Source organism: Paraburkholderia sp. RL17-347-BIC-D, assembly GCF_046027915.1.
GTDB lineage: Bacteria > Pseudomonadota > Gammaproteobacteria > Burkholderiales > Burkholderiaceae > Paraburkholderia.
Genome location: NZ_JARESS010000007.1, coordinates 169401 through 284743, shown reverse-complemented (window position 1 = coordinate 284743; position 115343 = coordinate 169401). Strand labels below are relative to the sequence as shown.

The window sequence follows — 115343 nt, the reverse complement described above, 5'->3', positions numbered from 1 at the left end:
GACCACCACCACCGGCACGATCATCGGCGAGATCAGGATCGCCATGAGCAGCCCTTTGCCGCGGAAGTTCGCCTTGGTCAGTCCGATTGCCGCCAACGTCCCAAGCACGGTCGCAACCACCGTCGCCGAGGGCGCGACGATAAAGCTGTTCTTGGCCGCCATGCGCCATTCATCGGACGCGATCAGATTCTGATACCAGCGCAACGACCAGCCCGGAATCGGATACACCAGAAATGTGCTCGACGAAAACGACAGCGGCACGATCGCCAGCACCGGCAAGATGAGATACAGGAGCGTGAGCACCGCCAGCGCACGCAACGCGAAATACCACACGCGTTCGACGAAAGACGTATGCGGCGCGAACAAAGGCTTGGCAAGTTTCATCGCAATAGACTCCGTTCAGCCGAGGCTCAGTGACGAACGCGTGAAGCGCCCGTAAATGACGTACAGCACCAGCGTCGCGGCGAGCAGCAAGCCGCCGAGCGCGCACGCCATGCCCCAGTTGATGGTCACGTTGGTGAAGTACGCGACGTAGTAGCTGACCATCTGATCGTTCGGTCCGCCGAGCAAGGCCGGCGTGATGTAGTAGCCGATTGCCAGAATGAACACCAGCAACGCGCCTGCGCCGATGCCCGGATAGGTCTGCGGTACATACACACGCCAGAACGCGGCGAACGGATGGCTACCGAGAGAAATCGCGGCGCGCTGATAGGTCGGCGGGATCGACTTCATCACGCTATAGAGCGGCAGGATCATGAACGGCAGCAGAATGTGCGTCATCGAAATATAGACGCCGGTCCGGTTGAACAGCAGCGCCAGCGGATCGTGCAACAGCCCGCTGCCGACCAGCGCCTTGTTCACCAGCCCTTCGCTTTGCAGAATCACGATCCATGCCGCAACGCGCACGAGGATCGAGGTCCAGAACGGAATCAGCACGAGAATCATCACCAGATTCGCGCGACGTTCGGACAGCGTCGAAATCCAGTAGGCGAGCGGATAACCGAGTAGCAGCGCGAAGAACGTCACTGCCGCGCCGATCACAAAGGTGCGGCTGAACACGGCGAGATAAATCTGTTGATCAGGGTCGGTCGGAATGATGTGACCGAACGCGTCCTGTTTGTGGTCCAGCGAAGCCAGCAGATAAAACGGCGAATACGCGCCGGAATTTTTCGCGATGGCTTGCCAGTACGCGACGTCGTTCCAGCGTTCGTCAAGCTCGGCGAATTTCGCGTGCATCTGGGCGGGCGTCAGTTGCAAGGGCTTGCTGTTGTCGTCGACAAACGGCATGGCGCGCGCGGATTTGGCGACCAGCGAACGGTAGCCCGGAATCTCCACGTTCAGGCGTCGTGCGAGTGCGCCCATGCCGTCGCTGTCGGCGATCGCGGCGAGGTCGACAGCCAGCGCGGCATACGCGGTATCCGGCGGCGGTGTCTTGCGATCCCACGCGCTCAACGACGCCAGCGTATGCGGCAGCGCGTTGACGACTTCGGGATTTTGCGCGGCGCGCGTGAGCAGCGCGCCGATCGGCACGACAAAAATCAGCAGCAGAAAAATCGCGAGCGGCGCGATCAGCAGCAGGGCCATGGCCCGCTTCCTGGCTTCCGCGGCCTTCAGCTCGCGCTTGAGTCGGCCACTTGATTCAGGCGTCGAATCGGCAGCGATCGTCATCGTAGTCACACCTGTCTCCTGCTTTACCTTGGAAGCGCGCGCACTTGGGTACTGCATGCGCGCGCGTCATTTCACAACTCGAAGGCGCGGCGGCATCGAACCCACCACGCCCTCACACAACACTAACTACTTCGAAGCCCACGACGAAAACCGCTGCTCCAACTCATCGCCATGATCGGTCCAGAACGCCAGGTTCTGCAGCACCGCATTCTTCCCATTAGCCGGCGAGTTCGGCAGATTCGCAAGCGTCTTCGGATCGAGCGCCTTGATAGCCGCCACATTCACCGGACCGTACGCGATGTTGTGCGCATAGTCCTGTTGCGGCTTCGACGAAATCGAATAGGCGATGTACTTCTCGGCCAGCGCCTTGTTCGGCGTGCCCTTCGGAATCGCCCAGTAGTCGAGGTCGTAGATGCTGCCGTTCCACACCACCTTCAGGTTCTTGCCTTCCTTCTGCGCGGCGTCGATGCGGCCGTTATACGCAGTGGACATCACCACGTCGCCCGCGACGAGGAATTGCGGCGGCTGCGCGCCCGCTTCCCACCACTGGATGTTCGGCTTCAGTTCGTCGAGCTTCTTGAACGCGCGGTCCTGGCCTTCCTTGGTGGCGAGCACCTTGTAGACGTCCTTCGGCGGCACGCCGTCGGCCATCAGCGCGAATTCGAGGTTGTAGCGTGCGCCTTTGCGCATTGCGCGCTTACCCGGGAATTTCTTCACGTCCCAGAAATCGGCCCAGCCGGCCGGCGCCGTTTTCAGCTTGTCAGCGTTGTACGCGAGCGCCGTCGACCACACGAAGAAGCCCACACCGCAGGTTTGCGGTGCTTCGGGAATCAGATCCGCCTTCTTGCCGATCTTCGACCAGTCGAGTTTCTCGTACAGCCCTTCATCACAGCCACGGCCGATATCGCCCGATTCGACTTCCACCACGTCCCAGTTCACATGCTTGGCTTCGACCATCGCCTTCACTTTGGCCTGCTCGCCGTTGTATTCGACGGCGGTGACTTTGTTGCTGGTCTCCTTTTCGAACGGCTGGTTGAATGCAACCTTTTGCGCGTCGCCATTCGCGCCGCCGAAATTGACGACCGTCAATTCGGCCGCATTGACTTGCGCGGCGCCCAGCGCGAGCGCCACAGCACCGACAGCGATGGCGCAGCGCGATTTCCCGATCTTGCTCATGGTGTGTTGCTCTCCTTTGGTGGTGTGCTTCATACGTTCAGTGCGACTTTGTTATGTGCTGCTTGACTTGCCCTGCCTGCGTCGAACATCTTGCGCGTTCGACGCGTTCACGCCCCTGCGAAAACCCGCAGATGCTCGGGTGCGAATTCGAGTGCGACCGGTGCGCCGGGCGCGAAGGTGTCGAGCACGCCGGTGCCGAGCGGCACCTTCACGAAGCACTCGTCCTGTTGCGGCAGACCACAACGCATGCGCACGTGGTCGCCGAAATAGATCAGCCCGCGCGCTTCACCGGTGAGCGCATTGGCGCCCGGCCGCGACAAGCCGTTGGCGAGCTTCATGCGCTCGGGCCGGATGCACGCGACCGCCGGCGTACCCGCTTGCGCGCCGCCGATATTGCGGCCGGTGAGGCGCGTGCCGTCAATCAGGTGAAATTCGCAATACTCGCCGTCGACATTCGCGATCGTGCCGCGCAGCTTGTTGCTGTCGCCGATGAAGTTCGCCACGAACTCATTGCACGGCGATTCGTACAGCCGGTCCACGGTATCGAGCTGCTGCACGATGCCTTTATCGAACACGGCGACGCGATCGGACATGGTCAGCGCCTCGCCCTGATCGTGCGTGACGTACACGAACGTGACGCCGAGTTTCTCGTGCAATGATTTAAGTTCGTACTGCATGTGTTCGCGCAACTGTTTGTCCAGCGCGCCGAGCGGCTCGTCCATCAGCACGAGTTTCGGCTCGAACACCAGCGCGCGGGCGAGCGCGATACGCTGCTGCTGGCCACCGGAAAGCTGCGCCGGATAGCGCTTTGCGAAGCTCTCCATGCGCACCATCTTGAGCGCGTTATTCGTGCGATGCGCGCGCTCTTCCGCCGAAATCTTGCGCACGGTAAGCGGATACGCGACGTTCTGCTCGACCGTCAGATGCGGAAACAGCGCGTAGTTCTGAAACACCATGCCGATGTTGCGCTTATGCGGCGGCACGGTATTGAGCAGCGTGCCATCCAGCCAGATTTCGCCGCCGGTGGGAAATTCAAAACCCGCCAGCATCATCAGACAGGTGGTCTTGCCCGAACCGGACGGCCCGAGCAGCGTCAGAAATTCGCCCTGATAGATATCCAGGTCGAGCTGTTTGACGACCAGCGTTTCGCCGTCGTAGGTCTTTCGCACACCTCGAAAGCTGACGATCACGTCTTCGGTTTTCATCGTCCAAGTCTCCTCTGCGGTCCGGCTGGCTCCCGTGCAAAGCAGCGGGATTGCAGCAATTGCGTGGCTCACTATAGACCGTTACGGTTCTACAATATGGAACCATTTCATTATTCCGGATAGAACCACTTGGACACCGTGATTTTGTCGGATTGGCTTGCCGCGCGGCTCGACCGCGCGGCCGCCGAACCGGTCTACCGGCAGACGTTGCGGCTCATGCAGCAGGCTATCCTGACCGGCCAGCTGCCGCCGGGCACCAAGCTGCCCAGCTCGCGCACGCTCGCCGAAGACCTCGGCATTGCGCGCAACACGGTGCTGCACGTCTACGACCAGTTGACCGCCGAAGGCTATGTGATCTCGACCACCGGCAGCGGCACCTACGTCGCCGACACGCGGCCGGACACGGCCGCGGTGAATATGCGCAGGAAGCCGGCCGTGGCGAGCGTCGACAAAGAAGGCAGTACAGCCAGGGAAAGCCCCAAGCCGCCAAAGCGCGACCTCAGCGATCTGTCGACCCGCGGACGCCGTCTGATCGACAAAGCCGGCGTTTCCGCGAAACAGTGGGGCGCGTTCATGCCGGGCGTGCCCGACGTCGCGGAATTTCCGGCGCGCACGTGGAGCCGTCTGCAGGCGCGTTTGTGGAAGGAAGCCAATCCCGATCTGCTCACCTACGCGCCCGGCGGCGGCTACCGGCCATTGCGGCGGGCGTTGTCGGACTACCTGCGTGTGGCGCGCTCGGTGAACTGCACGCCGGACCAGATCATCATCACCACGGGCATTCATCAGTCGATCGATCTGGCGGTGCGTCTGTTGACCGATGTCGGCGACCGCGCGTGGGTGGAAGAACCGTGCTATTGGGGCGCACGCAGCGTGCTGCAGTCATCGGGGATTACCCTCGTGCCGGTGCCGGTGGATGACGAAGGCCTGAATCCGCGCGAACAGGATCTGCAACAGCCGCCGCGGCTCGCGCTCGTCACGCCGTCGCATCAGTATCCGCTCGGCATGGTGATGAGCCTCGCGCGCCGTCGCACACTGCTCGAATACGCGCGCCAGCACAACGTGTGGATCATCGAGGACGACTACGACAGCGAGTTCCGCTACGGCAGCCGTCCGCTCGCGTCGCTGCAAGGACTCGACGACGCCGGCCAGGTGATCTATGTCGGCAGCCTGGGGAAAATGCTGTTTCCGGGCCTGCGGATCGGCTATATGATCGCGCCGGAGCATCTGGTGGATACGTTCCGCACAGGCGTGGCGGAGTTGTATCGCGAAGGTCAGTTGATGCAGCAGGCGGTGATGACCGACTTCATCATGGACGGCCATCTCACCTCGCACGTTCGGCGCATGCGCGCGCTGTACGGCGAACGCCGGCAGATCCTGATCGACGCCATCACCGCGCGTTTCGGCAACGAACTGCCGGTGATGGGCGACGAGGCCGGTCTGCATCTGGTGCTCGGCCTGCCGGATCACGCGAACGATCGCGCGGTGACGGCCGCCGCTTACGACGCCGGCGTAATCGTGCGCCCGCTCGCAAGCTATTACAGCAGCGATACGCCCGCGCGGCGTGGACTGCTGCTCGGGTATGCGTGCGTGCCGAACGACAAGATCGGCCCCGCGTTCGACACGCTCGCGCGCGTGATCGAGCAAACCGCGTTGAAGGCGCCGACGCGCGCCGCTTGAGCACATGCCGCCGCGAGCATGCGCGGCCGGCAGCGGTGCGCTCAACGTTCAACGTTCTATGTTCACCACAGCGCGCTCAAGAAAAACACCGGATTCTGCCTGACGCACAAAGCGCCAGGCCTCACGACGCTCACTTCAAGCCGAAGTCGACCCGCGTCGTCGCGCCCTTATCCTTGATGCCGTCGGCATTCAGCTTAGGCGCGACGATAAACACGCGGCTGCTGTCGATCTTGCCGTCCAGATATTGCTGCACGCTCTGCGCGCGCTGTTGTGCGAGCTGGCGCAGGCTGGCCTCATCGATCGGGGCGTTGGCGGCGAGCGCGCTCTTCATGTCGTCGTCCGGCAAGCTCTTGGTCAAGCCGACAAAATTGCGCGGCTTCTTGAAGTCCGCCGACTTGTAGGCCTTGCTCAGATACTTGTCGTAGTCCTTCGGGTCGACGGTGACGGTCGACAAGTCGACGCTCTCGCCGTTACCCACCACGTCCTTGATCTTCTGCTGCTTGACGAGGCGGTCCACATAGCCGGTGCGCAACGCGGGTTCGTCGACGGCCGGATCGACGCGGCCGATCAGGTCCATGCGGATCGACGGTTTATCGGACAGCGCCTTCACGATCGTGTCGAGTTTCTGGGTGTCGGCGTCGGTCAGTTTCGCCGAGCCGGGTTCGAACTCGACATAGCCCAACTCCTCGCCACTGCCGCCGAATGCGTTGGCGATCAGCGAGAACGGCGCGGTCACCGCCTTCTGGAGCAGATTGAGCACGGCATGCCAGATCAGGCCGCCAATACTGAACTCAGGATTCGCAAGCGAGCCCGACACCGGCAGGTTCACGTCGATCTCGCCGCGCGAATTCTTCAGCAGCGAGATCGCGAGACGCACGGGCAGCTTGGTCGCCGTATCGTTGTCGATGTGATCGCCGAACGTGAGCTGGTCGATGAAAATATGATTGTTCGCGTCCAGTTGATCGTTCGCCAGCTTGTAGTGCAGATCGACGTTCAGCTTGCCCTTGGTGATCGGATACCCGGCATATTTCGACGAATACGGCGTGAGATTGGTCAGTTCGATATCGTGCGCGACCGCTGTCAGATCGAGCGCCGGCTTCGCAATCAGCGGATTGACCGTACCGCGAATCGACAACGGACCATTGGCCGCCAGTTTCGCGGCGATGTCGACTGGCGCAGCCGTGGTCGATTGCGTGCCGAACGCGCCGACCGTGCCCTGAATGCCGACCAGATTCGCCGTGAAATTCGGTTTGATGAAGTTGTCGGTGTACGTCACGCGGCCCTGTTGCAGCACCAGTTGACCGAAGTGGAGCTTGACCGGGCTTTGCGGCGGCGTAGCCGCCGTCACCGTGGCGGGCGCGGTCGACGAGGCCGGCGCGGGCGCAGCCGCGACTGTCGATGCCGCTTGCGGCGTCAACGGCACGGGCTCGGCCCCGCTCTTGTCGCGCGTCAGCGATTGCGCTGCGCCGCTTTCATGCGCGACGACGTCCTTGAGATTGAGCTTGCCCTGCGCGTCGAGCAGCACGCGTCCATAGAACTTGGTGAACGTGACGCGGCCCGCGTCGACCACCGTGCCGTGCTCGTCGTAGTCCGCCTTAAGGTTGGACAACGCAAGCGAGCCCCATCCCGCGAACGGATCGGAGGTCGCCTTGTCGAGCATACGGACTTCGACGAGCGCCACGTCGCCGTGATAGGTCGCTTTCAGCGACTTCGCCTGATTCAACGCGAGGTCGCCGTTCGCATTGAGCAGCGCGCTCGCGATCACCGCATTCAGCTTGCTGCCGAAGTACGGCTCGAAGGCCGCCGCGTCGAGCCGGTTGGCGTTCACCTTGACGGCCACCTTGAGCGGCGTCGCCGTGACGTCGCCCTTGACGCCGAGTGTGCCCTTCTTGTTCAGCGTCGCCTGCAGATCGACCGGCAGCGGACGGCTCAGGTCGTCGCTGATGTTCTGCACCTTTAGCTGCAGCGGCGTGATGTTCAGCTTCACCGGCTGCGGCGTGGTGTTGTCTGTGAAATTGGCGGTGGCGTCTTTCAGGGTCAGCTCGCCGATCTTGTAGTGCCATGCGGGCCCTTCCGCCTGCGCCTTCTTGACCGCGTGAATCGCGGTGCGCCGCTGCGCCGCTTCGTGCTGGCCGGCAAGCGCGGCGAGGTTGATGCTGCCGTCTTTCAGACGCTGCGCGTCGAGCGCGAGGCCGGTCGTATCGACGCTGGCGATCTCGGCGGTGCGCGCCGCCAGATCCACCTGCTTGAGCTTCACGCTGCCTTGCGCAAGCGAGATCAGCGGATCCTTGCTCTCGCGCGTCCCGACTTTCAGCGATTGCAGGTCCAGTTGCGAATCGGTGACCATCACCGCAACCGGCGACTTCGACCAGTTCGCGCCGACATTGGCGCTAGCCGAAAGCGCGCCGTCCGTAATCTGCGCAACAGTCGCGGTGTCGATATACGGTTGCAGCAGCGGCAGCTTCAACGACTTCAGATCGAGCTTCGCACTGGCCGTTTTCGCGACGAGGCCGAACGCGCCGGCCACGCCGAGCGAGCCGCCGGCGTTCTTGAAATCGGTGTTCAGCGTGTAGTGCGCGGGCGCGGTGGCGAGCGTCGAGAAATCGGTCAGCGTCACGGCCAGTTTTTGCAGGCCGACGTCCATGGGGCGTGAGGCGGCGGCGTCGTGAACATTCACGGTGCCGTCATTGAGCAAGAAGCGTTTGATCGACAGATCCAGCGGCGGCGCCGTCTTTTCGGTGGCCTTCGAACCGGACGCCGCAAGCGGCGCGCTCGCGGCCGGTTGCGCCGCAGCCGCTTCAGATGCGGGCGCGGGCGCGAACATCTTCTCGACGCTCACCACGCCGTCTTTGTCACGCGCAAGATTGGCGGTGGGCGCCTCGATGCGGATCTCGTCGAAGTGATAGAGGCTCTTCAACGGCTCGAGCGTGGTGGCGGCCACATGCACCGCGCGCGCCGCGAAGAACGGCGCCTTGCTCTGATCCTGCACGTCCACGTCGTTCATATCGACGGTGCCCGCCACGCGCAACGAAGGCGCGTCGTTGGAGACCACGAAGTTGAGCTTGAGATCGGTGGACAGTTTGCCGGACTGCACGATCACCGGCAGTTTGGTCGGCACGTACGACATGAGGCGCGGCACATCGAGCCCGTCGAAGCGCAACGACACTTCCGACTCGCGCGACGCGGCAAACGGCTTGGTCTTGCCGTCGATGGCAAGCGGACTGCCGTCGATCCTCGCACGCAGCAAAGGCTCGACGAAGATATCGGTTTTCGACGGCAGCGTGGCGATGAACGGAACGCCGAGCTTCCATTGATCGATCACATGCGTCGCGCCGAGCAGTTTGTCGTCGAACGTAATCTGGCCGTTTTCGAGGCGAATGTTCGATACGGAGAACAGAGTCGGCTTGCTATCGGGCTTGGTCGGCTGCTTCGCGAATTTCTCGATCAGGTCGGTGAAATTGAAGCGCTGCGCATCGTAGCGAACAATGTGAAAGCGCGGCGAATCGAGCTGCACTTCGTCGATGATCGGCGCCGCGCGAAACAGCGAACTCCACGACGGCTGCACGATGAGCCGCGAGATATCCACGAAGTCGCCCGCGCCGCCGCGCTCGCCGATATGCACACGATCGGCTTCGAGCTTGAGCGTGTACGGATTGAGCGCAATGCGGCCGATGGTGGCAGGGCGGTCGAGTTGTTTGCTGAGCTGTTGTTCGGCAATGTGGCGAATCATCGGCGGCGCCGCGAAGAAGCCCAGCAGACCAAACAGTACAACGAAGATCAGCAGACCGGTAATGACACGCCGGGTGCGGCGTGACTGCGCGACATCGCGCACGGTCTGCATGGACGAGGCTAGTGATGCTTTATTGAGGCTTGCCATGCTCGGTCTTGGGTAGTGCGGCGGCAAGCCCGCCGCGAAAACGAAAATCCCGCAAGCGGCAGTATAAGTCGTGAATCTTTCGTCGGATATAAATGTAAGGCGTGGCTTACACATTCCTCCGCGCGATAGCGTCGCATGTCCTCCGAGTCGATGCGGCGGACATGCGTTTCGCGATGCGCTAACCGCTCGTCACTGATGCGCGGCTGTCACGTCATGGACACGCAGGTATCACTGACGCACGACGGCCGGCGGTTGCCAACTGCCGTCGGTGGCTTGCGGCTTGGGCGCATACAGACGCAACACGAGTTGCAGATCGGCACGCGGCGCCGGCAGCCAGTTGCCGCTCTTGCCGCGAGCGGACGACACCGTCACGTCGAGCGAGCCGTCGTGATTGCGGCGCGCGCCGTTGCGGTCGCCGACCGCCAGACGCGCCGGCGCGCTTTCACCGAGCGCGCCATCCTTCGTGTAGGCGGTGATCGACCAGAAGCCGCGCACCGGCGGCAACTGATTCGGCGCGAAGTGGATCACGTAACGGTTTGCGCCGTTGAGCACATGACCGTCGCTGTCCTGGGTGGCGACCGCGCGAGCTTCGTCGTCTTTCGTGCCGATGCCGGGTTGCGCGTAAGCGGCATAGGCGCGCATCGCGTAGTCGGGACCGTAGTTGCCCACGCCGTCGCCGAACCAGCTCCAGCCGTTGCCGCTCAGCAAGTTGGATGGCGGCGAGACGACACGTTCATGACCGTCGGCGAGACCGGCCGCGATGGCCTCCGGCGCGTTCGGCAGCTTGACCGGCTCGCCGGGCGTCACACCGAGGTCCGAGAGAAATTTGAGCGCGTGCGGATCGGCCGGCGTCGGCGGATTGTCAGGCAAAGCCTGCGCGAGTCGCGTGAAGAAGCCGTTCGCGTCGAGCGCGGCGACTTGCGCGGCCGGCGTGCCGGACGCGGCCGCTGCCGCGTCGGCGGCATTGCTGCGCGGCGGTGTGATCGAGGCGGAGCGGCCGTCGCCCGCGTAGATGCTCAGCGGCGCGACGCGAATCGCGCGCTGCAGCTTACGAACCGCCGTCAGATCGCGTGTGCCGTTCGACTGGATACGCACGCTCACCCATGCATTGCGGGTCGGCACGTCGACGCGCGTCACACCTTTGGGCAAATCCCCTTGCCAGCCCGGACCGACAAAGGCGATCGCCTGCGCCTTGATGCCCGCCGCACGCGTGGCGAACTGCGAACTGGTGGACCACACCACATTGGTCCACATGTCGAGCACGCGGGCGTCGACATAGCGGCCGTGCGAGTCTGGCAGCGAAACGATCACCGGTTCGCTGCCGACGTCCAGCCAGCCGGTCGAATCGAATGTATCGAGACTCGGCCGTATCGGATTGGACGCGCCGATCGGCGGCAATGCCTGCGCGTGGCGCAGCGTATTGAGCGGCGCCTGGCCCGGATCGGTACCGACCGCCGCATCGCGCGCGACGCCCATCAGCACCAGCGGGTAGCCGAATACGTACGAGTCGGCGACTTCGTCCTTGATCCAGCCAGTGGATTTTTGTGTCGCAGTGGGGGTCGACGCGCAACCGGCCAGAAATGCGAGGCCTGCGAACGATGCGCAGGTCCAGTGAATCGAAAACAAATCTCGGCGATTTTTTATCATTCGTTCAGGTGGCGGAACGGGTGGTCCTAAGGGAGACGCCGGCGTGCGGCGAACCCTGTTTGCGCGGCCTCCCAAAGCCCAACGCAGCCAGTCCGCGGTTCGCGATGCCGACAACATCGGGTTGTATCGTATCCTTGATTACCAGGCAAGCGCAAAGGCAGGAATAGCGCGGGTTCGCGCGCGCACGCCGTCCTTTTGCGGTACGGTTGACGTTTTTTGTTACATCCACCCCGGCGCCCCACGCCTTGGGCGACCTTTCATCGCTGCTCTTTCGCCCCCTCGTATCCGGAGCGCTTTATGTATATGCCCGCCCATTTCGAAGAGAACCGCCCAGAGGTTCTCCATCGCCTGATCGCCGAGCAGCCTTTCGGCGCGCTGATCACCAACGGACCGAACGGGCTCGACGCGAACCATGTGCCGTTCGAGTTCGAAGTCCCGTCCGCGGCCAGTGAAACGCACGGCATCCTGCGCGCTCACGTCGCCCGCGCGAACCCGGTGTGGCAGGAAGCGGCCGCGAACCCGGATGCGCTCGTGATCTTCCAGGGTCCGGCCGCCTACATCTCGCCGAACTGGTATCCGAGCAAGCACGAGGCGCATCGGCAGGTGCCGACTTACAACTATATGGTGGTGCACGCTCATGGCCGGATCGTCGTGCGCGACGAGGAGTCGTTCGTGCGCGGCCTGGTCGCGCGTCTGACGCGCAAGATGGAAGCCGGCGAACCGGTGCCGTGGAAGATGGGCGACGCGCCCGCCGACTTCATCTCCCAGATGCTCGGCGCGATCGTCGGCATCGAGATCGAGGTGACGCGGCTGGTCGGCAAGTGGAAACTCGGCCAGAACAAGGCGGCGGAGGACCGGCGCGGCGCGGCCGAAACCCTGCTGGCACGCTCTACCGACGAACAGCAGGCCGTCGGCCAGGCCATGCTGGATGCGCCGCCGGCCTTCTGAGCGGGCGTTTCGGCAAGATATCGGCGCTCTGAAGCGCGCCCTGCAATTCGCCCTTGACCTTCCCATCATGGGAAGGTCAATACTGGGTTCATGACGCGGCCCGATGCCGCCACGAGCCTTGCCTACCATGACAGAACTTGCCGACCCGCAGCGCCCCACGGACGCTGCCGCCCCTTCCGCCCGGACCGCCGAACTCGACATTGGCGGAATGACTTGCGCCTCGTGCGCGCTGCGCGTCGAGAAAGCGCTCGCCAAAGTGCCGGGCGTCACGCGTGCGTCGGTGAATCTCGCCACGGAGCGAGCACGCATCGAAAGCGACGCCAGCGTCGATCCCGACACGCTCGCCAACGCCGTGCGCAAGGCGGGCTACGACGCCACGCTGCTTGCCGCCACGGAGACCGCGCCGCTCGTTGCGCAGCAGCCGACGGAACTGGCGATCGGCGGGATGACTTGCGCCTCGTGCGCGATGCGCGTCGAAAAGGCGCTGGCGAAAGTGCCGGGCGTGGTCGGCGCGTCGGTGAATCTGGCGACCGAAACCGCAACCGTCAATCTGGATGGCATGACTGCCGCGCCGGACGCGCTGATCGCCGCCGTCAAGAAAGCGGGTTACGAAGCGACGTTGATCGTGCCGCCGGATGAAACGGCAGCGGCCGATCAAGCCGACCACGCCTTACCCGCCGACCGCAAGCGCGACCAGACCCGCCGCGAACTGGCAGCCGTGCTCGCCTCCGCCGTGCTGACGCTGCCGCTTGTCGCGCCGATGGTCGGCGAATGGTTCGGCCTGCACGCGATGCTCTCGCCATGGCTGCAACTCGCGCTCGCCTCGATCGTGCAGTTCGTGTTCGGCGCGCGCTTCTATCGCGCGGCCTATCGTGCCGTGCGGGCCGGCGCGGGCAACATGGACTTGCTGGTGGCGCTCGGCACGTCGGCGGCGTATGGCATCAGCGTCTACGAACTGGCGACCCATCCGGGCGACATGATGCATCTGTATTTCGAAGCGTCGGCGGTCGTGATCACGCTGGTGCGCTTCGGCAAGTGGCTCGAAGCGCGCGCCAAGCGCCAGACCACGGACGCCATCCGCGCCCTCAATGCGCTGCGTCCCGATCGGGCGCGCATTCGCGTCGGCGGTGACGAGCGCGACGTGCCGCTCGCGCAAGTGCGCGTCGGCACGGTGGTGATCGTGCGTCCCGGCGAACGCGTCCCGGTCGATGGCGCGGTGCTCGAAGGCCGTACGCATATCGACGAATCGCTGATCACCGGCGAAAGCCTGCCGGTGCCGAAGCAGGTGGCCGACACGGTCACGGCCGGCTCGATCAACGGCGAAGGCGCGATTGCCGTGACGACGACCGCGATCGGCGCGGAAACGACGCTCGCGCGAATCATCCGGCTCGTGGAAAGCGCACAGGCCGAGAAGGCGCCGATCCAGCGCCTCGTCGACCGGGTCAGCGAAATCTTCGTGCCGGCGATTCTGGCGATTGCCGCGCTCACGCTAGTGGGCTGGCTGATCGCCGGCGCGGGCGGCGAAACCGCGATTCTGAACGCGGTGGCCGTGCTGGTGATCGCGTGCCCGTGCGCGCTTGGCCTCGCCACGCCGGCGGCCATCATGGCCGGCACCGGCGTCGCAGCGCGGCACGGCGTGCTGATCAAAGACGCCGAAGCGCTGGAAACCGCGCATCGCGTGACGATCGTCGCGTTCGACAAGACCGGCACGCTGACGCTCGGCCAGCCTTCGGTGACGGCGTTCGAGCCGATCGGCGGCATCGGCCGCGACGAGGCGCTGGCGCTGGCCGCGGCGGTGCAGCGCCATAGCGATCACCCGCTGGCGCGCGCGGTGGTCAAGGCGTATGAAGCGGCGCAGACGAATGGTAGCGACGCGGACGCATCCGTTCAGACTCTCGCCCGCCAGGCGAGCGCCGCGCGCGCGGTCGCAGGCCGCGGCGTCGAAGCGGAAGTCGACGGACGCACCCTCGCGCTGGGCAGCACACGCTGGCTCAACGAACTCGGCATCGACTTGCCGGCAGTGCTCACTGCACGCGCTCACGAACTCGAAGCCGCGGGCAACACCGTTTCGTGGCTCATGCAGCGCAATCCGCAAGCGCCCGCGGCACTCGCCTTGATCGCTTTCGGCGACACCGTCAAACCGACGGCACGTGCCGCCGTCGAGCGGCTGGCGCAAATGGGCATCAAGAGCGTGCTCGTCACCGGCGACAACCGCGGCAGCGCGGCGAGCGTGGCCAAGGCGCTCGGCATCGACGAATTCCATGCTGAAGTTCTGCCCGACGACAAGGCCCACGTGATTCGCGACCTGAAGATCCGCAGCGCCGGCATCGTGGCGATGGCAGGCGACGGCATCAACGACGCGCCCGCACTCGCCGCCGCCGACATCGGCATCGCGATGGCGACCGGCACCGATGTGGCGATGCACGCGGCCGGCATCACGCTGATGCGCGGCGATCCGGCGCTCGTGGCCGACGCCATCGACATCTCGCGCAAGACGTGGCGCAAGATCCAGCAGAACCTGTTCTGGGCGTTCGTCTACAACCTGATCGGGATTCCGCTGGCCGCCTTCGGCTTGCTGAACCCGATGCTCGCCGGCGCGGCGATGGCGTTTTCGAGCGTGAGCGTCGTGACCAACGCGCTGCTGCTGCGCACTTGGCGTGGCGCGCAGCGCAGTTCGGCGGACTGAGCGCGGTATGGGACCTAAGCGCCGCTGGCGGCACGACCAATTACGAAGCGCTTTCAAAATTCTAAAGAAAGCGGACACCGCAGCCGTAAACAAGGCATCGATGCCGGGCATGCCTACGCATGGCTCGCGCCTCGCCTGTCCTCCTCTACTCTGCAAACGTCCATGGAATTTCTCTCTTTGCGCCGCGCCAGCGTCGGCGCGCGGCTCGCCGTACTTTCGTGCGTGCTGGTGGCGTTGATTTTCGCCGCGTTCACGTGGGCGCTCACCCGCACCGCCGGCAAGCAGATCAGCGATCAGGTGCTCGAACGCATCGCCGATAAAGACCGATCGATCGCCGCGATGATCAAGCTGTTCGACAAAGCCTTGTCGAACGAGGTCGATCGCTCGATGTCGCTGTTCGCGAGCTTCCTGCCCACCGGCTACACGCTCGACGAGACCCAGAAGGTCGACATCGGCGGCGTCGCCACGCCGACCATCAAGGCGGGCGACAAAGTCCTGAACATGGACTTTTCCATCCCCGATCTGTTTCTCGAACGCAGCGGCGCGGTGGCCACCATCTTCGCGCGCAGCGGCGATGATTTCGTGCGCGTCACGACATCGCTTAAGAAACAGGACGGCTCGCGCGCCATCGGCACGCTGCTCGACCGCAAGGCGCCGGCCTACGCGCTGCTGCTCGCGAACAAGCCTTACACGGGACTCGCCGCGCTCTTCGGCAAACGTTTGATCACGCAATACCGGCCGATCACGGACGCAAGCGGCCGCGTGATCGGCGCGCTGTTCGTCGGCGTGAACGTGGACAAGGAAATTCAGTCGGTCCAGGACGGCATTCGCAGCCTGAAGATCGGCGACAGCGGTTATTACTTCGTCGTCAACGCGTCGAGCGGCGCGGATCGCGGCAAGCTGATCGTGCATCCGGCCGCCGCCGGCCAGAATGCCGACAACGCGAACGCGCCGTATCAGCAGATGCTCGACATGAAGGAAGGCCGGCTCGAATACAGCTCGGCCGATGCAACGCTCGGCGAACGCGGCTCGCGCGACAAGATCGTGTCGTTCGTTACCGTGCCGGAATGGCAGTGGCTAGTGGGCGGCGTCGCGCCGCGCGACGAAGTGATGGCCGACGTCATCACCACGCGCAATGAATTCCTGCTGCTCGGCCTGGTGCTCGTCGGCGTGTTCGCAGCCGTGTTTCTCTTTGCGGTGCGACGCCTCGTAAGCCGCCCGCTCGACGAAGCGGCCAAGGCATCCGAACGTTTCGCCTCGGGCGATCTGAGCGTGCGCGTGGCGAAGGGCGCGAACGCGCGCGCCGATGAAATCGGCCGCCTGATGCAGTCGATCGACGGCATCGGCGAAGGTCTCGCGCGCATCGTTTCGCAAGTGCGCAATGCATCGACGGATATGTCGCACGGCACCGAAAAGATCGCCACCGGCAGCGGCAATATCGCCGCGCGGATCGCCACGCAGGCGAGCAGCCTCGAGGAAACGGCGGCCAGCATGGAAGAGATCACCTCGACCGTGCAGCAGAACGCCGACCACGCCGCGCAAGCCAACACGCTCGTCACGCGCGCCGCCGACGCCGCGCTCGAAGGCGGTCGCGCCGTCGAACGCGTGGTGTCGACGATGGGCGAGATCAGCCGCTCGTCGCAGAAGATCGCCGAGATCACGAGCGTGATCGAAGGCATCGCATTCCAGACCAATATCCTCGCGCTGAACGCAGCGGTGGAAGCGGCACGCGCCGGCGAGCACGGCAAGGGCTTCGCGGTCGTGGCTTCGGAAGTGCGCGCGCTGGCGCAGCGCAGCGCGGCTTCGGTGAAGGAGATCGAGAGTCTGATCGCGACGTCCACGGCGACCGTGCAAAGCGGTTTCCAGATCGCCGAAGAAGCCAGCTCGACGATGCAGGGCATCGTTCAACAGGTCGGCCAGGTGCGCGCGATCATGGGCGAGATCAGCGTCGCGTCGCGCGAGCAATCGGGCGGCATCGAGCAGGTGAATCTCGCCGTCACGCAAATCGGCGAAGCCACACAGCAGAACGCGACCATTGTCGGCGAGGCCGAACTCGCGGCGGCCGAGTTGCGCGATCAGGCAGCGCGTCTCGCACAAGTGGTCAGCGTGTTCAAACTGGAAAGCGGACGCGATTGAGGCGCAGTCGGAGCCGGCGCGGCGCGCTGCAGTGTTGCTTATCGCGCCGAACGCCGCCCACTGTTGCGACAGCGGCGCCGCCCGGCTTCTTCAGAACTCGACGTCCAGCTCGTCGATCTCTTCCACTTCCTGTTGCGCGTCGGCGATCCACTCCTGCATCTCGGGCAGCGCCATGATCCGCTGTCCGTACTCGACGATCTCCGGATCGAGTTTGACGTCGTAGGTCACGAAACGCGTCACCACAGGCGCGTACATCGCGTCCGCCGCGGTGCGCTCGCCGAACAGAAACGGCCCGCCGTACTGCTTCAGACATTCGCTCCAGATCGTCACGATGCGGTCGATATCCGACTGCGCCCGCGCCCACACCTTGAAGCCCGGAAAGTGCGCTTTCAGGTTCATCGGCAGAGCCGAGCGCAGCGAACCGAAACCCGAGTGCATCTCGCCGCAGATCGAGCGGCAATGCGCGCGGGCGCGAATATCGTCGGGCAACAGCTTCGCGTCCGGCTTCAGTTCGTTCAGATATTCCGCAATCGCCAGCGTGTCCCAGACCTTGATGCCGTCATGAACGAGGCACGGCACCAGGATGGACGGCGACAGCAGCAGAAGTTCAGCGCGTGCCGCAGGGTCGTCGATCGGCATCACGATCTCTTCGAAAGGCAAGCCGCTGAACTTGGCCAGCAGCCAGCCGCGCAACGACCATGACGAATAATTCTTGCTGCTGATGGTGAGCGTGGTATTCGCCATACGATTCTCCTCCAGATGAGGCGTTCGGTCGACGCCTGACGCCATGCGTGCACGTTGCCGTGCGCGCGCGCACCAAAGCGCGGCAAATTCGGCCCGTTGCCCCGACTCGCGCAAATGCTATGCCAACGTGGGGGCACGGCTGCACCCGTGCGTATGCATGCATGGCACATGACTTGCCTTTATTTGGGTTCCTTCCTTTTCAGCATTCGTGCGAAGGTTATGAACCTGTTCGCATATCCTACATACCAGGCTTTGGCCGACATCATGCTGCCGATGCGGCACGGCGCTTCGCTGGTGAATCATTCGCTCGACGCGTGGCCTGCGTTCGGCGAGACGTCGCACGGACGCTCGATCCGTGCGGCCTGCGAGCTGTTGACGCTGGCCGGACTCACGCCCGTGCGGCCGCCGTTCGAGATCGACAGCGTGATATCGGAAGGCAAATCCGTGCCGGTCGTCGAGGAAGTCGCCGCGCACACGCCGTTCTGTTCGCTGTTGCATTTCCGTAAGGAGACCCAGCCGTCGGCGCCACAGCCCCGTGTGCTGGTGATCGCGCCGATGTCCGGCCACTTCGCCACCCTGCTGCGCGGCACCGTGCGCACCATGCTGGCCGAACACGACGTCTACATCACCGACTGGCACAACCCGCGCGACGTACCGTTGAGCCAGGGCCGCTTCGGCTTCGACGAATTCGTGCAGCATGTGATCGACTTCACCGAAACGATCGGACCCGGCGCGCATCTGCTCGCCGTGTGCCAGCCGACCGTCGCCGCGCTGGCCGCGGTCGCGCTCATGGCCGCCGACGATCATCCCGCGCAACCAGCCAGCATGACGCTGATGGCCGGTCCGCTCGATACCCGCATCAATCCGACGCGCGTCAACGAACTCGCCAAAAGCAAACCGATCGAGTGGTTCGAACAGAATCTGATCAGCGCGGTGCCGTTCGGTTTTGCGGGCGCGCATCGGCGCGTGTATCCAGGTTTCGTGCAATTGACCGCGTTCATGGCGATGAATCTCAACCGGCATCTCGACTCGTTCGAGACGATGCATTACGAGCGCGCCAAAGGCGATCCGGCGAAGGCCGACACGATTCACACCTTCTATGAAGAATACTTCGCGACGATGGACCTGACTGCCGATTTCTATCTGGAAACCGTCGATACGGTGTTTCAGCGGCATGCACTGCCGTTGCATGCGCTCGAAGTGCGAGGGCGTCTCGTCGAACCGTCGAAGATTCGCCGCACGGCGTTGCTCACCGTGGAAGGCGAGAAGGACGATATTTGCGCCGTCGGGCAGACACTCGCCGCGCAGGACATGTGCGACAAGTTGCGGCCCTATTTGAAAACCCATCACGTGCAGACCGGCGTGGGACATTACGGCGTGTTCAATGGACACCGCTGGGAGCGGCACATTTATCCGCGCGTGCGCGCCGTGATCTACGACAACGAACCGCGTGCGGTGCTGGTGAGTTCGCGCGCGCGCACGATCCAGCCGGTGCCTGCTGCGGCGGCTGCAGAAGTCACTCCGGCGGCGCCGGCGGCGACGGCGGTGGTCGATGTGGATGGGGATGCGGCGACGTCGGTCGGGTCGAATGGATCGAGCGCCACGTCGAGCGCGGGTTCAACGGCTGCCATCAAGCCGCAGGCGCCGCGTGCTCCGCGCAGGCGGCCGCCAGCGACGCAATGAGTTGTTGTTGGCGGCGGCTTGCTTGATTGCGTAGTCCTCACGCGACACAAGCAAACAGGCGGCCGCTGTTGGCTTCGCTACGCCGCGACGCTCTTCCAAGGCGTCACTGCGGGCACCTCGCACGGCCCTTCGACTTCGATCGATTTGAAATCGGCCGGCGAGACGATTTCGATGTACTCCATATCCTCCGAGTAGTCGAACAGATAGTGGACGATGCCCGGCGCCTGATGCACGCAATCGCCGGCGGCAACGAGCGTCTCCTTGTCGCCGTACATGAAGCGCGCCCAGCCCTTCAACATGATCACAATGTGGAAATCGGCCTCATGACGGTGCCAGCCGGTGCCTTGCTCTGGTGCGTGATTCGCCTTGACGAGTTGCGCGAGCACCTTGCCGCCGGTCGCCTGCGCGATGCCTAAATCGCGGTAGAGAAAAAAGTCGCGCAAGCCCTGATCCTCATAGGACGTGTCTTGCGGACGGACATGACTGAATTGCGTGGCGAATTCGGTGGACATGATCGCGCTCCTCGCGAGTGAGCCGGCATTGAAAACGACGCAGTGGAGCGTCGGTTGCAAGCATCAAGCGGGCCAGTGCGCGGACTCTGCTTTTTTTGCTTTTGCGCGCTTCCGAGGCAATGCCGTGGACGTCGCGCCGCCTTACGCGGCGCGACGTGTTCTCAAGCGCGGTGACGTTATGCGGTCGGGCGGAACATCTGGAACATGTCGCCGATTTCCGCGTAGTCGGCGCGGTAGCCGGCGCGCATGATCGGCTGCGCTGCGTGGGTGTCGAACAGGCCGTCTTTCAGATACGCCTCGTTGATATGCACGCCGACCACCTGCCCGAGCGACAGGTAGTTGTCCATCGGCTTGCCGTCGAGCGTATGCAGACGCACCACTTGCAGCAGCTTGCATTCGAGCGCCGCCGGCGATTCGGCGACGTGCGGCACGGCCACGTTGCGGCCCGGCGCGGGCGTGAGGCCCGCGAGTTCAAATTCGTCGACGTGCGGCGCGACTGGCGCCGATGAGCGGTTCATCTGCTCAGCGAGTGGCTTGGTGGCGAGATTCCAGACGAATTCGCCGGTGGCTTCGATGTTGGCGACGCTGTCTTTGCGGCCTTCGCTGGAGAAGCCGATGATCGCCGGAAAGGTCGCGAATGCGCCGAAGAAACTATAGGGCGCGAGGTTCAATGTGCCTTCGGCGTCGCGCGAGGAAATCCAGCCGATCAGACGCGGGGCGACGATGGCTTTGAACGGATCGTGCGGGAGGCCATGACCGGTGGCGGGGTCGTAGAAGTAGTGGGGCATGGAGGTTTAGGGGCTTTGCGAATGGGGCGAGACGGCATTTATACCGCAGAGTGGCGCGGGCCGCTGGCGTGCATCGACAGCGGCATCCGAAACGCCAGGTGTGCGTGATTTTGATGTTTGCCGTGCATTTCCTATGTCGATGCAGTGTGGAAAAACCTGCAACGACGGAGTAATGACATGAGCTTTTCCAGACTCCGCCGTGTCGAGATCGAGACGTGCCTGACATCGTGAAGCGATGTATGTCATCACCGACGAGCGCGGATTCAATGATACGTCGTCGTAGACGACTGCAGCTTCGTCAGCACGCCGCGTTGGAATCGGAACCAGCCTTGCGAGCTTTGCATCACGACTTCATCGCCTTGCCAGAACACGCGCTTGACCGTCATGCGCTTACCCGAGCGTTGCACAAGCGGCGGATGGTGGCGGAAGTCGTACAGCACTGGGCCGGACTCAGTTTGCACGAGCATGCGCGTGACGGTGTCATCTGCGCTGCCGACGTCATCGAAATGACTGAGCGTGTTTGCGCCGAAGCGATCGAAAACTTCCTTGTCGAGCATCCCGACGAAATCGTGATCGACACGCACGAATTGCAGGTTGCCCGAGGGCGTGACGAGCGGCCCGGACGCGTTGCTTTGCGCATGAACGCAGGTCACGAAAGAAGTGGCTGCCAACGCAGCGAGGAGCAGTCGTCTCATGTTTTTTTTTAGATTCGGCGGCGTCTCCGACGACGGAGCACGACCTGTAATCGTTCCTTGGGAACATTATCGTCAATTTTTGGCCGACACGTCGAAAGGTGCGGTGTCTACCGTGCCTTTTGCTATCACGTATGACGGCATTTCGACGATCCGTGAGATGAGACTCTAAGTTGCGAATCTTGAAGGCACCTGCATGCTTATAGGCGCAATGCCCTTTCATTGATTACCATTAAGCCACGGCCAATTAAGCTCAGAATACGAGCACAACTCGCGCCAGGACGATTCTAATAGATACGGCATCACCTCATCACGAAGGTTTCCGGGAGACAGGACATGCGCAAGCTTCGTTCACAAAGCTGGTTCGGCAGGAACGACAAGGATGGATTTATCCACCGCTCGTGGATGAAAAACCAGGGTATTCCGCACGATGAGTTCGACGGACGTCCGGTGATCGGCATCTGCAATACGTGGTCGGAACTCACGCCATGTAACGCGCATTTTCGCGAGTTGGCGGAGTACGTGAAGAAAGGCGTGCATGAAGCGGGAGGCTTGCCGCTCGAGTTTCCGGTGATGTCACTTGGCGAATCCAATCTGCGGCCTACCGCGATGCTGTTTCGCAATCTGGCCTCGATGGATGTCGAAGAGTCGATTCGCGGCAATCCGATGGACGGCGTGATTCTGCTTGTGGGTTGCGACAAGACCACGCCCGCGCTGCTGATGGGCGCGGCGTCGTGCAATCTGCCGGCGCTGGCCGTGTCCGGCGGACCGATGCTCAATGGCCGGTTTCGCGGCAAGAACATCGGCTCCGGCACGGGTGTCTGGCAGATGTCCGAGGAAGTGCGCGCCGGCACGATGACGCAGGAAGAATTCACCGAAGCCGAGTCGTGCATGAACCGCTCGCGCGGTCACTGCATGACGATGGGCACGGCGTCGACGATGGCCTCGATGGTCGAATCGCTCGGCATGGGCTTGCCGCATAACGCGGCGATTCCCGCGGTCGATGCGCGCCGTCAGGTGCTCGCGCATCTCGCGGGCCGGCGCATCGTCGACATGGTTCGCGAGGATCTGACGATGGACAAGATCCTGACGCGGCAGGCCTTTGAAAACGCGATTCGCACGAATGCGGCGATCGGTGGGTCGACCAATGCGGTCGTTCATCTGATCGCGCTGGCAAAGCGGATTGGCGTGGAGTTATCGCTTGAAGATTGGGAACTGGGTTCAAACGTGCCGTGTCTCGTGAACCTGCAACCGTCGGGCGAATATCTGATGGAGGACTTTTACTACGCGGGTGGTTTGCCGGCCGTGTTGAAGCAACTCGGCGAACAAGGGCTCTTGCATAAAGAAGCGCTGACCGTGAACGGCAAGACGATCTGGGACAACGTGCGCAACGCACCGAATCACGATGAGAAAGTCATCACGACGTTCGCCGAGCCGTTCAAGCCGAAGGCCGGCATCGCGGTGCTCAAGGGCAACCTGGCGCCGAATGGCGCAGTGATCAAGCCGTCGGCGGCCACTGCGGCGTTGCTCAAGCATCGCGGTCGAGCGGTAGTGTTCGAGAACGTCGAAGAACTACACGCCAAAGTCGATGACGAGTCGCTCGATATCGACGAGCACTGCATCATGGTGCTAAAAGGCGCGGGGCCGAAGGGTTATCCCGGTTTTGCGGAAGTCGGCAATATGCCGCTGCCAAAGAAGGTGCTTGAAAAAGGCATCACCGACATGGTCCGCATCTCGGACGGCCGCATGAGCGGGACGGCGTACGGCGCGGTCGTGTTGCACGTGTCACCGGAAGCGGCTGCGGGCGGGCCGCTCGCGTTCGTGCAGACCGGCGACATGATCGAACTCGATGTCGAAGCGCGCCGCCTGCATCTCGACGTCACCGACGAGGAACTCGCGCGCCGGCGCGCCGCATGGCAGGCGCCCGAGGCGCCCAAACGCGGCTACTACAAGCTCTACGTCGACCATGTGCTGCAAGCGGATCAGGGCGCGGATCTCGACTTCCTCGTCGGATCGAGCGGCGCGCCTGTGCCGCGCGACTCACACTAATGCCCATTGACAAGGGAACAGTCCAATGACGGCGAACGATGCACTTCCTCCCGGCGGAATCTGGCCCGTTCTGTACGCGTATTTCGACCCGCACAATCTGCTCGATCGAAACGCTATGCGCGCGCAGGTCGATGCCACGATTCGCGCAGGCGCGCCGGGCATTGTGATCCTCGGGCTCGCGACCGAAGTACATCGCATGTCGCTCGACGAGAAGCATCATGTAATCGACTGGGCCAGCACTGACATCGATGCGCGCGTGCCGCTCGCCGTCACGATCACGGGCGACACCGTTGACGCCCAGACCGCGCTTGCCGATTACGCTGTGACGCGTGGTGCGTCATGGCTGATCCTGCAGCCGCCTTCCGCGCGTAATCAGCCCGAATCGTTCTATTTCGATTTTTTCGCTGACGTGATGGAGCGCGTGCATGCTCCGGTTGGCATACAAAACGCGCCCGAGTATCTCGGCGTTGGACTGTCCGCAGAGTCGATCGTTGAACTCGCGCGTCAACGCGACAATTTTCGATGGCTCAAAGGCGAAGGACCCGCGATTGTGGTCCGTCAGACCATCGACCAGTTACGCGCGCTCGGAACACCTCTGCCCGTATTCAACGGACGCGGCGGTCAGGAGATCATCGACAATCTGCGCGCAGGTTGCGCCGGCCTGATCGTTGCACCGGATACCTTCGACAGGCAGGTCGCTATTCAGCGAGCCTTTGTTGCTGGAGACGAGGCGCGTGCTGAGGCGCTGTATGCAGAAGTACTGCCGTCCATTGTGTTCGTGATGCAGTCGCTAGACTCGCTGACCTGCTACGGTAAACGGATCGCTGCATGGAGAATGGGCTTTGACGTGTACCACGATCGCGGTATCGCGCCAACGGCATTCGGACTCGAATGCGCGCGGCGCTTTGCACAGCGACTGGGGGCCTACGCCTGAACCGCGATTAGCGGACGAGACATTCGCATTGTCGCGGCTGGTTGGCGCGGGCCGATATCCTCGACGGCCGATTCCGACGCGGGCATGACGGCTGCGCGGCCGATGCAGTCGGCGTCGATCAATTCGTCGAGCGCCGACTCGCAAGCCCGAACGTGACAAAGCCGGTCTTCCGCAAGGAAGGACCGGCTTTGTGGACTTCCCGCCGACGCCGCGTCGTGCGGCGTCGTCACGCGCGGATTAATAGCGCTGCTGCGGACGATGGTCGTCGTGGTGATGCGGATCGTAGTCGTGCGGATGATGGCGCATCCAGTCGTCATGAGCCCAATAGCGATGGCCGTCATAGTAACGGTCGCCGTGCCAGCCGATATTGATCGACACGCCCACCGGCATCATGTGCGGCTGACCGTAGACCGCCGGTCCGTTTTCCACGACCACGCGTTCTTGGGCAAATGCGCTGCCAGCTGCGAGCAGCGCGCCGCCAGCCAGCAAGGTTGCAATGATCGAACGCGATGTCTTGTTCAAGGTTTTCATAGTGACCTCCCATCAAAGTTTTGTATCAAGCCAGCGTCCGTGCTCGAGATCGACCTGAACCTGCAATTTCAGGCTCGAACCAGACGCCGTACGCTTGAGACCAACTTTAGCGGCGCAAACCGCATGAAGACGTGAGCACTTGTAAGCGCACATTTCATAGAAAGGGACGGATGGCCAAAGCGCTTTTTGCCTGTCGCGCCCTGTCTACAAAGCCATGCGCGGTGACCGGGCCACGCCGGCTCTGCGGCCATCTTTCAGGCTCCGTTACATTCATTTCGGCCCGGAAATATTCGGAGACAAGCCCTGAGCGGCGGAAAAGCGTCCCCAAAAAAACAAAAAGCCACGGTACGCGTTTCGCGAACTGTGGCTTCAATGGTGATGCGATGCGCGTCCGACATGCGCGCCCGTACGCGGTTGCTCCGCGCTTGGGCCGGTACGACTTTGCTTTTAGTCGCTCAGCTTGACGCCGAACAACGTAGCTTGTGCTCTGCGAACGCGTTCTGCTTCGCGGCTACGCGCTTCGTACGAGTAGTCCGCATCCAGCGGCAGATGGGGCGACGCAAAGAGGTCGCTGACCTTTTGGAACAATGCAAAAATGAAGCTCATAGCGACTCCCGGTTAGTTACTGCATTTGCTAGGGTTTTCCCTTAAGAAGAAGTATAGGGTTTTCCCTAGGCAAAAGCTAGTGCAATGCAGCAATTTTTCGGTGTGGTGCGTTGTCGCAGGGTATTTTTCATATGTTGCGTTGCATCATGACAACGTCCCTGTTTTTTCAATTCAGGGGCAAAGGGCTGGTCTACTGCAACGTGGTCGATACCGGCTTCCTGCTGCGCATTGGCTTCGGGCTCGCCGCGGCCTTGCGCGGGTTGACTACCGCGGCGTCGACCGCGCCCGCCGCCGTGCTGTCCGAGCGCATCAGCGTCGCGCTATTCACCGACACGATCAGCCCCGGCAGCGTCCGTGCCGGATTGTCCTGCGGCTTGACGGCGGCGCCCGTCGCTGAAAACTCGACATTCAGCGCCCAGTGGCCCTCGTGGATGCCCTGATCGCGCAGAAGTGCGCCCAACAGTTCCTCGATGGAATATTTGTGTTCGCTAGTCGGCATGGTGGCTCCCGTCAGAAGATGCGCTGGCGTATCCGGTCCGGCTTCGCAACAGCATTGAAAGTGTAGAACGTGGGGTTTGCGTTGCGGCGTGGCGGAAACGCGCGGCGCCTTACGGCGTCTATCCGGTGAAATGGCGAGCTTGGCGGTCGGCGAGTACCGCGCGAACGTTGGTAAGCGGGGAGCGGGGAGCGGGGAGCGGGGAGCGGCGACCGGCGAGTGCCGAGTGGATCACCGCGGCCGGCTCATCGCCGGCCACGGCGCTCACTGACTGTCAATGCGGGGTAACGGCTTTCGGCTTATGCGCATGCTGCGCTCGCGCGGCGCGCCTCGCATGCGCCGGCGCAGCGGCGGCTTGTTGAGGCGCGGCGGGCGCTGCCGCAGCCGCGGCCGCGTCGGAAGCGGCATTGGCGGCGGCTGCGTTCGCCATCGCCATGTGCGTGTCGAGCAAACTGGCCATCGCCGCCTGCTGGTTCTGCATCATCTGTTCGATGCGATGCTGCTGGGCCGTCGTCTCGCGCGTGAGGCGCATCAGCAGCAACGTTTGCGTAATGCCGATCGCGACCGTCACCAGCAACGCGCCCACTACGATCGACAGCATCCATTTCATGCGGCGCGAATGATCGGTCGCGGCGCGGCGCTGATCGGCGATCACGCCGTAGAGCGCGTCGACGGTGTCGGCGAAGGCGGTTGCCCGCGCGCGATCGAGTTCCGGCGCGGCCCGCAGCGCCGCCGCGGCCGCCTCGGCGCGGCGGGCTTCGCGCCACGGCGTGGCGAACGCGGCGTTAGCCTGTGCGGACGCCGATGAATTCGTCGACGCATCCAAGCCAACCTTCGAACCTTCAGTAGCAGCGTCCGACTGTGCGGACGCGGGTTCGCTCGTCGTTGTGTTCGCCACGCCGGCCGCGACTGCAGCCGGTTCTTGCGAAGCCGAAGCCGCCTTGGCAAAAGTCGCCGCAAAGCGTTGCGGCGCCTTGCCGCCGCCTGAAGCCGGCACCGTCGCAGTGTCAGTTGCTGCCCCCGGGTCGGACGCCTGACGCAGCGCGGTCACGCTGCGCGCCACGGTGGCTGCCGCCATCGAGGGCGACAGCGGCGCCGATGCATCACGCGCTGGTGCCGCCGATTTCTCTTCAGCGACAGTGGCCGAGTCCGCCGCTTTCGCGTCACCCAAACCCACGTCGCCGGCCGCCGAACCTGTCGCCACCAACGGCTCGATTTCGAGCCCGCTCAATAGCGCGTTGACCGGCACCGGCTGATCATCGGACTTCGCAGCACGAGGCGTGCGGCGCGCAGCCCGCGCGTCCACCGGCACGTTGTCGCCGGCATCGATCGCGCCGACCGCGGCCAACACCACATCGGGTAATTCGAAACCGTGCAGCGTGCCTTGCCGGATGTCGATATTCATCGCTTCCAGCGTGGCGCGGGTGGGATCGTCGGGGAACAGATCGAGCGTGCTGTCGTCGCGGGACGCCTCGCTCAGTTGCGCGAGGCGTTGTGCCGAGCGCGCGGCGCGCGCCAGCTTGTTTTCAGTTTCGGTCGAGACGGTGGCCTGGCGACGCTTCTTCGAAGCGGCGCGCTGAGGCCGGGACTGCGTGGATGCTACGGAATCTGCCATAGAGAAAAAAGCGGTCGTCGCCGGAATGCGGGCGCCGAGCACCGCTCGTCAATGCCGTTGGAATTTTTCGAGACCGCATTGTCGCATGGCCGCCCGCGCCCACCGAAGCCATTCGGCGAGGATTTTCCGTTTTTAGGAAGTCGTGTCGTCCTGCCGGAACTGCTTGACGCCGTGCAGTTGACGCAAGCGGCCGCAGATCGCCTCATATTCCGTATTCGACACGCGATGCAAGGTGATCACCACTTCATCGCACTCGGGCGCGTCCTCGCTTTGCTGCATCACGAACTGCTTGACGCGCGGGCTCGCGGCGCCGAGTTCGTCGTGCAGCGAGTGGAACGTCATGGCGCCGCGCTCGACGATCATCGTCAGCTGGCGCCGTTGCTTGACCGTGATGAAGCGGCGCTCGAGCGGTTTGATGCCGGCGAGGATAATCAGAATGATGATGGTCGCCGCGATGGACGCCGTGTACAGCCCGCCGCCGACCGCAAGACCGATCGCGGCAACCGACCAGAGGCTCGCAGCCGTCGTCAGTCCGCGCACGATTTCGCCACGCAGCAGGATCGAGCCCGCGCCGAGGAAGCCGATGCCCGACACCACCTGCGCGGCCATCCGCGAAGGGTCGAGCACGATGTGGTCGCCGGTCAGCACTTCGGCGAAACCGTAGGCCGAGACGATCATGATGAGCGCCGAACCGACGCACACCAGCATGTGCGTACGCAGGCCCGCGGCCCACGAAAGCCGCTCCCGCTCGAAGCCAATGACGCTGCCGAGCGCCGCGGCCACTACCAGACGGGCGATGAGTTCGAGATTCCCCAGCATTGTTTTTCCTCCTTATCGGAAACTATTTGGAGTATTTTCCGCACCGGCGCCGCAGTGCCAGTGGGACCCGTTTGCTTTATGCTAAGCCGCACGCGCCATGCGGACCGCGCGCCCAATCGCTGTCTCGATTTTGCGGTTGCCGATTTGCAAAGCAGGTAGCATCCACGCTCACCGGCAGGTTTGCCGGCAACGGCGCCGCACTCTGAAACTCAGGCTACGGACCCACTCCGCGGCCGCTTCGCTTCGACATACCCTGTTTGACCCATTTGACTATGCAGAGCATGAACCCACCCGCCGCTTCCACCGCCGCACTCGCTGCCAGTCTGCGCGATCACTTCACTGGCGTGGTGCTGCCGATCTGGCGCGGCCCGGGTTTCAACACTGCACTGAAGCTGCCCTACGAAGCGGTCAGCGCCGAGGATCATCAGCCGCTGCCTGCCGCGCGTTACCGGGCCATGGCCTGCGCGCGGCAATTGTTCGTGTTCTCGCAAGCGGGCGACGCGGCCCATGCGCAGGTGCTGTTCGATTCGCTGGTGCATACCTTTCAGGACACGCGCAACGGTGGATGGTTCTACAGCGTGGATGCGCAAGGCGCACCGCTCGACACCACCAAGGACCTGTACACGCACGCGTTCGTGGTGTTTGCCTGCGCTGAGTACGCCCGGCGCTCGGGAAAACGCGACGCGCTGGAAGTCGTGCACCGCACGTCGGCGCTGATCCAGTCGAACTTCGCCGCTGAAGACGATCTGTTCAACGCCGCGCTGACCTCGGATTTCGCGGGCGTGACGGGCACGCCGATCCAGAATCCCTTGATGCACCTCACCGAAGCCTGGCTGGCCGCTCGCGAAGCCACGCACGACAACGCTTTCGACGCCGCGCTGCGACGTCTAGCCGGTGCGCTCGCGCAGCGCTTCGTGCATGCGCCCACGGGCTGCATCGCCGAACTGCCGATCGGCGCGGACGATAACCGTCTGGAACCCGGGCACCAGTTCGAATGGTTCTGGCTGGTCAAGCAGGCGGGTGCGGTGTTCGAAGGCTCGGGTCTCGTCGAAGCCATGCCGCGTGCGTTCAGCTTCGCGCAGCAACATGGAGTGGACCGGGAAACCGGCGGCGTGTACGCCTCGCTCGACGAAACCGGCCGGGTCAAGGACGCGACCCAGCGGATCTGGGCCCAAACCGAATATCTGCGCGCGCTGGCGAGCCACGGGGAACCGGCGGCGCGGGCCGCACTGCCGCGGCAAATCGAACTGTTCCAGCAGCGCTTTCTGCGTCCGCACGGCTGGTTCGAATGCAAGACGCCGGCGGGTGAAGTGGCGCGCGCCGACATGCCGTCGACCACGCCTTATCACCTCGCGACCGCCTACGACGCGTTGCCGACCTGAACGCGGCCGACAAAAACCACGCGACGTGCGAACGCCTCAACTTCGCTAGCCATCCTGGCCATGGCCAAGAAACTCGCCGAACCTTGGTATCGACCGCCGCCGGCTGACGAAGTCTGTCCACTCTGCGGCCGACCGATCCCGGCGAGCCAACGCGACTTGCATCATTGGGTGCCGAAAACGAAAGGCGGCAAGGAAGTCGCCGCGTTGCACCGCATTTGCCACCGCCAGCTCCACGCGCTGTTCTCGGAAACCGAACTGGCGCAGCGCTATTCAACGGTCGAGGCGCTGCTCAACGACGAGGCGGTACGCACCTTCGTTCGCTGGATCCGCACCAAGCCGAATGATTTTTACGAGCGCACGCGCCGCAGCGGGCGCAAAGGCTAAGGCCGAAAAACGGCCAGGCGCCCGATCGATCGCAAAGCCGGCTGAACGCCGGCCGCGATCTCACGACGGGGCGCGGAAACACAAACCGACCGCCCGGTCGATCAATACTCTTCGCGCTGCCAGGGGCTCCAGCCGCTGTCGGCAGATTTAAAACGCATATAAGTTGCGCTGTTGCCGGTGGGGGTGTCCGATGTGTCGCCGTGCGGCTTCTGATCGGTTGTGTGAAGGGCGAAAGCCTGGCGGTCCTCGGTATCGACGGTGATACGGCCGACCGGGTCCGGGGCGCCTCCTTGAGGTGATTTAGACTCCAATATCGCCAGATAGGGGGTCAAACGACTCCAGAACGAGGTAAGTTCTTCTTGCAAATAATGTGTCAATGTTTTTCCTGGAAGAGTAATACAAGCAGTTTACCCTACCCGCGGGAACAGCCTTCCAATTGCTTTCCAGGCCTCAAAAAGGTCGAAGCCGGGGAATACCCGAATACTGGTTGATTGGCGTCCGTCATAAAGACGTGATACAACTCCTACTTCGCGCTCGATCTCGTGTTGAGAAATAGCGGTCGCGAATGCAACACACAACATTTACTGGATTAAAAATGGCAACAGGTACTGTGAAGTGGTTTAACGATGCAAAGGGCTTTGGCTTCATCACGCCGGACGACGGCGGCGAAGACCTGTTCGCGCACTTTTCGGAAGTTCAAGGCAGCGGCTTCAAGTCCCTGCAGGAAAACCAGAAGGTGACGTTTGAAGTTAAGCAAGGCCCGAAGGGCAAGCAAGCTGCGAACATCCAGCCGGCCTAAGTACCGTCAGGTACGTTGAGGCACCCTTAGGCGCTTGCGTCTAATGCAAAATGGCCCGCTTCGGCGGGCCATTTTCTTTGTCTGACGTTTTCTTTTTGAGCGCTTGCGCGGTTTAAATTGCGCGCATCCCGGACAACGAAAAATCGGCCGATGGCCCGCGTGCGTCGTCGAATTGTTGCGTGCGCAACACAGATTCAGAAATTTCGAACACGGACACGGCCTGCTTCAATTGCTGCGTCTGCTGATGCAGCGAAGCCGCCGCAGCAGCAGCTTCTTCGACGAGCGCCGCGTTCTGCTGCGTCATCTCATCCATCTGCACCACCGCCTGATTGACCTGCTCGATGCCCGTGCTCTGCTCGAGCGACGACGCGCTGATCTCCGCCATCATCTGTGTGACGCGCGAGATCGAGGCGGACACGTTGCTCATCGCCTCGCCCGCATGCTCGACCAGCGTCGAACCACCCTGAATCTCGGCGACCGATTCGCTGATCAGCGTTTTGATTTCCTTCGCCGATTGCGCGCTGCGCTGCGCGAGGCCGCGCACCTCGCCCGCCACCACGGCGAAGCCGCGCCCCTGCTCGCCCGCGCGCGCCGCTTCCACAGCCGCGTTCAGCGCAAGGATGTTGGTCTGGAACGCAATGCCGTCGATCACCGAAATGATCTCGGCAATCTTGTCCGAGCTCTGCGCAATGCCGCGCATCTTGTCGACCACTTCGTTGACCACTTCGCTGCCGCGCGAGGTCGCTTCTAGCGCGGTCTCGGCGAGCGCGTTGGCCTCACGGGCGTGCTCGGCGTTCTGACGGACGGTAGCCGTCAGCTCCTCCATGCTCGACGCGGTTTCTTCGAGCGACGCCGCCTGGTTTTCCGTGCGCGCCGACAGATCGGCGTTGCCGGTCGCAATTTCGTCGGCGCCCAAGTGGATCGAATCGGCGGATTCGCGCACGGTCTGGACGGTGCGCGCCACGCTCGCCTGCATTTTCGCGAGACCCGAGAACAGGCGGCCGATTTCATTGGTGCCGCGCCCGGCGATCGGCTGATCGAGGCGGCCTTGCGCGATACGGTCGAAGTGACGGCCCGCTTCTTCCAGCGGGGCCACCACGCCACGGCGCAGCGCCGCGTACACGGCGAACGTGCCGGCCACCAGCACCAGCAGGATCACGATGCTGACGGCGCGGAAAGTCGCCATACGCGTATCGATCGAATCGAGCGATGCGCGGCTCGCGGCGTTGCCGAATTGCACGAAGTTATGCGACTCGCCGAGGTAGGCGTCCTGGAACGACTGCGTCGGCTGATCGAGGAAAGCCTGGATGTTGTTCGAATCGAGAAACTGCACCAGTTCCGCGAGCGCGTCGTGCAGCTTCTTGTAGCGCTCGGCGAGCGCGGCGGCGCGGGCGCCGTTTTCGTCGCCGGTCTTCGGCGCGCTCATGAACGCCGCGAACGACTGGTCGGCCGCCGTCAACTGTTCGCGGGCGTGCTGCACGATATCGGTCGGCTCGGAGCCGCCGCGCACCATGCGCGTCCCGGCGCGCGAGAGGTTGATGCGCGCGTCCATCAAATGCTGGGTCGTTTCGTTGACCGCGTCCACCTGCTTCAAGGCGATGTTCGACAGATCGCCCACGTCGTCATGAGTACGCGTGAGCGACCAGAACCCCAAACCCACCGTGACAAGCTGGAAAACGCAGAACGCGGCCAGAACACACAACAGGCCGGATGCGACCTTGATCTTGCTGAACATCGTGAATACCTGAAGACAAAGAATGACGGGAGCTACGTCAGGGTTAACGGCATAAGCGCGCCGTGCTTGAGCCCAATTCCATCAAAGATCGTCTTACGCCCCCTTTTCATCGGCCAACTTCACTATTGCAATCAATTCGCGCAACAATGCACGGCGCAAATTACCGATTCACCTTGACGCGGTGCGTGCGCGCTTCCTAGAGTGGGTAGGGACTGCACGACGCAGGCCAGTGCAGATTGCCACCGCGGGCGACGCCCGAAGGAATCACAATGACCGACCTCCTCGACCGGGCGCGCGGCGCACTGCATGCCCAGCCGTTCAGCATGCTGTTGGGCGCAGAGTTGATGCAGACAAGCACCAGCGAACTCACGCTGAGTCTGCCGATCCGCGACGAACTGCGGCAGCAGCACGGCTTCGTGCATGGCGGCGTCATCAGCTATCTCGCCGACAACGCGCTGACCTTCGCGGGCGCGCTTCTGCTCGGGCCGAAGGTCGTGACCGGGGAATACAAGATCAACTACCTGCGGCCGGCCATCAACGGCACGCTGATCGCGCGCGCGAAGGTCGTCTACGCGGGCCAGCATCAGGCGACCTGCCAATGCAACGTGTATGTGATGGAAGGCAACCGCGAAAAGCTGATTGCCGTCGCACAAGGCACGGTCAACCGGATCAGCGAGAACGGCGAGCACGAACACGCGGGCTGACGCGGCTTCACCCGCGTGGCTGAAGCACATCGCGCCGTCATCACCGCGCTTGTTCACGTTTCGTCATTTAGCTAATATACGAAACGTTATCGATCTTTGACTCCGTTCGGCGCGCCGCCTCATGACAGACGAACTCACCCGCATCAACGCGCTCGCCAACGCCAGCCGGCTCGCCGTCATGCGCTGGCTGAAAGAGCCGACGCGGCATTTCCCGTATCAGGACCATGCGGATATCGAAACAGTCGGCGTGTGCTGCACGTTCATCACCGACAAGCTCGGCATAGCGCCCGCCACCACCACGCGTCACATGCGCATCCTCGCCGATGCGGGACTCGTGCGCGCGCAGCGGATCGGCAAATTCACGTACTACAAGCGCATCGACGCCGAGTTGCAGAAGCTCGGCCGCGACCTCGCCAATCTTTAGGCGCGTGGTTTTCAAGGGACCGCGCCAACAGTTTTTCGATCATCAAGGGAGCCACATGGACGAACTCGCAATTCTCGCGGACGCCGACCGGCGCGCGCACGCTTACCTTGCCGGCATCGGCAAGCGCCGGGTGTTTCCGGATGCGGCCGCGCTCGCGCAACTCGCCGCCTTCGACGAAGCCTTCCCGCAACACGGCCACGCGCCCGCCGACGTGCTGCGCCTGCTCGACGAAAGCGGAACGCCCGGCACGGTAGCGTCGAACGATCCGCGCTATTACGGCTTTGTGATCGGCGCGGTGTTGCCGGCGGCCGCGGCGGCCGAGCGTCTGATGGGCGCGTGGGACCAGTGCGCGTCGACCTTCGACAACTCGCCGGTCGCGGCCACGCTGGAGAAAATCGCGGCGCGCTGGGTGCTCGACGCGCTCGATTTGCCGCGCGAAGCGGCGATCGGCTTCGGCACCAGCGCGACGGCGTGTACGCTCGTTTGCATCGCGGCGGCGCGACGCGCGCTGCTCGCGCGCAAGGGTTGGGATTTCGACAACGACGGTTTGGACGGCGCGCCGCCGGTGCGCGTCGTGATCTCCGAGATGGCCCACATCACGGTGAAGAAGGCGTTGCGCGTGCTCGGCTTCGGCATGAAGCGCGTGATCAGCGCGCCCGTGGATGAGCAAGGCCGCATCGACCCCGCACAGTTGCCGCCGCTCGACGACATGACGATCTTCTGCGTACAAGCCGGCGAAGTGAATACCGGCGAATTCGATCCGTTCGCGGATCTGATTCCCCGCGCCAAGGCGGCCGGCGCATGGGTTCATGTGGATGGGGCGTTCGGTCTGTGGGCGCGGGCGTCGTCGAAACGGGCGCTGACCGATGGCATCGACGGCGCCGATAGTTGGACCACCGACGGCCACAAGTGGCTCAACACGCCCTACGACGGCGCCATGGCGATCTGCCGCGACGCGCAGGCGCTTTCATCGGCGATGAACAGCGACGCGGTCTATCTGACAGGCGCGCATGACGCGCAGAAGAACGTGAATCTCGAGTTCTCGCGCCGCGCGCGCGGCATTCCGATCTGGGCGGCGCTGCGTTCGCTCGGGCGCAGCGGCGTGCAGGAGATGGTCGACCGGCATTGCGCGCAGGCTGCGCGAATCGCTGAAGGTCTGCGCGCCGCCGGGTTCGAGGTGCTGAATCGCGTCGTGTTGAACCAGGTGCTGGTGCGCGCGAAGACCGACGCGCAGACGGTGGCGATTCGCGAAGCGGCGCAGGCGTCGGGCGAAACGTGGTTCGGCCAGACTGTCTGGCAAGGCCGGCCGGCGTTTCGCATCAGCGTGTCGTCGTGGCGCACCGAGGACACGCACGTCGATCAGTTGGTGGCGCTGCTCGCGCGATTGCTTGCGGAACAACGCGCCTGAGCGGCGCCGCCGAAGACACGCAAGTTGATCGTTTAGCGGCGCCGCTCACGCGACTGCTCATGGAACGGCGCAACTGAGCGGTAACGACGCCAACTAAAAAGGCGGTTCCTGCTTGTCGATGCAGAAACCGCCTTTCTTCATGCAGTCAAGCTTGCGAGCGCGAATTACTCCGCCGCGTACGTCTTCTGCGTTTGCTCGCCCAGACCTTCGATACCCAGACGTATCGTCTGGCCCGGCTTCAGGAACACCGGATTCGGCTTCACGCCCATGCCGACGCCCGGCGGCGTGCCGGTCGAAATCACGTCGCCCGGTTGTAGGCTCATGCACTGCGACACGTACGAGACCAGTTTCGCGACGCCGAACACCATCGTCTTCGTGCTGCCGTTCTGATAGCGGTGGCCGTCCACTTCGAGCCACAGGCTCAGGTTCTGCGGATCCGCGACTTCGTCGCGCGTGACCATCCACGGGCCGATCGGGCCGAACGTGTCGAAGCCCTTGCCCTTGTCCCAGGTGCCGCCGCGTTCGATCTGCCATTCGCGTTCCGACACGTCGTTGATCACGCAATATCCGGCGACGTAATCGAGTGCGTTGGCTTCGTCGATATATTTCGCCGGCTTGCCGATCACCACGCCGAGTTCGACTTCCCAATCGGTTTTCTTCGAGCCGCGCGGAATCTCGACGTCGTCGTTCGGGCCGCTGATCGCGCTCGTCCACTTGTTGAAGATGACCGGCTCGGAGGGCACCGGCAGATTCGATTCGGCCGCGTGATCCGCGTAATTCAAGCCGATGCAGATGAACTTGCCGATCTTGCCGACGCACGGACCCATGCGCGGATTGCCTTCGACCAGCGGCAGCGAGGCCGGATCGAGCGCGCGCAGTTTGGCGAGACCTTCGTCGGTCAGCGCGGCGCCGTCGATATCGGCGACCACTTTCGACAGATCACGAAGCTTGCCTTGCGCGTCGAGCAGGCCCGGCTTTTCCTGGCCTTTCGGCCCATAACGAAGCAGTTTCATCCTTGCACTTCCTTTCAGTGGTGTTCGGTTCGTGGTTCAGCTTGAGTCGGCGTGGGTCGGCGTGCGTCAGTTCGACCAGCCGCCGTCGATCACATGCGCATGGCCCGTGGTAAACGACGATTCGTCGGACCCGAGATACAGCGCCAACGCGGCGATCTCTTCCGGCTTGCCGATGCGGCCCATCGGCTGACGCGCCACAAAGGCGGCCTGCACGGCGTCCAGCGTCGCGCCTTGCGCCTGAGCCTGCGCGACGATCCGTTGTTCGAGCGACGGCGAAGCCACCGTGCCCGGGCAGATCGCGTTACAGCGTACACCACGCGTGATGAAGTCCGCAGCAACGGACTTGGTCAGCCCGATCACCGCGGCCTTCGAGGCGCTATACGCGAAGCGGTTCGGCACGCCCTTCACGCTCGATGCCGCCGACGACATATTGATGATCGAGCCGCCGCCGTGCTCCAGCATGGCGGGCAGGAACGCGCGGATCATGCGGTACATCGCCTTCGCGTTCAGGTCGAACGCAAAGTCCCAATCCTCTTCGCTGCATTCGAGAATATTGCCCGCGTGCACGAAGCCCGCGCAGTTGAATAGCACGTCGATCGCGCCGAGTTCGGCGGCCAGCGCCTTGATCGCCGCGTCGTCGCGCACGTCGAGCTTGCGCGCGTCGACCGGCTTGCCGGCGAGTCCGTCGATACGGATATCCGTGGCGATCACACGCGCGCCTTCGCGTGCGAAGAGTTCGGCGGTGGCGAGTCCGATGCCTTGTCCTGCCGCTGTGATCAGGGCCGTCTTGCCGGCCAGTCTTTGTGTCATCTACGACTCCAGTTGAATGGGCTTTGCATTTGCTTCTGCTTCAGGTCTCTGCCAGAAATCACAGTCGATAAAACGCGGCGGCATTGCCGCCGAAAACCGCTTCGCGCTCGCCCTCGCTCAACGACGTGAGCAAGGTGTTCGCCACCGAATGCCAAAGCAGATAGTCGCCGTTCAGATCGAGCACCGGCCAGTCGCTGCCCCACATCAAGCGCGCCGGACCGAATGACTTCAGCAGATGATCGACGTACGGGTGCAGCGTTTCCTCGCTCCAGCCGGGGGATGCCTCGGTGACGAGGCCCGACAGCTTGCAATGCACGTACGGCAGTTGCGCGAGCCGCGTGATCGCATCGGCCCAGCTTGGATAGCCCGCGCGTCCATAGCGGATGGGCGGCTTCGCCCCATGATCGACGACGATGCGCAGCGCCGGAAAGCGCGTCGCGAAGGTCTCGAAAGGCTCGACATGGCGCGCGTAAATCAGCGCGTCGAACGCGAGGTCGTGCGCGATCAGCGCTTCGATCGCCGGCGCGAGATCGGGGTTCGCGATCCATGTGTCGTCCGGCAAATCCTGCAGCATCGGCCGCACGCCCTTGAACTTCGGCTCATGCGCCAACGCTTCGATCACCTCCGGCGCCGTGGGCAGCAACAGCGGCACCCAGCCGACCACGCCCGCAATCGACGGCTCATGGCGCGCTATGTCCAGCAAATAACGCGTTTCGTCGATGGTCGGTGCCGCCTGCACCACCACCGTCCGTTCGATGCCCGCGCGTTCGCGCAACGGCTTGAGATCCTCCGGGCCGAACGTCCGGTACAGGATTTTCAGTTCCGGCGTGAGCCACTCGTAATCGCCACGAGCGGGATCCCAGTAGTGCTGGTGGGCATCGATATGCATCGTCAACTCAATCCTCTGGCGCGGGGGCGCGGCTGTCGAGCAAGCCTTCGTCGCGCAACGCGGACCACAAGGCCGCGGGGATCGGCTTCTCGAACGACGCGGCGTTCTCGCGTAATTCGTCGGCACTGCGCGCGCCGGTCAACACGGTGGCGACCGCCGGATGCGCATACGGAAACTGCAAGGCGGCGGCCGCGAGCGGCACGCCGTGCGTACGGCAGACCGCTTCCAGCCGCGCGACGCGCTCGATCACTTCGGGCGGCGCTTTGCCGTAATTGAATTTCAGATCGCCTTCAACGCCGCGCGCCAGAATGCCCGAGTTGAACGCGCCGCCTAACAGGATGCTGACGCCGCGTTTTTCACAGGCCGGCAACAGGTCGTCGAGCGTGGTCTGTTCGAGGAGCGTATAACGGCCCGCGAGCAACGCGCAATCGATATCGAACTCGGCCATCGCATCGAGTATGACCGCGCCTTCGTTGACACCGAGTCCGACTGCCTTGATCGCGCCAGACGAGCGCAATGTGTCCAGCGCGCGAAAACCGCCGCCTTCGGTTAGCTGCCGCCAGTGATGGGGATGGTTGTCGCCGTGCGTGACACGGCCAATATCGTGCACCAGCAGAATGTCGATTTCGACGATGCCCAGGCGCTGCTGGCTGTCCTCGAATGAACGCAGAATGCCGTCGTGCGTGTAGTCGTAAATCGCTTCGAAAGGAAGCGGGTTTTGCCAGCCTTCCTTGTCGTCGAAAGGCGTGGTGCGCGGCACGAAACGGCGCCCCACTTTGGTGGACAGAAGATAGTCGCCGCGCGGATAGCGCCGGAGCGCGTCGCCCAGACGATGCTCGGCCTTCGTATTGCCGTAATGCGGCGCGGTGTCGAAATAGCGCACGCCGGCGTCCCACGCGGCGGCAATGGTGGCGTGTGCTTCTTCATCAGTCAGATCGCGGTAGAGGCCGCCGAGCGGCGCCGTTCCGAGTCCCAATCCGGTCACCTGCAAAGGCCCGCGGCCGATGCGGCGCCGTTGCCCGATCTTCGATCCGATCGTTGCGGTCATTGAGCGCATCTCCAGTGTCGATCGGAGTTGGCGCTTTCGCTGTCGACCAGAGTCGGCGGTTCAACGCCTACTCTGGTCCCATGCAAAGCACTTAGTCCGATCCCATTCGTGTTTTACCATGCATGGGCGAGGTTTGCCCACGGTGTATACAGACGGCTTGCTGCCAGGCCCGCGGACCTGCCGCTCAGTGCGGCTCGATCGCAACGACCCGATGCTGCGCTGCGGCGCTCGACGGCAAGCAAGCCGGGCCAACCGGTTCGAAGGTCTTGTACGTCAGGATGAACTCCTGATGACCGAGCGTCTCCGACTTCGAAGCCGCGCCGCGCGACACTGCCACCGTTTGCTCGAACACTTCGCGGCCCACCTCGTCGAGCGTGCCGCGGCCTTCGAGAATGCGGCCTGCATCGACATCCATGTCGCCGGAAAGGTTGCGGTACGTCGCGGGATTCGCGCACACCTTGATCACCGGGGAGATCGCCGAGCCGACCACCGAGCCGCGTCCGGTCGTGAACAGAATCACATGCGCGCCGCAGGCGATCAGTTCGCCGATCTCCGCGTTGTCGCTAATGTTGGGAAAGCCGAAGCGCGGCTCGCCGTCCGGCACCACGTCGAGCAAATACAGGCCGCCGGTCGGCGGAATGTCGCCGGGCTTGATGATGCCGATAATCGGCGACGCCCCGCTCTTCGCATACGCGCCCAGCGATTTTTCTTCCTGCGTGGTGAGTCCGCCATCCGCGTTGCCGACCGCAAAACTGCCGTGGCCGAGAATCGAGTAATAACGCGCCGCCTTCGCGACGCAGGCCACGATCTCATCGCCGAGCGCCGGGCGCGCCGCGCGCGTCTTCATATGGAATTCGCAGCCGACCAGCTCGCCGGTTTCTTCGAAGATGCACGTCGCGCCCGCGTCGATCAGATGATCGAACGCGCGGCCCACCGCCGGGTTCGCGGTGATGCCGCTGGTGCCGTCCGAGCCGCCGCAGATCGTGCCGATCACCAATTCGCTCAGCGCCATGGGCACTTTCTGTTGGGCAGCGAGTTGCTCGCGCGCACCGCGAATCCAGTCGACGCCGTATTGAATCGTGCTGCGCGTGCCGCCCTTTTCCTGAATCGTCAGCACTTCGACGGGACGGCCGCTCGCGCGCACCACGTCCACCAGATAGTGCTTGTTCATGCTCTCGCAACCGAGCGACACGAACAGCACCGCGCCCACGTTGGGATGCGTGGTGAGCCGCTCGAGCATTTTTTCGGCGTAGCCGTTCGGATAGCAGCCGGGAAAGCCGATCAGATGCACGGGCGGTTCGCGTTCGGCGGAAGGATCGTCGAACGCGTCGAGCGGTTCGCGAAACTGCGTGACGATCTCGCGCGCGACGTGATGCGCGCACTCGACCAGATACGCCACCGCAACCACATTGCGGATGCCCTTGCGGCCGTCGCGGCGCAGATAGCCTTGCAACGCGGGCTGCTGCGATTCGGCAGATGGAGATGCTACGGAAATGTCAGTCATGATCGTTCCAGCGCGGCGCGAGGCCACGTCATTGTGCCCACATCAGTGATGGACGAATTCGTGGCCCGCGTCGTGTGTGTACGTCGGCAGGTAATCGCTTTCGAGATTGTGCGTATGCAGATGCGCACCGCGCGCCACGGCTTCTGTCACGTGACCGATCACTGCGCCGTAGCGCAGCACCTTGTCGTCTTTCGCAAGTTCATGGCGCGCCACCTTGTGGCCGAGTTCGATGGTCTTGGTGAGCGTCACGCGCTCGCCTTCGATCTCGACTTGCGTGCCGCAGTCCAGACGCGCCGCCGCGATCAGGCAGTTGTCGGCGGGGCTGAGCAGGATCAGGCGTGGGTCCGTTTGCAATGGGCGGCTGGTCAAATGAGTTCTCCGAGGTGCGTGCGCATTAGTTTTGACCTTCGCCGCTGGCGAGGCGCGCCACCATCAGCGAGCCCAGGATGATCGCGCCGTAAATCGCCTGAATCCAGAAAGACGGCACCTGGGCAAGCGTCAGCAGGTTCTGCACGACGCCGAGCAGCAGCACGCCGGTGAGCGCGCCGAACATGGTGCCCTTGCCGCCGTCGAGTGAAATGCCGCCGATCACCGCGGCCGCGAACACCGTGAAGATCATGCCGTTGCCCTGGTTTGCGTTGATCGCGCCGACATAGCCGGTCACGATCAGACCGCCCACCGAGGCAAGTATGCTCCCGAGCACGAATACGCCCCACGTGATGCGTTCCACGCGAATCCCCGCCGCGCGCGCCGCTTCCGGATTGCCGCCGATGGCGTACAACGCGCGCCCCAGCCGGTGATAGCGCAGCATGAAGGCCGCAATCGCGAACGCCACCGCCGCGAGCCACACGGACAAGGGCAAGCCGAGCACGATGGTGGTGGCGAGCGCGAAGAACGACGGCGGCATATCGAACAATGTGCCGCCCTTGGTCGCGCCGACCAGCATGCCGCGCAACACGATCAGCATGGCCAGCGTGACGATGAACGCATTGAGCCGCAAGCGCACCACGAGAAAGCCGTTGATCAAACCGATCACCGCGCCCACCACCATAATGGCGAGCAAGCCGGCCGCCGCCGGCCATTGCATGCCGAAGCCCGCCGACGCCGCCGGCATCACCAGCATCGCGCCCACGGCGGGTGCGATGCCGACCGTCGATTCGAGCGACAAGTCGAACTTGCCGGTCAGCACGATCAGCGATTCGGCAAGCACGACGAGCGCCAACGCCGCCGACGCGCCCAGCACGCTGATCAGATTGGCTTTGGTCAGAAAGCTCGGGCTGACAAACGCGCCGATCACGATCAGCAAAGCTAGCGCGGGCAGCAGGGCCAACTCGCGCAGACGCGCGAGTTCAGAGCGCGCGCGTTTGCCGCGTGACGCCTGCGCGGCCAACGGCGGCTGAGCCGCAGCTTGCGCGGTGCCGAATGCAGGACTAGGCACACTATTCTTCATGGAGACTGACTCCTTCAACGGATGCGATCAGGTCGTGGTCCTGCCAACCCGCGGGAAATTCGGCCGCGACACGGCCACGGAACATGACCAGCACTCGGTCACAGGTGCGCAGATCGTCGAGTTCGCCGGACACGACCAGCACGGCCTTGCCCTCTTCGCGCACGCGATCCACGACGGAGAGCAACGCTTCTTTCGATTTCACGTCGACGCCCGCGGTGGGATCGATCAGCACGAGCACATTGGGATTGGTGGCCAGCGCGCGCGCCATCACCACTTTCTGCTGATTGCCGCCGGACAGACCCGACACGACATGCTCCGGACCTTGCGCGACGATGCCGAGCGCGTCGATCATCTTCTGACCGAAGGCGTTCTTCTTCGCGGGCGGCGCGATGCCGAACTTGCCGAGCACGCGCGCGATCGTCATCGATGCATTTTCCGCAACCGATTGCGTGAGCACCAAGCCTTCGTGATGCCGATCCTTCGGCACACAGCCGATGCCGTGCGCGAGCGCCGCGGGCACATCGCCAGGCGGCAAGGTTGCGCCGTCCACGCTGATCGTGCCGCGCTTGGCGGCACGCAGGCCCGCAATCGCTTCAGCTACGCTCGTGCGGCCGCTGCTCGTCGCGCCGGTCAAGCCGACGACTTCGCCGCGCTTGACGGTGAACGACACGCCTTCGTAATCGGCGCCGGCCAATTCTTTAATTTCCAGCGTGACCGCCGTGTCTGCGGGCAACGCGGCGCGCGCCGCCGCATCGGCGACGGCGAGACCGCCGCGTTCGCCGGTCATCGCTTCGATCAACTGCTCGCGCGGCAACGCGGAAACCGGCGCGCTGACGATATGCCGCGCGTCGCGCAGCACCGTCACCGCCTGGCAGATTTCATAGACTTCCTGAAGATGATGCGAGATGAAGAGGAATGTCACGCCCTCGCGCTGCAACTCGCTGATGCGCCGGAACAGACGCTTGATCTCGTCGCCGTCGAGCTGCGCGGTCGGTTCGTCGAGAATGATGAAGCGCGCGCCGTACGACAGCGCGCGCGCAATCTCCACCAGTTGCCGCGCTTCCACTGACAGATCGCCGGCGCGGGCATCTTCGCGCACGTCGATCTTCCAGTGATCGAGCAACGCGCGCGCGTCGCACCGCATGGCTTGCCAATCGATCACGCCACCGCGCAACGGCTGCCGGTTGATGAACAGATTCTCCGCGACGCTCAGATCGCGGATGATGGTCGAATGCTGATAGACGCACGCCACGCGCTCGCGCCACGCGTCGCGATTCGCGATCGACGGCGCGGCCGCGCCGCTGAAACGCACCTCGCCGGTGTCGGGCTTGCGCAGGCCGGTGAGGATCGACACCAGCGTCGATTTACCCGCGCCGTTGCGCCCGACGAGCGCATGCGACTCGCCGGGCATCACGCGGATGCTCACGTCGTTCAGCGCGGCCGTCGAGCCGAAGCGTTTGGTGACCTCAAGCGCTTCGACCACGGGCACGGAGGGCGTGAGCTCGCTCATTTGACCGTGTTACCCCACAAGGCTTTGTCGTCGACGTTCGATTTCGTCACGAGCGGTGCGGGCAATTGGTCTTCCAGAATGCCGGGCGCCAACTGGATGATGTTGCTGCCGTGATCGGTCGGGCCCGGCTTGAAGGTCTGACCTGCCAACGCCGCCTTGATATAGAACAGGCCGTATTTCGCGTACGAGTCGGCGGGCTGCGACACGGTCGCGTCGATATCGCCGCGGCGGATCGCCTCGAATTCCTGAGGAATGCCGTCGTTGCTGACGATCACGACGTGTTTCGCATCGCCGGCGGGAAACAGCATCTGCTTGCGCCGCAAGGTTTGCAGCGTCGGCGACAGATAGACGCCGCCTGCCTGCATGTAAATGCCCTTCACGTCGGGATTGGCGGTCAGCAGGCTGTCGAGCGCGGTGGCCGCGACGTCGCCTTTCCAGGCTGCGGGAATTTCCAGCACCGACACGCCAGGATAGCCCTTCATGCAAGAGCGGAATGCTTCAGACCGGTCGCGCCCGTTGACCGATGCCAGGTCGCCCATGATCTGCACGACCTTGCCGGACTTCACGTGCTCGCCGATGTACTTGCACGCCTTCTCGCCGTACGCGTGATTGTCGGCGCGCACCACCATCGCGACCTTGCCTTGCGTGGGCGCGACGTCCACGGCGACGACCGGCACATTCCGCGCCGCGGCGGCGTCGAGCGCACGGCTGATCGCGGCCGAATCCAGCGGGCCGACCACGATGCCCTTCGCACCGAGGTTCAGCAGGTTGTTCATGTCCGTGATCTGCTGGACGGGATCGCCATTCGAATTGACCGGTGCGAGGATGTCGAGGCCGCTCTCCTTCGCATATTTGGGCAAATAGTTGTTGTACGACTGCCAGAACGGCGACGTCAGCAGCGGCAGACCGAGGCCGATCTTGCCGGTGTCGGCGGCTTGCGCGGCGCCCGTCACACCGAGTCCGGCGAGGCACGCAGCGGCTGCAACCGCGGACAACGAACTGCGGAACAAACGGCGGGCCGTGAGCGGCCCTTTCGTGAACGACATGGTTGTCTCCTGTGTCGATGGGGATCAGCGCTTTAGCACTGACTCCCATCCCATACACGATGGTTGTTGTGGGAACTGCGTGAACCCGGCTGCGGGGCCCGGCACTTCGTCCAGCGCTTTCTAATCGATTCGTGTGAGTATTGGCGTGCGCTCATTCACCAATGAACGTATTATTCATATACGGACTTTTTTAAGTCAAGGCATGTACACTGCATTAACCGTCCGTGTTTTCCCTGGACGAACGCCACCTCTACGAGATTCGTCACGCACTTACACTCACGCGCCACATAATGAGAACAGCCCAAGGAACCTCGCTCACGATGGACGCAGACGACAAAGACGACGCCGACCGCTACCGCGCCCCGGCGCTCGACAAAGGCCTCGACATCCTCGAACTGCTCGCCGAGCAGAAGGAAGGACTGACGCGCGCCGAAATCACCAAGCTGCTCGGACGCAATGCGAGCGAGATGTATCGCATGCTCGAACGGCTGGTCGCGCGTCAGTACGTGGTGCGCTCGGCGGCGGGCGACCGGTATTCGCTCAGCCTCAAGCTGTACGCGCTCGCCCACCGTCATCCGCCGATGAACCGTCTGATCTCCGAAGCGCTGCCGCTCATGCAGCGCTTTGCCGACGCTGCCGAACAGTCGTGTCACCTCGTGGTGTACGACCGCGGCAATCTGCTGGTGATCGCGCAGGTGGATGGTCCCGGTACGTGGGGCATCTCGGTGCGGCTCGGTTCGCGCGTCGGCCTGATCGATACGGGTTCGGGCCGCGTGATGCTGGCGTTTCAAAGCATCGAGCAGCGCGAACAGATGCTGGCCGAACACACCAAGGTGAAGGGCGAGGTCACCATCGATCGCGCCGCGCTCGAGCAGGCCTGCGAGCGGATTCGCACGGCGGGTTTTTCGCAGAAGGACAGCCAGCAGACGTTCGGCGTGACCGACGTCACGTTTCCGATCCAGGGTCCGTCCGGTCAGGCGATCGCGGTCCTCACGTGTCCGTATTTGCGGCGTATCGACGAATACGTCGCGCCGACGCTTGAAGCCGCCACCGCGCTCTTGCGCGAGACCGTCCAGGCGCTGTCGATGTTTCACGAGAACGCCGCCTAGCGCGTCATGCAGGCAAGCGAACCCGCGCGGCGGCTCGTCGAAATTCGATGGCTCGCGCACATGGTTTAGAATGGCGACCCTCTCAAAAATCACGCCGCATGGGTTCGCTCATGCGCGCTCATCGATAAGCAATGGCGAAACTTCTGACCGATTCCGAATTCCAGCGTTTTTCCGAGCTCCAGCAGAAGCAGTCGAGCTTCACGATCACGCCTGAAGAAGCCGACGAACTGCGCGACATCGTCGCTCATGCGCAAAAGCGCCGCGACGACCGCGCGGCGGCGATGCAAAGCATCGAGACGTTCATTCAGCAATTCGACATCAGCCCGGACGAGCTGTTTTCGCCGGAGCAGATCGGCGAAGCCGCGCGCACGTACGGCCTGATTCCGGCCGCGAAGAAAGAGCGGGTGCTGCCGCCGCAATTCACGTTCAACGGCAAGCCGTATCAGTGGACGACGCGCGCGCTGCCGGACGATATTCGCGTGCCGTTGTTCGATGCCTTCAAGGCGGGTGAATCGGTGAAGTCGTTTATTGCGACGCCGAAGGATGCGAGCCGTTGCGCGGCGACGATTGCGCGGTTGGAGCGTGAGACGGGGGCGGTTTATGGGGATGCGTGGTTGGAGGAGTTGGCGGTGACGCGTGATCAGGTCGACGCCGCTGCGGAGAAACTCGCGGCGTAAGTCTGAGAACCCTGTTATCGCGGGTGGCACTCCATACGCGTACGACAAGAAAGGCGGCTGCGTGCCGCCTTTTTCTTTTGAGCGCGGGTGTGGTGGGTGGGCGTTGTCGCCGCGATTCGATCCCGCTAGAAGATCGTTGATACGGTAACCCACGTCTGTTGGCGAGCCGTTTGCGCCAAGGGATGCCCCGCGCGCATCGCGTAACTCAATTGCGCGGCCACACGCTTGCCGCTATAGCTTGCGTCGATGCCATACCCTTGCAACCGCACGAAGGCGCCCGGTATCGGACTGCGAAATGGTCGTCTTGTTGCCCTGCGTTTTGATGGCGCCGGCGCCCGCCGCCACGACACCGCCGTCGACGGCCCAAGCGGTATTCGCGCAACCCAACGCCGCCATCAACATTGCCAGCATGAGCGCCAGCCGGTAGTCTAGTTTCCCCGTGCCCTGGTGAGTCTCGCGGGTACGTTTCTTGTGATTCATTTGTTGACCTGTTAAGAGAGCTAAATAAAATCCCACCCGAGCAACAATTCGCTGGATACACCTATGCGGATACTCGGAGCCAGAAAGTAACCCGGCCGTAAGAGTCTATGTAAGCTCCCGTTTACAAGGCTTGAGAAACGTCTGAAGGTTGGATAGTTTTGTCGTTTTGCGGAGTGCGTGTGGCACCCACTACGGCCGACTCAAAAGGCCGCCGCAACATCGACACGCGCTGACGCGATCTCCCGAAATTTCCTCCGCGACCGTTCTTATCGCCGCCGTCGCTCGGTCAGTTAGCCGCTGGCTCATCCAGCGCCATTCTGAAGCCGACCACACCCGGATCCTCCGTCCGCGTAATCGTGAAACCGCAGGCTTTGGCGAGTCCGATCATCGGGGTATTTTCACGCAGCGCCTCGCCGACCAGCCAGTGGATGCCGCGCACCCGCGCATATTTGATGATCCGGTCCATCAGCAATTGGCCGAGGCGCCGGCCTTTCTGATCCGAGCGCACCGCCACCGCGAACTCAGCGGTTTCGTTGTCGGGATCGGCGACCGCGCGCACCACGCCCAGCGTCCGGGTGAAGCCTTCTTCGCTTTGCACGGTGGCGATCAGCGCCATTTCGCGGTCGTAGTCGATCTGCGTCATGCGCGCGAGCTGCGAGTGGTCGAAGCTGCCCACCGCGCCGAAAAACCGCAGACGCAAATCTTCCGGGGTCATCGCTTCGACGAAGTCATGGTGCGCGGCCTCGTCTTCCGGACGGATCGGCCGCACCGTCACCCGCGCACCCTGCCAGTCCAGCGTCTCTTCGAAGCGGCGCGGGTACGGCACGATCGCAAGGCGGCTGCGCGTCGGCGCGACGGTTAGCGTGGGATCGACGACTATCACGTGATCGCGGTACATCCTAAGCGTCAGCGCAAGACCGACGAGTTCCTTGACGTCGCATACGGCTTGCGAGAGCGCCGTCAGTGCGGCCAGCGCCGGCTCCGGCGCAACCAACCGCGCGTACGGCGAACGCGTGACGATGTCGCGCGCGAGCATCGGATTGAGCGGCGGCAGGCCGTAGACTCGCAGCGGTTCGGACACACCGTCAGCCGATGGCGCCGTGAAGCTGAAGACAGGGCCGAAGTTGTCGTCATCGTGGAGTTCGACAGCGATATCGACGACGGGCCTGGTAGACGAGTCGGCGCTTCCTTCCGGGCAGTCCGGCGACTTCGGTGCAGCCGACGACGCTGCCGTTGTGGCTTTCACCGCGCGCTGCGCGCTCGCTTGCCGTTGACTTCGCCCTTGCGCCGAACCAGCGGTAGCGCTCGGCGCCTCCTCCTGGCCCTGCCCCTGTCCTTGCGCGAAACCAGCCGTAGCGCCCAACGCTGGTTCCTGCCGCTGTCCTTGCGCGGAATCTGTCGCGGCACCCTGCGCCGATCCCCGTGCGACGTCTTGCGCAGCGTCCCCCGCCCCGCCCTCGCTCGCACTTCCGCCTCCCGCTTCCACCCGCAACCCGAAACGCCCCAGAAACCGCGCCGCCGCCTCGCCGGTTAGTTGGTGCTCACCTGCGCCGAGCACCGCGCGCGCCTGAGCTTGCGCCGCGTCGATGCATTCGGGAATTTGCGCCGGCAAGCCCTCCGGCGTCTGCATCAGCAGTTCGCGCCCCATCCGGTAATCGACCAGCCGCGCGAAGGCGCGCGCGAGGCGCTGCGGCGTCGTATGAACCGGGATGCCCTGTGCGTGCAGCGCGTCGCGCGTGGCGGCATCCACGCCGCCGAAGAAGCACGCGAGCAAGCCGCGATAAGCGAAACGCTGATTCGCGATCAAGGCCTGCGCCACTTCGCCGACTGGCGCGCCATGCGTCGACGCGTGAACCACGAAGGCCGTGCCGGTGCTGCGATGATCCGCGAGCAGTTTGAGCGCCGCGCCGAAATGCTCTGGACGCGCATCGTCGCCAAGTTGCAGCGGATTGCCGCCGACCGCGTACGGCAAAGTCTGCTTCAAGGCATCCGATGCTTCATCGGGCCACGGCGCGAGCGTGTCGCCGGCCGCGGCAAAGGCGTCGCAGGCGAGCGTGGCCAAGCCGCTGTCGCTCGTAATCAGCGTGGCCGTCGCGCCCGCCGCCACGCGGCCCACGCCGAGCGTCTCGATCTCGTCGAGCAGATCGTCGAGCGCATCGACCCGCACCATGCCGGCGCGGCGGAACGCTGCGGTATAGAGGCCGTCCGCAGGATCGGCGCGGCCGGAGCGTAGCGCCAGCACCGGTTTGTTGCGCGCCGCCGCGCGGGCCGCCGACATGAACTTGCGCGCCGCTCGCACGGTATCCAGTTCGAGCAGGATGGCGCGCGTGCCGGGGTCGCTAGCCAGATAATCGAGCACGTCGCCCGCGTCCACGTCCGCTTCGCCGCCGAGCGCCACGGCGTGCGAGAAACCGAGGCCGCGCGCATGCGCCCAGCCGAGCACGGCATTGGTCAGCGCGTTCGACTGCGACACCCACGCGACGCCGCCCGCCTTCACCGTGCACGACGGCGCGCCCAGATGCGCGCGCAATGCCGGCGACACCACGCCGAGACTGCCAGGCCCGACGATCCGCAGCAGATTCGGGCGCGCGGCCGAGAGCGCGTGCCGCAGCGCGAGCCGGTCTTCATCGCAGCGCACCTCGCCGACGATAATCGCCGCGCGCGTGCCCAATCCGCCGAGCTTGTGGATGATCCCCGGCCACGTCGCCGGCGGCGTGCAGATCAGCGCGACCGTGGGCGCTTCCGGCAGGTCGCCGGGGTCGCCGATCACGGCATGGTCGCCGAGCGTTTCGTATTTCGGATTGACCGGCCACAGCGGGCCTTCGAAGCCCCCTTCCAGCACGCGCGCCCACACCATCGCGCCGGTGCTGCCGGGCCGCTCGGAAGCGCCGATCACGGCGACGGATTTGGGTCGAAACAAGGCGTCGAGATTGCGAACGGTCACGGGCGCTCCGAAGACGGGGGAAGGCGAGCCGGCTCGGCGGCCGGGCGCGCGTCTCGTCAGCATAGGCGAAGTTGAGCGCTCGCGCGGCGCTTCTCCTCGAACGCCGGGCAGGCATCCCGGTCGCGGTCGACGGCTCAGGGCCCGCCACGGATATTTCTTATCGAGATCAAGCAAAACGACGGGCGCCAATGCGACAATCTTCCGGCCGCCACGATGGCCGTTTCCGGTTGAAAAATCGCCGGCCGATGGCGGTTCGGATCGCGCGTGCAGGAGACAAACGCGCGGCTGGCGACGCACCACAACCAGAGTCCGCAGTCCGACCATCTTCCGGCCGAATCGCGCACGATTAAAAGTAACAGAAGGTGATTTATGCGGCGCTTGCCATCGCTGATCGCGTTGCGCTTCTTCGAAGAAACTGCTCGTCACATGAGCTTCAATCGCGCGGCCATTGCGCTGTGCGTGACCCAAGGCGCGGTGAGCCGGCAAATCAAGCTGCTCGAAGAATCGCTCGGCGCGAAACTGTTCGAGCGCGACCACAAAGGCATCCGTCTGACGCAGGCGGGCCTGCAATTGCTGCCATGCCTGTCCGAAGCCTTCGACACGATCGAGCGTGGCTATCGCCAAATCACGGCCGCCAAGGGGCGGCGGCGTCTCGTGCTCGCTCTGCCGCCCACTTTCGCCACGCAATGGTTTTCGCCGCGGCTGGGTTCGCTCGCGGTGGAATTGCCCGACGTCGAACTATCCGTTCGCACCGAGGCGCACGGCGACTTTCACTGCCAGATTCGCTTCGGCCGCCAGGCGCTGCCGGATGCGCACTCCGAATTGCTGATGATGGAGCGCCACGTACTCGTGGGCGCGCCCCGCCTGCTCGGTCAACCGCTCGACGCGCTACTCCAACGCATGCCGGCGCTGCACGTGCTGCACAACGACGCCCGGCTGGAATTGTGGCCTAACTGGCTGGCCAAGGCGGGCATGCCCGCGCGTTACGCGGACAACGGCATCGAGTTCTCGACGCTGGAGCAGGCGATTCGCGCGGCAAGTAAAGGCGCGGGGCTGGCGGTCGTCGACCGGAATATGATCGTCGAGGAACTGGCGGACGGCAGTCTCGCGCAGTTTTCCGATGTCGAAGTGAGCGGGCCGTTCGGGTACTGGCTCGATATTCCCCAGCGGCATGTGGGGCTCGAACATGTGCAGGCTCTGGCGGGGTGGATGCGGGAAGAAGTGTTGAAGCTGGGGTGAGCGTTGATGATTTTGTCGGCAGCCGTACGGGCGTCAATACAAAAGGCCTCGTTTTCGACGAGGCCTTCTGATTTGCGTTGCCTTGCTTTGCGCTCGGGACCAGCGCAGCGGATTTACATCGCCTTCTTGAACGGCGCGCCCGAGTGCTCGCGCAATTCGTTGAACACGATCTTCGGCCACGCCTTCTGCGCGACTTCGATTTCCGACACGTGCGAGGCCAGATACGTCGGCGCGTCGGACGCGTCGAGCGCGATCCGTGCCGCGTACGAATCGGTGAAGCGACGCAGCTCGGCTGCATCGTCGCAGGTTACCCAGCGCGACATGCGATAACGCGCCGGCGCCATGCGGACGTCGACCTTATATTCCGTCGACAAACGGTGCGACACCACTTCGAACTGCAGTTGGCCGACCGCGCCGAGAATCATCAGGCCGCCCACTTCCGGACGGAACACCTGAATCGCGCCTTCTTCGCCGAGTTGCTTGAGCGCCTCGCCGAGCTGCTTGGCGCGCATCGGATCGACCACTTCCACGGTCTGGAAAATTTCCGGCGCGAAGAACGGCAGGCCGACGAATTGCAACTGCTCGCCTTCGGTCAGCGTATCGCCGAGACTCAGCGTGCCATGATTCGGAATACCGATGATGTCGCCCGGATACGCTTCGCTCACCGTCTCACGACGCTGCGACAGGAACGTCACCACGTTGTTAGCGCGGAAGGTTTTGTTCGAACGCGTCACCTTGACGGCCATGCCGCGCTCGAAACGTCCTGAGCACACGCGGATGAACGCCACGCGGTCGCGGTGCGCCAGGTCCATGTTCGCCTGCACCTTGAACACGACGCCGGTGAATTTCGGCTCGTCCGGCATAACCGGACGCTGCACCGTCATACGCATGGACGGCGGCGGCGCCAGATCGACCAGCGCGTCGAGAATTTCCTTCACGCCGAAGTTGTTGATCGCCGAGCCGAACAGCACCGGCGACTGCTGGCCGGCCAGGAACTGCTCACGATCGAAATCGGGCGTCGCGCCGGTGATCAGATCGATCTCTTCTTTCGCCTTGACCCAGCTATGGCCGAAGCGGCGTTCACCTTCCTCATCGCTCAGCGCCTGCAGCGTTTCGACTTCGCCGCCCGCTTTGTCCTGCCCGGCGCGGAACAGGCGCACCTGGTCGCGCTGGATGTCGTAGACGCCCTGAAACTCCTTGCCCATGCCGATCGGCCACGTGAACGGCACGGCGGCCACGCCCAGATGCTGTTCGATTTCGTCGAGCAGTTCGAGCGGCTCGCGCACTTCGCGGTCGAGCTTGTTGATGAAGGTGACGATCGGCATCTTGCGGCTGCGGCAGACTTCGAGCAGCTTGAGCGTTTGCGCTTCGACGCCGTTCGCGCCGTCGATCACCATGACGGCGGCGTCGACCGCGGTCAGCACGCGGTACGTGTCTTCAGAGAAGTCTTCGTGGCCCGGCGTGTCGAGCAGATTGATGACGGCGTCGCCGTACTCGAACTGCATCACCGAGCTCGCCACCGAAATGCCCCGCTGCTTTTCGATCTCCATCCAGTCGGACGTCGCGTAGCGGTTGCTCTTGCGGCCCTTCACGGTGCCGGCGATCTGGATCGCGCCCGAGAACAGCAGCAGCTTTTCGGTGAGCGTGGTCTTACCCGCGTCCGGGTGGGAAATGACCGCGAACGTGCGGCGGCGTTTGAGTTCGGAGACTGACATCGGGTCTGGCGACAAATAGGGTTCGGGCACTGCCGGCCACGGCGGGCGGCGGTTTGCGTTTCCGCTCCACCTGGCAAAGCACGCCGGGCGGGGAAACGGACGGGTAGACGCGGCTCGCGCGGCGGATCCGGGCCACGCGGCGGCAGACGCCGCGCGTTAGCGGTAAATAGTGCGGGGATGCCGGGTTGGAACAGCGCCGGGACGAATGATACACGTCTGCGCGGGGACAGATGGAATCCCGCAGTGAAAACGGCTTAGGCGCGCGGCCTGGCTATTGATAACTCATCGTAAAGATAGCTGTCGCCCGAACCGTTCCGGCAACCACGGGCGCAACACCCAGCCGGTAGTACTGCGAGAAAAACTGAAACGACATATTGCCTGTCGTGCTCGACGTAAGCGGAAGAGCCACATCCATTGTAATCGGCGACTGCGACGCATCCAGCAATTGAACACCGATGCCCGTTGCCGAACCCGCGTTCGCCAGGACTGAGGCGACGCCAGAATTGCCCGACGTCGAACTGAAGGTCACCGAGACCTTCACGCCGGACTGGCAGTTGAGGCCCAGAGAAAACGGTGTCTTTGCGGCGACTGAGCCGGCCGTCGGAAACATCGCCGGGTTGATCGTCGCGAGAGGAATTGTCTGGTTCGCGCTCGCGGCAGTCACCGAGCAGGTGACACCTCGCACGGGTGTGTTTGCGACGGTCATAGTGTTAGCGCCGTTGTTGAGCGGATATCCGGTGTTCAGGACGCCGGTGTTGTAGCTTGCGCCCGTGATTGATCCGCCAGTGACAGGACCCGTTTTGACGAGTTCAAACGTTCCTGAAACATTAAAGCTGCCGTCGCTGCCGGTAGTTCCGAGTTGGGAATCGGTAGAGCATGCGTTCGTTCCGACCATCGGTTTGCCGTTAGCATCGCGCATCCTCATGCCAACGCCCGCGACGTTCGTTGGATAAACACCCGTCATACCGGACACCGCTGTCCCGCTCCCTGGACAAGCGACTATCGGTTTGTTGAACAGCGTACTCAGGGAACACTTTCCAATGATGGTGAATCTTTGAACCGTACCGGGAATCACATTGCCAACGGCAGTTGAATCGGAGACGGTAGATTAAGAAAAATCCCAGATTTCAGTGGGTAGTCCATCGAGTTGAATGAAAAGCAGGTTTTTCCGTTGGCTCGCCTTGACTTTCAGGCGGTCCAAAACAAAAAAACCCGCCGCACCGTTGCCGATGCGGCAGGTTCTTTACAGCGTTAGCGCGCGTTAAGCGCCGCTAGCTTCGTTCAACGTCAGATGCTTCGTTTCCGGCGCCCACGCAATCGACACCACCATGCCGACCAACAGCACCGCCGCGAGCGCCATCATCGTGATATGGAAGCCCAGATGCACGATGCCGAGCGGCAGCAGAAACGTTCCGATCGCCGAGCCGAGACGACTGCACGCAATCGCCAAACCGACGCCGCACGCGCGCACCTCTGTCGGAAAGCACTCGGGCGGAAACACGCCGACGAGATTCGAGAACGCCGACATGGTGAGCGTGAAAATCCCAAACGCGACAATCATCCCGAGCGTCGCCGACTCCGGCAGCAAACTCAACGCGATCAGCGAAACGCACGTCACCGCGAACGAGCCGATCAGGAACACGCGCCTCGGAAGTTTGATCGTCAGCCAGATGCCGATCAACGCGCCGAGCACGAGAAACCCGTTCAACAGAAAATCCGCGCTCGAATCGTTGTTCAAATGAATCGCCTTCAGAATCGTCGGCAAAAACGTATAAACGGCGAAGTAAGGAATGACGAGACACACGAAGAAAGCACAATTGAAAATCGTGCGGCGGATCAGATCCGCCTTGAACAGACGCATGAAACCGCCCGCCGATTGCGCGTGCTCATCGTGACCGCCATCCAGAATGACGTTCGCGCCGAAATGCTTCAGCACGATCGACTTCGCTTCCGCCGTGCGGCCTTTGCCATGCAGCCAGCGCGGCGACTCCGGCGTGCCCATGCGCAACACGAGAACGATCAACGCCGGCACACCCGCCGATGCCAGCAACCAGCGCCATGCATCCGGCGAGGCATCGGCGTAGTGCATGCCGAGCACATTCGCCACCACGTAGCCGATCGTCCACACCACGCTGAACGAGCCAAGCAAGGTCCCGCGATGTTTGCGTGGCGAGAATTCCGCGAGAATCGCATGGCCCACCGCAAAATCGCCTCCCATGCCGAAGCCGATCAACACACGCAGCAAACACAGTTCGAGCGGCGAGCGCACATAGAACTGCGCGAATGCGGCCGCTGTGATGATCAGAAAGCTCAGCAAGAAAATCTTCTGGCGTCCCATGCGGTCCGACAGCCAGCCGAACACCAGACTGCCGATAAAAATGCCCATCAACGCGGAACTGCCGATCATGCCCATCCAGAACGCGTCGAGCGGCATCTGGCGATTCAGCGACGCGAGCGCATAGCCGATCGTGCCGAGCGCGAAACCTTCAGTGAAATGCGCGCCGAACGTCAGCCCGGCGATCTTGACGTGAAAGGCGTTCAGTGGAACGTCGTCGAGAGGAATGGGGCCGTGCGCGGATGCCGCTGCCGCCGGCAAAGTGGGGGCGAGGCCGAGAGTGGCCGCCTGCATATCCTGATTGCTCACGCTGTCTCCTTCGTTAGTATGGATCGCCGGGCGTGGCCGGCGTGTTGCCGCGCGCCCGATTGCGTCGTCCGCCGGTGAGTCATGCGTGTGCATGACGTACGGCGGACGCGCCGTGTGAAGATCAGCGTCCGAGGCCGCCCATCATCATGTACTTCAGTTCGGTGTATTCATCGAGCCCGTACTTCGAGCCTTCGCGGCCGAGACCCGATTGCTTGACGCCGCCGAACGGCGCGACTTCGGTGGACAGAATCCCTTCGTTGATGCCGACCATGCCGCTTTCCAGCGCTTCGCCGACGCGCCACGCGCAAGCCAGGTCGCGTGTGTAGAAATATGCGGACAAGCCGAATGGTGTGTCGTTAGCCGCGGCGATGGCTTCCGCTTCGGTCTTGAAACGGAAACACGCGGCTACCGGTCCGAAGGTTTCTTCCTCGGCGATCAGCATTGAATTGTTGGCGTCGACCAGAACGGTCGGCTCGTAGAAGGTGCCGCCGAGCATGTGCGGCTTGCCGCCGGTCAAGATCTTCGCGCCCTTCTCCAATGCATCGGCCACGTGCGTTTCGACCTTCTTCAGCGCGGCCTGGTTGATCAGCGGACCTTGTTCGACCTCGCCTTGCAACGCGTTGCCGACGCGCATCTTGCGCACCGCTTGCGTCAACGCGGACGTGAACGCATCGTAAATGCCGTCCTGCACGTAGAAGCGGTTGACGCACACACACGTCTGCCCGGTATTGCGGAATTTCGACGCCATCGCGCCTTGCACGGCGGCGTCGAGATCCGCGTCGTCGAATACGATGAAGGGCGCGTTGCCGCCGAGTTCGAGCGACAGCTTCTTCAGCGTGTCCGCCGACTGCTTCGCCAGCAGTTTGCCGACGCGCGTCGAACCGGTGAACGACAGCTTGCGCACCGCGTCGGATTCCGTGAGCGCGCCGCCGATCGCCACGGCATCGCCGGACACGATGTTGAATACGCCGGGCGGAATGCCTGCCTCCCCGGCCAGTACCGCCAAAGCAAACGCGGACAACGGCGTTTCTTCCGATGGCTTGAGCACCATCGTGCAGCCGGCCGCGAGCGCGGGGCCGGCCTTGCGCGTGATCATGGCGAGCGGGAAATTCCACGGTGTGATTGCCGCGACCACGCCGACCGGTTCGCGCGTCACAATGATCTTCGCGTTCGGATTGGGACTCGGGATCACGTCGCCGTACGCGCGCTTCGCTTCTTCCGCGAACCATTCGAAGAAACTGGCCGCATAGCCGACTTCGCCGCGCGCTTCTGCAAGTGGCTTGCCTTGCTCGAGCGTCAGCAATTCGGCAAGCGCGTCGCGATTCTCGAGCATCAACTCGCCCCAACGTTTGACGCGGGCGCTACGTTCCTTTGCAGTCAGCGAACGCCATGCGGGAAACGCACGCTCGGCAGCCGCGATGGCCTGCGCGGTTTCCGCCGCGCCGCCTTTGGCCACTTGGGCGACGACCTCGCCGGTCGCGGGGTTCAGCACGGCATATGTGTCGGCGCCTTCGTACCACTCGCCGCCAATGTAATGCCCCGTGCGAAGAAATTCATTCATGCGGCCTTCTCCAGGGTTTCGACGAACACGCCTTGTGCAAAGCGCGCTTCGCGCGCAATGCGTTTGCCTGCGGTGTAGTCGTTGATCAGATCGCACGGCGTGTAGTTGCGTTCGAGCTCGAACAGTTCGTCCGCCGAAAGCGTCGTGCCGAGCGCGGCGAGCGCGCTGTCGAACTGCGCCGGCGTATCCGCACCGACCAGCATGCTTGCGACGCCGCCGTGGTTCAGCACCCACGCCTGCGCGATCTGTGCGGCGGAAACGCCACGCCGCGCCGCCACGCGCGCCACCGACGCTGCAATCTCGCGCGAAGCCACATCGCCGTACATTTGCGCGGTGAAGAAGTCGGTCTGATTGCGCGTCGAATTCGGATCGCACGTGAGCAGCCCGCGCGCCAGCGGACTGAAGACGGACACGCCGACGCCCTGATCCTGGCAATACGGAATCATCTCGCGCTCTTCCTCGCGGTACGCCAGGTTCAACTGCAATTGCATATTGATCGGCTTGTGCCAGCCGTTGCGCTCGCAGACCTGCATGATCTTGGCGAACTGCCATGTGTACATGGTCGAGACGCCGATATAGCGAGCCTTGCCGGCGCGCACGATATCGTTGAGTGCGCCCATGGTTTCTTCGACCGGCGTATTCACGTCGAAAAAATGCAGCATGTAGATGTCGACGTAATCCATACCGAGGCGCTTGAGCGAACCGTCGATGCCGTCCATGATGTGCTTGCGCGAATGGCCGCCGGCGTTCTGATACGCGCCCATGTCATAACCGACCTTGGTGGCCACGACCATTTCCTCGCGTCGCGCGAGACGCTTCAGAATTCGGCCGACCACTTCTTCGCCCACGCCGGTCGAATAGAAATCGGCGAGGTCGATGAAGTTGACGCCCGCTTCGAGCGCATGACGAACAATCGGCTCGCTTTGCGCTTCGTCGAAAATCCACGGCTTCCATTGCGGTGTGCCCATGTTCATCGTGCCGAGGCACAGACGCGAAACCTTCAGACCGGATTGGCCGAGGCGAATGTATTCCATAGTGCGTGTCTCCTTCCTGATCGCATCCGGCAGCGCGGACGGTTAGTTGCGCATGAGCACTCACTGGCCGCGCTGCGTGCCATTAACGTTGCTTCGGTGTGTAGAACGGGTTCGATACGTCGCGCGCGGCGGCGAAGACTTCATCGCGATGCGGCAGGCCCTTCATCGCCGCGAGGATTGCGTTCTTGCATGCGCGGTAGTTGTTCTCGAAGACGGCGTCGAGATTGTCGGTCGACGGGTTGACCCAGTTCGCCGACACCACCACCCAGTCGTTTTCCGCTTCGGGCGGCAGCGTGCCGTTCTCCAGCGACTCGGCCACCGCCTTCGCGATGCCGGCTTGCGAGGCGCCCCACGTCGCGTTGCCGTGGAAGTCGCTGCCGATCTGCGCCTTGTTCACATACAGCGTGAGCGGCTTGGTCGGCACGCCCGGGCGCGCAATCACGACGAACGGCGCGTGGCCCGCCGAAGGCGTCGCCAATGCGGTAGCAAAGGCCTGCCCGGCGGGACCGTTGCGCGGCCCGACCAGCACGTTGATGTGCGCGAGATTGACGCCGGAGCCTTCGAATCCTTCGCCGATAAAGAGTTGTTTGTCCGTCGATGCGCTCATGGTCTTTCCGTCGAGGTTGAGTGGATGACCGATTGTGACGTTCGGCATCCGCGACCATGTATCGATGAGTTTTGATGCGGGGTATGAGAGGAACTCAACTCCGGGTTAGTCCCGAGCGCAGTAGCCTGCGCGTATCGGGAAGCGCAAAGGTGAGGGTTTTCGGGACCACAGCATGTGCGTCCTCGAATCGCAGCAAACGGTGAGCGTGCCGACCATTAGTCGCGCACCTGCGCAGCGGAAGTCTGCACAGCGTCGAATGCGTTAGATGCAACTAAGAGAAACTTAAGCGTCGGCTGCAGCGATTCTTCGCAGAGCCTGGGAACGCCCGCCAGCAAAGGCCGGCGTGGGTTTCGGAGAAAGTGGGTCAGTCACGGCGGCCTGCCGCGGCAAGCTTGCCGCAAGGTGCGTGATTCGATAAAACCAGGCTCACCGAAGCAACCAGGCTTTGAGTTGGCCACGTGGCCGAGCTCACGACTCACGCGACAGGTTCACGCGAAAGGTGAGCGTTTTCGGGACCTGCTCAGCGGTGCGAGAAAAATCGCCCGCGACATCACTTTAGACAATCCGGTGCATGACTCACGCGCACGTCATGCGCCGAAGCACTTCAACCTTCGATCAGAAAGCGCTCGCGATTCTTGCCTACGAGCCAGGCGGGCGAACGGCCGCGGCCGCTCCAGGTCTCGCCGGTTTTGGGGTTGCGATACTTGGCGACCGACGGCGTTTTGCGGGCTGCGGTGCCCTTGCTCGTGAAACCCAGTTCTTCAGCAGTCAGGTCGTACTCGGCCACCTTCTGCTTGATCTCGGCGATCGCCTGGGCAACTTCCTTCTCGCGCGCCGCCGCGACTTCCTTGTGGAGTTTTTCGAGCTGGGCAGTCAACTGCTTGTACGAGGCCATGACGGGTACTCCGATCATTTTGACGAGAACTGAAGTGCGGACACTATCAGACGAATAAATTGCCGGATAGAGAAGCCCGACACCGCGAGCGGATAACACGCTTAAAAGACGCTGGCCCGGACACGGCCGGTTCGCTCAATCGTCAATTGCATCGTACACGCGGCGTTCGAAGTCCACTGTCATTGAAAACGGTTCGACGGAGCGCCTTTGAATCAGCATCAGACCGATCAGGTCTTCCACCGGATCGGCGAACCAGCTCGTGCCATACGCGCCCGGCCAGCCGAACGAGCCCATCGAGCGATAGCCGAGCGGCAACTGCTGCGCCGGATCGTCGACGATGGACACGCCGAGGCCGAACCCCTGGCCTGCCCACAGCGCATGACCGAAGGCCGACACGCGGCGTTGGTCGCGCGTCAGAAAATTCGAGCGCATCAGATCGACCGAGCGGTGCGACAGCAAACGCGTCGTGCCGACCCGTCCGCGGCCAAGCAGCAGTTGCGCGAATTGCAGATAGTCCTGCGCCGTCGAAACCAGCCCGCCGCCGCCGCTCTGAAAGCGATCCGGGTTCGCCCACCGACTCGACGACGGATGGTCCTCGACGATACGCCGCCGCGTGCCCTGTTCGACGCCATAAGCCGTGGCCAGCCGGGCTAGTTGCGCGTCAGGCACCCAGAAAGCGGTATCGCGCATGCCGAGCGGCTCGAAAATTCGCGTCCGGAAAAACTCGCCGAGCGACATTCCGCTCACGCGTTCGATCAGCACGCCGAGGACATCGGTCGCGATGCCGTAGTGCCAGCGCGAGCCGGGCTGGAACATCAGCGGCAAACCCGCAATGCGGGCAAGCCAGGCGTTGCCGTCCATGCGCGCTTCGAAACCGTTGAAGGCGTCGGCGTAAGCTTCCGCCAGTGGTCCGGTTGCAGTGAAGTGATAGGCGAAGCCGGCGCGGTGCGTCAGCAGATCCAGCACGGTGAGCGACGCTCTGGCAGGGTCGGTTTCGTCGAGCGGGCCGGCGGGGTCGCGCAGCACACGCGGCGCGGACAGCTCGGGCAACCAGAGTGAGATCGGCGTGTCGAGGGCGAGCCGATCTTCTTCGATCAGCATCAGGATCGCCGCGCTGGTCACCGGCTTGGTCATGGAGGCAATGCGGAACAGCGTGTCGCGCTCCATCGGCAACTGCGCCGCTTCGTCACGCCAGCCGAGCGGCTCGAAATAACCGATCTCGCCGCGCCGCCAGACCATCGACACCACGCCCGCCACTTCGCCGCGTTCCACATAGCCTTGCATGGCGTTGGTCAGCGCCGTCAGCCGAGACGCGGAAAGTCCTGCTGGTTGCATGTTTGTCCTGAATCAGTGGATGGAGGTGGCGACCTGCGCGCCCTTGCCTGACGCGCGCCTTCCGTCCGCGGTCGGCGCACATCCGCCGCCTGGACGCCGTTAGCGCGTACGCATCAAAAGACGCGGCTTGCCCCGTGTCGAGACAACGCGCTACGCCGCGTAGGGTGCGTGGCCGTTACGTTCCTTATTTTTGCAGAAAACGTTAGCCGATCGAAGGGTACGTCACAGCCGTCCACTGCGCAGGCGTTCAGGCTTTCTGCCGTCGCTCCAGCGCCGAGAGCGCGGCGTTGAGCCGTTTGACGCGGGTCGCCTGCGACGGCACCAGTGCCGCGCCGGAAACGGAATCGATACGGTTTCGCCAATAAGACAGCGGGATGCGGTCTTCAGCGGAGATATGCGAGATTACGTGTTCAAGATGTTCAATATCTTTTTCGAGTTGGTGATGATTCATTGCTTTCCCCGGATTACTCGTTGAACTATTTTCAATGCGTAAATCGAAGCATAAAGCGTGCCGCAAAAACTCCCGGTTTTCGGCTGAACGGAAAATCCTTCCTAACACTTCCCGCATTGGCGATCAAACCGGCAAAACCTGCTTGCCACTTGAATCCTGAGCCACTGGCAAGAGAGTACTGCGGCTAAACTTCGCGTTCCGTTGGGTGCCGCACCGACTTGGCTAAACGATGAAAATTGCGGCGTTTTTAATTGCGCCCCGGCGACAAGAAAAATAATGTGAAGCGCGGCATTAATTACCCATTTCGCATCATAGACGCGGAGAGAACCCGCATTAGCTACGGGTCTTTATGACGGCCATACGCTTATCGTGACGACCATGAAGCAACGCGTGAACCAGTTTGCCGCGCGCGGCTGAAATCGGTGCGGCGAGCGAGACGCCCGCATTCGTTGTCGAACCGCGGGCTGAAGGAAAGATGCTTGAGGCGTTGGTCGCGCCGGTCTTTGCGCCGGCGAGCCGTTATTTCGCCCGGCAGGCGTAAATCAGGTTCAGCGTGCCATTCTCCGTGGACTGGCGCACGACATCGAAGGCGCCGCCGCAACTTGCGCTGGCCTGCTGCGAGCAGGAGTCGGAACCCGCGGGGCACTGCACCAGCGTGGTCGCGCGACCGTCCGGCAGAAACAGCGGCGCGCTGCTGCTGCAACCGCTCAACGCGACCATCACGCCGGCCGCCAGCGTGGCGCAGGCCCGGCGCGCGAAGAAAGAGAGACTGCGTTTCATTTGAAACCCCGATCACGTCTTGTTTTTCGATCACGCGATTGTGCCACGCGTCAATTACGCTGCGTCAATCGCCATCGACGAACGTTGTCACACGTCGATGCCGTATGCCGCAATCTTCTTATAGAGTGTCGCGCGGCCCATGCCAATCTGGTTCGCCGTCTCGATCACGCGGCCGCCGTTGGCGCGCAAAGCGTCGCTCAGGAAACGCTTCTCAAAGGCCGCCATCGCCTCGCTCCACGAGGCCGGTTCAGGCGCGCCAGCCTGCGCGCCCGCAGCGGGCAGCGGCGAAAGCGCCTCGGGCAAGGACGCAGTCGGACGATGCCCGCCGCCGTGCGCCGAGCCGATAAACGGCGCGAGCGCCCGGGCATCGATCCGCTCGCTGTCGGACAGCATCACCGCGCGCTCCAGCGTGTTGCGCAATTCGCGCACATTGCCAGGCCAGCTATACGAACACAGCAGCCGCAGCGCGTCATCCTGCAATTCGAAGTGACTGGCGCCACGCGCCTGCGTCGACAGATCCTCGAGCATGGCGTAAGCCAGCGCCTCGATATCGGAGGCTCGCTCGCGCAATGGCGGCGCATGGATCGTCAGCACGTTCAGCCGATAGAACAAGTCCGCGCGAAAGCGCCCCGCCGCGACCAGCGCGGGCAAATCGGCTGACGTCGCCGCGATGATCCGGACGTCGGCGCGCACGATGCGGTTCGAGCCCAACGGTTCGAACTCCTTGTCCTGCAACACGCGCAGCAGCTTGCCCTGCAAAGGCAGCGGCATATCGCCGATTTCGTCGAGAAACAGCGTGCCGCCGTTCGCGAGCTCGAACTTGCCGACGCGCCCCTTGCGGTCCGCACCGGTGTAGGCGCCGGCCGCGGCGCCGAAGAATTCGACTTCGAGCAAGGTGTCGGGAATCGCCGCGACGTTGACCGTCACGAGCGGCTGATTCGCGCGCGCCGACCCGCCGTGGATGGCATGTGCAAGCAACTCCTTGCCGGTGCCGGTTTCGCCGAGCAGCAGCACCGGCGACTCGAGTTGCGCCGCGCGGCGCGCCTGGCGCTTCACTTCGAGGCTGGCCGCGCTCGTGCCGACGAAACTGCCGAACGTATATTTGGCCCGCCGCGCCTGCGCGAGCGACTGGCGCGTCGCGATCAACTCTTCCTGCACGCGCGAGTAGTGGGAAAAGAGCGGCGTCAGCGCCTTCAGTTCGTCGAAGAGCGCGAAGCCCACGGCGCCCACCGTGACGCCCGCATCGTCTTTGAGCGGCAAACGCGTCACGACGAGCGGTTCGCGGTCCGTTTCCAGAATGTCGAGCAGAATCGGTTTGCCGGTGACGACGACCTCGCGCATCAAGCTGTTCGGGATCACCGCTTCGCAATCGCGGCCGATGGCCTGCTCCGGGTCCGAAAAACCGAAGCGCGCCGCATAGCGCTTGTTGATCCAGACCACGCGCGCGTCGGCATCCACGATGAATGTGCCTTCGCTGAAATTTTCGAATGTGCGGAAGAGCGAATCCATCGCCCGGCGCAGTACGTCGCCGTAGGTGGCGGGAAGGCCCGCCCAGTCGTTCATCATGCTGTCGCTGTCTCCGGCTATCGTTTTATTATGCTTATCTCATTTCGTAGACAAGCTTATCTCATTGAAGAGATCGCCAGCAAGCTTATTACATAAGGGTTTAACCTTGCTTTGGTCTAACTTCAGCCAATTTGCGTCCCGTTTTGGAGACGTTTGGGTACAATCGGCCCGATCACGTTTTGACCTTCGGTCCGCGAAATCAAGCGGCTGGCCGTTGCCGTATGCGTGGCACGGAACCTGCGTTTGCCCGGCGCCGTGCCGTCGCACCCTCGGAACGGCGACCATGTAGAACAACCAAGCTTTGGAGACTCAATGTCCTTTGTCATCGTCCTCGCCGCGCTGGCGTTTCTGATGTTTGCCGCTTATCGCGGCTACAGCGTCATTCTATTTGCGCCAATCGCCGCGCTCGGCGCCGTTCTGCTGACCGATCCGGCTGCCGTCGCGCCGGTTTTCACCGGCATCTTCATGGAGAAGATGGTCGGCTTCGTGAAGCTCTACTTCCCGGTGTTCCTGTTGGGCGCCGTGTTCGGTAAGGTCATCGAACTGTCGGGCTTCTCGGAATCGATCGTGGCCGCCGCGATCCGCTATATCGGCCGCTCGCGCGCCAATGCGGTGATCGTTGCGGTGTGCGCGCTGCTCACCTACGGCGGGGTCTCGCTGTTCGTGGTGGTGTTCGCCGTCTATCCGTTTGCGGCCGAGCTGTACCGCCAGAGCAATATTCCGAAACGCCTGATGCCTGGCGCGATCGCGCTCGGCGCGTTTTCGTTCACCATGGATTCGCTGCCCGGCACGCCGCAGATCCAGAACATCATCCCGACCACTTTCTTCAAGACGACTTCGTGGGCCGCGCCCGCACTCGGCGTGATCGGTTCGCTGTTCATCATCGTGGTCGGCCTGACGTATCTGGAATGGCGCCGCCGCTCGGCGATGGCGACCGGCGAAGGTTACGGCACGGAACTCGTCAACGAGCCGGATCGCGTGGAATCGAAGCAACTGCCGCATCCGTTGCTGGCGGTCGCGCCGCTGGTTCTGGTCGGCGTCGCGAACTTCCTGCTGACCCGCTGGATTCCGAACCGGTACGGCGCGTCGTACACCGTGGCGCCGGACATCCTGCCGGGCATCCACGCGCCGGTCACGACCACGATCAAGGCCGTGGTCGCCATCTGGGCCGTGGAAGGCGCACTGCTCCTCGGTATCGTGATGGTCGTCGTGACGGCGTTCAACCGCGTGCGCGAGCGCTTCGCGATCGGCACCAAGGCCGCGGTGGCGGGCGCGCTGCTGGCTTCGTTGAATACGGCGTCGGAGTACGGTTTTGGCGGTGTGATCGCAGCGTTGCCGGGCTTTCTGGTGGTCAGCGACGCGTTGAAGAGCATTCCCAATCCGCTCGTCAATGCAGCCGTGTCGGTGAGCTCGCTGGCGGGTATCACGGGATCGGCGTCGGGCGGCATGAGCATCGCGCTCGCGGCCATGTCCGACACGTTCATCAAGGGCGCGGAAGCGGCGCACATTCCGATGGAAGTGCTGCACCGGGTCGTCGCCATGGCGAGCGGCGGTATGGACACGTTGCCGCACAACGGCGCGGTGATCACGCTGCTGGCGGTCACGGGCTTAACGCATCGGCAGTCGTATCGCGACATCTTCGCGGTCACGGTCATCAAGACGATGGCGGTGTTCTTCGTGATCGCGGTTTATTACGCGACTGGTTTGGTCTGAGCGGGCGGGAACTGGGCACGATGCCGGCATCGCGCCGGCATCCTGACTTTTGATCGGTTACCTTGTCATCCCGACATCCGATCTTGCCCAGCACACCCTGCCATGAGTTCAGCACCTTCTTTCTGGATGATTCCCTCAGCACCCACGCCGGTCGGCCCGTTCTCGCATGCTGCCGAGGCCGACGGCTGGGTCTTCCTGACCGGCCAGATGCCGACCTCCCCAACCGACGACGCCGCACCGCTTCCCGAAGGTGTCGTCGCCCAAACCAAGCGCGTGATGGACAATCTCGTGCTGGTGCTCCAAGGGCTGGGCCTCGGCCTGCAAAACGTGGTGGCCGCACGCATCTTTCTGACCGAGTTCAAGCGCGATTACGCGCCGATGAACGAGATCTACCGCGCCTACTTCCCCGCCGATGCGCTGCCGGCGCGAACCTGTATCGGCGTCACCGGATTGGCGCGCGACGCGCTGGTCGAAATCGACTTCATTGCCAAACGACCGGGTTGAGCCCGCAAAGCAGAATGGCGGGTCAATGCGCCGACTCCTCGTCGAGTCCGTAGTGATCCAATAAAGCGTCGTGCAGCGAGATCGCGAGTTCGTCCATGTCGGTGGTCCAGCGTCCGCTGTCATTGCATAGCCGTTGCAACCGCCGGCATTGGTCGACGAACTGCGGCTCCTGCACGACGACAAACGCGCCGCTCGCGCTATGCGCCCAGCCGGCCAACGCCTGCACATCTTCCTCTTCGACGATGGCGAGCAGCTTCGGCAGATCTTTTTGCAAGTGCTCCTTGAGCATCGCCGAGTAGCGCGCCTTGTCGTCCGCGCTGAGCGTGCTCTCTGCGTTGGGAGCGGGAGCCATCGCCCTGGCGGGCGCTAGGTTCTCCGGAGCCACCTGCGGTGGTGTCGAAGCCGGTGCCACCTCCAGCAACGCCGCTTGCAACTCGCTCAACGTTGCCGGCTTGGCGACATATCCGCTAAAGCCGCGCTCGCGCCAGTTGTGCGCCCCCTCATGTTCGGCCACGGCGCTGAAGGCGAGCACCTGCACGGTCGCACGCAGCTTGCGCAGCGCGTCCAGCAGTTCGTAACCATCCATCTCCGGCATGTGGATGTCGGTTAGCACCACCTCGAAACCTGTCTGTTCGAATAACCTCAGCGCGTGCTTGCCGTCGGGGGCGATAGTGGGCACGCACCCCAATTCGACCAGTTGTTCGGCAACTAGATTCTGGATCAAGGGATTGTCTTCCGCGACGAGGACTGGGAGACCTCGCAGCGTCGAATGGATTCCCACCGAATCGGCCATTGCGGGCGCAGGAGTCGGCGCTGCGGATGTGCCCCCGCGCGCCAGTTCGATCGCCGACAGAATCGCCGTCCAGCTGAATTCACTCACTTCGAACACGCCGTCGCCGCGCGGCTCGGGATAATGCGGGCCGCCACGCGTGATCCACACGGCGCCGACCGGCTGCAACGTACGCAGCGCGGCAATCACCTCGAGATCGTATTCGCCGGAGGCGAGCAACAGATCGGGGGGAGCATTCATGCGTAGCCACAGTTGCGCGGCGGCCAGCGAGGTTACCAGATGTCCCATCCAACCAGCGTGCTGAAGCCAGCGGTCCAGCAACTCGCTTGTTTCCCGTTCCATGGACAAGACGAGCACCGTCCCGCGTTGCTCGGGGACCGTCGCCGGCGCGAGCGAATCGACGGGCGCTTTCGCGAGCGGGATCGATACACGAAATGCGCTGCCCACACCAGGCACGCTGTCCGCAGCAATCTGGCCGCCCATCACCTCGCATAAGCGTCTGCAGATCGCGAGACCGAGGCCCGTGCCGCCGGCACCGCGCGATGCACCCAGTTCGCCTTGTGCGAACGGTTTGAAAAGCCGCGCCAGCGTTTCCTCGTTCATGCCAGCGCCCGAATCCGAAACCTGGCAGGTCAAAATCGCGCAATCCGGTGAATCGTCTATCACTTCGGCATGCAACGTGATCTTGCCGGTCGAGGTGAACTTGAACGCATTGCTAAGCAGGTTGTTGACGATCTGCGCGATGCGCATTCGATCGCCGATCAAGGTCTGATCGAGGGTCGGTGAGAGGAACGCATAGAAACGGATCGAGCTGTCGCCGTCCATCGACGCGTAGGAAAGGGCGATGCTTTCGAATTCGTCGATGAGACGAAACGGTTTTCTGACCAGCCACATCACGCCGGCATCGATCTTCGAAAAGTCGAGAATGTCGTTGACGACGCGGCGCAGAGCATCTGCTGCAACACGCAATGTCGCAAACCGTTGCGAATGCGCCTCGAGGCCGGGCGTGCGGGCGAATAGTTCGACATTGCCGAGCAGCGCGTTCAACGGTGTACGAATTTCGTGACTCAGCGCGGCGAAGAGATTCGTACGCGCGCGCATCAGCGCCTCGGATGTCTGCTGTGCATGCCGCAATTGCTGCTCGAGCATGGTCTGGGCGGTGACGTCGAGAATCGCGCAGAACAGCACGTTCTCGCCAGCGTAACGCACGGGCGCGTATATGAATTGCAGAAACCGCGAGGGCGCGCCGCCGCCTTTGTCTGATGGCGATGCGGTTTGCGGCTCCGTTTGCGACTGCTGCGGAGACTGATGCTGATGCGCCGGGCGCGCGGGCGCGACGAATGCAGCCACCCGCGCAATCGCCGTGGCCGACGTCTGATCCGGCGCCTGAGCCAGAAACTCGCCGACGACATGCGGCGGAAGCCGGCTGCCGTCGGCCTCGATACCGAGCAACTCGGCCGCAAGCGCGTTGGCGGTCAGGATTGAATAGTCACTCTGTCGAACGATGCACAACCCAACCGGCGTCGCACTGACGAGAATGTGGTTGAGCGTTTCGCTCTCCAGCGCGCGTGACGTTTCCGCGAACGAATTACGTAACAACCGCAGCCCGAAATAGCGTGCCATCAGTGCAATCGCCAGCAGGGTGAGCGCCGCCAGGCAGCCAATTACCGCCAGTTGCCAGCCAAGTGCGACGATCAGCGCACTCCACGGTATGTAGCCGACCAGGAAGCCGAAGCCCGGCCCCAGCGGCTCGTGAAAGATTGTGCCCTCGGGGCTGTAGTGAAAGACGTGGCTTGGCGTTGCAGCCACCGCCTGCCGCAGCAGGTTGGCGATTGGCATGTCGAGCGGCGTCGACGACACGGCGATGCGGCGATCCGCCGTCATCAGCAGGATCACGCCCTCGCTGTCGGCGGGCGCGATACGCGATACGAGCACGTCCAGCGGAATGTTCGCGCTGATCAGCGTGGTGGGCGTGTCGCCGTGATAGTAGGCGCTCACCGCGGAAATCACCGGACGGTTCTGCAGCGGATCGCGGTACGGTCCCAGCCAGACGCGCTCGCCTTTCCCCGGCACGCGCTTGCCGGTTTGCGCCTCGAGGTGCCGTTCGAGCGTCTCGCGCAGCAAGCTCACGATCGCCGGTTGCGGCGTCGACGTGACGGCCTGATCGGCGCTGCCAGCTTGGCCCACGAGCGGTTGCGCCAGCGAAGGCAGGATCACAGCAAAGTCTTCGTTCAAGCCGATCAGCGTCGCCCGTTGCTGCAGTTCAAAAGCCTGCTGGGTCACGAGCGTCGATTGCGCCGATTCGTAGAGGCGCCCGAGTTTTTCGCCCAGTTGCGGGCCCCACGCGTTGCGCGTGGTTTCGCCGACCACCAGGTCGAATTCTGCATCCACCCGGTCTACCTTGCCGCGCGCGACGCCGCTCTTGAGGATCGCCTGCTGTGTCGCATCCGGCGCGCTCCGCGCCGCGGCGCCGCCGTAGTAATAATCGAGCGTCAATTCAGCGCGCCGCAGGAACGACTCCTCCTGATGCAGGAGCAGGGAAACCTCGGCGGCATTTTGCGACTCGAGGGTGCGGCGGTATTCGAGGTGCGTGAGCCCGGCCGCTACCGCCAGCACCAGCGCGAAAATCAGCACGATCAGCATCAGCGAACCGATCGTCGCCAGATACAGGCGCTGCTGGCGTTTCGCGTTCTGCGCGAGCGTGGCGAAAGCCTGCGCCAATGACTCCTGAGTACGGTCGAGGATCTTCTGCATCAGCTCGCGTGAGTGGCAGATTCGCGCAGGCAGACCGCTGCGAAATCGAGGGACGAGATGCGTCTGCAGTCCTTATACGGGCGCAGTGTAGACCTTTTGAAGGTATCACGCGACGCATCCGGCGCTGTTTCACGCGGCCATCCACGATGCGTCAATCAACCCTGTATTAACGGCTTAGGCCGGCCTAAACCTGAGTGGTTTACTGGGAAACCCTCAAGCCCGCGGGGTTAATTGCCGATATTCCTTGCAACCATGTAAGCGCCGCGCCCACGCGCGGGCTAGCACCAGCAAGGAAAGCCATGCGCAATAACCAGCCTGTCACCGGGCACGAGTACGAATTCCCGTCGTCACACATGCTTGTATCCGCGACCGATCTGACCGGCCGCATCCAGTATTGCAATCCGGCCTTCATCGCCGTGTCGGGCTTTACGCGCGACGAACTGATCGGCCAGCCGCACAACCTGATCCGCCATCCGGACATGCCGCGCGAAGCCTTCGCCGACATGTGGGCGACGATCCGCGACGGCCGTCCTTGGACCGCGCTCGTGAAGAACCGCCGCAAAAACGGCGATCACTACTGGGTGCATGCCAATGTCACGCCGGTGGTGGAGAAAGGCGCGGTCGTCGGCTATTTGAGCGTGCGCGTGAAACCGGAACGCAATGCGGTGCGCACCGCCGAAGCGCTGTACGCGCGCATGCGCACCGGCGAGTCGCGCGGCGTGCGGTTGCGCCGCGGCGTGGTGGTGCGCACCGGCGTGCTGGGGCGTTTGCAGGCGCTCATGCGCCTTCCTGTTGCGACGCGTGCGGCAATCGGCTACGCGATCACGCCGCTGGCGCTTCTGCTGACGGGCCTCGTCGCGTGGCAAGGCGCACCGCCTGTGCCGTTCTGGATGGCGTTGGGCGTCACCACGGCAGTCAGCATTGCGTCATGGCAGGTGCTGACGCGCCAACTCGCCGCGCCGATTCGCGACATGTCGGGATTCGCCACGCGTCTCGCCGCCGGCGATCTGACCGCCGATCTGCAGATCGCGCGCCACGACGACCTCGGCGACGTGCTGCAAGCGCTGAATCAGTTGAAGGCAAATCTCGCGGCGATCGTCTACGACGTGCGCGCGCAGATCACCGGCATGCTCGACAACGCGCGCGAAATTTCCAGCGGCAATGTCGATCTCGCGAGACGCACTGAGTTGCAAGCGGCGTCGCTTGAAGAAACCGCCGCCACCATGGAAGAACTGACCACCACCGTGCAAGCCAATGCCGACGCCACCGTGCGCGCGCTCGATCTGGCAAAAGACGCCCAGGCGGCGGCAACGGTCGGCGGCAAGATCGCCGGCCAGGTCGAGCAGACCATGGCGGGCATCACAGCGGCATCGCGACGTATCGCCGACATTACCGGCGTGATCGACGGGATCGCCTTCCAGACCAACATCCTCGCGCTGAATGCCGCGGTCGAAGCGGCGCGCGCGGGCGAAGCAGGCCGCTCGTTCGCGGTCGTCGCGAGCGAAGTGCGCATGCTGGCGCAACGCTGCGCGGCGTCGTCGAAGGAAATCAAGTCAGTGGTCGAAGCGAGTGCCACCGAAGTCGCGGCCGGCACCGAACTAGTTGCGCGGACAACGTCGCAGATGCGCGTGATCGACGAGGCGGTGGGGCGCGTGTCGTCGATCATCGTCGACGTGGCGAATGCGAGCAGCGAACAGGCGGAAGGCATTCGCCAGGTCAATCAGGCGGTCTCGCATCTGGACGGCGCCACGCAGCAGAACGCAGCGCTCGTCGAGCAGGCGGCGGCCACCGCGCAGCGTCTGGCGGAACAGGCGGACGTGCTGGATGAAGCGGTGCGTCTGTTCACCGTCGCCGACGCAGCGCCGGCGCAACGCGCCGCCGGCACGAAGCGTCGGGCGTTCACCGCTGATGCAGCGCAAACGTCGGCGCCCGAGATCAACCGACACCGTGCGCCAGTCACCGCACACGATGTCGAGCAGGAAGAAGCCGAATTGATCTGATAGATCGGCGTTACCCCCACCTCGACAGTCCAGTATTGACGCAGCACGATGGCAGCGTCAGCGCCCAGTTGTTTGCAAGGGCAGGCTGACCCGAGTAACAACGGCGTTTAGCGGCCCGCCCTCTCCGTGGACGGGCCTATTTTTTTGTGGACTGGATTCGGTGCTTGCGCTGTTGAGGATTGTTGAGGTTTTGTCCTCGATCATCCGTTGCCGCCCGCGTGGCAGATAAGGCGAACGGTGAGGGAATACGGGAGCGCGTCTTCACGAACGCGCCACACGTCGATTGCCTCGCGCGAAGCGATGCTACGCTAGACAGACAGCGTTTCCATTCTCGCGCCACGCGTGCGATCACGGCGACGCGCAAGCGCACCCTCATGCCGATTCCCGCTACCGGAGGCCGACGTGACCCCTTCCGACTCGCCACGCGTCAATCCGCTGTCTTCGCACCTCGCCGCCATGGCGCGCAACAACGCCTGGTCGAACCTGCGCCTCTACCGCGCCTGCCTCACCTTGACCGACGAAGCGTTCGCCGAGCGCAGGGTGAGCTTCTTCCCATCGTTACAGCTCACGTTGAATCACATCCTTCTGGTGGACCGCTACTACTTCGATGCGCTGATCGGCGGCGGCGCAGGCCTCACCATTTTCGATAACGAATTGCCCTATCCGCGCGCAGCCGACCTGTGGGATGCACAAGTGCGGAGCGATCAGCAACTGCTCGCCTTCTGCGAATCGCTTACCGACGATGATCTGCAACGCGAAGTCCAGATCGACCGCGGTCCGCCGGTCGGGGTGCAACGCGAGCAGATCGGCAGCGTGCTGCCGCATGTGTTCGTCCATCAGATCCATCATCGCGGGCAAGTTCACGCGATGTTGAGCGGCACAGCGGCCGCCCCGCCGCAGCTCGACGAGTTTTTCCTCGCCGCCGACGCACCGCTGCGCGTCGCCGAACTCAGCGATCTGGACAAGATGCGCTAGCCGCGACGTACGCCGCGCCCGGCCCATTTCCCCTAACTGGAGCGCGCGTCAACAGCGTGACAGTCATGGAGAAGAATCGCACCGTCACGGGGCACGAAAAATGCATCCGTCGTTGCCGAGAGTCGCGTTAAACTGGTTGTCACGGCGGGACGTCACGACACGCGCTGCCCGGCGGGCCGCGCCAGTCAACGCGCTTGGCGGCGTGCGGCACGCACGCAACTACGGCGGCAACCACGTGAAGCGTGACGGTGGCGAGACAGACGCCGCACCATCCTGCCCGTACAATGGTTCGATCAACAACGGAACGAGGACAACTTCGATGCGCACTACCGGGTCTTCCGGGTCAATGGCCCTGCTCACCGAATACGACGACGCAACGGCGCGCGAACTTCGCTCGCTGCGCCTCGAATCGACAGAAGACGGCAAAGGCATTCTTTTGATCGAAGTCGACGAGCGCAAGCCAGGCATTCACCGCGAAGTGCGCTACGAAATCACGCCAGCCGAACTGATTGCCGCGATTCGCGCGCACGGCGCCGAATTGCCCGGCGAACAGCACAATCATCGTCAATGAAATCCGTCACGCGGCATTGCACTTTCAGTGTGAATGCCGCGTGACGCTTTAGCATCACCGTTCTCTAATTGCTTGCTGAGCGGGCGTCTACGGACGTCCATCGGGCATTATTTCCGCTTTAGCAACACCGCGCGACATTCACACCTTTCTTGTTTTGTTCAAGTCACGCTGCTAATCCATCTTTCAAGTGGTTGAGTGTGCTTGAGATTGCGCATTCCACACCCAAGTAAAGGGCTTCTTTTCAGGGCGTTTGCACGTCTTGAAAATGCGTCCATAATCCTTGCATTCTCCTTTGCATTTCCTACCTGCGCCGCGCCCGAAAGGGCTGCGGATGTAAGCCGATGCTACATGATCTCGTCGAGCAATATGGGCCGGCGCTCGTCTTCGTGAACGTGCTCGCCGCCTCGATCGGGCTGCCGGTTCCGGCGATGCCGTCGCTCGTGCTGTTCGGGGCGATGGCGGCCATGCATCCCGGTTCCGTGGGCACGCAGTTGGCGCCGGTGCTCATCCTGTCGATATTCGCCACGCTGATCGGCGACAGCGCGTGGTATTTCGCTGGCCGTATGTACGGCGGCAATACGCTGAAAACGATTTGCCGCCTGTCGCTCTCGCGTGACACCTGCGTAAAAAAGACCGAACGCTTTTTCGGTCGCTGGGGCGTGCGCGTGCTGGCCGTGGCCAAGTTCGTGCCGGGACTGTCGATCGTATCGATCCCAATGGCGGGCGCCATGGGCACGCGCTACCGCACGTTCCTCACCTACGACAGCATCGGCGCCGCATTGTGGTCCGGCACCGGCCTGATCATCGGCGCGCTGTTCGCGAGGCAGATCGACATGCTGTTCGCCATGGCCGGACGCCTTGGCCGAACGGCCGCGCTGGTCGCCGTCGGCCTGCTGCTGGCGTATGCCGCGTATCGCTGGGTGCGCCGGCGCCAGCTGATTTCGAAGCTCGCGTCCGCGCGCATCGAAGTCGACGAACTGGCCTCGCTCGTGAAGGCCGGCAAAACGCCGGTGCTGTTCGACATCCGTTCGCATGAGAAGCGCAAGCTCGATCCGTTCATCATTCCGGGCTCGCAATTCGCCGACGAGCGGCAGCTCGACGAGATCGTCGCGACCTATCCGCACGATCAGAAGTTGGTGATCTACTGTTCCTGCCCGAATGAGATTTCCGCGGCATGGATGGCCAAGCAATTGAACGAAGCCGGCTTCTCCGATGTGCTGCCGCTGCGCGGCGGCATGGAAGCCTGGCGCGACTCGGGCAAGCCGGTGGACTCGCTGCCCAACACGCCGCCGCCCGACGTGGCGGTCGACGACGTCGCGCCGAAGGCCGTATAGCGCAAGCAGCGCACCTGGATTCGCGCCTTCGGGCGCCGCGCCGCTTCGCCTCTCGTTCGATCCATCAATGAACACCGAAGGAGCGGTTCAATGCTTTCGACTCAAGAAGCTGAAGTGCAACAAACAGTAGGGCAACAGCAGGACGTCGTCGCCGACGCGCCGTTTTCGTCACTCTCGACGCGCATGCATCAGATGTTCCCCGCGCTCACCTGCGCGGAAATCGGTCGTCTGCGCAAGTTCGGCGAGATTGGCCACTGGAAAGCCGGTGAGCTGTTGTTCGAGACCGGTCTCACCGGTCCCGGCATGTTCGTGGTGCTCGAAGGGCGCGTGAAGGTCTATCAACGCGACGGCATCGGACGCGAAGTGCTGATCAACGAACATGGCGCCGGGCATTTCCTTGCCGAAGTCGGTCAATTGTCGGGACGACCCGCGCTGGTCAACGGCATGGCGCTCGGTTCGGTGGAAGCCTTGCTGATTCCGCCGGAGCGGCTGCGCGCGCTGATCGTCGCCGAAGCGGAACTCGGCGAGCGCATCATGCGCGCGCTGATCCTGCGGCGCGTGTCGCTGATCGAAAAGGGCGCGGGCGGGCCGATCCTGATCGGCAACAGCAGCGACGCCCGGCTCGTCATGCTGCAAGGCTTCCTGTCGCGCAACGGCCATCCGCATTCCGTGATCGACGAACGCGACGAAGACGCGTTGCGTCTGATCGAGCAATTCGCCGCGCAAAAAGAAGACATGCCGCTGGTGATCTGCCCGGACGGCTCGGTGCTGCGTCACCCGAGCATGCCGGAACTCGCCACGTGCCTCGGCTTGCTGCCCGATCTCGACGATGCGCATGTGTACGACGTCGCGATTGTCGGCGCCGGCCCGGCTGGGCTCGCCACCGCGGTGTACGCGGCCTCCGAAGGCCTGTCGGTGATCGTGCTCGACAGCCGCGCGCCAGGCGGCCAGGCCGGCGCGAGTTCGCGGATCGAGAACTACCTCGGCTTTCCGACCGGCATCTCCGGTCAGGCGCTGGCGGGCCGCGCGTTCGTGCAGGCGCAGAAATTCGGCGCGCACGTCGCGATTCCGGTCAACGTGAAGGCGCTGCATTGCGCGGAGCGGCCGCATCGGCTGGAACTGAAGTGCGGCGGGCATATCACGGCGCGCGCCATTGTGATCGCGAGCGGTGCGGTCTACCGGCGCCCGGCGCTCGAAGGGCTCGACCGCTTCGAGGGACGCGGCGTCTACTACTGGGCGTCGCCGGTCGAAGCCAAGCTGTGCAAACGCCAGGAAGTCGTACTCGTGGGCGGTGGCAATTCGGCCGGCCAGGCGATCGTCTATCTGGCGACGCATGCGGCCAAGGTCCACGTACTGATCCGGCGCAGCGGTTTTGAGGCCACCATGTCGCGCTACCTGATCGACCGGATCCGCTCGCTGCCGAATGTGTTCGTGCATCCGAACTCGGAGATCGGCCGGCTGGATGCGGACGAAAGCGGTTTGTCGTCGGTCGCCCTGAAAAAACCGTTGCCCGACGGCACCGATCATTTCGACACGCGCCATCTGTTCCTTTTCACCGGTGCGGACCCGAATACCGACTGGCTGCGTACCTGCGGCGTGGAACTCGACGAGAAAGGCTTCGTGCTGACCGGCACCAGTGCCGACGGCGCCTCGGCCTGCGATCTCGCGACCACGGTCGAGGGTGTGTACGCGATCGGCGACGCCCGCGCCGGCTCGACCAAACGGGTCGCGGCGGCCGTCGGCGAAGGCGCCGCCGTGGTCGCGCAGATCCATCAATTGCTTGCGGTATCGGCGGGAGAAGCGGTCCCGCTGGGCGCCTGAATGATTTCGATGGTTTGAAAATGCCCGCCGGCCTTGCAACCGCCGGCGGGTAACCTGCTGTTACACACACCTTCAACTGGTTGCACCTGCTTGCCTTTCTGTCTCGTAATATTGTCGTCAGCCATTCGACAGGAGACAAGCATGTTCCAACGCGCGATCGTTTTCGCCGCCTTCGGCCTTGCCGCCGCCTGCGCATCGACTGCCGCCTCGGCGCGGGTGGACGTCGGCGTGTTCGTCAACACACCAGGCCCGGTGTACGCAGCGCCGCCGGTCTATGCGCCACCGCCCGTCGTGTATGCGCCCCAACCGGTCTACGGTTACGGCTACCGGGACGACTACTATCGCGGCGGCCACCGCCACTGGCACCACGATCATGGCCGTCATCGCGGCTGGGATCGGCATCACGGCCGCGGGTGGTAAAGGCAAGTTTGGGCGCTTCACGCTACAGTAGCGGCTGCTAATCCAGGCTGGGCCTTGTGTCCGCCCCCATCGCAGTCACTCACTGATCGACGCCCGCGTGAAGACTCTTTCGCTTTCCGCCGCCCGTACCCTGCATCTGGCCGCGCAAGGTTTGCTGACGCCGCCGCGCCGCAAAGCCGTCAAGGCCGACGTGCTCGACACGATCCGCCGCATGGCGCAATTGCAGATCGACACGATTCACGTCGTCGCGCGCAGCCCCTATCTCGTGCTGTTCAGCCGGCTCGGCGCCTATCCGCAGCAATGGCTCGACGAGCTTCTCGCCGAGGGCAAGCTGTTCGAGTACTGGTCACATGAAGCCTGTTTCGTGCCGATCGAAGATTACGGCCTGCTGCGCCATCGCATGCTCGATCCGAGCGGCATGGGCTGGAAATACGCGGCCGAGTGGCACAAGAAATATCGCAAGGACATTGAGAAGCTGCTCGCGCACATTCGCGCGAGTGGTCCCGTGCGCTCCGCGGATTTCGCCCGCGAGGCGGGCAAGGGAAACGGCTGGTGGGACTGGAAGCCGGAGAAACGCCATCTGGAAGTGCTGTTCGCGATCGGTCAATTGATGGTGGCCGAGCGGCGCAATTTTCACCGCGTCTACGATCTGACCGAGCGCGTGCTGCCGGATTGGGACGACGCGCGCGATCTGCCGCCCGCGCACACCGTGACCGAAGCCGTGTTACGCCGCACCTGCCGTGCGCTCGGTGTCGCGCGCGCCGATTGGGTCGCCGACTACTACCGGCTGCCACGACGCCCGTACCGCGACGAACTGCATGCGCTCGCCGACCAGGGCGAACTGATTCCGGTGCAGGTGGAAGGCTGGAAGCAGGACACGTTCGTGCATCGAGACTTCGCCGCGATACTCGACGATGCCGCGAGCGGCAAGCTCTCGTCGACGGTCACTACCGTGTTGTCGCCGTTCGATCCGGTGGTGTGGGATCGCAAGCGCGCGGCGGCGCTGTTCGACTTCGACTACGCGATCGAATGCTATACGCCAGCGGCGAAGCGCAAATATGGTTACTTCGTGTTGCCGCTGCTAAGCCGTGGGCGTCTGGTCGGCCGCGTGGATGCGAAAGCGCACCGGACCCAAGGCGTGTTCGAACTGAAGTCGCTGCACATCGAACCGGGCGTGCGTCTGAGCGCCCGTCTCGCCGGCGATCTGCGCCGCGCGTTGCAACGCTGCGCGGATTGGCACGGCACGCCGCAACTACAAATCACGTCCGCGCCGCCGGAATGGCTCGACGCGTTAATGGTCGACGACGCCTTGGGCGACAGCGTGGCCGCCTGAACGCCCGATCAGCGCCGCACTCAATGCAGTGCCGCCCACGCAATCGACAAGGAAAATACGCCGAGCACGATCGAAGCGCCACGTTGCATCTTCACCGGATTGAGCCAGCTGAGCCTGCCGCTGCCGAGCGCCGCGCCGAACGCGATCCACGCGAGCGCGATCGGCACCAGCAGGCACGCGAACATCAGCATCGAAAAGGCGTAGGCCGGCAGGTGCGCGAAAGCGACAGCCGGAAAGATCGTGCCGGCGAACAGCAAGCCTTTTGGATTGAGCAGCGTCGCCACGAACAACGTGCGCATGCCGCTCGCCCGCTGCGCCGAGTCGGGCAACGCGACTGCCGCGCGCCACATGTCGACGGCGAGATAGGCGATGTACAAGCCGGCCGCCACGCGCAACACCGAGGGCAGCCAGGGCAGCGCATGCGCCGCCTGGACGAGGAAATGCCCCCACACGGAGATCGAGACGAGATAGCCGCCTAGTTCGGCGGCGATCAGCGGTAGTGAGCGCCGCACACCTTGGCGCAAGCCAGCCGCGGCAAGCAGTGTATTGGTGGGGCCGGGTGTGATCAGCACGACGACAATGCCGACGGCCAGCAGCGCGATAGCAGACGCAGAGAGCATAAAAAAGGCGCAATGTTGGAGACAGTGCGCCTTTTTATCATAGACAGCGGCGACGCCGAAATGCAGCGGCCGAATGCGATGATGAATCGCAGCCGCGTTATGCCGTCACCCCAAACAGAAGCAACGGCCGTTCGACATCGGCATGCATGCCGATGCGAATCGCGCCGCTGACCGGCAACGCGCCATCGCCTTTAGTGATCCAGCCTCGCGCGCAGCTCGCGAGCGGCTTCCAGCAGCCCTTCGTAACCCGAACGTGCATGCTCCGGCAGATCGGGATCGCCGACAAACGTGCCGAGCGTTTCGATCAGGCTATACAGGATGCCCTTCGCGGCGCCGGATGCAATGCTGCCCGACGATACCTGCTGATCCACGTGACTGAGCGCTGCGTCGAGGTTTTCCAGATCGGGCCGGTCGCCCGTGGGTGGCTTAGGCGTTACGTCTTGCGTCATGATGAAACTTCGCTCCTGTTGATGCAGCGGTGAACAAGCCATCCTTTCATGTTGTTATATACCGATCGTGCGTTGCCGTCCATTCGTGAACGGGGCGAACGCGATCGGCGTTAAGGCGTCCATCGATACATCAGAATTTTTGCGCGGGCGTCGTCTTCGAGCAGGACGACGTACTCGCCATTGTCGCGTTGCGCCGCGCTGATGCCAAGATACACGTCCACCCAGCCGCTCGTGTTGCCGACGCTCGCGCCCGGCGTCATATAGCCGACGGCCTGGCCGGTGCGCGCGTCGTACACATCCACCTTCTGCGTGTACAGCTCGGCCACGAAGATGTAATTGCCCGCCACCGCGACGCCCACGGTCGTCGTTTGCGGATTGCTTTGTGTGTTCCAGGGCAGCGAAATCGTGTACTGCTGCGTCGGCGTGCCGGAACTCCAATTGTCATAGCGCGCGAGCACCGGGCCGGCCTCTTTCCAATGCGTCGCATCCCATGGAATCGCGCTGGTGAAGCCGGAGATGTACATGGTGTCGGTCGCCGCGATATAAACGATCCGCGCTATCCGCGTGAATGGCTGCGGCATCGCGAACATCTTCGAGCTGGCGTACGTGTAGATCGGATTGCCCGCGGAATCGAGGCCTTGCAGCGGCATTTCGCGGATGCCGCTCAACGGCGTGGCGAGCCAGACATTGCCCGGCGTGTCGACCCACCAGAAGCCGTTGCCGACGGTGCTGCCGGTGGACGGATTGCTGCTGATCTCGCTGGCGTCGACGCTGCCGTTGCCATTGCTGTCGCGCCATAGCCATTCGCCATACGTGGGCTGCGCCGCGGGCCATGTGCCCGGCAGCGGATTTTGCGCGAGCAGGCCCGACGGAATCGCCATTTCACCGTGCGCGGCATCGAAGCGATACACGTTCAGATAATGCGCGCCCGGATCGAGCGTGTAGAGAAACGGCTGGCCGTTGATTCGACGCACCATCGGCTCGCCACGCACGCCGCGCGGCTCGTGAAACGTGGGGTCGTCCGGATAGTCGAAACGGTCGAGCGTGAAACCCGCGTACAACCATTCGTGGCCGACCGGCTGGCTGTAATCGAGCGTGAAGCGCTTCGAGCCTGTGTAGACCGAATTGGGCGTGGCGGGATCGAACGCGGCGCTATCGACGAACGTGAGGCCGTACAAACGCCAATTGAGGGCGTGCGAACTGTACACGTAGCTTTCGAGCACCGCGCCTTGTCCAACCGATGCCGATCCGACCGGTCGCGGCCCTTCGCCGTTCTGCGCGACGTACAGATTGCCCGCGGGATCGACGCCGATGCCCGTCATGCCGTTGAAACGCCAATTGCCGGGCACGCCCTTGACCGCGTGAAAGATGCCGTTGCGCGTGCCGATCGCCGCGGCGGCTTGCGGTTGACCGTTAGCGTCTTTGTTGAAGACAAGAATCTGTTGCGACGGACCGTTGTCCGCGACGAGGATTTGACCCGCCGGCGTGACCGCGATATCAGCCGGCACCGCGCCCGCCGGTAGCGTCAATGTACCGGCAAGCGCGGTGCCGTTAGCTGCATAGTGCTGAATCGTTAGGCTTCCAGAAGAGACACCGCTCATCACCCACAGCGTCGAATCGGTATCCACCGCAACGCGCCCCGGCGATGTCACGTTCCACGAGCGCAAGCGCTGCATCGAATTCGCGTCGAACACGACGATCCGGTTGGCGTAGGTGTCGGCCACATACAGTTCGCTGTCGGTGGCGGCCATGCCGCGAATGCTCGCGTCGTTGCCGGTCGCTACCGTATCGAGCGGCAGAAAACTGTTCTTCGTCGCATTGGCGCTATTGCCAATACCGCCGCTGAACGGCGCGCCAGTCGCCAGATTGGCGAGCGTGCGGCGCGTGATGCCGTACCAGGTCAGGTTGGCTGCCGGATAGTCCGCGCCGACCAGGGCGTTGCTCTCGTTGCCGATCGACATCGCCGCATACAGGTACGTGTGATTGACCGCGACCGCGTCGCCACCGGCCGCGCCCCAGCCATGCGTCGAACCGGCGACGGCGATCTTGTCGCCCGCGCGGTAGGCGGCGATTTCACTGCCGCTTTCGTCCCACGGCGCGTTGGTGTAAACGGTGCCGTCGGCGCCGACGCTGATGGCCTGGATATCCTGCTGCATCCATTTGCCGTCGCCGAAACCAAAGCTATTACCGATCCATGAAGTGGTGTAATTGAGTTGCGATTGCGCGGACGCATTCAGCGGGATAAGACTGTGTAAGATAACAACGGCCACGCCTAGGCGAGAGAACAATGTCACGACGGTATTTCCTTGCAAGGTGCGAAGCGCGCACAGCTGGCGTGTCCGGCGCGCATCCGCAGGCGTGCGGACGAAGCGCAATCGCGCACGCGTAAATGTTGGCGTTTTATCCTCGCATAGAAAAATCGGAAATATATTGATAAAAAATTCGCATTAAATGTTGAATTGTCCAAACAATCCGAAGCGCATAAGCCTGCGCACAAATGCGGTGCTATTTGCTATTTACGCGGATGCGATAAGCGCACCGACGCGCGCCTGCCAGCACATGCTCCTCGCGTTCAATCGAACCGTCTTCGCCGACAATCTCCGCGAAGAGCTGCAACTCCGTGCGGCAAAATCCCTGGCAAGTTCGCGCCGCCGCGCAAATCGGGCAATGGTTTTCTAGCAGCAGCCAGTCGCGTCCGTCTTTGTGCAACTCCGCCATGTAACCCTCGGCGCTGCGAATCTCCGCCAGCTTCGCGAGCCGTGCCTTGAGGCCTTTGACCGGCTTGAGCGCCGCCAGATAGTTCGCGCGCGTTTCCACGGCGCGCTGGTCGATCAACTTGTCGAGTCCCGCTTCGCCAAATAGCTGACGTATCGACCCGAGCAGTTGCACCGTCAATTGCGGATGTGTGTCGGGAAAACGCGCGTTGCCCGCTTCCGTCAAAGCCCAGCTTTGACTCGGCCGCCCAGGTCCCGCTTGCGAAGCCTGACGTCCTTCTATCAATCCGCCGCTCAGCAGTTTCTGGATCTGCTGGCGCGCCGCCTCGACGGTGATGCCGAGTTCACTCGCGATCGACGCCGTCGACAACGGCCCCTGCACCTTCAACAGATTCAGGATGCGATCCACCGGCGCGGCTATCGTCGCAGCGGACGCGACGCCCGGTGAATTTTCCAAGCTTTCGTTTGCATATCTCATTGAGTGCCATTATTATCCAAGCCAATACTTGGATAATAAGCCAGCCTTGCACGGCTGTCCACGACATGAAAAATCTGCAATCGAATGCGCCCGCATGGAGCGATCTTCTCAGTGGCAGCAACGGCTGGCGGGCGTTGGGGCTGGCTGGCGGCGTCGCGCTGCATGCTACCAACGTCTATGTCGCGACGACGATCCTGCCCTCGGTCGTGCACGAGATCGGCGGACTGGAACTGTACGCGTGGAACACCACGCTATTCGTGGTCGCGTCGATTCTGGGTTCGGTGTTGTCGGTGCGTCTGCTTGCGGTGCTCGGCGCGCGCGCCGCGTACTTCAGCGCGCTCGCCGTATTCGCATTGGGCACTGTCGTCTGCGCGAGCGCACCGTCCATGCCGTGGATGCTGGCCGGGCGCACGCTGCAAGGTCTCGGCGGCGGCATACTGCTCGCACTCAGCTATGCGCTGATTCGCGTCGTGTTCGAAGAGCGCCTGTGGCCTCGCGCGATGGGACTGGTGTCGGGCATGTGGGGCGTCGCCACGTTGTGCGGGCCCGCGCTCGGCGGCGTCTTCGCGGAACTCGGCGACTGGCGGCTCGCGTTCTGGGTCTTGCTGCCGGCCATCTTGCTGCTCGCCGTGATCGTGCATCGCGAGGTGGACGGCAAGCACGCGACCGGCGCGGCGGCGCCCGTTCCGTTGCTCAAGGTCGTGCTGCTCAGCGCATCTGTTCTGGTGATTTCGCTTGCCGCCTTGAGCGAGAACATTGTGTGGAACGCCATCGGCGTCGCAGTTGGCCTCGGCTTCGTCTGGCTGCTTGCGAGACTCGAACGCGACAGCACGCGTACGCGCTTATTGCCGAGCGGGTCGTATTCGATTCGCACGCGCATCGGCGGTATTTATGCGTGCATGAGCCTGCTCGGCATCGGCGTGACCAGTGAAATCTTCGTGCCGTATTTCTTGCAGACGATTCATGGCCGCTCGCCGCTCGCGGCCGGCTATCTGACCGCGTTGATGGCGGCCGGCTGGTCGTGCGGATCGGTGTTCAGCGCCGGACGTTCCGCCGTGGCCGCGCAACGCTTGAGCCGCGCGGGTCCGATCGTCGAAGCGCTCGGTCTCGCCGCGCTCGCGTGGCTGATGCCGCAAGCCGACCTGTTCGACAGCGCAGGCGGAACGCTGGCACTGTGCGCGGCGCTCGTCAGCGTTGGACTGGGTGTCGGAATCGGCTGGCCGCATCTGTTGACACGTGTGTTCACCGCCGCGCAATCCGGCGAGGAGAACCTCGCATCGCTCTCTATCACCACCATTCAACTCTTCGCGATGGCGCTCGGTTCGGCGCTCGCCGGCCTCGTCGCGAACGGCGCGGGTCTCACCACGCTGCCCGCGCAGCGCGGCGCGCAACAGACCGCCGCATGGCTGTTCGCGATCTTTGCGATTGCGCCGCTGCTCGCGGCGGGATTGATACGCCAGCAGCCGCGCTCAACCGGAGAAGCATCGTGATAGATCGCGTGCAGGCCATGCGGATTTTCGTACGCATCGTCGATACGAGCAGCTTCACGCGCGCCGCGGAATCGCTCGAAGTGCCGCGTGCCACCGCGACGACCACCGTGCAGGCGCTCGAGTCGCTGCTCGGTGTGCAACTGTTGGTGCGCACGACGCGCAAAGTCACGCTGACCGCCGAAGGCGCCGCTTATTACGAACGCTGCGCGCAGATTCTCGCGGCGATCGAAGAAGTCGAATCGGGTCTTTTCAACCAGCCTGAAAATTTGCGCGGCCGCTTGCGCGTGGCCATGCCGGGCATGATTGCGGCGTCGATCGTGGTACCTGCATTGGCCTCGTTTCATGCGCAGCATCCGCATGTGGAACTGGCGCTCGGCGTGCATCATCGCTCGCTCGATCTGGTCGGGGAGAGCGTGGATTGCAACATCGAGTTAGGCGAGTTACCGGACTCACGCCTGCTCGCGCGCCGGCTCGGTTCGATCGAACGCGTGACCTGCGCGAGCCCTGTGTATCTCGCACGATTCGGCGAGCCGCGCCATCTCGACGATCTCTCGGATCACGTCGCCGTGCACTGGCTGTCGACGCAAACCGGCCGCCGCATGGACTTCGACTTCAGCGTGGCGGCGCGAGCGAGCAAGGTGAAGCTGGACAGCTTCATCCAGGTGAACGACGAACACACTTACCTCGCCTGCGGACTCGAAGGCCTCGGCTTGATTCAGCCTGGGCGCGCGGTTGCCGCGCCGTACCTTGCGTCGGGAAAGTTGTTCGAAGTGTTGCCGAAGTGCAGGCCCGCGCCGGTGCCCGTTTCGGTGACGTATGTGAAGAGCCGCCAGATTTCGCCACGCGTGCGCGCTTTCGTCGACTGGCTCGTCGAGATATTCGAAAGCGCGCCCGGCATGGTGAGAACGGCCACCGCGCCGCCGGCCGATTCATCGCCGTGGCCGGTGCTCGATTCGACTCGCGACGCCGCGCTCACGCCGTTTTGTTGACTACCCCAGTATCACACGTGCTCAGCGGCTGCAGCTTGCGCGGCCGCCGCTTCCGCCGCGGCGACAGCAGGCGACACGATCGCCGGCTGACCCGTCTGCCGACGTGAGCGGCCCGAGCTCAGATAGTCCGCAATCGAATCCTGCGTGACTTCGCCGACATAACGGCCGTCGCCATCCAGCACCGGCATCCATGACGAATTGAACTGGTACATCTTCGACAGCACGATGCGCAGATGCTCGTCCGCGCTGACCGTCGCCTTGAATGCAGTCAGATGATCGCCGCACACACCCTGGCCCGCGCGCGCCGAGCGGCGCGTCACATAGCCCAGCGCTTGCTGCTTGCCATCGACGATGGTCAGATAGCGGCTGTCGCTGTCGTCCATCATCTGGAATGCGCGCGCGACCGGCATGTCGGCATGCGCGGTTTCCGGCTGGGTGGCGGCGTCGCCGGCCTTCACTAGCAAGAGGCGTTTCAACGTGCTGTCCTGACCGACGAACGCGCCGACGAACTCGTCGCGCGGATGCGCCAGCAGCGTATCCGGATGATCGTATTGCACCAGTTGACCCCGGCGGAATACGGCGACGCGGTCGCCAAGCTTGATCGCCTCGTCGATGTCATGGCTCACCATGATCACCGTCTTGTTCAGCTGACGCTGCATCTGGAAGAACTCGTTCTGAATCGACTCGCGATTGATCGGGTCGACCGCGCCGAACGGCTCGTCCATCAGCAGCACCGGCGGATCGGCGGCCAATGCGCGAATCACGCCGATACGCTGTTGCTGGCCGCCCGAAAGTTCACGCGGATAGCGCTTCAGATACTGCTTCGGATCGAGCGCGACCATCGACATCAACTCCGTGGCCCGTTCGCGGCAACGCTTCTTGTCCCAGCCGAGCAGGCGCGGCACGACCGTGATGTTCTCCTCGATCGTCATGTTCGGAAACAGGCCGATCTGCTGGATCACATAGCCGATGTGACGGCGCAATTCGACTTCGTTCAGACCTGAAGTGTCCTCGCCGTTGATCAGCACGCGGCCCGAAGTCGGCGCGATCAGACGGTTGATCATCTTCAACGTGGTGGTCTTGCCGCAGCCCGACGGGCCGAGAAACACGCAGATTTCGCCTTCGCCGACAGTCAGGCTCACCGAGTCGACTGCCTTCACCTGCTGGCCGTCCTTCTGCGTAAACGTCTTGGTCAGTTTGTCGAGTTCGATCATGTCTTTTGTACTCCCTTCGGGGTCAGCAAGCGTTGCAGCGCTTGCAGCAGCAGGTCGGCGACGATCGCGAGCAAGCTCACGAGCACGGCGCCCACCAACAGTTTCATCATGTTGCTCTGGCCGATCGCGCGGATGATCAGCGTGCCGAGACCGCCCGCGCCGATCACCGCGGCGATCGTCATCACGCCGATGTTCATCACCACGGCCGTGCGCACGCCGCCGAGAATCACCGGCACGGCGAGCGGCAAATCGACGAGCCGCAGCCGTTGCCACACCGTCATGCCGATACCGATGCCCGCTTCCTTGATGCCGGCGTCGACATTGCGCAGCGCGAGGTAGGTGTTGCGCATGATCGGCAGCAGCGAATAGAGGAACACGGCGGTGATCGCCGGCACTGCGCCAATGCCTTGGCCGAAGCGCGAGAACACCGGAATCATCAAGCCGAACAGTGCGATGGACGGCAAGGTCAGCACCACCGTTGCAATGCTCAGCAGCGGCGCGGCGAGCCACTCGTGCCGATTGATAAGGATACCCAAGGGTACGCCGACGGCAATCGCGCAACCCACCGCGATTCCCACCAGCCACACGTGTTGCGCGGTGAGTTGCAGCAATTCAGGCCAGTTGGCCGATAGATAGTCGAATACAGTCATAAAGAAGATCTCCGCTCAGGGCAGCTTGTGCGTGCGCAGGAATTCCGCCGCGACTTCGCGCACCGGCTTGCCGTCGATGTCGACCTGCTTGTTCATTTCCAGCATCGTGTCGTTGTTCAGCGCGTCGGACAACGCGTTCAATTGCGGCGCGAGTTGCGGGTTCTGGTCGAGCGTCGTCTTGCGCACCACCGGCGTGGCGTTGTATGCGGGGAAGTAGTGGCGGTCGTCTTCGAGCGGCACGATGTTGAAGCCCTTCACGCGGCCGTCCGTCGTGTAGATCAACCCGATCGGCACCTGGTTGTTATGCAGCGCCGTGTAGACGAGGCCCGGATCCATCTGCCGCGTTTCCGCGCGGCTGAACTGCATGCCGTACGCGGCTTCGAGCGGCTTCAGGCCGTCCGGGCGATTGGCGAACTCCGCATCCATCGCAAACACGTGTTTCTTTTTCGGCTCCGCCGCCATCTTCGCGGCGAGTTGCGAAATCGTGCGGATGCCGGTTTGCTGCGCCACTTGTTGCGGCAGACCGAGTGCGTACGTGTTGTTCAGCGGCGAGCAATCGAGCCACACGAGGCCACGTTTCGCATCGAGCGCTTTCACGCGTTCGTACATCGTCTTCGGATCGAGCTTTTCAGTGATCTTGTTGTAGACGATCGCGGCGGTGCCCGTGTATTCCCACGTGATATCGACCTGGCCGTTCTCCTGCGCGCTGCGCAACAGCGTGCTGCCGAGGCCGGTGCGGGCGTCGATCGTGTAGCCCTTCGCGTGCAGGTATTGCGACGTGATCTCGGTAAGAACGTATTGCTCGGTGAAATTTTTGCCGCCGAGTACGAGCGTCGCCGCGCTCGCCTGAAGACTCGTGAAGAGCAATGCGCCGGCGGCGAGCCAGCGGCTGCGTTTGAACAGATTCGTCATGCCGTCACCCCGCGTCGCGCGAGCAGGTAGCGGCTGCCGCCCGAGACGATGCCGTCCAGCACGAGCGCGAGGATCGCGGTGGCCGCCGCGCCGAGCAAAAGCTGCTGCTGGTTGTTCAGATAGATGCCCGGAAAAATCAGCGTGCCGAGACTGTCCGCGCCGATCAGATAGGCGAGCGGCGCGCTGCCCACGTTGATCGCGAGCGCCGTGCGCACGCCGCCGATGATAATCGGCATGGCATTAGGCAACTCCACGCGCAACAACGACTGCCAGCCCGTCATGCCGAGACCGCGAGCCGCTTCGCGCAGCGCGGGCGAGACGTTCTTCATGCCTTCGTAGGCATTGCGCGTGATGGGCAGCAACGACGCGAGAAACAGCGCGACGAGCGCCGGAATATCGCCGATGCCGAAGATGCCGAGCGCGATCGCCAGCACGGCCAGCGAGGGAATCGTGTTGCCGATGTTGAAGATCTGCATGAAGCGTTCGGCGTGACGCGCGAGCGACGGGCGGCTCAGCAATACGCCGGCGGGAATGCCGACCAGCAGCGCGAGCGCCATGGAGTACCCGACGAGCAGCAGGTGCCGTTTGGTGTAGTAGACGAGATCGGGCGCGTACTGATGCAGCGCGCTGGGGTCGATCGCGCGGCACAGCAACGCGACGACGACACCGATGGCTACAAGACTGCCGATCAGTCTGGCAGGACGTTGAATCATGAAGATGCGCCTCCTTGTTCGAGCGACGCGCGGAAATAGCCACGCCGCACAGGCGTCGTGATGACGCTGCGAATGGGAAGTTCGGGACGCGGCAGATGCCGCGAGGTGAACCGAGTGGCGCCGGGGGTTTGTTTTTGCCCGGCGCGAAGGCGGTGTGATTTCGCCTTCGGTGGCGGACCAGTCAGCAAAACTGGTGCCAGATCCATCGATAATATTGGGCAGCAGCGCTGGGTTGCTTGTCCGACGGGCTTTGAGGCCCCTCTTGAATGCCGGGTTTTCAACCGGCGTCAGAGCGGATGCAAAGTGCTGCTAGTTTGCATCGAACCCCTTCTAACTGGGCCTATCTAGCTGCGATTTCGCGGTTAGGGTGCTGCGATTATACGGGTGATGGGTGGGTTCGTCTACCCATGTGGTTAATGCGGAGGTGATGGAGAGGGAGCCAGCTTTGATTTTTGCTTGATTTCCGCACTCCCGGAAAAGCTCACCGGAGCTTTTCTCAGCCGCCTTCCAGGCTCCCGAAAATACTCACCTCAATCGCCCGCAGGTGCGGCCGTGCCAATCTGAACCATCACCGTTGATAAAGAGACGCGTTGGCAAACGGTGACTCTCCAGCACTCTCGGCACGGCGGCCGATTAGCGCGCCGCCTCGCCGGGAAAACGTCCCTCAGGAAGTCCGCACTCGCCGCACGAAGATACGCCGCGTGAGATCGAATGCCACCAGATTGCCGGCCACCACCAGCAACAGTCCGACCACGGCCAGCGCGGACCACTGATAGCCTTCGAACACCGTCGACACCGCCAGCGCCACGATCGGAAACAATACCGTGCAGTAAGCAGCCCGCTCGGGTCCAATGCGCCCGACCAGCATCAGATAAGCCGTAAAGCCGATCACCGAGCCGAAAATCGCGAGATAAGCGAGCGCGCCAAGATAACGCGCGGACGGCTCGACGGCGAACGAAAAGCCGGCCAATACGCTTCCCACCGTCAAGACGCCGGCGCCGATCAGCATCGCCCAGCTATTCGTGGCGAACGGGTGCAGACCCATCGATTGCATGCGGCTCGACAACAGGTTGCCGGCCGAAAAGCACAGGGTTCCAAGAAACGCGATCCCAAGCCCGAACCACGCGGCGTGATCGCCGAGGTGTCCCGTCATCTGCTGCACGAACAGACACACGATACCGACGAGCCCTAACGCCGCACCGGCAATCGCCGTGGGTTGCAACGGCCGGCCCATGAAGAGACGGCCGTTGATCGAATTCAGCAGCGGCGCGGTCGAAAACACCACCGCCACCAGGCCGCTCGGCACCACCTGTTCCGCGTAGTAGAAGCACAGAAAGTTCAGACAGAAGAGCGCCAATCCTTGCGCGACCAGGAATCGCCATGCGGCGCGCGGCGGCCAGATCGGCCGGCGCATGATACGCAGCAACGCGAACAGCACCAGCGCCGCGATCCAGAAACGCCATGCAATGGACACCGGCGGCGGCACCGCCCCCAGTTGCCATTTGATCGCGATCCATGTGGTGCCCCAAATCAAAACGGTGGCGGCATAGAGGGACAAATTCATGGTCAGGCCTGCAGCAGCAAATACGGAAGCCCACTATGACCCAGCCAGACCGGCCGCACTTGTCCAGGATTGCGCACTTTTTCGGAGTGGCAAGCCGCCGCGCGTGGGCGGCCGTATACTGACGCTTATTCAGTCATGACAAGTATTTCGCCCGCTTCGTGAACGACAGACCGCCCGCCGCCGTGACGCATCCCACCGAATCGCCGTTCGGCCTTCAGTCGGTGTGTCACACGCTGAGCAGCGCCAACGCGAATCTGGACCGCTTCGCGTGGCTCGGCGACCGGCTGGCCATCGCCGTCTGGACTCGCGACACGGAAGAAGCCGAGACCGTCTACGATCGGCCCGGCCATCACACGTTGTCGTGTTATCTGGACGGCGGCTATCGCACCGAGCGTCAGAAAATGCCGGGGCATTACGGCGCGCCGTCGCGGCTCTGTGCGCTGCCCGGCGACCACGAATCACGCTGGTGGGTGCGCGGCCACATGCATTTCATGCACCTGTACTTCCTTCCGGAGCACTTCACGCAGCGTGCGGTTCAGGAACTCGACCTCGAGCCGCGCGAACTGACGCTCGCCGATCGCACGTATTTCGAAGACGCCCGCATCGCCACGTTGTGTCAATCGCTTGCGAACGAAGACTGGCAGGGTCCCGACGGTTTGCTGCGCACCAATGAGACCGCGCATCAAGTGCTGAGTCTGCTGTTGCGCGCGCAAGGCGTGCGCCGCACGCATGCGTCGCTCAAAGGCGGATTGTCGGTCGCGACTCGCCGGCGGCTGCACGACTATATCGAAAGCCATCTTTCGCAGACGCTCACACTCGGCGAGCTGGCCGGCGTAGCGGCGTTGTCGGAATTTCATCTTGCGCGCATGTTCCGCACCTCGTTCGGACTGCCGCCCGCCGCGTGGATCGCGCAGCAGCGGCTCGAACGCGCCCGCACGCTATTGCGCTCCACGGCGCTGCCGCTCGCGCAGGTCGCCGAGCAATGCGGCTATGCCAACGCCAGCCATTTCAGCCACCGTTTCCGCGAGAGCGTCGGCGTGGCGCCGACCGCGTATCGGCAGGCTATCGCCGCCTGAGCGCGAGCCGGCGCGTTCTGCGCTACTGCTGCTACTGCTGCTACTGCTGCTACTACATTTACTGCAACGCCATCGCCAGCACGCGCGCCACATGGATCGCGTCGACGCCGGCGCCGTCGTGAATCTGATGCCGGCAACTCGTGCCGTCCGCGACCATGAGCGTGTTGCCATCCATCTTGCGCACCGCCGGCAGCAGCGACAGTTCCGCCATCGCCCGCGACGTCGCGTAATGCTCGGCCTCATAGCCGAAACTGCCCGCCATCCCGCAGCACGACGACTCCACCGTGGATACCTTCAATTCAGGAATCCATTTCAATACGGTTTGCACGGGCGTGAAGGCGTCGAAGGCCTTTTGATGGCAATGGCCATGCACCAACGCCTGTTGTTTGGCCAACGGCTTCAATGCGAGCTGCAAACGTCCGGCCTTTTCCTCGCGCACCAGAAACTCTTCGAATAGGAGCGCCTGCTTCGCCAGCCGCTGCGCTTCATCGCCAAAGCCGTAGTGCAGGAACTCATCGCGCAACGACAGCAAGCACGACGGCTCCAACCCGACGATCGGCACGCCGCGCTCCACGAATGGCTTGAACAGATCGAGCATGCGCCGCGCTTCCTGCTTCGCTTCATCGACGAGACCCGCCGCGAGGAACGTGCGGCCGCAGCACACGGGCCGCTCACCCTGGCGCGTATTGAAGTGCACTGTGTAACCCGCTGCCTCCAGCACCCGCTGCGCAGCGCGCGCGTTTTCCGGCTCCATGTTGTTGTTGAACGTGTCGACGAACAGCAGCACCTCTTTCAGCGCGGCACCTTGTGTCGCCCTGCCCGCCACCGCATCAACCAGGAACGACTTCTTGAAGCGCGGCAAGCTCCGCTCGGGCGCGAAGCCCACGGACCGCTTGAACCACGCGGACAGCACCGGCACGTTATCGGCGAGCGCCATCAAGCCCGGCATGCGGCTCGCTGTCGACGCATAGCGCGGCATAAAAGCCACCAGCTTGTCACGCAGACGCAGTCCGTGACGCTTGACGCGCGCCGCCCGCGCCTCGATCTTGAACTTCGCCATATCGACGCCTGTCGGGCAATCGCGCTTGCAGCCCTTGCAGGAGACGCACAGATCGAGCGTCTCCTTCACGTCGTCGCTCGCGAGACCCGCTTCGCCGAGTTGACCGGAAATCGCGAGGCGCAATGTATTCGCGCGTCCGCGTGTGACGTGCTGTTCATCCTTCGTCACGCGGTAGCTCGGGCACATGGTGCCCGCGTCGAACTTGCGGCAGTGGCCGTTGTTATTGCACATCTCGACGGCCTTCGCGAGACCGCCGGACAGATCGTTGCCACTGCCCGGCAAGGTCTCCTGTCCTGTCAGCGGATCGCGTTCGACATTCCATGCGGACCAGTCGAGCGCCGTTTCGATGCGATGTTCCTTGTAGCCCGGTGCGAAGCGGAAATTGTGCGCGTCGTCCATCTTCGGCGGACGCACGATTTTGTCGGGATTGAAGCGGTTGTCCGGATCAAACAGCGCCTTGATCTCGCTGAACGCCTGATTCAGGCGCGGGCCATATTGCCACGCGACCCATTCGCCGCGGCACAGTCCGTCGCCGTGTTCGCCCGAATAGGCGCCCTTGTACTCGCGCACGAGTGCAGCGGCTTCCTCGGCGATCGCGCGCATCTTGACCGCGCCGTCGCGCCGCATGTCGAGAATCGGCCGCACGTGCAGCGTGCCGACGCTCGCGTGTGCATACCAGGTGCCTTCCGTGCCGTTTCGATGGAACACTTCGGTCAGGCGGCTCGTGTATTCGGCCAGATGTTCGAGCGGCACCGCACAATCTTCAATGAAGGACACCGGCTTGCCGTCGCCCTTCATGCTCATCATGATATTGAGCCCGGCCTTGCGCACTTCCCAAAGCGCTTTCTGTTCGTTCGCGTCCGGCATCTCGACGACCGAATCGGGCAAGCCGAGGTCTGCCATCAGTTCCGTGAGTTGCTTGAGCGACGCGAGTTGAGCGTCGCGGTCCTCGCCCGCGAACTCCACCAGCAGAATGGCTTGTGGCTCACCGACCAGCGCCTTGCCGATCACCGGACGAAACGCCGGATTGCCCATCGCCAGATCGATCATCGTGCGATCGACCAGCTCCACCGCCACCGGCTTCAACTTGACGATGTGCTGCGTCAGCTCCATCGACTGCCAGAAGGTCGGGAAGTTGACCACGCCGAGCGTTTTATACGCGGGCAGTGGCGCGAGCCTGAGCGTCAATTGCCGGCTGAACGCTAGCGTGCCCTCCGAGCCGACCAGCAGATGCGCGAGATTCGCGACGCCGTCGTCGGTATAAGCGCGCGGATTCTGGCAATCGAACACGTCGATGTTGTAGCCCGCCACGCGGCGCAAGACCTTCGGCACGCGCGCCACGATCTCGTCGCGCTCGCGTTCGGCGATCTGCTTCACGCCCGCGAGTATCTGCTGCAAGCGCGCGCCTTGCGGCGCCTCGCGTAACGAGGCGAAACGCGCTTCGCTGCCGTCGGCGAGAATCGCGTCGATCGCGTCGACGTTGTGCACCATGTTGCCGTATTCGATCGAGCGCGAGCCGCAAGAATTATTGCCGGCCATGCCGCCGATCGTGCATTGGGCGGCCGTCGAAACGTCCACCGGAAACCAGAGACCGTGCGGTTTGAGCCACGCGTTCAGATGATCCAGCACGACGCCCGGTTCGACCGTCACCGTGCGCGCTTCGGCATCGAAGGCGACGATGTTGTTCAACCACTTGCTCGTGTCGATCACCAGTGCTTCGCCGACCGTCTGGCCGCATTGGCTCGTGCCCGCGCCGCGCGCGAGCAGCGGCACTTTCTCGCTGCGCGCGATTTCCAGTGCAATGCGCAGATCGTCCTGGTCGCGCGGCACCACCACGCCGATCGGCGTGATCTGGTAGATCGACGCGTCGGTCGCGTAACGGCCGCGGCTCGCCGCATCGAACAGCACGTCGCCGCGCAGTGATTTGCGCAGATGCTGCGCGAGCGGACTCGTCAGGCGCGCGGCGGATGGAACCAGATGGATCGGCTTGACGAGTAAAGCGGAAGTGGGGTTCGTCATATCGTCGGCCTATGGCAAAAACAGGGAAGCGGCTAGTACAGGGTGAGGCTGACCGGCGCGAGTCCTTCAATGCGCCCGCTCGCCGTGCCCGCCGTCTGCGGAAAGAACATGCCGGTGTAGGAGCCGGCTGTGACGACCATCTCCGGCGTCACCGCAATGCCGTGCGATGTGGCGTGATTGACGAGCCACGTCAGCAGGCGTCGCGGATCGCCGGCAGGATTGGCGGGCGTGGTTTTAACCACATCGTTTCCGTCGAAATTGAAATGCAGCGACGGCGCCACGAACGGAAAATCCTCGCGATACGGCGTGAATTCGCCCACGATCAGCGCGCCGTGGTTCTGCAAATCCGCGAGTTGGGCGAGCTTGTCGACAGCGGGCCATTCGGCGTAGCGGCTCGCCACGATTTCGATGGTCGCGCCGATCGAACCGATGCTCGCCAGCACTTCAGCCTCGCTATACGGCGTGGTGGAAACGTCGAAACGCCGTCCGAAGCGAAACGCGATTTCCAGTTCAAGGCCCAACGGCGCGAAGACTTCGCGCGGCAAACGCGCACCATCGGCATGCAAGTCGAGGTCGGGCAACGGCGCACCCTGGATCGGACCGCTCTCGGACTTCGCGCCGATCTTCCAGCCGGCGATCCGCGCACCGCATGCGTCCAGGATTTCGTGCTGGATCGCATACGCCGCGGCGGCGTCAGCAGGTGTTTGCTCCGGCGACAACGTGTCGAGCGTGGCGTGATTGCGGCGTGCATCGGCGAGAAGCCGGCTGAGTGCTGTCGTCATAGTGTCGTGTCGTGAGGCGGAAAGATGGAACGGTGTAGCGCGCTCAAACGCCCATGCCGGTAGGAAGATGCGCTTTATCGGCTGCGTTGAGCGCGAACTTGCTTTCCGGCTGCATGCGGAACGCGAGCACCACGCCGATCGCCATCAACAGCATGCTGCCGACGAACGGCAATTCCCAGCTACCGAAGTAGTCGATCAGGAAACCGCCGACCACCGGCGAGATGATCGCGGCCAGTGCCGAGCCGGTGTTCATCATGCCGCTTGCGGTGCCCGAGTACTCCGGCGCGATGTCCATCGGAATCGCCCACATCGGCCCGATCGTCATTTCGGCAAAGAAGAAGCCGGACGCGAGACACGCCATCGACAGATACAGGCTGTGCGTGAACATCAGCGGAATCAGCGAGAGCAGGCAGAAGAACATGCAGACCGACACCATCCAGCTACGTGCGCGTTTCAGGCTGCCGGTGCGCGTGAAGATCGAATCGGTCACGATGCCGCCGAGCGTGTCGCCGATCACGCCGGCGAAGAACACCACCGAAGCGAAGATTGCCGACTTCTGAAGTTGCAGGTGATAGCTGTGCAGAAAGTATTGCGGAATCCAGCTCAGGAACAGCCACAACGTCCAGCCATAGCAGAAGTACACGATCGTGACCGGCCACATGCGGCGAAACAGTTTGCCCCACGGCACGCCGGCGACTTTCGGCTTCGGCGCGGGCAGCGCGGTGAGCTCGTCGTTCGTGATACGCGGATGATCTTTCGGATGTTCGGTGAAGGTGATCGCCCACACGGCGACCCACAACAAGCTGAACACGCCGCAGATATAGAACGACTCGCGCCAGCCCCAGGTCGCCATGACGAGCACGATCAGGCCGGGCGCCACCGCATTGCCGATCCGCGAGGCCGCATGCGTGATGCCCTGCGCGAAGCCGCGTTTTTCCTTGGCGACCCAGCGCGCCATCGCGGAAGTGGCGGCGGGAAACGTCGCGCCCTCGCCGAAGCCGAGCAGCACGCGCGCGGCCAGCAGAGAAACCAGGCCGCCGGCAAAACCCGTCAGCAAAGTCGCGACGCCCCAGATGGCGCCGCAAAAAATCAACGTGCGTTTCGCGCCGAAGCGATCACTGACCCACCCGCCGATGATCTGGAAGATCAGATACGGATACGCGAAGGCCGAGAACACCAGGCCGACTTCCGTATGCGAGAGATGGAATTCCTTGCCGAAACCCGCCGCCGCGGTGCTGACGTTGACGCGGTCGAGGTAGGTGATGAAGTACATGATGCAGAGCATCACTAGAACGATACTGGTCGCACTGGTCACACGAAACCGCTTCATCGTCTCTCTCCATTGCATGTGTCGACGGCGGGCCTGAGATGGCGCGCTGCGTCGTTGCCCGGCAGCGGCTTGCGCCGCGGGACCATCGCATTAGTTCGGGCCGCGTTCTGTGCGCGGCTTCCTTCGTCAGGGAAGTCCCTTTTTTGCGAGCCGTTGGTTGCGCCTCGTGTCCTCAGGCCGCGGCTTTCAGGCCCGAGGCTTGGGTCGGCTGGCTCAACCATTCCATAGCGGCAGGCATGCCGCTTTCCTTGAGCGGCACGCCCGCGAGCCGCAGACCCATTTCGCAGCCGGCCAGCGTGGCCAGCAGCATCAGGTCGTTGCAGTCGCCGAGATGGCCGATGCGGAACATGCGGCCTTTCATCTTGCCGAGGCCCGTGCCAAGCGACATGTCGAAGCGTTCGTAGATGAGCTTGCGCACCGCATCGGCATCGATGCCGTCGGGCATCATCACGCCTGTGAGCACCGGGCTGTACACCGACGGATCGGCGCACTGAATCTCCAGGCCCCACGCACGCACCGCGCGACGGGTCGCTTCGGCGAGACGTTCGTGACGGGCGAACACGTTGTCGAGCCCTTCGCCGAGAATCATCTCGAGCGCTTCATTGAGTCCGTAAAGCAGGTTCGTGTTCGGCGTGTACGGCCAGTAACCGGTCTTGTTCATCTCGACGATGTCAGTCCAGTCCCAGAAGCTGCGCGGCAGTTTTGCCTGCTTGCTGGCGGCCACGGCTTTCGGCGAGATCGCGTTGAAGCTGATGCCGGGCGGCAGCATCAAACCTTTTTGCGAGCCCGAGACGGTGACGTCGACGCCCCATTCGTCGTGACGATAGTCGGCGCACGCGAGGCCTGAGATCGTGTCGACCAGCAGCAAGGCCGGATGACCCGCTGCGTCGATTGCGCGACGCACGGCGGCGATATCGGAGGTCACGCCCGTGGACGTTTCGTTGTGCACCACGCACACCGCCTTGATCGCGTGCTGCGTGTCGGCGCGCAGACGCTCCTCGATCATTTGCGGCTGCACGCCGCGACGCCAGCCTTCGATGCCCGGCAGGCCGAGAAACTCCGGCTTCAGACCGAGGCTTTCCGCCATCTTTTTCCACAGCGTGGCGAAGTGGCCGGTTTCGAACATCAGCACGTGGTCGCCGGGGCTCAACGTGTTCGAGAGCGCCGCTTCCCAGGCGCCCGTGCCCGAGGCCGGGTAAATCACCACGGGTTGCTGCGTCTTGAAGATTTTCTTGATGCCGTCGAGCACCTTCAGACCGAGTTCGCCGAACTCCGGACCGCGGTGGTCGATGGTCGGGTAGCTCATTGCCCGGAGGATACGGTCGGGCACCGGGCTCGGACCCGGAATCTGCAAAAAGTGACGGCCAGCGGGGTGAAAGTCTAGCTTGAGCATTGGGCTCCTCCGATTGAATTTTGCATTCAAAAAACTATATCAGACGAATCCTGACGATCCCAAGGTGAAAATTGCCCACTGGCACCGGTGTTTACCCGCGCTATTAACTAATCTTTCAGCTTCCTATAAAATCCGAGCTAATGAGATGTTGAGGGCTTTTGTATGCAAAATTCGGATTTCGAGGCCGGCGTCGCCACTTCCCCGCTGATGCCGAAGGTCGAGCGGCAGCGCTTGCACGACACGGTGGTGGAGCACATTCGGCGCTTCATCGTCGAAGGCGTGCTCGAGCCGGGCAAGAAATTGAACGAGCGCGAGTTGTGCGAAACGCTCGGTATCTCACGCACGCCGCTGCGCGAGGCGCTGAAGGTGTTGGCCGCGGAAGGGTTGATCGAGATTTCGCCGAATCGTGGCGCGTCGGTGTCGAAGATGTCGGAGGCTGAATTGCGCGAGACCTTCGAATTGATGAGTGGTCTCGAAGCTTTTTCCGGCGAACTGGCGGCCGAGCGGATGACGGCTGCTGAACTCGCCGAGATCAAGGCGCTGCATTACGCGATGCTCGCGTGCCGTACGCAGAACGATCTGGCCGGGTACTACAGCCGCAATCAGGCGATTCACGACAAGATCAATGAGGCGGCCAGGAACTCGGCTCTGCGGCAGACTTATGTCGCGGTGAATCGGCGCTTGCAGGCGCTCAGGTTTCGGTCGAATTTCCAGATTCCGAAGTGGGATAGCGCGATTCATGATCACGACGAGATGCTGAAGGCACTTGAAGCGCGGGATGGTAAGAAGCTGAGTGCGATTCTTCGGCAGCATCTGCTTGATAAGCGCGATGCGGTTTTGCAGGTGCAGTCGCGGGAAGCGGTGGCTGCGTCGCCGTTGAAGACTTGAGTTGAGTTAAGGGATCTAAGTGACATTTGCTTTCGGCGTCGGCGTGGTCTGCATGTCCGCGCCGAAGGCAAAACTTGTCCACCTAAAATGTTGGCAAGCCTGTGCACAACCTTCTTACATCCCAGCCAAGTGGTTGATGCGATGGAGGTATCGACCTGCGGTTCATGCGTGAGCACCGGTCGGCACTTTGCGGGCGGATCCGCTGGAAACGCGTTCCGTCGACATGCGGTTCGACGCGAACTGCCAGTTATCCCCACAAATGTTCGCAAAGCTGTGGACAAATCACACCATGTGATAAACAGCCCGCCGCATAAGGCTTTGCGGGCGGGGCACGGGGAAAATTCCGTCCCCCGCGCACCCTCAAACATCCATTCCCCCACGTTTCCCCATACGCTGCGGTGCGGGGAAACCTTCGCCCCCCCACCGGGGGACTGCCCTACATATTAGACATGTGTCTCGTTTGAGATTCAAGCTAACAGCGGTCCCTCGCGGGGACTTACAAGGCGCTTGCCTTGTTTAAAGTTCGAACAGGTGGAACTGCCGATGCTGCGGTGCACGCGGTGTGGGTAACGGTACGCGCGTTCCCCGCGGTGAATGGTGATAGGGGCTACAGGTCCCAGCGCTGGCTGTCGGTTGTGACCAGCCAGAGTACGCGGCAGCAGGTATCTTCCCCTAGCACAGGTATGTTATTGAAGCTGCACGTGCCGTACGTGACGCCAGCACGCCATACCCCAGCTCGTCGCTCAACGCGCGCTTATGTTCAGGGTGAAGAACCAGCTCCGCAGGTTCCTCCCCTTCATGCTCTTTCAGATAGTGGTAAAGCCGTCCACGATGAAGGCACAGGCGCTCATGCCTGGCCGGAAACTCAAGGTCATGAATCACACCCCATGATTTCCGCGGGCTCAGGCCGTCGCTTCTGCCGGTGCGCGCCTGACCGCCTTGGGCGCGTGCTTGCGCGCCTGCCACAGATCGTAGTCAAGCTGCATCCCCAGCCACAGATCAGCTCGCCCTCCACGCTCCACACCAAGCCATTGCTCAATGCGCAGCGCCATTTCAGGGGTGATCGCTGCATGCTCATTCAGAAGCCGCGAAAGCATAACCCGCGACACACCAAGCTGGCTCGCCGCCTCAGTGACACTCAGATTCAGCGCGGGCAGAACGTCCTCGCGCAGAATTGCCGCAGGATGCGGCGGATTAAACATACCAGTCATAGCTTTCTTCACTATGCGAACCCGATCGACGCCATGCTTCAGCGCCGGAGTATGGAAATTGCTAATGGTAATCTTCGTAATCGACAAGGATTGCGTCCTCGCCGTCAAACTCGAATGTCAGTCTCCAGTTACCATTGACCTGAGCAGACCAGCACGCTTTTCGTTTTCCCTCTAGTTCGTGCAACCCCCAGCCGGGTTGGTTCATATCGTCCGGCGATTTCGCCCTGTTCAGTGCAGTCAGTAAACGACCCAGCTTCGATGCGTGCCACGCCTGGATACCCGCTTTGGTACCGGTCGAGAAAAAGCGCTCCACACCCTTGTGCTTGAAAGATTTGATCATTTGTCATAGCTTCAACGCCACGCCAACCCGTCGCGACAGTTACAACCCCGATCTGAACAACACTATAAACTGTAAATTAACACTTTACAAATAAGCGCACACCACCGTACTTCGCTATCCGTACGTGCGCGCCCCAGCACGCTGGCCTGCTCCCTTCAAGGATCGACAAGAGTTTAAATCGCGAGCCAGCGGGCGACGCCAAGGCGGCCCCTCCCGCTGCAACAAACTTCACACGCAGTTGTTGTCATCACCGCAACCGCCAGAACATACCGTTGCGATGACTGAACGTCGTTCGGTCAAGTCACGGGACCTATGACCAATCAGTCTTCTGGCGGCTCATCGATTGGATGTTGCGTCAGATTCAGATGCTTTTTGACGTCTGGTCGGCCTGCTGCAATCAGATTAAGCATTGCAACTCCGAGCTGTCGTGCCAATTCGTCGTCAAACCCGAATTCCTCTTCGTCAAGAAAAAACGGCACGGCCATCTTTCCCGCAACGAGCGGAGCCATCAGGGCCGAATCCACGGCTTGCATTATCAATTGTCTCGGTTCATCGGTGTACGTTAGAACCACGGTATACGGCGGATGACTAACCATTAATACCCCCTGCATTGTTGATACCTGTCAAAGGAATTCTGTTTACACAGCGCATATGCTCGGATGCCCCTAGGTTTGGCCACCAGAATACAAAAATCCAGGTCCGCCTCGTACTTGTCATGACATTGTGACTCGTGATCCTCACGGCCGCCACACTTCACCATCCCACCGCCCCCACCCCCGCTTCCGAAAAGCGCGCTATAAAGCGTCGACCGCTTCGCCGAACTGGTCAAATCCGGCACGAGCACGGGATAAGGGACCTGCGCCTGATCGCTCAGCATCAGTTCCGTTGTCTCACCCCATGTTGGAAGTGCAGCGCTCAATTCCCTTCCGAAAAGTTTCCCCGTCAGCGTAGCTTTCCAACGCATGTAGCACTCGACGCAGATGTCTGGTACGAATGCCTGAGTATCTGACTGCAGTCCCGTGAGGCTTGCGGACGGTGCAACCGGATCATTCCCCACTTCCCAGTTGGTTAGCCACACTCCTAGCTCAGCGTCGCTGATTGGCTGCCACCACGCGCCGTTAGTTGAGACCTTCGCTGAATGTGACGAAACCGTGCCATTCGCAGCGTACTGGTAATCGACTGCCAGTACACGGGCGAGTCCGCCATTTACCGAACTTGCCGGTTCGTTATACTGAAAAGACTTTACGCGACCACGCTCGTCGTAAGCGATGCCTGCCTGGCCACTGTTACCCGCAATCTGTGTCGCGCGGTTCTCGGCATCACGACCGAGGGTTCGCATTGTCCAACCCGATACGGCATCTTGCGTCGTCGCGATATTGCCACGCGCGTCATACGTGTAGGTCCAATCTTCAGTCTTCGTGCCATTCTTGACAACGGTGGCGGACAGAAGACGGGCAGCCTGGTCGTAGCGCGCACCGACTGTCATCTGGTTGCCCGTCCCAATCGCCTGCATCCCCTGTTCGCCGGTAAGATCGGTCGTTTCCCTCTCTGCGTAGCCCGTAACGTTGCCGACTGTGTCGTATACAAACGCCCGGATTTTGCCCGGTGTAGAGACCAGGTATGGGCGCAATGAATTGCTGTCACTGTACTCAATCGTCGATACTGTCTTGTTGCCCGCGACTGTCGCAATTGCTTTCGTCGGCCGGTTGGCGCCGTCCCACGTGTACTGCGTATTCCCATCTGGGGTGACTCTTTGCTTCAAGTTTCCTGACGTATCCCACGTGCGTGATACCGTGCCGCCAGGCGTGGCAATTGAGCCAGGGCGCGAAGTGTCTCCAGTATTAAAGGAGTACGTGCTGCTGCCGGACATGTCGCTGAGGGTAGTCGTGCCGGAGCCGTAACTTAGCGACACATTATGTGTCGTGTCGGGATGGGTGACGGAGATCGCACGTCCGCTGGAATCGTAGGCCCATGTTGCAATCCGTGAACCGGATTCGTCCTTTATCCCTGTCAACGCATTGGGGAAGCGAGCATCCTCATATAGATACTGACGAACGTTTCCAATTGGAGCGGTTGCCGAAGCTAGATTACCGTTCGCGTCGTACGCATAGTGCGTGGCATTGCCCGAAGGGGGCACCACGCTCAGGATGCGACCATTACTGTCGTATGTCAGGCTAAGTGTCAGCCGCGATGCCGGCTGCCCAATCCGATCGACGGGCCACTGCGCAATTGAATCAAGCCGTTGCCCAACGTACCCAACCTCACGGTACATACCCGTGCGGTTTGTCTCCGAGTGAAACAGGCCCGTGCTGTCGGCGTATGTTTCCGTCGTACCAAGCCGTTCGTCTTTCAGGTAGAAGTATCCGTCGCCAGCTTTTGACAGGGAAAGGCCTGAAGTTCCAGGTACGGCCCACGCTCCGCCAATCGATCTGAATATCAGGGGCTGTCCGTTACCTCGAAACGCTGTGATTTTCGGCGTGCTCGCATTGACTGCGCTCAGGTCAAGCCTTCGCTGCCAGTTACTGATCCAGAACCCACCCATCGCTGTCTGCGCTTTGTCGAACGGCTTCGAAACATAGCTACGGCTAAACACAAATGGCAAGGTGTCGCCGCTTGCAAAGTCAGTTTCAGAGAGCGTGACAATCCCATTTGCCGGAAACACCGGGTCCGCCACCGGGCAGCTATCGTCAGGCGTACCGCCACCAGCGCCTCCGCAGTAGTCCGATACATAGGAAGCAGTCCCGCAATTGTAGTAATACATTGCGTTGTGGGGATCCTCCGGTCCGTTCGTCGCCGGCATAGTGCCCGGCACCTGCAGCGTGCACATCGGCGTACCCGGGACCCCCAATGACTTTCTGTACAGACTAAAGCATTCGTCCTCTGTCGCCGCGTTAGCGTGAGCAACAGACATCAGCAGCCCGGTTGCAACAATCAGGCGAACGATCCCGCCCGACACGCTACTAGTGAATTTCCATGGTTTCATTTTTCTCCTTCGTTTTTTTCGTTTGGCCAAGAGCGTCACAACTCTTCATGAGATCGGAGCGTGCACATATCCGACAACTCCTAAAATTGCGGCCTTTTTGTGCCGGCACAAACATCGCTTTATCGGCGCTGACGAAATGCTTGGGAAACTACACGTGCCCCTGTCAGGATCCATCGGAACATGAATGAGAAAAGGAAACAGGTGGACCAAGGGAGATCGCTTGCGGAGATCAAGCGACAGGACCTCCCAAAAAAACGGGGTGCCGTGGTGGCCACCCCAAACGAAGCGCAACTAAGGACGCCCCTGTGTCGAGAGTTACGACACTGGGGAAGTGCCGCATTCGAATAGTAGTGCGATGTGTTGTCCCGATAAACTCATGCACTTCGCGTCTGCAAGTCACTTGTTGTGCTATCCCCTGCTTCCACCTCCCGTCTCGTACCACCGCACTCCCGGCGTGTCGCCCTCCACCTGGGCGAGCGCACGCCGTGCCTCGTCGCGGGCAATGCCCTTGCCGAGTTCGGCCCAGCGTTGCAGGCAATGGTGAATTTCCAGCACCTGCAATGCGGTTGCACGGTCCTCGCGCACGGCCGTGATGGCAGCACTGCGCGCCGTGTCATGCGGCGCGGTAGCCGAAATACGTGCGAGCACGTCCGCCTGCTCGCGTAGCGTCATCGTGTACATGGCTCTCTCCTTCAGACACCGGTCGGTGTCGTCCTTGCGGCGACCGTGCCTGCGCACGGCGCGACGGAATGGATGACAGTTATGCATCAGGATCTCCCTCGGTCACGCTGCCCGCTGCCAGCCATAGCAGGCGCTGGAGATTCTGCTCATGGTCGGCAAGTTCGGCCTCGTCCCAGGCGCCGTACTGCTTCAGTTCCTCACGTACAAGCGCCGGGTCGAGCGCCGTGAGCTGGCGACTGACCTCGTCAACTTCTGACAGTGCGCGCACTTCGTCATCGCAGCGCCCAGGATGGTACGCACCGCAAGCCTGCTCCAGCGACATGGACAGCACGATACGACCGCACCCCGAAGTCCACTGGTTCATGATTGCCTCCTGATCCTACCCTTCGAGCCCGGTGCGCAATGGATTGGCATGTGCGACCAGGACGAAGATTCAGTGAAAATGATGACCGACGGTTATCTCTACATCGTCCTTTATCTTTCGCACAGCGGAAAGGGTGTTCGATACAGGCTTAGGCCGCCGAAACTAGCGGCTACCGAGTAAGCTGCGTGGCTGCGGGCAGCTCCACCGAACGCGGCCAGCGTTTTCGCCTGCTGCTGCAGCTCCGGCGTCACGGGCACCTGACCTGACCGGTTGAACTGGCGCTGCTGGCGCAGCAGCACGATCAGGTTCACGAGCTGTCTGAGCTGCTGGGGGGACAGGCGTTTCGTCATCGCTTTCGGTAGGGGGCGTCCTGTCGCCCCAGGGCGATTCCCATCGCCATCAGTTTCTGCACGTTCATGAAAGTCTCCAAAGGCACCCCACCCGCGGTGTGATAAAAAGTAGTTCCCCAGCCATTTGCCGAGGCCGAACATGTCGTCCGTCATGGGCTTCAAAGTCGTCCTGCTGTCGCTCGTCGCGATCATCGGTCTCGAACTACTTGCCAAGCGGCTGCGTCTGCCGCCAGCCGCCGCGCTGCTGGTCGGCGGCGCCGCAATGGCCTTCGTGCCCGGACTGCCACGCTTCAATCTCGATCCCGAACTGGTCCTGATCGTGTTCCTGCCGCCGCTCCTCATGGACGGCGCGTACTTCTCCGTGTGGGACGAGTTCAAGGGCAATCTTGGCGGCATCCTGCTGCTCGCGATCGGCGCCGTTGCGTTCACCACGCTCACGGTCGGTCTGGTCGTGCATTGGGTCGTGCCCGCTCTGCCGTGGGGCGCGTGCTTCGCCCTGGGTGCGATCGTCTCGCCGCCCGACGCCGTCGCCGCGAAGGCGGTGCTCGAACGCGTCGCGCTGCCGCGCCGCCTGATGGTGCTGCTCGAAGGCGAGAGCCTCCTCAACGACGCTGCCGGCCTCGTGCTGTTCCGCTTCGCCGTCGCAGCCGCGCTAACCGGCACCTTCAGCGCGCAGCATGCGATCGGACGCTTCGCCGTGCTCGCACTGGGCGGCATAGCGGTGGGTGTGGCGATCGGTTTCGTGGTCGTCAAGCTTCTGCGTTATCTCGACGACGCATACCTCATCATCACCGCATCGACCCTGTCCGCGTGGGCCAGCTATATCGTCGGCGACACGCTGGATGTGTCGGGCGTGATCGCGACCGTGAGTTGCGGGATGGTGCTCGGCTGGCATCAGCACGAAGTCTTTTCGGCGGCGGTACGCATGCGCGGCACGGCCTTCTGGCAGGTCGTGATCTTCCTGATGGAAGCGCTGGTGTTCATTCTGATCGGACTGTCGCTGCGCGGCGTGATCGTGCGGCTAGGCGGCGTCGGCGACGTGTTGGCCGCGTTCGCCCCCGCCGTCGGCGCGGTGCTCGCGGTGGTCGTGCTGTCGCGATTCGTGTGGGTCTTCGCGGTGGAATGGTTGAAGGCGCTGGTGTGCAAATTGGCGCGCCGCACGGGCGGCACACCCGACTGGCGCTCGGCCACCGTCACGAGCTGGGCCGGCATGCGAGGCGTGGTCACGCTGGCTATCGCGCTCTCCTTGCCTGAGGAGATGCCCGGCCGCGATCTGATCCTGGTCGCCTCATTTGCCGTGATTCTGGTGACGGTGCTCGGTCAAGGCACGACGATCGGAGCGCTGATTCGCTGGATTAATCCGGACCACGCAGCAGAACGAAACGAACAGCATCTGACCGAGCCGCAGGCGTGGGCACGGCTCGAAGCCGCGCAGCTCGCCGCCATTCAGCCGCTCGTGCATGGGGCGGATGGCAGCGTGATTCATCCACGCTTGCTGGAACAGTACAGCTATCGTGCGCGCATTACCGAGGCCCATCAGGACGAAGCCACCTTTCCTGCGAAAGAACGCGCCGCGCACTACGACGTGGTGCTGGCCGCCGTTTCGGCGGCACGCGTCGAGCTATTGCAGCTGCATCGAACGGGCTTGCTTCACGATGAACTGCTGACCGTTCTCGAACACGATCTGGACCTGCAGGAAATCGCCGCGTTGCATGGCAGGGGCTGACCGATCGCGTCAGGTCAGCCTTTACCGCGCGGCTTCCTTGCGTCGCAATGAGTCAGGCAATCCGTACAACACGATCAGCGCGCACACCAGGCTCATCGCGCCGATCACGTACAAGGCCGGCGTCGTACTACCGGTCAGGTCTCGCACGCGCCCCACCATGATCGGGCTCACAATGCCGCCGAGCTGCCCGAGCGTATTGATCAAGGCGATCCCACCGGCGGCGCCGGCGCCCGTGACGAGCTTCGGCGGCAACGCCCAGAACGCCGGAATCGAAGCGACCACGCCCGCGCCCATCACAGCCAGCGCGACGACCAGCAACGCCGTCTGCTTGTCGAAGAACCCCGCTGCAAAGAAGCCGATCGCCGACATCACCAGCAAGCCGAACACGAACTTGCGCCGTTCGCCGCTCGCATCGGACAAGCGCCCGACCACTACCATGCAGATTGCGCCGGCAATATAAGGCACCGCCGTCAACAAACCGATCACCGTCGGGTTGTTCGTGCCCGCCACGTGGATCAGATGCGGCGCCCAGAAATTCAAGCCGTACGACGCCACCTGAATCAGGAAATACACCAGCCCAAGCGTGAGAAAGCCCGGCGTTCTGATGGCACCCCTCAACGAATGCCCGGTGTCCGGATGACGGCTCTGCTGCGCAATCTGCCCGGACAGAAAGGACTTTTCTGCCGGCGACAGCCAACCCGCGTCTTCGATACGATCCTTCAGCAGCTTCAGCACCAGATAGCCGAGCACGATGCACGGCAACCCGCCGAGCAGAAACAGCCAGTGCCAGCCAGGCATGCCCAGCACGCCGTTCATGTGTCCGATCACGAGCCCCGCGAGCGGCGCGCCGACCAGGCCGGAAAACGCGGACGCGAGAAACAGCATCGACGTGATACGCCCGCGATAGCTCGGCGGAAACCACAGCGTCAGGTAGTACAGCACGCCCGGCGCGAAGCCCGCTTCCATTGCGCCGATCACGAAACGCAACCCGTAGAACTGCCACTCGTTGTTGACGAACACCATTGCGGCCGTCGCCAGTCCCCACGAGATCATGATCCGCGCGATCCAGCGCCGCGCGCCGACCTTGTACAGAAACAGATTGCTCGGGACTTCGAACAGCACGTAACCGATCACGAACAGGCTCGCACCGAGACCGTATGCGGTATCGGACAAGCCGAGGTCGCTCTGCAACTGGAACTTCGCGAAGCTGATGTTGATGCGGTCAAAAAATGCAAACAGATAGCAGATCATGATCAGCGGCATCAACCGCCACGCCACTTTGCGGATGATGGCCGAAGCATCGTTCGCGCTGTGCTCGCGGTTGCCGGTTGCGACTGCGCCCAGGTCACTCATGTTCGTCTCCAATGCCGGATTCGGCGAAGCCGTCCGGTCGTTTAATCGATTAGGGGAGGGTTAGATTTGTAGAACGTATTCGGGTACGGGGTGCAGGTCGCAGTTACGACCCGCCTTTGCCAGTTGCCCCGGCACGTCGTGGCCGAGCAACGCGGGCAAGCTGCGCGACAGCGCGATCAGCTTTTCCAGATCGATCCCGGTGGGAATGCCCATTTCGTCGCACATGTTCACGAGGTCTTCTGTGCAGATGTTGCCGGACGCGCCCGGTGCGAACGGGCAGCCGCCGAGGCCGCCCAACGCGGCGTCGAAGCGGCGCGCGCCGGCTTCGTATGCCGCCAGCACATTCGCAAGACCCAGCCCGCGCGTGTTGTGAAAGTGCAGCGTGAGTGCGGCGGCCGGCAGTCGTTCGAGCACGCGCGTGACCAGTCGCGTCACCTGCCGCGGGTTCGCCATGCCGGTCGTGTCGGCGAGCGTGATGCCCTCGATCCCCATCTCGCGATACGTATCGACAATGCTGATCACGCGGTCTTCGTCGATCTTGCCTTCGAACGGACAGCCGAACGTGGTCGCCACCGACGCGTTCAACGGCACGCCCGAGCCCTTCACGTGCTGCACGATATCGCCGAACGCCACCAGCGACGACTCGCAGCTCATCCGCATGTTGGCGCGGTTGTGCGTCTGACTCGCGGACATCACCAGGTTCAGTTCATCCGCTCGCGAAGCCAGCGCGCGTTCGGCGCCCTTCAGATTCGGAATCAGCGCGACGTAAATCACGCCCGGTTGCCGCTCGATCTGCTGGAACACGGCCTCGCCGTCACGCAGCGCGGGAATCGCTTTCGGTGAAACGAACGAGCCGGCCTCGATGCGCGTGAAGCCCGCAGTGGATAGCGCGTTGATCAGCGCGATCTTGTCCGGCGTGTCGACCCAGGTGGGTTCGATCTGCAAGCCGTCGCGCGGCGCCACTTCCTGCACGATCAGTTTGTCGTAGTGCGGGGTGTTCAAAACGCGATTCATTGCACGGCTCCTTCGCGGCGGAGCCGCTCGATATCTTCGTTGGCGAATCCGAGTTCGCTGAGCACGCTGCCGGTATGCTCGCCGAGCGTCGGCCCCTGCCAGCGCACTTCGCCAGGCGTGTCCGAGAGCTTCGGCACGATGCCCGGCATCTTCACCGACGCGCCGCCCGGCAGTTGCGCCTGCAATAACATGTCGCGCGCCTGGTAGTGCGGATCGGCGACGATGTCGGCCACCGAATAGATGCGCCCAGACGGCACTTCAGCGCGTTCGAGCGCCGCCAGCACGTCGTCGGTGGAGTGGTGCGAGGTCCATTCGGTGATCGCCTGATCGAGCATTGCGCAGTGTTGAACGCGGCCGTCGTTACGCGCCAAGGCGGGATCGTCGGCGAGATCGGGACGGCCGATCACCTGCATCAGGCGTTTGAAAATCGGATCGCTGTTGCCGGCGATCACGACGAAGCCTTCGTCTTCGGTGCGATACGTGTTCGACGGCGCGATGCCCGGCAGCGCGCCGCCGCTGCGCTCACGCACGTGGCCGAGCAGATCGTATTCGGGCACGAGGCTTTCCATCAGGTTGAACACGCTCTCGACCAGCGAGACATCGACCACCTGGCCTTCGCCCTGCCCCGTCTTCACGCGCAGCAGCGACATCAACGCGCCGATCACGCCATGCAGCGACGCGAGCGAATCGCCGAGACTCACGCCGACGCGCGCCGGCGCGCCGTCCACATCACCGGTCGTGTAACGGATGCCGCCCATCGCTTCGCCGATCGCGCCGAAGCCCGGCCGATCGCGGTATGGGCCGCTCTGGCCGTAGCCAGAGATGCGGACCATCGTCAGTTTCGGATTGATTGCGTGCAGCACGTCCCAGCCGAGGCCGAGCTTTTCCAGCGCGCCGGGGCGAAGGTTTTCGATCACGACATCGGCGTCGGCCGCGAGCCGTTTGACGATCTCGACACCGTCCGCCGACTTCAGATTCACGCAGATGGACTTCTTGTTGCGCGACTGCAGATACCACCAGAGCGAGGTGCCCTCATGCAGCTTGCGCCATTTGCGAAGGGGATCGCCGGTCTCGGGCGCTTCGATCTTGATGACGTCGGCGCCGAACTCGGCCATGAGGCGCGCGGCAAACGGCGCGGCGATGAGGGTTCCGATCTCGATGACGCGGATACCCTGAAGGGGTCCACCCATAATGCTGTCTCCGAAGCTGGTTTCGTGTTGAGAGACAGCTTATGAGCGGCGCGGCCGCAGCGTCCAACCGCAATTCGCCAACGACCGTTCGCGAACGGCGAACGCTCTTCGTCAAGCGACGGCCGGCGGGGCTTCCGAGGCTTCGATGGAGCGCAGATGGTCGAACAGCAGGCGGCTCACCGGCGACAACGCGTCGACGTCGCGCACCACCAGTACGAGGCTGCGTTCCGACCAGTCGTCTTCGAGCGGTGCGCCGACCAGACCCAGCGGACGGCCCATGAGTTGATACACCTTCAGCGGCAACACGCCGACGCCCATGCCGGCCTGCACCATCCGGCAGACCGCGTCAAAGCCGGGCACGTGGATGCGCAGTCGCAGCGGCTTGCCCGCGTGACGCGCGGCGAGATGCGTGCGGGCATTGATGGAACTCGCGGCGTGCAGGCCAACGTGATCGCCGTCCAGCGTTTCGACGAAGGCGACGCTTTCGCGCGCCGCCAACGGATGATCGTCGCGCATCACGAGGACCAGTGAATCGCGCCGGTAGTGTTCGACGTGCAGGTCGCGCGTGTCGGCGTCGCCGGAACAGATGCCGACGTCGACGAGGCTGTCGTCGACGGCTTCGACCACGCCGCCGCTCGGCCGCTCTTCCAGATCGAGCTTGACGCGCTCATGCTGCAACTGGAACGCGCGCAAATCTTCCGGCAGGAATTCGACGATCGCCGACAGGTTCGCCATCATGCGTACATAGCCGCGCACGCCGCTCGCATGACCGGCCAGTTCGATGCCGATATTCTCGATGTCGCGCATCACGCGGCGCGCGTGATGCAGCAGCGTTTCGCCTGCCGGCGTGAGCGTCATGCCGCGTGCGTTGCGCTGGAACAGCGTGGCGCCGACCGCCTGTTCGAGTTCGAGCAGACGCTTGCTCGCGGCGGAGACGGCGATCGCCTCACGCTCGGCGGCACGCGTGAGGGTGCCTTCTTCGTAAACCGCGAGGAAGAGTTGCAGCGTGGTGAGGTCGAGCCTTCGGAGAAGGTTTTTGATTACCATGGCGAGACGCCGCGTTGTTGTGCGATCCGCCTATTCTGACGCCAGATGCAGAAAATAGGTGCCGTGCCTCGCGGATCCCGTCCCTCGTCAAAGGAAGTCTTCCGATGCCCACCGTCGCGATCGCGATCTTTCCCGGCGTGCAGGCGCTCGACGTCGCCGGTCCCGTCGACGTGTTTTCCGAAGCCAACCGCTTCATCGCGCCCGCGGATGCCTACGAGGTGAGGTTGCTCAGCGCCCAAGCCGCACCGCTGCGAGCATCCAACGGCATGATGCTGGTCGCCGACGCTACCTTCGACAAGGCACGCGGTCCGTTCGATCTTGCGTTGGTCGCGGGCGGCCCCGAGCTGCCGGACACCACGCCTGATGCGCCCCTGCTGGACTGGCTGGCGAACGTCGCTCCCCAGTGCGGCCGCTACGGTTCGATCTGCACCGGCGCGTTCGCGCTCGGTCACGCGGGCCTGCTCGACGACCGCAACGTCACGACGCATTGGCAGCACGCAGCGCAACTGGCGGCACAATTTCCAAAGGCGCGCGTCGACTTCGACCGCATCTATCTGCGCGATGGGCAACTCGTCACATCGGCCGGCGTGACTGCGGGCATCGATCTTTCGCTCGCTTTAGTCGCCGAGGATCACGGTCCGCACACGGCGCTTGCCGTCGCCAAACGTCTGGTGGTGTTCGCGCAGCGGCAAGGCGGCCAGTCGCAATTCAGCCCCTACCTGACCGCGCCCGCCGACGACACCTCGCCAGTCGCCAAAGTCCAGGCGCACGTCATGGAACGGATTCGCGAGAGCTTCACGGTGAAGCAACTGGCGGACGTCGCGGGCATGAGCGCACGCAACTTCGCGCGCGTGTTCGTGCAGGAGACCGGCGTGACGCCGCATGAATTCGTCGAGCGCGCCCGCGTGGATGCGGCGCGCAAGCTGCTCGAAAGCAGCGGCGCGGCGCTCAAGGCGATTGCGTACGACTGCGGCTTCGGCACGGCGGACCGCATGCGCATTGTCTTCGCCAAGCGAATCGGCGCGACGCCGATGCAGTATCGCGAGCGTTTTCGCTCGGCTTGAAGTGAAGCGCACGCGCTCGCAGTGAGGGCCGCCGCACGCGGAAAAATGTCGCGTGAGAAAATAGCGGCCTTTCCAAGCCAACGATCCCAAGGACCGACATGACCACTTCTTCCCCGATCCGTGCGATCGTCACCGGCCACACGCGCGGTCTGGGCGAGGCGCTCGCCGAACAACTTCTGGCTCGCGGGATCGCGGTGCTGGGCTTGTCCCGCTCGCGTCATGCCGCGCTCAAAGCGCGCTTCCCGACGCTGCTCGAAGAAATCGAACTGGAACTGGCCGACACCGCACGCGTCGCGCAATGGATCGCGAGCGATGCGCTGCGTGGCTTCGTCAGCGGCGCGCAAACGGTTCTGTTGATCAACAACGCGGGGATGGTGCAGCCCATCGGCCCGATTGAAGGACAAGACGCGACATCCATCGCGACCGCCGTGAGCCTCAACGTCGCCACGCCGTTGATGCTGGCCAGCGCGCTCGCCGCGGCCGCCGTCGACGCAACCGATCGGCGCATCGTGCACATTTCCAGCGGCGCGGCGCGCAATGCGTATCCCGGCTGGAGCATCTACTGCGCGACGAAGGCCGCGCTCGATCATCACGCGGGCGCCGTCACACTCGACGCGAATCGTGCGTTGCGTATCTGCAGTCTGGCGCCGGGTGTGATCGATACGAATATGCAGGCGGAGATTCGTGGCAGCGGCGTCGAACAGTTCCCCATGCGCGAAAGATTCGAAGACCTCAAGCGCAACGGCCAACTGTCGACGCCCGAACAATGCGCCACCCAGTTGCTCGATTACGCATTGAGCGATGCATTCGGCCAAACGCCGGTCGCGGACATTCGCGAGATCGCGAAGCCGGCTTAATGCGTTGATAACGGGGCGCATCGAGCGCTCCCGAAAACCCTCACCTTTCGCCTGACTCCCCGCCGATTTACACGCCGGGCGCGACCATCACATCGCGCTCGGCCGCACCGAGTTCGCCGTGCGGCACGAACACATAGCCGCGTCCCCACACCGTTTGCACATAGCGCGGCTCCGAGGGATCGATTTCGATCAGCCGACGCAGCCGCCAGATCGACACGTCCAGGCTGCGCCCTTGATGCAACACGCTATTGCCGCGCAGTTTCTCGTTGAGTTGCACGCGCGTGAGCACGGTCATCGCGTGATTGACGAAGATCTTGAGCAACGCGAACTCCGAACTGCGCAACGCGAAGTGCTCGTTGTCGCGGCGCAATTCGCGCGCGGAGAAGTTCAGCTCACAGCGGCCGAAGCGATACGGCGGCCGCGTCTCCGGCGCGCCGGGCGCGAGCGAGCCGCGTCGTCGCAGCAACACGCGAATGCGCGCGAGCAGTTCAGCCGGGTCGGCGGGCTTGCTCATGAAGTCGTCGGCGCCGAGTTCGAGACCGATCACGCGATCAATCGCTTTGCTGCTTGCCGATAGCAGAATCACGGGCACGTCGTTGCCGCTCATGCGCAAGTCACGCAACACAGCGAGGCCGTCGCCGTGCGGCGCCGAGATGTCGAGCACCAGCAACGAAGGCCGCTCCATCTCGACCACATGCTTGAGCCCGGCAGCAGGCGGACGTGCTGACACGCCGCAGCCCTGACCGCGCAATGATTCGCCCACCACGGCAGTCAAGCCGGCGTCGGCACCCACGAAAAGAATATGCTGACTCATCCAACTGATTCCAGGAGACGATCGTTTTTCAGAGACAGGCATCTGGCATGCGGATATAGCCGATCCGCGCACCCTGTCGTCCGCGTCGCCATCTTCCCCGCATGCGGCTGTTCTCAAAACGCGGAACAGCCCCCTAGGTTGCCAATTTCTTCCCAACTCTTTCAACGCGAAACGTGATATGAGTCCGCGCGCGTGGCACACCGTACGATTTGCGGGTGGGCTCCCGAAAAACCTCACCTTTGACACGGAGCGCTTGGGGTTCGGGGCAAGGCAGGCGTCGAATTGCTCCCGAAAACCCTCACCTTTCGAGCTTGGGGGCAGGCCGCAAAGGCATGCTGGGCGTGGTTCGACTACTCCAGAACAGGCCACTCCCGCAAACTCTCACCTTTAAAGCCGATGGAGTAATTTGCATACCCAGGTAAGCAGCCGTGTACGTGCAGGGCTTCGCACGTGATGGAGACGCGCGATTCGCGCGGGGGATGGGTGCTGTGATCGATATATGCTGGCCAGCGACACCATCGTGCTGAAAACAAAGCACCGTGGTGAGTGCCGATAGAATTTGCCGCTCACCGTTTTCGATCCGAGGCGCGATGGAGCTTTATGAGCAGAAAAAGCGGCATGGTCAGCGCATGTCGCAATAAACCAGGCTTTGTGGCGAGCCTTGTGCGAATACCCGGATGGTCCCGAATAGTCTCACCTTTGATCAAGCGGAGGCATCCGGAAGCATCGCCTCGATCACTACGCCAGCCGGTTTATTAGCGTTTTTCCCGTATTTCGACAGTCGCAGTGACTGCGAAACAGACTCAAACACCGGCCCGCGCGAAGCTCCCGAAAAACCTCACCTTTGCGCTCGCTTGCAGCGAAACAAGCGCTTAGCTCGCCAGTTTGCGGAACGTTTCCAGCACCGCGTCGCCCTTGAACGGCTTGACGATCCAGCCTTTCACGCCGGCCGCCTTGCCGCGCTCCTTCATTGCCGGGCTGCTCTCGGTTGTGAGCATGATGACGTTGACGGTCTTGTTGGCGAGCTCGCCGCGAATCTTCTCGACCATCGTCAGACCGTCCATATTCGGCATGTTGACGTCGCTGATCACCAGCTTGATACCAGGACTGGCCTTCAGCTTGGCGAGGCCGTCCTTGCCGTCCACAGCTGTGTCGACGTCCAGACCGTTCTTCTTCAGAAAGCCGGCCACTTCGTCGCGCACCGTGCTCGAGTCATCCACCACCAGAATTTTCGACATGTTTTTTCCTATGACAACACTCAGAACAGATCCAGTTCGCCTGCCTCGACCATTGCGCCGACGTCGTCCGTGACTTCCTTGAAGTCTTCCGGCGACCAGCTCAGGCTGAACACAAAACGTTGATGCAACTTGACCGCACGGCTCGACTGCGGATCCTTCAGCCAGTACGTGAAGCACAGTTGCGGATTGCCGCTGCCGAACGAGATGTACTTGTGCTTGTGATTCACCAGCAGCGGCACCTGCACCTGGCTGCGCGCCCAGGCGTCCGCATCGCCGACATAGCGGTTTTTGAAGGAACCCCAGATCAGATTCGTCACTTCGCCGAGCACGCTGTTCAGGTCGCGGAAATCCGCTTCGCCATGCCGCGCGTTGTCGATCATCTGATAACGATCGAGCAGTTCGAGGATCGGCGTCTCTTCGGCCTGCATCATCATGTAGCCGCGGCACCAGGCGCTTTCCAGCGGAATCAGGCTGAACACCTCGCCGAAGATGATGCGGTCGCGCACGATATACGGCGTGTCGCACGTGATGGTCAGGTCCTTGAACACGTCGCCGAGAATGGCCTGCGTCATGTCGGCGATGCCGCGCACTAGTGCGTTCGGATAATCCAGGCTGAAGATGTAGTCGTCGATCACCTGGCGCAGCGGCGCCATATCGTGCGCGACGTACGCGGCGCAGACCACGCGCCGCAGGCTCTCCGGCAAGCCGTCCATGCCTGGGTCGTTATCCCGGCGCGTGATGATCGGCAACTCGGGGCGCACCGCGTTGATCCTGATCGCGATCTCGGCGCTCGCTTCCGGCGAGCCGCCGTAACTCTCGGCGAACAGCACCGCGCCCAGATCGATATTCGAGCGCAGCACCGACTGCAAGCGGTTCTTGCCGACTTTCACGCCGACCAGATTGTTCTCGTCGCAAAAGCGCTT

General features: G+C 63.0%; 99 protein-coding genes (2 of these 99 cut by a window edge). 32 read left to right on the top strand and 67 right to left on the bottom strand.

Going from position 1 to position 115343, the window contains the following annotated elements; genetic code table 11:
* The 4 genes from P0D96_RS12955 to P0D96_RS12940 form a co-directional block, all read right to left on the bottom strand.
* On the bottom strand, positions 1-384 hold the start of the coding sequence (locus tag P0D96_RS12955; RefSeq protein ID WP_132383585.1) for an ABC transporter permease. 456 nt of this gene lie to the left of the window's left edge; 384 of the gene's 840 nt are visible here — the first part of the coding sequence; the start codon lies at positions 382-384; its stop codon lies beyond the left edge, outside the window.
* Between the two features lie 15 nt (positions 385-399).
* Positions 400-1677 carry an ABC transporter permease gene (locus P0D96_RS12950; protein ID WP_342960207.1) on the bottom strand — a complete coding sequence of 426 codons (1278 nt, stop codon included), beginning with the start codon at positions 1675-1677 and terminating at the stop codon, positions 400-402.
* Between the two features lie 117 nt (positions 1678-1794).
* Positions 1795-2844 (bottom strand): ABC transporter substrate-binding protein, encoded by a 1050-nt coding sequence (locus P0D96_RS12945; RefSeq protein WP_132383583.1) that lies wholly within the window; start codon positions 2842-2844, stop codon positions 1795-1797.
* 107 nt (positions 2845-2951) lie between these two features.
* On the bottom strand, positions 2952-4049 hold the full coding sequence (locus P0D96_RS12940) for an ABC transporter ATP-binding protein (protein WP_408284932.1): 1098 nt from the start codon (positions 4047-4049) through the stop codon (positions 2952-2954).
* A 129-nt stretch (positions 4050-4178) separates the two neighbouring features.
* Between P0D96_RS12940 and pdxR the strand changes: the two genes are divergently transcribed.
* On the top strand, positions 4179-5726 hold the full coding sequence (pdxR, locus tag P0D96_RS12935; protein ID WP_408177673.1) for a MocR-like pyridoxine biosynthesis transcription factor PdxR: 1548 nt from the start codon (positions 4179-4181) through the stop codon (positions 5724-5726).
* Between the two features lie 130 nt (positions 5727-5856).
* On the opposite strand, the gene P0D96_RS12930 is transcribed toward pdxR, so the two are convergent.
* Both P0D96_RS12930 and P0D96_RS12925 read right to left on the bottom strand, forming a co-directional pair.
* Entirely contained in the window at positions 5857-9603 is a 3747-nt protein-coding gene (locus tag P0D96_RS12930; RefSeq protein ID WP_408313703.1) for a DUF748 domain-containing protein, read from the bottom strand.
* Between the two features lie 228 nt (positions 9604-9831).
* Entirely contained in the window at positions 9832-11250 is a 1419-nt protein-coding gene (locus tag P0D96_RS12925; RefSeq protein ID WP_408313701.1) for a DUF1254 domain-containing protein, read from the bottom strand.
* Between the two features lie 297 nt (positions 11251-11547).
* Between P0D96_RS12925 and P0D96_RS12920 the strand changes: the two genes are divergently transcribed.
* From P0D96_RS12920 to P0D96_RS12910, 3 genes are all read left to right on the top strand, one after another.
* Complete coding sequence (locus P0D96_RS12920) at positions 11548-12198, top strand: FMN-binding negative transcriptional regulator (protein ID WP_408313699.1); 651 nt, start codon at positions 11548-11550, stop codon at positions 12196-12198.
* Between the two features lie 127 nt (positions 12199-12325).
* Positions 12326-14884: a heavy metal translocating P-type ATPase gene (locus tag P0D96_RS12915; protein ID WP_408313697.1), complete on the top strand. Its 2559-nt coding sequence runs from the start codon at positions 12326-12328 to the stop codon at positions 14882-14884.
* A gap of 162 nt (positions 14885-15046) precedes the next feature.
* Positions 15047-17020 carry a methyl-accepting chemotaxis protein gene (locus P0D96_RS12910; RefSeq protein WP_408284919.1) on the top strand — a complete coding sequence of 658 codons (1974 nt, stop codon included), beginning with the start codon at positions 15047-15049 and terminating at the stop codon, positions 17018-17020.
* Between the two features lie 90 nt (positions 17021-17110).
* Here P0D96_RS12910 and P0D96_RS12905 read toward each other — a convergent pair whose 3' ends face one another.
* Positions 17111-17764 carry a glutathione S-transferase family protein gene (locus P0D96_RS12905; RefSeq protein WP_132383569.1) on the bottom strand — a complete coding sequence of 218 codons (654 nt, stop codon included), beginning with the start codon at positions 17762-17764 and terminating at the stop codon, positions 17111-17113.
* Positions 17765-17983: 219 nt separating this feature from the next.
* Between P0D96_RS12905 and P0D96_RS12900 the strand changes: the two genes are divergently transcribed.
* A complete protein-coding gene (locus tag P0D96_RS12900) occupies positions 17984-19447 on the top strand; it encodes a polyhydroxyalkanoate depolymerase (RefSeq protein ID WP_408313696.1) in 1464 nt (487 codons plus the stop codon).
* A 77-nt stretch (positions 19448-19524) separates the two neighbouring features.
* Here the strand turns inward: P0D96_RS12900 and P0D96_RS12895 are convergent, their stop codons facing one another.
* The 3 genes from P0D96_RS12895 to P0D96_RS12885 form a co-directional block, all read right to left on the bottom strand.
* Positions 19525-19959, bottom strand: a complete 435-nt coding sequence (locus tag P0D96_RS12895; RefSeq protein ID WP_132383565.1) for a cupin domain-containing protein — start codon at positions 19957-19959, stop codon at positions 19525-19527.
* Between the two features lie 176 nt (positions 19960-20135).
* Positions 20136-20747, bottom strand: coding sequence for a flavin reductase family protein (locus P0D96_RS12890; protein WP_408259572.1), 612 nt, complete (start codon positions 20745-20747; stop codon positions 20136-20138).
* A 263-nt stretch (positions 20748-21010) separates the two neighbouring features.
* Positions 21011-21442, bottom strand: a complete 432-nt coding sequence (locus tag P0D96_RS12885; protein ID WP_408177665.1) for a hypothetical protein — start codon at positions 21440-21442, stop codon at positions 21011-21013.
* Between the two features lie 333 nt (positions 21443-21775).
* On the opposite strand from P0D96_RS12885, the gene P0D96_RS12880 reads away from it, so the two are divergent.
* Both P0D96_RS12880 and P0D96_RS12875 read left to right on the top strand, forming a co-directional pair.
* Positions 21776-23488, top strand: coding sequence for an IlvD/Edd family dehydratase (locus tag P0D96_RS12880; RefSeq protein ID WP_408313694.1), 1713 nt, complete (start codon positions 21776-21778; stop codon positions 23486-23488).
* A 25-nt stretch (positions 23489-23513) separates the two neighbouring features.
* A complete protein-coding gene (locus P0D96_RS12875; RefSeq protein WP_408313692.1) occupies positions 23514-24422 on the top strand; it encodes a dihydrodipicolinate synthase family protein in 909 nt (302 codons plus the stop codon).
* A 237-nt stretch (positions 24423-24659) separates the two neighbouring features.
* Here the strand turns inward: P0D96_RS12875 and P0D96_RS12870 are convergent, their stop codons facing one another.
* The 5 genes from P0D96_RS12870 to P0D96_RS12850 all read right to left on the bottom strand — a co-directional run bounded on the left by P0D96_RS12870 (position 24660) and on the right by P0D96_RS12850 (position 28489).
* Entirely contained in the window at positions 24660-24953 is a 294-nt protein-coding gene (locus P0D96_RS12870; RefSeq protein ID WP_132383558.1) for a hypothetical protein, read from the bottom strand.
* Positions 24954-25400: 447 nt separating this feature from the next.
* Entirely contained in the window at positions 25401-25559 is a 159-nt protein-coding gene (locus tag P0D96_RS12865) for a hypothetical protein (RefSeq protein WP_165924046.1), read from the bottom strand.
* 190 nt (positions 25560-25749) lie between these two features.
* Entirely contained in the window at positions 25750-26058 is a 309-nt protein-coding gene (locus P0D96_RS12860; RefSeq protein ID WP_408313690.1) for a hypothetical protein, read from the bottom strand.
* A 271-nt stretch (positions 26059-26329) separates the two neighbouring features.
* On the bottom strand, positions 26330-27670 hold the full coding sequence (locus P0D96_RS12855; RefSeq protein WP_408313688.1) for a hypothetical protein: 1341 nt from the start codon (positions 27668-27670) through the stop codon (positions 26330-26332).
* 132 nt (positions 27671-27802) lie between these two features.
* A complete protein-coding gene (locus tag P0D96_RS12850; RefSeq protein WP_132383552.1) occupies positions 27803-28489 on the bottom strand; it encodes an MgtC/SapB family protein in 687 nt (228 codons plus the stop codon).
* Positions 28490-28761: 272 nt separating this feature from the next.
* On the opposite strand from P0D96_RS12850, the gene P0D96_RS12845 reads away from it, so the two are divergent.
* On the top strand, positions 28762-29871 hold the full coding sequence (locus tag P0D96_RS12845; protein ID WP_408313686.1) for an AGE family epimerase/isomerase: 1110 nt from the start codon (positions 28762-28764) through the stop codon (positions 29869-29871).
* 60 nt (positions 29872-29931) lie between these two features.
* A complete protein-coding gene (locus P0D96_RS12840) occupies positions 29932-30255 on the top strand; it encodes an HNH endonuclease (RefSeq protein WP_132383550.1) in 324 nt (107 codons plus the stop codon).
* A gap of 101 nt (positions 30256-30356) precedes the next feature.
* On the opposite strand, the gene P0D96_RS12835 is transcribed toward P0D96_RS12840, so the two are convergent.
* Entirely contained in the window at positions 30357-30632 is a 276-nt protein-coding gene (locus tag P0D96_RS12835) for a hypothetical protein (RefSeq protein ID WP_408313684.1), read from the bottom strand.
* 218 nt (positions 30633-30850) lie between these two features.
* Between P0D96_RS12835 and P0D96_RS12830 the strand changes: the two genes are divergently transcribed.
* Positions 30851-31054: a cold-shock protein gene (locus tag P0D96_RS12830; protein ID WP_007178724.1), complete on the top strand. Its 204-nt coding sequence runs from the start codon at positions 30851-30853 to the stop codon at positions 31052-31054.
* A 112-nt stretch (positions 31055-31166) separates the two neighbouring features.
* Here the strand turns inward: P0D96_RS12830 and P0D96_RS12825 are convergent, their stop codons facing one another.
* Positions 31167-32789, bottom strand: coding sequence for a methyl-accepting chemotaxis protein (locus P0D96_RS12825; RefSeq protein WP_132383546.1), 1623 nt, complete (start codon positions 32787-32789; stop codon positions 31167-31169).
* A 269-nt stretch (positions 32790-33058) separates the two neighbouring features.
* Between P0D96_RS12825 and P0D96_RS12820 the strand changes: the two genes are divergently transcribed.
* From P0D96_RS12820 to P0D96_RS12810, 3 genes are all read left to right on the top strand, one after another.
* Positions 33059-33493 (top strand): PaaI family thioesterase, encoded by a 435-nt coding sequence (locus tag P0D96_RS12820; RefSeq protein ID WP_012428699.1) that lies wholly within the window; start codon positions 33059-33061, stop codon positions 33491-33493.
* A gap of 121 nt (positions 33494-33614) precedes the next feature.
* A complete protein-coding gene (locus P0D96_RS12815; RefSeq protein ID WP_106281679.1) occupies positions 33615-33917 on the top strand; it encodes an ArsR/SmtB family transcription factor in 303 nt (100 codons plus the stop codon).
* Between the two features lie 55 nt (positions 33918-33972).
* A complete protein-coding gene (locus tag P0D96_RS12810; protein ID WP_408313682.1) occupies positions 33973-35325 on the top strand; it encodes a pyridoxal phosphate-dependent decarboxylase family protein in 1353 nt (450 codons plus the stop codon).
* A 164-nt stretch (positions 35326-35489) separates the two neighbouring features.
* Here the strand turns inward: P0D96_RS12810 and P0D96_RS12805 are convergent, their stop codons facing one another.
* From P0D96_RS12805 to P0D96_RS12765, 9 genes are all read right to left on the bottom strand, one after another.
* Positions 35490-36338, bottom strand: coding sequence for an ureidoglycolate lyase (locus P0D96_RS12805; RefSeq protein ID WP_132383540.1), 849 nt, complete (start codon positions 36336-36338; stop codon positions 35490-35492).
* A 66-nt stretch (positions 36339-36404) separates the two neighbouring features.
* A complete protein-coding gene (locus P0D96_RS12800) occupies positions 36405-37148 on the bottom strand; it encodes an SDR family oxidoreductase (protein WP_132383538.1) in 744 nt (247 codons plus the stop codon).
* A gap of 58 nt (positions 37149-37206) precedes the next feature.
* Positions 37207-38037 carry an amidohydrolase family protein gene (locus P0D96_RS12795; protein ID WP_408313680.1) on the bottom strand — a complete coding sequence of 277 codons (831 nt, stop codon included), beginning with the start codon at positions 38035-38037 and terminating at the stop codon, positions 37207-37209.
* A gap of 7 nt (positions 38038-38044) precedes the next feature.
* Complete coding sequence (locus P0D96_RS12790) at positions 38045-39085, bottom strand: aldo/keto reductase (RefSeq protein WP_408284885.1); 1041 nt, start codon at positions 39083-39085, stop codon at positions 38045-38047.
* A 184-nt stretch (positions 39086-39269) separates the two neighbouring features.
* Positions 39270-40589 (bottom strand): UxaA family hydrolase, encoded by a 1320-nt coding sequence (locus tag P0D96_RS12785; protein WP_132383532.1) that lies wholly within the window; start codon positions 40587-40589, stop codon positions 39270-39272.
* Between the two features lie 42 nt (positions 40590-40631).
* Positions 40632-40958, bottom strand: coding sequence for a UxaA family hydrolase (locus P0D96_RS12780; RefSeq protein ID WP_408177654.1), 327 nt, complete (start codon positions 40956-40958; stop codon positions 40632-40634).
* A gap of 25 nt (positions 40959-40983) precedes the next feature.
* Positions 40984-42039 (bottom strand): ABC transporter permease, encoded by a 1056-nt coding sequence (locus tag P0D96_RS12775; RefSeq protein ID WP_408313678.1) that lies wholly within the window; start codon positions 42037-42039, stop codon positions 40984-40986.
* A complete protein-coding gene (locus tag P0D96_RS12770) occupies positions 42029-43549 on the bottom strand; it encodes a sugar ABC transporter ATP-binding protein (protein WP_408313676.1) in 1521 nt (506 codons plus the stop codon). The genes P0D96_RS12775 and P0D96_RS12770 overlap by 11 nt, the downstream gene beginning before the upstream one ends.
* Positions 43546-44595, bottom strand: a complete 1050-nt coding sequence (locus P0D96_RS12765; protein WP_132383524.1) for a sugar ABC transporter substrate-binding protein — start codon at positions 44593-44595, stop codon at positions 43546-43548. The genes P0D96_RS12770 and P0D96_RS12765 overlap by 4 nt, the downstream gene beginning before the upstream one ends.
* 320 nt (positions 44596-44915) lie before the next feature.
* Here P0D96_RS12765 and P0D96_RS12760 point away from each other — a divergent pair, with 320 nt between their 5' ends.
* Positions 44916-45704 carry an IclR family transcriptional regulator gene (locus P0D96_RS12760; RefSeq protein ID WP_132383522.1) on the top strand — a complete coding sequence of 263 codons (789 nt, stop codon included), beginning with the start codon at positions 44916-44918 and terminating at the stop codon, positions 45702-45704.
* Between the two features lie 131 nt (positions 45705-45835).
* On the top strand, positions 45836-46381 hold the full coding sequence (locus P0D96_RS12755; RefSeq protein WP_132383520.1) for a hypothetical protein: 546 nt from the start codon (positions 45836-45838) through the stop codon (positions 46379-46381).
* A gap of 231 nt (positions 46382-46612) precedes the next feature.
* Here P0D96_RS12755 and P0D96_RS12750 read toward each other — a convergent pair whose 3' ends face one another.
* Together P0D96_RS12750 and P0D96_RS12745 are read right to left on the bottom strand one after the other, a co-directional pair.
* The gene (locus P0D96_RS12750) at positions 46613-46861 is read right to left on the bottom strand and encodes a hypothetical protein (protein WP_408284873.1); all 249 of its coding nucleotides are present in this window, start codon (positions 46859-46861) and stop codon (positions 46613-46615) included.
* Positions 46862-47147: 286 nt separating this feature from the next.
* Positions 47148-49805, bottom strand: a complete 2658-nt coding sequence (locus tag P0D96_RS12745) for a GNAT family N-acetyltransferase (protein WP_408313674.1) — start codon at positions 49803-49805, stop codon at positions 47148-47150.
* Positions 49806-50174: 369 nt separating this feature from the next.
* Here P0D96_RS12745 and P0D96_RS12740 point away from each other — a divergent pair, with 369 nt between their 5' ends.
* Entirely contained in the window at positions 50175-51044 is an 870-nt protein-coding gene (locus tag P0D96_RS12740) for a LysR family transcriptional regulator (RefSeq protein ID WP_408284867.1), read from the top strand.
* A gap of 113 nt (positions 51045-51157) precedes the next feature.
* Here the strand turns inward: P0D96_RS12740 and P0D96_RS12735 are convergent, their stop codons facing one another.
* The 11 genes from P0D96_RS12735 to P0D96_RS12685 form a co-directional block, all read right to left on the bottom strand.
* Positions 51158-52759: a peptide chain release factor 3 gene (locus P0D96_RS12735; protein WP_408313672.1), complete on the bottom strand. Its 1602-nt coding sequence runs from the start codon at positions 52757-52759 to the stop codon at positions 51158-51160.
* A 271-nt stretch (positions 52760-53030) separates the two neighbouring features.
* On the bottom strand, positions 53031-53723 hold the full coding sequence (locus P0D96_RS12730) for a fimbrial protein (RefSeq protein ID WP_408313670.1): 693 nt from the start codon (positions 53721-53723) through the stop codon (positions 53031-53033).
* A gap of 297 nt (positions 53724-54020) precedes the next feature.
* Positions 54021-55403 (bottom strand): MFS transporter, encoded by a 1383-nt coding sequence (locus tag P0D96_RS12725; protein ID WP_408313668.1) that lies wholly within the window; start codon positions 55401-55403, stop codon positions 54021-54023.
* A 121-nt stretch (positions 55404-55524) separates the two neighbouring features.
* Positions 55525-56964 carry an NAD-dependent succinate-semialdehyde dehydrogenase gene (locus P0D96_RS12720; protein ID WP_408177645.1) on the bottom strand — a complete coding sequence of 480 codons (1440 nt, stop codon included), beginning with the start codon at positions 56962-56964 and terminating at the stop codon, positions 55525-55527.
* Positions 56961-57998, bottom strand: a complete 1038-nt coding sequence (locus P0D96_RS12715; protein WP_132383508.1) for an aldo/keto reductase — start codon at positions 57996-57998, stop codon at positions 56961-56963. Before P0D96_RS12715 ends, P0D96_RS12720 begins: the two co-directional genes overlap by 4 nt.
* An 82-nt stretch (positions 57999-58080) precedes the next feature.
* Positions 58081-58605, bottom strand: coding sequence for a formaldehyde-activating enzyme (gene fae, locus P0D96_RS12710; protein ID WP_408313665.1), 525 nt, complete (start codon positions 58603-58605; stop codon positions 58081-58083).
* Between the two features lie 604 nt (positions 58606-59209).
* Positions 59210-59500: an H-NS histone family protein gene (locus P0D96_RS12705; RefSeq protein ID WP_132383504.1), complete on the bottom strand. Its 291-nt coding sequence runs from the start codon at positions 59498-59500 to the stop codon at positions 59210-59212.
* Positions 59501-59635: 135 nt separating this feature from the next.
* Complete coding sequence (locus P0D96_RS12700) at positions 59636-60835, bottom strand: serine hydrolase domain-containing protein (RefSeq protein WP_408177644.1); 1200 nt, start codon at positions 60833-60835, stop codon at positions 59636-59638.
* 247 nt (positions 60836-61082) lie between these two features.
* Positions 61083-61286 carry a hypothetical protein gene (locus P0D96_RS12695; protein ID WP_408219583.1) on the bottom strand — a complete coding sequence of 68 codons (204 nt, stop codon included), beginning with the start codon at positions 61284-61286 and terminating at the stop codon, positions 61083-61085.
* Between the two features lie 519 nt (positions 61287-61805).
* Positions 61806-62066 carry a hypothetical protein gene (locus tag P0D96_RS12690; protein ID WP_408177643.1) on the bottom strand — a complete coding sequence of 87 codons (261 nt, stop codon included), beginning with the start codon at positions 62064-62066 and terminating at the stop codon, positions 61806-61808.
* A gap of 87 nt (positions 62067-62153) precedes the next feature.
* Entirely contained in the window at positions 62154-63632 is a 1479-nt protein-coding gene (locus P0D96_RS12685; RefSeq protein WP_408313662.1) for a sigma-54 interaction domain-containing protein, read from the bottom strand.
* Between the two features lie 312 nt (positions 63633-63944).
* Here P0D96_RS12685 and P0D96_RS12680 point away from each other — a divergent pair, with 312 nt between their 5' ends.
* Complete coding sequence (locus P0D96_RS12680) at positions 63945-65345, top strand: GntP family permease (protein ID WP_408313660.1); 1401 nt, start codon at positions 63945-63947, stop codon at positions 65343-65345.
* Between the two features lie 102 nt (positions 65346-65447).
* Entirely contained in the window at positions 65448-65849 is a 402-nt protein-coding gene (locus P0D96_RS12675) for a RidA family protein (RefSeq protein ID WP_408177640.1), read from the top strand.
* 22 nt (positions 65850-65871) lie between these two features.
* Here P0D96_RS12675 and P0D96_RS12670 read toward each other — a convergent pair whose 3' ends face one another.
* A complete protein-coding gene (locus tag P0D96_RS12670; RefSeq protein ID WP_408313658.1) occupies positions 65872-69393 on the bottom strand; it encodes an ATP-binding protein in 3522 nt (1173 codons plus the stop codon).
* Between the two features lie 299 nt (positions 69394-69692).
* Between P0D96_RS12670 and P0D96_RS12665 the strand changes: the two genes are divergently transcribed.
* The 7 genes from P0D96_RS12665 to P0D96_RS12635 all read left to right on the top strand — a co-directional run bounded on the left by P0D96_RS12665 (position 69693) and on the right by P0D96_RS12635 (position 77847).
* Positions 69693-71393 carry a methyl-accepting chemotaxis protein gene (locus P0D96_RS12665; protein WP_408177638.1) on the top strand — a complete coding sequence of 567 codons (1701 nt, stop codon included), beginning with the start codon at positions 69693-69695 and terminating at the stop codon, positions 71391-71393.
* Positions 71394-71795: 402 nt separating this feature from the next.
* Entirely contained in the window at positions 71796-72368 is a 573-nt protein-coding gene (locus P0D96_RS12660; RefSeq protein WP_408313656.1) for a DinB family protein, read from the top strand.
* Positions 72369-72687: 319 nt separating this feature from the next.
* Positions 72688-72939: a hypothetical protein gene (locus tag P0D96_RS12655; RefSeq protein WP_007178686.1), complete on the top strand. Its 252-nt coding sequence runs from the start codon at positions 72688-72690 to the stop codon at positions 72937-72939.
* Positions 72940-73280: 341 nt separating this feature from the next.
* Positions 73281-74273, top strand: a complete 993-nt coding sequence (locus P0D96_RS12650) for a DedA family protein/thiosulfate sulfurtransferase GlpE (RefSeq protein WP_408177636.1) — start codon at positions 73281-73283, stop codon at positions 74271-74273.
* Between the two features lie 90 nt (positions 74274-74363).
* A complete protein-coding gene (locus tag P0D96_RS12645) occupies positions 74364-76094 on the top strand; it encodes an FAD-dependent oxidoreductase (protein WP_408177635.1) in 1731 nt (576 codons plus the stop codon).
* 141 nt (positions 76095-76235) lie between these two features.
* Positions 76236-76514 (top strand): hypothetical protein, encoded by a 279-nt coding sequence (locus tag P0D96_RS12640; protein ID WP_132383480.1) that lies wholly within the window; start codon positions 76236-76238, stop codon positions 76512-76514.
* 97 nt (positions 76515-76611) lie between these two features.
* Complete coding sequence (locus P0D96_RS12635) at positions 76612-77847, top strand: winged helix-turn-helix domain-containing protein (protein WP_408313654.1); 1236 nt, start codon at positions 76612-76614, stop codon at positions 77845-77847.
* A gap of 20 nt (positions 77848-77867) precedes the next feature.
* Here the strand turns inward: P0D96_RS12635 and P0D96_RS12630 are convergent, their stop codons facing one another.
* From P0D96_RS12630 to P0D96_RS12615, 4 genes are all read right to left on the bottom strand, one after another.
* Entirely contained in the window at positions 77868-78467 is a 600-nt protein-coding gene (locus tag P0D96_RS12630) for a LysE family translocator (protein ID WP_132383476.1), read from the bottom strand.
* A gap of 191 nt (positions 78468-78658) precedes the next feature.
* The gene (locus P0D96_RS12625) at positions 78659-78916 is read right to left on the bottom strand and encodes a hypothetical protein (RefSeq protein ID WP_132383474.1); all 258 of its coding nucleotides are present in this window, start codon (positions 78914-78916) and stop codon (positions 78659-78661) included.
* A gap of 110 nt (positions 78917-79026) precedes the next feature.
* Positions 79027-81210, bottom strand: a complete 2184-nt coding sequence (locus tag P0D96_RS12620; protein ID WP_408313652.1) for an NHL repeat-containing protein — start codon at positions 81208-81210, stop codon at positions 79027-79029.
* Between the two features lie 211 nt (positions 81211-81421).
* Complete coding sequence (locus tag P0D96_RS12615) at positions 81422-82108, bottom strand: helix-turn-helix transcriptional regulator (RefSeq protein ID WP_408284827.1); 687 nt, start codon at positions 82106-82108, stop codon at positions 81422-81424.
* A 65-nt stretch (positions 82109-82173) separates the two neighbouring features.
* Between P0D96_RS12615 and P0D96_RS12610 the strand changes: the two genes are divergently transcribed.
* On the top strand, positions 82174-83598 hold the full coding sequence (locus P0D96_RS12610) for an MFS transporter (protein WP_408313650.1): 1425 nt from the start codon (positions 82174-82176) through the stop codon (positions 83596-83598).
* Positions 83595-84587: a LysR family transcriptional regulator gene (locus tag P0D96_RS12605; protein WP_408284821.1), complete on the top strand. Its 993-nt coding sequence runs from the start codon at positions 83595-83597 to the stop codon at positions 84585-84587. Before P0D96_RS12610 ends, P0D96_RS12605 begins: the two co-directional genes overlap by 4 nt.
* A gap of 11 nt (positions 84588-84598) precedes the next feature.
* Here P0D96_RS12605 and P0D96_RS12600 read toward each other — a convergent pair whose 3' ends face one another.
* The 5 genes from P0D96_RS12600 to P0D96_RS12580 all read right to left on the bottom strand — a co-directional run bounded on the left by P0D96_RS12600 (position 84599) and on the right by P0D96_RS12580 (position 89640).
* The gene (locus P0D96_RS12600) at positions 84599-85801 is read right to left on the bottom strand and encodes an osmoprotectant ABC transporter ATP-binding protein OsmV (RefSeq protein ID WP_132383468.1); all 1203 of its coding nucleotides are present in this window, start codon (positions 85799-85801) and stop codon (positions 84599-84601) included.
* Complete coding sequence (locus P0D96_RS12595) at positions 85798-86451, bottom strand: ABC transporter permease (protein WP_408177628.1); 654 nt, start codon at positions 86449-86451, stop codon at positions 85798-85800. The genes P0D96_RS12600 and P0D96_RS12595 overlap by 4 nt, the downstream gene beginning before the upstream one ends.
* A 15-nt stretch (positions 86452-86466) precedes the next feature.
* Complete coding sequence (locus P0D96_RS12590) at positions 86467-87363, bottom strand: glycine betaine ABC transporter substrate-binding protein (RefSeq protein WP_408177627.1); 897 nt, start codon at positions 87361-87363, stop codon at positions 86467-86469.
* Complete coding sequence (locus P0D96_RS12585; RefSeq protein WP_408177626.1) at positions 87360-88076, bottom strand: ABC transporter permease; 717 nt, start codon at positions 88074-88076, stop codon at positions 87360-87362. The genes P0D96_RS12590 and P0D96_RS12585 overlap by 4 nt, the downstream gene beginning before the upstream one ends.
* 664 nt (positions 88077-88740) lie before the next feature.
* Complete coding sequence (locus P0D96_RS12580; RefSeq protein WP_408177625.1) at positions 88741-89640, bottom strand: DMT family transporter; 900 nt, start codon at positions 89638-89640, stop codon at positions 88741-88743.
* A gap of 158 nt (positions 89641-89798) precedes the next feature.
* Here P0D96_RS12580 and P0D96_RS12575 point away from each other — a divergent pair, with 158 nt between their 5' ends.
* Complete coding sequence (locus tag P0D96_RS12575) at positions 89799-90716, top strand: helix-turn-helix domain-containing protein (protein WP_408313648.1); 918 nt, start codon at positions 89799-89801, stop codon at positions 90714-90716.
* A gap of 58 nt (positions 90717-90774) precedes the next feature.
* Here P0D96_RS12575 and P0D96_RS12570 read toward each other — a convergent pair whose 3' ends face one another.
* The 4 genes from P0D96_RS12570 to P0D96_RS12555 all read right to left on the bottom strand — a co-directional run bounded on the left by P0D96_RS12570 (position 90775) and on the right by P0D96_RS12555 (position 97300).
* Entirely contained in the window at positions 90775-93795 is a 3021-nt protein-coding gene (locus tag P0D96_RS12570) for an FAD-binding and (Fe-S)-binding domain-containing protein (RefSeq protein WP_408313647.1), read from the bottom strand.
* A 32-nt stretch (positions 93796-93827) separates the two neighbouring features.
* Complete coding sequence (locus tag P0D96_RS12565; RefSeq protein WP_408313645.1) at positions 93828-94577, bottom strand: 2-keto-4-pentenoate hydratase; 750 nt, start codon at positions 94575-94577, stop codon at positions 93828-93830.
* A gap of 43 nt (positions 94578-94620) precedes the next feature.
* The gene (locus P0D96_RS12560) at positions 94621-95907 is read right to left on the bottom strand and encodes an MFS transporter (protein WP_408313643.1); all 1287 of its coding nucleotides are present in this window, start codon (positions 95905-95907) and stop codon (positions 94621-94623) included.
* A gap of 172 nt (positions 95908-96079) precedes the next feature.
* A complete protein-coding gene (locus P0D96_RS12555; protein ID WP_132383450.1) occupies positions 96080-97300 on the bottom strand; it encodes a pyridoxal-phosphate-dependent aminotransferase family protein in 1221 nt (406 codons plus the stop codon).
* 162 nt (positions 97301-97462) lie between these two features.
* On the opposite strand from P0D96_RS12555, the gene P0D96_RS12550 reads away from it, so the two are divergent.
* The gene (locus tag P0D96_RS12550) at positions 97463-98188 is read left to right on the top strand and encodes a GntR family transcriptional regulator (RefSeq protein ID WP_408177619.1); all 726 of its coding nucleotides are present in this window, start codon (positions 97463-97465) and stop codon (positions 98186-98188) included.
* A gap of 902 nt (positions 98189-99090) precedes the next feature.
* On the opposite strand, the gene P0D96_RS12545 is transcribed toward P0D96_RS12550, so the two are convergent.
* The 7 genes from P0D96_RS12545 to P0D96_RS12515 form a co-directional block, all read right to left on the bottom strand.
* Entirely contained in the window at positions 99091-99399 is a 309-nt protein-coding gene (locus P0D96_RS12545) for a HigA family addiction module antitoxin (protein WP_408177690.1), read from the bottom strand.
* A gap of 61 nt (positions 99400-99460) precedes the next feature.
* A complete protein-coding gene (locus P0D96_RS12540) occupies positions 99461-99739 on the bottom strand; it encodes a type II toxin-antitoxin system RelE/ParE family toxin (protein ID WP_408177618.1) in 279 nt (92 codons plus the stop codon).
* A 320-nt stretch (positions 99740-100059) separates the two neighbouring features.
* Positions 100060-100272, bottom strand: a complete 213-nt coding sequence (locus tag P0D96_RS12535; RefSeq protein WP_408177617.1) for a hypothetical protein — start codon at positions 100270-100272, stop codon at positions 100060-100062.
* Between the two features lie 62 nt (positions 100273-100334).
* Positions 100335-102761 (bottom strand): DUF6531 domain-containing protein, encoded by a 2427-nt coding sequence (locus tag P0D96_RS12530; protein WP_408313641.1) that lies wholly within the window; start codon positions 102759-102761, stop codon positions 100335-100337.
* 369 nt (positions 102762-103130) lie between these two features.
* Positions 103131-103490, bottom strand: a complete 360-nt coding sequence (locus P0D96_RS12525; protein WP_408313639.1) for a hypothetical protein — start codon at positions 103488-103490, stop codon at positions 103131-103133.
* Complete coding sequence (locus P0D96_RS12520) at positions 103483-103767, bottom strand: hypothetical protein (protein ID WP_408177614.1); 285 nt, start codon at positions 103765-103767, stop codon at positions 103483-103485. The genes P0D96_RS12525 and P0D96_RS12520 overlap by 8 nt, the downstream gene beginning before the upstream one ends.
* Before the next feature lie 110 nt (positions 103768-103877).
* Positions 103878-104270, bottom strand: a complete 393-nt coding sequence (locus P0D96_RS12515) for a hypothetical protein (RefSeq protein ID WP_408313637.1) — start codon at positions 104268-104270, stop codon at positions 103878-103880.
* Between P0D96_RS12515 and P0D96_RS12510 the strand changes: the two genes are divergently transcribed.
* Complete coding sequence (locus P0D96_RS12510) at positions 104257-105843, top strand: Na+/H+ antiporter (protein ID WP_408313635.1); 1587 nt, start codon at positions 104257-104259, stop codon at positions 105841-105843. The two genes, P0D96_RS12515 and P0D96_RS12510, sit on opposite strands and share 14 nt — an antisense overlap.
* Positions 105844-105864: 21 nt before the next feature.
* Here the strand turns inward: P0D96_RS12510 and P0D96_RS12505 are convergent, their stop codons facing one another.
* The 4 genes from P0D96_RS12505 to P0D96_RS12490 form a co-directional block, all read right to left on the bottom strand.
* Positions 105865-107196 carry an MFS transporter gene (locus P0D96_RS12505; RefSeq protein WP_408313633.1) on the bottom strand — a complete coding sequence of 444 codons (1332 nt, stop codon included), beginning with the start codon at positions 107194-107196 and terminating at the stop codon, positions 105865-105867.
* Positions 107197-107256: 60 nt separating this feature from the next.
* Positions 107257-108210 (bottom strand): hydroxymethylglutaryl-CoA lyase, encoded by a 954-nt coding sequence (locus P0D96_RS12500; protein ID WP_408177611.1) that lies wholly within the window; start codon positions 108208-108210, stop codon positions 107257-107259.
* Positions 108207-109400 carry a CaiB/BaiF CoA transferase family protein gene (locus P0D96_RS12495; protein WP_132383442.1) on the bottom strand — a complete coding sequence of 398 codons (1194 nt, stop codon included), beginning with the start codon at positions 109398-109400 and terminating at the stop codon, positions 108207-108209. The genes P0D96_RS12500 and P0D96_RS12495 overlap by 4 nt, the downstream gene beginning before the upstream one ends.
* Before the next feature lie 111 nt (positions 109401-109511).
* Positions 109512-110447 (bottom strand): LysR family transcriptional regulator, encoded by a 936-nt coding sequence (locus P0D96_RS12490; RefSeq protein WP_408313631.1) that lies wholly within the window; start codon positions 110445-110447, stop codon positions 109512-109514.
* 104 nt (positions 110448-110551) lie between these two features.
* Between P0D96_RS12490 and P0D96_RS12485 the strand changes: the two genes are divergently transcribed.
* The gene (locus tag P0D96_RS12485; RefSeq protein ID WP_408284784.1) at positions 110552-111511 is read left to right on the top strand and encodes a GlxA family transcriptional regulator; all 960 of its coding nucleotides are present in this window, start codon (positions 110552-110554) and stop codon (positions 111509-111511) included.
* Between the two features lie 98 nt (positions 111512-111609).
* Positions 111610-112368 (top strand): SDR family oxidoreductase, encoded by a 759-nt coding sequence (locus P0D96_RS12480; RefSeq protein WP_408313629.1) that lies wholly within the window; start codon positions 111610-111612, stop codon positions 112366-112368.
* A 67-nt stretch (positions 112369-112435) separates the two neighbouring features.
* Here P0D96_RS12480 and P0D96_RS12475 read toward each other — a convergent pair whose 3' ends face one another.
* From P0D96_RS12475 to P0D96_RS12465, 3 genes are all read right to left on the bottom strand, one after another.
* Positions 112436-113182, bottom strand: coding sequence for a winged helix-turn-helix domain-containing protein (locus P0D96_RS12475; protein ID WP_132383435.1), 747 nt, complete (start codon positions 113180-113182; stop codon positions 112436-112438).
* A gap of 872 nt (positions 113183-114054) precedes the next feature.
* A complete protein-coding gene (locus tag P0D96_RS12470; RefSeq protein WP_007178665.1) occupies positions 114055-114420 on the bottom strand; it encodes a response regulator in 366 nt (121 codons plus the stop codon).
* A gap of 20 nt (positions 114421-114440) precedes the next feature.
* Positions 114441-115343, bottom strand: the 3' portion of a protein-coding gene (locus P0D96_RS12465; RefSeq protein ID WP_408313627.1) for a chemotaxis protein CheX. 69 nt of this gene lie beyond the right edge of the window; 903 of the gene's 972 nt are visible here — the last part of the coding sequence; the start codon falls outside the window, past its right edge — the gene reads right to left on this strand; its stop codon occupies positions 114441-114443.

Coding starts and splice junctions, on each gene's coding strand:
- P0D96_RS12890 (WP_408259572.1), bottom strand. CDS start 20,747: ATGCCCCACTACTTCTACGACCCCGCCACCGGTCATGGCCTCCCGCAC.
- P0D96_RS12845 (WP_408313686.1), top strand. CDS start 28,762: ATGCAGAGCATGAACCCACCCGCCGCTTCCACCGCCGCACTCGCTGCC.
- P0D96_RS12615 (WP_408284827.1), bottom strand. CDS start 82,108: ATGAGATATGCAAACGAAAGCTTGGAAAATTCACCGGGCGTCGCGTCC.
- P0D96_RS12770 (WP_408313676.1), bottom strand. CDS start 43,549: ATGAGCGAGCTCACGCCCTCCGTGCCCGTGGTCGAAGCGCTTGAGGTC.
- P0D96_RS12940 (WP_408284932.1), bottom strand. CDS start 4,049: ATGAAAACCGAAGACGTGATCGTCAGCTTTCGAGGTGTGCGAAAGACC.
- P0D96_RS12865 (WP_165924046.1), bottom strand. CDS start 25,559: ATGAGCTTCATTTTTGCATTGTTCCAAAAGGTCAGCGACCTCTTTGCG.
- P0D96_RS12720 (WP_408177645.1), bottom strand. CDS start 56,964: ATGAATGAATTTCTTCGCACGGGGCATTACATTGGCGGCGAGTGGTAC.
- P0D96_RS12905 (WP_132383569.1), bottom strand. CDS start 17,764: ATGGCGAATACCACGCTCACCATCAGCAGCAAGAATTATTCGTCATGG.
- P0D96_RS12540 (WP_408177618.1), bottom strand. CDS start 99,739: ATGATCAAATCTTTCAAGCACAAGGGTGTGGAGCGCTTTTTCTCGACC.
- P0D96_RS12870 (WP_132383558.1), bottom strand. CDS start 24,953: ATGAAAACCTTGAACAAGACATCGCGTTCGATCATTGCAACCTTGCTG.
- P0D96_RS12800 (WP_132383538.1), bottom strand. CDS start 37,148: ATGACACAAAGACTGGCCGGCAAGACGGCCCTGATCACAGCGGCAGGA.
- P0D96_RS12840 (WP_132383550.1), top strand. CDS start 29,932: ATGGCCAAGAAACTCGCCGAACCTTGGTATCGACCGCCGCCGGCTGAC.
- P0D96_RS12590 (WP_408177627.1), bottom strand. CDS start 87,363: ATGACGAATCTGTTCAAACGCAGCCGCTGGCTCGCCGCCGGCGCATTG.
- P0D96_RS12520 (WP_408177614.1), bottom strand. CDS start 103,767: ATGAACCAGTGGACTTCGGGGTGCGGTCGTATCGTGCTGTCCATGTCG.
- P0D96_RS12705 (WP_132383504.1), bottom strand. CDS start 59,500: ATGGCCTCGTACAAGCAGTTGACTGCCCAGCTCGAAAAACTCCACAAG.
- P0D96_RS12790 (WP_408284885.1), bottom strand. CDS start 39,085: ATGACCGCAACGATCGGATCGAAGATCGGGCAACGGCGCCGCATCGGC.
- P0D96_RS12735 (WP_408313672.1), bottom strand. CDS start 52,759: ATGTCAGTCTCCGAACTCAAACGCCGCCGCACGTTCGCGGTCATTTCC.
- P0D96_RS12580 (WP_408177625.1), bottom strand. CDS start 89,640: ATGAATTTGTCCCTCTATGCCGCCACCGTTTTGATTTGGGGCACCACA.
- P0D96_RS12860 (WP_408313690.1), bottom strand. CDS start 26,058: ATGCCGACTAGCGAACACAAATATTCCATCGAGGAACTGTTGGGCGCA.
- P0D96_RS12775 (WP_408313678.1), bottom strand. CDS start 42,039: ATGAAGAATAGTGTGCCTAGTCCTGCATTCGGCACCGCGCAAGCTGCG.
- P0D96_RS12850 (WP_132383552.1), bottom strand. CDS start 28,489: ATGCTGGGGAATCTCGAACTCATCGCCCGTCTGGTAGTGGCCGCGGCG.
- P0D96_RS12795 (WP_408313680.1), bottom strand. CDS start 38,037: ATGCATATCGATGCCCACCAGCACTACTGGGATCCCGCTCGTGGCGAT.
- P0D96_RS12625 (WP_132383474.1), bottom strand. CDS start 78,916: ATGACGCAAGACGTAACGCCTAAGCCACCCACGGGCGACCGGCCCGAT.
- P0D96_RS12570 (WP_408313647.1), bottom strand. CDS start 93,795: ATGACGAACCCCACTTCCGCTTTACTCGTCAAGCCGATCCATCTGGTT.
- P0D96_RS12565 (WP_408313645.1), bottom strand. CDS start 94,577: ATGACGACAGCACTCAGCCGGCTTCTCGCCGATGCACGCCGCAATCAC.
- P0D96_RS12875 (WP_408313692.1), top strand. CDS start 23,514: ATGACGGCGAACGATGCACTTCCTCCCGGCGGAATCTGGCCCGTTCTG.
- P0D96_RS12830 (WP_007178724.1), top strand. CDS start 30,851: ATGGCAACAGGTACTGTGAAGTGGTTTAACGATGCAAAGGGCTTTGGC.
- P0D96_RS12495 (WP_132383442.1), bottom strand. CDS start 109,400: ATGGGTGGACCCCTTCAGGGTATCCGCGTCATCGAGATCGGAACCCTC.
- P0D96_RS12515 (WP_408313637.1), bottom strand. CDS start 104,270: ATGACGGACGACATGTTCGGCCTCGGCAAATGGCTGGGGAACTACTTT.
- P0D96_RS12640 (WP_132383480.1), top strand. CDS start 76,236: ATGTTCCAACGCGCGATCGTTTTCGCCGCCTTCGGCCTTGCCGCCGCC.
- P0D96_RS12805 (WP_132383540.1), bottom strand. CDS start 36,338: ATGAAACTGCTTCGTTATGGGCCGAAAGGCCAGGAAAAGCCGGGCCTG.
- P0D96_RS12915 (WP_408313697.1), top strand. CDS start 12,326: ATGACAGAACTTGCCGACCCGCAGCGCCCCACGGACGCTGCCGCCCCT.
- P0D96_RS12910 (WP_408284919.1), top strand. CDS start 15,047: ATGGAATTTCTCTCTTTGCGCCGCGCCAGCGTCGGCGCGCGGCTCGCC.
- P0D96_RS12855 (WP_408313688.1), bottom strand. CDS start 27,670: ATGGCAGATTCCGTAGCATCCACGCAGTCCCGGCCTCAGCGCGCCGCT.
- P0D96_RS12670 (WP_408313658.1), bottom strand. CDS start 69,393: ATGCAGAAGATCCTCGACCGTACTCAGGAGTCATTGGCGCAGGCTTTC.
- P0D96_RS12930 (WP_408313703.1), bottom strand. CDS start 9,603: ATGGCAAGCCTCAATAAAGCATCACTAGCCTCGTCCATGCAGACCGTG.
- P0D96_RS12555 (WP_132383450.1), bottom strand. CDS start 97,300: ATGCTCAAGCTAGACTTTCACCCCGCTGGCCGTCACTTTTTGCAGATT.
- P0D96_RS12595 (WP_408177628.1), bottom strand. CDS start 86,451: ATGACTGTATTCGACTATCTATCGGCCAACTGGCCTGAATTGCTGCAA.
- P0D96_RS12475 (WP_132383435.1), bottom strand. CDS start 113,182: ATGAGTCAGCATATTCTTTTCGTGGGTGCCGACGCCGGCTTGACTGCC.
- P0D96_RS12740 (WP_408284867.1), top strand. CDS start 50,175: ATGCGGCGCTTGCCATCGCTGATCGCGTTGCGCTTCTTCGAAGAAACT.
- P0D96_RS12665 (WP_408177638.1), top strand. CDS start 69,693: ATGCGCAATAACCAGCCTGTCACCGGGCACGAGTACGAATTCCCGTCG.
- P0D96_RS12655 (WP_007178686.1), top strand. CDS start 72,688: ATGCGCACTACCGGGTCTTCCGGGTCAATGGCCCTGCTCACCGAATAC.
- P0D96_RS12545 (WP_408177690.1), bottom strand. CDS start 99,399: ATGACTGGTATGTTTAATCCGCCGCATCCTGCGGCAATTCTGCGCGAG.
- P0D96_RS12945 (WP_132383583.1), bottom strand. CDS start 2,844: ATGAGCAAGATCGGGAAATCGCGCTGCGCCATCGCTGTCGGTGCTGTG.
- P0D96_RS12820 (WP_012428699.1), top strand. CDS start 33,059: ATGACCGACCTCCTCGACCGGGCGCGCGGCGCACTGCATGCCCAGCCG.
- P0D96_RS12785 (WP_132383532.1), bottom strand. CDS start 40,589: ATGACTGACATTTCCGTAGCATCTCCATCTGCCGAATCGCAGCAGCCC.
- P0D96_RS12895 (WP_132383565.1), bottom strand. CDS start 19,959: ATGTCCACCGAATTCGCCACGCAATTCAGTCATGTCCGTCCGCAAGAC.
- P0D96_RS12755 (WP_132383520.1), top strand. CDS start 45,836: ATGGCGAAACTTCTGACCGATTCCGAATTCCAGCGTTTTTCCGAGCTC.
- P0D96_RS12880 (WP_408313694.1), top strand. CDS start 21,776: ATGCGCAAGCTTCGTTCACAAAGCTGGTTCGGCAGGAACGACAAGGAT.
- P0D96_RS12925 (WP_408313701.1), bottom strand. CDS start 11,250: ATGATAAAAAATCGCCGAGATTTGTTTTCGATTCACTGGACCTGCGCA.
- P0D96_RS12760 (WP_132383522.1), top strand. CDS start 44,916: ATGGACGCAGACGACAAAGACGACGCCGACCGCTACCGCGCCCCGGCG.
- P0D96_RS12825 (WP_132383546.1), bottom strand. CDS start 32,789: ATGTTCAGCAAGATCAAGGTCGCATCCGGCCTGTTGTGTGTTCTGGCC.
- P0D96_RS12485 (WP_408284784.1), top strand. CDS start 110,552: ATGCCCACCGTCGCGATCGCGATCTTTCCCGGCGTGCAGGCGCTCGAC.
- P0D96_RS12645 (WP_408177635.1), top strand. CDS start 74,364: ATGCTTTCGACTCAAGAAGCTGAAGTGCAACAAACAGTAGGGCAACAG.
- P0D96_RS12490 (WP_408313631.1), bottom strand. CDS start 110,447: ATGGTAATCAAAAACCTTCTCCGAAGGCTCGACCTCACCACGCTGCAA.
- P0D96_RS12505 (WP_408313633.1), bottom strand. CDS start 107,196: ATGAGTGACCTGGGCGCAGTCGCAACCGGCAACCGCGAGCACAGCGCG.
- P0D96_RS12685 (WP_408313662.1), bottom strand. CDS start 63,632: ATGATGAACGACTGGGCGGGCCTTCCCGCCACCTACGGCGACGTACTG.
- P0D96_RS12480 (WP_408313629.1), top strand. CDS start 111,610: ATGACCACTTCTTCCCCGATCCGTGCGATCGTCACCGGCCACACGCGC.
- P0D96_RS12525 (WP_408313639.1), bottom strand. CDS start 103,490: ATGCATAACTGTCATCCATTCCGTCGCGCCGTGCGCAGGCACGGTCGC.
- P0D96_RS12560 (WP_408313643.1), bottom strand. CDS start 95,907: ATGAAGCGGTTTCGTGTGACCAGTGCGACCAGTATCGTTCTAGTGATG.
- P0D96_RS12690 (WP_408177643.1), bottom strand. CDS start 62,066: ATGAAACGCAGTCTCTCTTTCTTCGCGCGCCGGGCCTGCGCCACGCTG.
- P0D96_RS12550 (WP_408177619.1), top strand. CDS start 97,463: ATGCAAAATTCGGATTTCGAGGCCGGCGTCGCCACTTCCCCGCTGATG.
- P0D96_RS12500 (WP_408177611.1), bottom strand. CDS start 108,210: ATGAATCGCGTTTTGAACACCCCGCACTACGACAAACTGATCGTGCAG.
- P0D96_RS12810 (WP_408313682.1), top strand. CDS start 33,973: ATGGACGAACTCGCAATTCTCGCGGACGCCGACCGGCGCGCGCACGCT.
- P0D96_RS12470 (WP_007178665.1), bottom strand. CDS start 114,420: ATGTCGAAAATTCTGGTGGTGGATGACTCGAGCACGGTGCGCGACGAA.
- P0D96_RS12650 (WP_408177636.1), top strand. CDS start 73,281: ATGCTACATGATCTCGTCGAGCAATATGGGCCGGCGCTCGTCTTCGTG.
- P0D96_RS12815 (WP_106281679.1), top strand. CDS start 33,615: ATGACAGACGAACTCACCCGCATCAACGCGCTCGCCAACGCCAGCCGG.
- P0D96_RS12900 (WP_408313696.1), top strand. CDS start 17,984: ATGAACCTGTTCGCATATCCTACATACCAGGCTTTGGCCGACATCATG.
- P0D96_RS12700 (WP_408177644.1), bottom strand. CDS start 60,835: ATGCAACCAGCAGGACTTTCCGCGTCTCGGCTGACGGCGCTGACCAAC.
- P0D96_RS12920 (WP_408313699.1), top strand. CDS start 11,548: ATGTATATGCCCGCCCATTTCGAAGAGAACCGCCCAGAGGTTCTCCAT.
- P0D96_RS12510 (WP_408313635.1), top strand. CDS start 104,257: ATGTCGTCCGTCATGGGCTTCAAAGTCGTCCTGCTGTCGCTCGTCGCG.
- P0D96_RS12680 (WP_408313660.1), top strand. CDS start 63,945: ATGTCCTTTGTCATCGTCCTCGCCGCGCTGGCGTTTCTGATGTTTGCC.
- P0D96_RS12750 (WP_408284873.1), bottom strand. CDS start 46,861: ATGAATCACAAGAAACGTACCCGCGAGACTCACCAGGGCACGGGGAAA.
- P0D96_RS12765 (WP_132383524.1), bottom strand. CDS start 44,595: ATGTCGTTCACGAAAGGGCCGCTCACGGCCCGCCGTTTGTTCCGCAGT.
- P0D96_RS12600 (WP_132383468.1), bottom strand. CDS start 85,801: ATGATCGAACTCGACAAACTGACCAAGACGTTTACGCAGAAGGACGGC.
- P0D96_RS12695 (WP_408219583.1), bottom strand. CDS start 61,286: ATGAATCATCACCAACTCGAAAAAGATATTGAACATCTTGAACACGTA.
- P0D96_RS12610 (WP_408313650.1), top strand. CDS start 82,174: ATGAAAAATCTGCAATCGAATGCGCCCGCATGGAGCGATCTTCTCAGT.
- P0D96_RS12675 (WP_408177640.1), top strand. CDS start 65,448: ATGAGTTCAGCACCTTCTTTCTGGATGATTCCCTCAGCACCCACGCCG.
- P0D96_RS12885 (WP_408177665.1), bottom strand. CDS start 21,442: ATGAGACGACTGCTCCTCGCTGCGTTGGCAGCCACTTCTTTCGTGACC.
- P0D96_RS12585 (WP_408177626.1), bottom strand. CDS start 88,076: ATGATTCAACGTCCTGCCAGACTGATCGGCAGTCTTGTAGCCATCGGT.
- P0D96_RS12730 (WP_408313670.1), bottom strand. CDS start 53,723: ATGACGGGTGTTTATCCAACGAACGTCGCGGGCGTTGGCATGAGGATG.
- P0D96_RS12715 (WP_132383508.1), bottom strand. CDS start 57,998: ATGGAATACATTCGCCTCGGCCAATCCGGTCTGAAGGTTTCGCGTCTG.
- fae (WP_408313665.1), bottom strand. CDS start 58,605: ATGAGCGCATCGACGGACAAACAACTCTTTATCGGCGAAGGATTCGAA.
- P0D96_RS12535 (WP_408177617.1), bottom strand. CDS start 100,272: ATGCAAGCCGTGGATTCGGCCCTGATGGCTCCGCTCGTTGCGGGAAAG.
- P0D96_RS12630 (WP_132383476.1), bottom strand. CDS start 78,467: ATGCTCTCTGCGTCTGCTATCGCGCTGCTGGCCGTCGGCATTGTCGTC.